This is a genomic window from Candidatus Uabimicrobium amorphum (assembly GCF_009002475.1).
Classification (GTDB): domain Bacteria; phylum Planctomycetota; class Uabimicrobiia; order Uabimicrobiales; family Uabimicrobiaceae; genus Uabimicrobium; species Uabimicrobium amorphum.
This window is the reverse complement of sequence record NZ_AP019860.1, coordinates 7,933,054-8,048,396: the sequence shown is the minus strand read 5'-3', so window position 1 is coordinate 8,048,396 and position 115,343 is coordinate 7,933,054. Positions and strand designations below refer to the sequence as shown.

Below are 115,343 nucleotides of genomic sequence, written 5' to 3'. Positions count from 1 at the left end.
TTTGGGATATTTTTGTGCGACGAGGGGACCAATGTTTTGCGAAGATTGGTACGGGGTAAAGTTGGCGATTAATTTTTTGCTATTGTAGTTGAGCATGGTAATTTCCCACAGGATGTATTTGGGAGCCGGATAGATCTCAAGGTAGTCTCTTATGAGAGCGCAAGCCAGTTCTGTTGGCATTGAATTGTAACTGAGGTTGATGACTTTTTGTTTTGTCTTCTGTGCGATTGTGGGGGAGTGAAATACCAAGCCTCGTGAATTTCCGATGAGTATATACTTACTGTGGGCGGTCTTTCCGTAAAGTCGCGAGTAGCGAAATTGACTTTTTTGTACGGTGTATTTAAGAACTTCGCCGATAATTCGATCTCCCACGAACACCACGGTGACAAATAGCAAAGTCCAAACTTTGGGATTATTAAAATTGAAAGTAAATAAACGCTGTTTCATTGAAAGTACCTAGTAAAGCGATCGTCCATAAAATAGTTGCAAAAATAAATATACGTAGTCGTGGATGGTGAAGTATTACGTTGGTGAAATTCCATTTACAGTGCGCGATTTCGCATGTAAGTAACAATAAGATAACAAATATACTCTTCACCAGCGGAAATTTATTTTTAAGATTGTGTAATGACCAGTCACCTGTAAAGATGAGATGAAAAATTTCTAGGGCCTTGGTGAAAGATTCACTGCGGAAAAAAATCCAGGCGGCACATGTGAGAATGTATGTCGTTGTCATTGCTAGGGCTATTTGAACAATGTGCGGTAAATAGCGATTCACTCTCTGATACAAGGGAGATGCCATACGTTGCAAAATTAAGTATAACCCGTGTAGGAAACCCCAAAATACAAATTTCCAATTCGCTCCATGCCACAAACCACCTAAAAGCATCGTAATGAGTAAATTTTTATACGTGTTTATGCGGCCATTGCGATTTCCTCCAAGAGGGATATATACATAGTCTCGTAACCAACTCGATAACGAAATGTGCCAGCGTGTCCAGAACTCACTAAAATTTCGCGAAAAGTACGGCATGCGAAAGTTTACGGGAAACTCAAATCCCAACATCCTTGCAAAGCCGATGGCGATGTCCGAATATCCCGAAAAATCGCAATAAATTTGAAAAGAGTATAAAACAACACCCAATGTTATGTTCAGGGCATTGAAGTTGTTAGGAGCCGTAAATACTTGGTCGATGACAATGACCAACGAATCGGCGACAACGATTTTTTTGAAATAGCCAACGAGAACTTGCGCAAAACCCAGTGTGAACTGGTTCCAATTGAACTTTTGATCTTGATGGAACTGTGGTAAAAGTTGTCGCGCTCTGACAATAGGTCCTGCGACGAGTTGTGGAAAAAAAGCGATATAAGAGGCAAACATAATCGCGTTTTTTTCGGGGAGAATTTTGTTGCGATAAACGTCAATGGTATAGCTCATGGATTGAAATGTATAGAATGATATTCCCACAGGTAGGATAATATCTAGAGTTTGCAAGTGGGTGTTTTCGCCAAATACATGTATTAATATAAGTGAAAATGAGTCGATAAAGAAATTGCAATACTTAAAGAAACCGAGCACTGCTAGGTTGGTACATACACTTACGACGAGTAACAGACGTCTTTTCCGCACAGTAGATTCGCGATGCAAATATTGGGCAATAAAAAAATCGACGGCGGTGGAAAAAGCGATTAGAATAAGAAAACGATAATCCCACCAGCCGTAGAAAACATAGCTGCAAAGTAAAATCCACAACAAGCGATATTGTCCACGAAGATAAAAGTAAATAGTGGTAAAAATAAACGCAAAAAAGAGAAAGGCGATGCTATTAAAAAGCATTGTATTTTCTCTCTACGGTGCTAGACGCTTTGTTGTCCATGAATTCTCTTCTTTGTAAAAGCAGATGCGGTCGTGAAGACGGTTGGTTCTTCCCTGCCAAAATTCGATTAATGACGGCACTATGCGATAACCACCCCAAAATTCCGGGCATGGTACGCTTTGTGTGTATTTTTCTGCTATGCTTTGAGAATTTTCGTCTAACAACTCACGATTAGCAATAACAGTACTTTGCGGAGAGGCCCAAGCGGAAATTTGGCTTCCGCGTGGACGACTGTTGAAATACGCGACAGTTTCTTCGCGCGAAATTTTTGCGACTTGTCCTTCTATACGCACTTGTCTATTGAGTTTTCCCCACCAAAAAACCGCGGAGCAGTGTCCATTTTCTTCCATTTCTTTGGCTTTACGGCTGCCATAGTTGCTAAAAAAAGTAAAGCCGCGTTCATCGTATTTTTTGAGTAATACGATTCGGACCGCCGGAACCATACTTTTTCCTACAGTAGCCAAAGCCATGGCGTTGGCTTCGGGAATTTCGGCGTCAATCGCTTCTTGTATCCACTTCGCAAATTGCTCAAATGGATTGTCACTTAGATTTGTAGCACAAATTCCTTCATTGCCATATTCTTTGCGAATGTTATTTAAGTTTTCCATGTTTTTCCTCTATGATAATTTTCTGCTGGTAATCTATATTTAACTGTGTATTTTGTGGATTGTTGTGCATGATGTATTTCGCGAGTTCTGCAACAACTAATTTCTCGATAGCCCGCTGCAATGGTCTTGCGCCATAAAGTTCATCAAAACCTTTGTCTAAGAGTAAATCGATGACGGTGTTCGTGAACGACAAATGTAAATTGTTATTTTTCACACCGTCGCGCATTGATATTTCACTTAATTCTTTGTGAATGATTTTTTTTATATTATCTTTGTCGAGAGGATTAAAAACAACAACCATGTCTAGACGGTTAAAAAACTCAGGACGAAAAAATTTGCGAATGCTCGATTCATATTCGCGGCTTTCTTGAGGATTAAAACCCATTGTTGTGGAAGATTTTGCTCCCAGGTTCGAGGTCATGATGATAATTGCGTTGCGAAAATCACTCACACGACCAAAGTTGTCCACGAGAATACCCTCGTCTAGGACCGTGAGTAGCGTATCAAAAATAGCAGGATGTGCTTTTTCAATTTCATCAAATAGCACTACGCTAAACGGTCGTTCGCGTATTTCCCTGGTGAGTTTTCCGATCTCGTTCCCCTCACCAATAAGACGAGATATTTGCGCAGGGTGTTGAAATTCGCTCATGTCTAAGCGAATGAGTGGATGTTTTTTTTGTCCATGACCAAAAAAATATTCCGCAAGTGCGCGCACACTTGCCGTTTTACCTACTCCTGTAGGTCCGGCGAACATCATTGTGGCAATAGGTTTTTGCGGGTCATTGAGGCCGGATTTAAAAACCTTTATTACTGTACATATCTTGTCGACCGCTTGTTGTTGTCCAATAATACGCGAGGAAAAAAAATCGCGTAGTTGCTCTCTATCAAGAGGTAAGTGATCATCGAGAAATAGCCGCGGCATACCTGTTTTCTCGATGAAGGTTTCGATAATATCGTTTTCATACACGTTATTTTTTCCACGCAAAAAGATATTATTGAAGCACTCACTAAGAAATGTAGCTATTTTGCCCGGAAAGCTTTCGTACTTTACAAAGCGTTTCAACAAACGATACGTAATTTCTAAGGCGCGTTGTTCTACATCCACATTCAGTTTATCAAGCGCATGGTTTTGAAAATTGTGTAAGATTTTGAAAATCTTGTTACGTGGCATTTCTTCAATGCGCACAATTTGAAAGTACTGGATAAATTCGGGTAGTAAAGTATAACAACGATCCAGCTCATGTGGTGTTAACTCTGCGACAATTTGTATACGTCCATCGCGTAGATAAGACGATATATAAGCGGCAATAGAATCTTCTGCTCCTTGACCGCCTACCGTAAACATTTCCATGAAATTGATGAGCCATAATATACCGCGAATGCGTTGCAAATCATCAAGCATATCTTCGCAAATGTCTTCCCATTCACCAAGAAACTTCGCTCCTGAGGTAATGCGATTTGGTGAAGTACGCCAAAAATATGTACGGCGTTTTTCATAAGGATTGTTTTCGCGTTGTATTTGAAAAACTTTGCGAATCACTTCTTGTAAAATGACACTTTTACCAACACCACGGTCTCCTACGAGTAGGATATTCGCTTGCTCTTTGACGATTTTTTCCACAATGAGTTGTACCGTATCCGTTTGCTCCCAAGCGGCTTCTGGGAATATACGCATATTTCGCTGCGCATTTTTAGAACGTGGAAAGCGTTCGGCGATACGCGAAAGTACGGGAGCTTCTTTTTCCGGAGAAAAATGTACGACAAAGTTTTTTTCTTTACTGCGTACGGTGAAGTCTTGTAGCCATGGTTTACTAGGCATAATATAGCGATGCAGTTGTTCCGGTGTTAGGCGTTGAAAAATGTTCTTGGAAAAATGCTCAACGAGACTATTGACTTGGTCTAAATTGTAAAAGAAAAAGCTTTCATTCAAAAAAGGCATAAAACATTCGTAAAACCCTTGGTTATTTTTACCGTAAACCGCAGCAATGGAAATCTTCATGGTGGACGTGGTGGGGTACATTCCGTCTTTTTCTTTATAGCCTGGACGAACCTCTACATGTAGGATTTTTAATTTGGCATCATGAATACGCGGTTCCGCATCAAAGGGATTTTTTTCCAAGTCTCGTGCGAGTTGTGAACTAAGCATTGTGGTTATTTTTTTGGCACTCTTACTCACCACTTCATACTGTGTACCCAGTAAATGCCCACAGACGAGTCCCTGATCAAGTTTCCAACACAATGCGTAGTATTTAAATATCTCCATCGCCACTTCCAAATTTATTTGCAAAAAATATAAGTTGCCAATCTTGTAATGACATATCTATTTTGTTGATAAGTCCTGTGCGTAAATCGGTGACTGTTCCATCGTCGGTACTTGGACAGTATATACGCAAAATTTCGTTGTTTTTGTAAGGATAATCGGCCAGCGTTTTTGTTCCCGTTTCTAATTGAAGAAGCCAATTATGATAACAGTTGTTTTGTTTTTTTATCCACGAGTCTCTTTTGTGACGTTTGGGTTTTTTCGTTAAGTGTAAACGTATGGGGATAGGTGGTTGGTGTGGAAGATAAAACATATGTATTCCCATTTCACTGCGAAAAAAGTCCCATAAACGCGGTCCTTCGCCCACAAAAATAATTTCGTTGGGTTTGTCATGCGTTAGAATTTCAACATTCATATCCAGTGATTTGATAAAATTGATATAACAATGCTGCAAATACTCAATATTTTGCAGACCACGTCCTTCGACACAAGAACTTAAATGAAAATGTACCATATCTTTGTTGCCCATTGCCGTTTCAATGCCAAAAAACTGTATGTAGGCGAATTTGAGAAAGTACTCCACAGACTTGGCTTCATTGTCGGTGACAAATTCGGGAATATTCCCATAGAGTTCATCGAGGTAACTAATCATATCGTCATGGGCAAGAATTTCATTTGGGTTGAGATATGGCTCATAACTATACCAAGATTTGCAGAAAGTTTTCTTTAGAGGAGGTGCGTTTACAGATCCTTGTAAATTCTTTACACTCTCGTAGTCGTGCATACTCCATATATCACTTTCTACGGTATTGCGAAAGTCTTGGAGTTTGTCTTTGAAAAGATAGTAAGACCAGTTGTCTTTCTCGTAATGTTCGTCGTTGTCAAAATAGTCATCCATCAACGAATCGGTTTTGCGTTTCATGTCTTGTAAAAACGGCAGTAAATCATTCTCTGTGATACGCGGCGGCAGGCATTTTTGCGAAAATGGTTTTATTTTTTCCAGTGCGACAATGTGAGGAACAAATTGATTTTTATGTAGAAAAATATCAAATATAATGGGGGTCGTTGACGCAACGCCCACGAGTTCTTCGGCGACCATAAACGTGAGGTCTTTTTCAATACTTCTTTTTAATGCGCGTGCTCCTAGGTCTGGGTCGAAACCTTTGTGTGCCACTTGTTGTAAGGCTTTTTCTGACACGTTAAAAATGACGGTGCGCCGCAAAAAACCGTCGCGTTCGAGAAGATTGTTGATTTGCAGTCGTGCTATTTTAATGAGATGCTCTAACGAGAGCTTGCGAAACGTGACGATTTCATCAATGCGATTTAAGAATTCTGGACGAAAGAAATTTTCTACCTCTTTGGTATACACATGTTGATCGCGCTGTGGATGATCGTGAAATCCCACTTGCTGTCCCACGCGTTGTGCCCCGATATTCGAGGTCATGATGATCACCGTTTTCGTGAAGTCAATGGTACGTCCAAGAGCATCGCTTAGTCGTCCCTCTCCTAAAACTTGCAATAGTAAATCGTGAATGTTGGGGTGAGCCTTTTCTATCTCGTCAAATAACAAAACGCAGAAAGGTTGGTGTAGTATTCTTGTTGTGAGAAGTCCTTGGGGGTTTTGTATGTCTCCAATTAAACGACTTACCGCTCCACCATCGACAAATTCATTCATGTCAAAGCGCACAATTTTGTCTTCGCTGGTAAATAGATATCGCGTGAGAACTTTTGCCGCTTCGGTTTTTCCTACACCTGTAGGACCAATGAATAGAAAAGTGGCAAATGGTTTTTCGGGATCACAAAGACCTGATTTTATCAAATGAATTAAGTTGGTGATGGCATCAACTGCTTGCGATTGACCAATAAGAGTTGTGGAAATTTTTTCGCGGACTTCATTTTTGTGAAAGCGTGATTTTTTATCGAAGAAATGTAAATCCATGTGGCTAATTAGGCTGAATTCACGATGCACTTGTTCGATGTCCACCACTTTGTTTTTGTACTTCACCGCAATGCGATGTAAAAATTTACTCACGCTACCCGGTAATTTTTCCAAGCGCAAGTATGTTCTCTGCAGATGGAAAATGGCGGAGAGTGCTTCGTGGGTGATTTCGACATTATGTTCTTTTTCGACCACAGCGCGTTGTTTTAATATCATTTTTGTACTATCGACAAACGCGGGCTCTTCGATGCGAATCACTTGGAATAAGTCACTGAAGCGTCTATCCCACTCTTGAACTAATTTCCACTTTTCTGGTGTGGTTTCTAGTACCACTTGCAGATCTCTTTTTTCGAGATGCGTTTTCAACACATCGCTAAGACACATATTGTTTTGTGCGCTTTTTCCGATGCGCAATAACGCAATGACGTTATCAAAGACCACCACATCGTTTTTAGGTACGTTCTTTTTCACTTTTTTGCGGCGTGTTTTTACATAGGCAAGTATTGCCTCAAAACGTTTTTGCCACATACCAACAACACTCATGCCCGCAATAATTCTCGTGGGATCTATATGCCAGACCTTAACTAATCTTGAGATGTCGTATTGATTATTTTTGTGCATGTAGCGGTGTATACTTTCGTGGATGATGGATGATTTTCCCACACCGCGTTCACCGAGAAGAACAACGGGAGTATTTTCTTTGCTGTAGATAATTTGTGAAAGGCGTGTCACATAATCGTCGCGATAAAAACAGCGCAGTAAGTCATTCGGGTATAAATTGTTCAAATCACTACCCACGCGATCAATTTCCCATGCGCCTTCAAATTCAGTGTGTCCGCCAAATAAAGCGGCAAAAAACGAATCCATTGTCGACTCAAATGGAAAGGGACCATTGCCCACGTAAATGGTCATCTTGAAAACGCTGACATTCTCTCCCTTGGTTGTCATGTAGTCTTGCGTGGGAAAATTATCTCCCATTTTTTTGCGCTTCTCGCGGAATATTTTCTGGATATGAGTTTGCATGGCGCTGGCAAGATCTACTTTTTCTTGTTCTTTTTTCGGGAGTATGAAAAAATAATTATCAAAAGCTGGCAAACATACAACGCGGTAACCCTGCATTTCAAACCACACGGCAGTAAATGATCCGGAAATATAACGCTGCCCCACATGAAATGAAAGTTTTTGGGAAACGAAGTGAAAGTCTGGTAAAAACATAAGCCACAAAAGCTCGTTCATGTTGTTGCGTCCACTCTTGAAGCCGCGAAATTTTTTGCGTATTTCTTTGTTTAGCCCGTGTATGGCTTTACTGTAACGTGGATGTTCACTAAGAGGAGCTTTTAAAAATAACGGACGAATGCAATAGTAATTTGCTTTTTGCCATACGCGTTTTGTCTGTATAAAAATAGGAAATTCAAGTGTTACAGAGCCCATTTATTGCTTTTCATTAAAAATAATACTGTCTAAACGATGTATAAAGAGCGTACGTAAAAATTTTTGTAAAGATTCGGCGGCAGTTGCTGTCGATTCAAGACTGTATATTTTATCGACAAGTGGCAAGCCATCATTGTATTTACGACGCACTTTTTGATCTTGTACAATCTGACGACGATGTACGTTGTTGGGGGTGGTAAAGTCTGCCAATTTTTTCTGGTGAACGGTTACGAGATACTTATACTCTTCTTCTTTGTCAAACCAACTATGTACACCCTCTTCTTCTTCAAATATCAAGTAGGAGCAGGGACCTAAAATCTCTAATTCCACTCCAATGGCTTTGTCCCCTTCTTTTTCCGGAACAAGAGAATACTGGAAAGGCTGTTTGAGATAAAAATTGGCCGCCTCACGGTTTATTTCTTCTTGGAGTTCTTTGATTTCTCTCGCTTTTTTTATACGCATCTTTGATGTCCACTCTTGGTTTTCCTTATACTGTTTTTCGAGTGTTTGTAGGTCGTTGTGTAGTTCTTCCACTTTTTGATAAAATTCGTGGCGTAGCCACACGCTGTGGGCCGCAAACTTGAGTTCATAGTTGTGCGCGATTTGTTCGTATATTTTTGCCAAGTGTATTAAATGCTTATCACTACCATAAATGCCAATAAGACATTTATTGTGGTCTGATTTTAACGCCGCATACATTTGCACGACAAATTGAAAAAACAAATCGCGGTACTTTTCCACTTGTGGTTGTGTTGTAATGGGTTGCGATTGCAAATATGCTTGGGAAATGTTGGTTTCGCATTCACTGATATCTTCGATGAGAGTTTTTCCATCGCGAAGAATTTGCGAAAGTTCGGTATATTCGCGCACTTGTTGTTCTTTTTTCCAGAAACGGTCTTTTTGTTTTTTCTTTCTTCGTTCGAGCAAGTCCAATTTATTTTGCAGCGTGGTAAAATAACTGCTTTCTTCGAGTTTTTGACTCTTGCGCCTTAAGTCAGTAATGACTTGTATCACATCGTCACCCTGTGAATGTTGTCCTGATTGTTGTGGAGCTTTTACTTCAATGGAAATGTTTTGCTGTTCTTGGCTTATAAGAGCATGTAATACCGCATCTTTGCTATACAGATTTAATTTTTGGCTCAAAGGAATGACGAAGTCACGACGTAATACTCTTTGTAACTGCCGTGCGCCGTACCTGGGATCATAGCCACGCTCACATAACAAGTCTTTTGCTTGTTTGTCAATGTCGAGTTGTAACTGACGATATTTTATGCCCTGACGCGCGAGTAATTTTTGCAACTCCCTATTGACAATAAGATGCATCACTTCTTTGTTTAAGGCGGAAAAAGCGACTACCTGATCAATACGATTAAACAATTCTGGGCGAAAATACTTTTGCACTTCACGAATAAAGTGTTGCTGTGCGGAATGAGAAAATGGTTCACGAAATCCTGTTGTACCTTTGCCATAGCTTTTCGCTCCAATGTTTGATGTCATGATAATAATCGTACTACAAAAATCAGCAACGCGGCCTCTGGCGTCTGTTAAACGTCCTTCCCCGAGAATTTGTAACAGTAAGTCGTAAAAGGTGTAATGTGCCTTTTCTAATTCGTCGAATAGGATAACCGAAAAAGGATTTTTGCGAACCGCCGCGGTAAGTAGACCTTCATTGGCGTTGAATTCTCCGGTTAGACGCATTACCGAATACATATCGGAAAATTCACTCATGTCAAAACGTGTAATTTTAGAACGATTGCTAAACACAAATTCAGCGAGAACCTTAGTCATCTCGGTTTTACCAACACCCGTAGGACCGATAAATAGCAGAGAGGCGATGGGCTTGTTACCACGCGTTAGCGAAGTCTTTACCATCGATAATAGATCAATTACTGTGGTGATCGCCGCAGGTTGTCCATAGATGTTTTTGCCGAAAAACTGCTGCATATCTTGGATCGGAAGCGCTTGCTGTGGATCAATCAAAAAAGCAGGCATTCCTGTTTCTTCATAAAAAGAACGCAGTATCTGCCCACGAGAAATTTGTGGTTGCTGTGCGGTGTTGTTTAGGATGACGGATTCTAAAAAACGAATCGGCTTTCCCGGAAACCCAGAATAGGGCGTGTAGCGTTTCTGTAAACGAATAATTTCCTCGATAGCATCTTCTGAAATTTCCACCTCATACATTTTGGCAATGGACAAAACTTTATCAATAATGATTTGCTTTAATTCTTGTTGTGGCAAAGAGGAGAATTCGATAATGGTAAACAACGAACTGTATCCGGGTACGAGCGTTTCAATATGGGCGAGTTCTTCCGCACTGCACTCGCCAATGATGCGAATTTCACCGCGTTGTAGGTAATCGCGTAAATATTCCCCCATGCTAATACTGTTACCTACATACTGCCCTACTTCAAATAGTTCTGCGAGGTTATTTACAAAGAGTAAGTCTTGTTGTTCGCGTAATTCACGACACACCAAATGTAGGTTTTCCTGCCAACCACTGTCTCCGGTTAATTTTTGAATCATACTGGTGGCATTGGTTTCCCAGATGGCCGTCTCAATGGAAAATTTGTGTTTTTGTCTCACCATTTCTTGCACAAGAGCTGTTTTTCCACAACCGCTTGGTCCCACGAGAAGTATACTGCGTTGGTAACGGCCTAACAATGCTTTTTTTAGCTTTTCCCATTCCGGTTTGCGTCCAAAAGAAACTTTGGTTCCGTGGAACATTTCTGTGGCAATTTTTGGCAGTATTTTCTTTTTTTTGCGCATCTGGATATTACTGAGCTCATAAAGCGTATAAAAACCGATATCCACAGGCATTTTTGAATGGGCGATATCTTTATACCACTGAGTCTCAACGATATGTCTGACGTTTTTAAAGCGTTTTTTGCGCGCAAATTCTAACTCAATGTTTTGCCGAAGGTTTTCTTGCATAGTTTCTAAAGTTTTGCCAAACGATTCGATGCCCAAAGCAGGAACAAAACTCAGAAAATTTTCTTGGAAAGTTGTGTAGTAAAAGTAGGTAAATGACAATGATAAATCGGGGTGATTTGGTTTTGCTTTTAACTCAATAGAAATGACATCTTTGTGAACTTCGTTCTTGGTTAAGTAGCGCATTAATTGTAAGTAATGCCCGTGTTCTACAAGTTCTTTTTCCGCCAGACGCGCAAACGATGCGGCTAAAGTTTGTGGTTGTTGCCCGACGCGTATTACGTCGGGAATTAGCAACATTGAAATGATCTTTTCTCTACATGGTAGATGAATTTCCAGTATATCTACAGAAAAAGTTACCAGTTCAGACATGATATTTAAACTTCATAAATATTCTGTTGACCGATGACGAGAGAAGGATCGCGGTCAAGTTTTTGTTTGTCTTGAATAAACTCTTTGCGCTGATATTTTTGGTAGGCGACGAGGCCGATCATGGCGGCGTTGTCCATGCAGAATTTTTTGTGTGGAAAAATGATGGGGATATGGAGTTTCGTCATGGCCTGGCGGAATTTATAACGCAGGCGGTTATTCGCACTAACTCCTCCTGCGATGAGCACGAGTTTGGGACGAATTTTTTTGCATGCTTTTTTTAATTTAATAAGTAGGGCATCAATCGCCGCTTCTTGAAAAGAGGCGCAAAAATCAGGTAGAAATTCCGCAAGGGGTTTTTCTTTTTTTAGGTCGCGCAATTTATAGAGACAGGCTGTTTTTAAACCAGAATAACTAAAGTCAAAACCTTTGTTTTGGCTCATCGGTCGTGGAAGTGGAATACTCGTTCCATCACCACTAGAGGCAATTTCCTCTATGATGGGGCCACCGGGATAGCCTAGCTCTAGCATGCGTGCCACTTTGTCAAATGCCTCGCCGACTGCGTCGTCCAGTGTTTGTCCAACAATCTCATATTGGCCTTTCTCTTTTATGAGAACAATTTCGGTGTGACCGCCAGAGATCGACATGGCAATCATCGGATATTTTATTTCCGGTGGTTGCGCGTAGAAATTACCTTTACTGTTTTTTAGAAGAGGCGAGAGAACATGACCCTCCATGTGGTTTACACCAATAAGCGGTTTATCGTGCTCTATGGCTAAGTTTTTTGCCGCGTCTACGCCTACTTCTAGAGAAGGCGCGAGTCCTGGACCATAAGTGACGGCGATGGCATCTAAATCATCCATATTCATTTTGGCACGCTTTAGAGCAAGTTCTATACAGGGATTTATATTTTCTTGGTGAGCTCTTTTGGCGAGGTTGGGTACCACACCTCCCCAATTTTTATGGATGTCAGTTTGTGAAGAAACGATGTTGGACTGTACCATATCGTTTTTTAAAATAGCAACAGCCGTATCGTCGCATGAGGTATCAATAGCTAAAATGGCAATATCCATAAGAGTCCTTTACTGGAAAGTACAGAGTAGCGCCTATGAAAAAGCAAGGCGCTACAGCCGTTAACTTGTCTGTAAATTGCTGCGTATTGTGGCAATTCTTTGTAGAACAGGCGGATGAGAATAGTGTAAAAATACATAGAAAGGATGCGGTGTTAAATTTGATAGATTGTCGCGTGAAAGTTTTTTGAGCGCACCGATGAGCGCATGAGGATCTTCTTCCACAGTTTCAATGGCAAAACGATCCGCGGCAAATTCATTTTTTCGTGAGAAAATTTGCATAAAAATAGATAGTATCATCTCTATTGGTTTAAATAGCATTCCGAAAAATATTAGGCCTGCGTATACAGAAGTATTTTGCATATAAAAAGCATCAAACAAACCTTGGTGATTTAAAAATACCGATAGTAGATAGAATGTGATACCTGTGTGAATAATACCGATGACTAAGCCTTGGAAAATGTGCTTGAGTTTAAAATGGCCGACTTCATGAGCCACAACAGACACTAGTTCGGCAACGCTCTGTTTTTCGACTAAGGTGTCAAAAAGTGCAATGCGTTTGTTTTTGCCCATTCCGGTAAAGAACGCGTTGGCTTTTGTGGAGCGCTTGGACCCATCGATAATGTAAAGGTCCTTTAGGGGAAAATCTACGGATTTAGCATAGTGCATAATTTTTTCGCGCAGTTCTCCTTCTTCCAGAGGAGTAAATTTGTTGAACATTGGCATAATCCATGCTGGAGCGATGTATTGGATTGTCAGCATAAAAGCAATTGTTACTCCCCAGGCGTATGCCCAAGCATAGGGACCTGCATATGTAAAAAATGCAAGTATTCCCGATATCAAAGCACCTCCCAGAATGATGCCCAAGATCATACCTTTTAACATGTCGGCGAAGAAGACTTTTAGTGTTGTTTTATTGAAACCAAACTTTTCTTCGATGACAAAAATGCGGTACAACCGAAAAGGTATGGAGAGTATTTGTCCTGCGAATAGAAGAGTCCCTATAAAAAGTAAGCCGCTGGCAATAGGACCAAATTCAAAACTGCGAATATATTGATCTAAATAATTAAATCCGCCCAGAAACCAAAAGCTTAGAAACACGGCGAGATCAAATATATCTGTAACAAATGAATAGCGTGTCAATACACGCGTATATTTTTGTGAATTTTGATAGCTTTCTTCATCGTAAACACCATGAAATTCTTCAGGGAGTTGGTCTTTTAAAGCCCTGAGATTTAATATGTCCGAAATTAAGTTTAAAACGTAACTAAAAATGACAGTTACTAAAATAATCCAAGCATAAGTATTCACATAATTTCCTTTACAATTTTTGGCGCGCTGTTTCTAAATTTTCGATAACTTTTTCTATGGATGTACGCACCATGGGTTCTTTTATCAACATTCCCGAGATGGTCGCCGATAGTAACTGATATACTTCGTTGTGCTGTTGCATTTTTTCAGGAGTTACTTTACTTACAAGAAGTGGAACTTGTTCGGCAATAATTCGTTGGGCACAAGTCATAACATCTTGATGAAAAAAAGGCGACTTTTCGTCCCAAAGAAAAAATTGGTAAAAGGTTGCTCCTAGAGAAAAGGTATCCGTTTTTAAGTCGGTATCTCCGCGTAGTTGCTCTGGGCTCATATAATCCACTGTACCAAGAACACTCCCATCCACGGTGAGTTGCGTAAAATTATCCGCTTCTAGTGGTTTTCCTATACCTAAATCTAATATTTTTGGCTGACCTGTTGTTCTGTCGATAATGATGTTTGATGGTTTAACGTCGCGGTGTACAATACCAGCGTCATTGATTGTTTTTACAGCATTGGCAAGTTGTAAGGCGATAGATATTTTTTGTTGTAAAGAAAAAATATCCTCTTCAAACCCTAAGATTTTGTCTAAAGGTTCGCCGTTGACAAACTCTAATACAAGATATAGTGATTCGTTTTCTTCAAAAAAATCAATGGCTTTTACTACATTTGGGTGCTGTAAAGAGCTCAATAAACGGTATTCGCGTTGCAAACGTTTGCGCAATTCTACTTCATACTCTTTTTCTTCTTCCGGTATACAAATTTCTTTTATCGCGACCAGTTGATCGAGAAAAAGATCAAGAGCTTTGTAGATTTTACTCATTCCCCCTTCATCAAACATATATTTTATGTCATATCGATTTTTTAACAAGCTCACTTTTTATTCCTCAAATGATATTTAATGTTTAATAAAATTAAATTTCCCATACTATACAATGTTGCGAAAAGTAATAACACAAAAAAATCTACCAGCCATCAAAAACGTCAGAATGAGGATAAAGCACTTTTCCCTTCTATTTATTTATGATAGTATTTAGACTAAATAAAATTTGATAAAAAAGTTGAAATAGTGTTTGCCAATTGCGCTTTCAGAATGGAGAGTCATTAAAATGAAGATAATATTTTGTGCAATAATTCTCATTGCATCGTTATGTGCACAGCCCATACCGTTTGATATTGAAATAGAAGAACTTACTTTTCATAGTGAAATACCTGCCTTACACTCTTTTTCACTTGCGGAACACAAAGACGAATGGCTTGTTGTCGGAGGTCTTACAGATGGTACACACGGAGATGGAGAACAAGTTTTTGCGACAGGACAGTTTCCACGACGAAATTTCAATAAGAGTTTATGGGTAATTTCTCCAAAGTCAGGGAGCGTACATTCTGTAAAAGTACCACAAAACTTAAGTGCGTCTTTGAATGTTGCCAATGCACAGCACTACCAAGTAGGTTCAAATTTGTACATTGTTGGTGGGTACGGTTTGAATGAAAAAAATAAATACGATACAATGGGAGTGATCACGTGCATCAATGTACCTCTCATCATGGAGGCGATTAAGAAAAAACAATCGATTACCAAACATATATGGCAAGTTTCCGATGAACGTTTTCGCGTTACAGGTGGTGAGTTAAAACACATAGACGGTGATTTTTTTCTGGTGGCGGGGCAAAAATTTATCGGGAAATATATGGGAAATGAAAAGCAGCAGTACACGTTTGAAATTCGCCGTTTCCAAGTGGATCACGATAGCAAACAAATCAAAAACTATCAGGCTATCGGTGATGACAGTTTGTATATTCGCGAAAGTAACCGTGTAACTACACTAGCCAATAAGAAACGTTTTCGCCATGATTTAAGCCGTATTGTACGACCAGAGATTTCCAAAACGGTGGAACTGCATAAGCGCTTGTTTGATAAAGAAAGAGCTGGTGGTGGCAATGACAAAGACAGTCATTTGCGTCGTCGCGATCTAAATGTCACCGAGGCCGTCTTCCCTGACGGAACAAGAGGTTTTACTTTATATGGTGGTGGTTTTCAATACTCTGCTATCTTACCGTCGATGCACCAAAGCCCGATTTTTTTCACACCACAAAAGAATTTTGCGAACTGCCATGCCATGATCGACATGAGTTTCGAACAAACCATGAGCTTGTATACCTGTGCACACATGATTCTCTTTGATTCACAAAAGGCAAGTTTACATACTGTAATGTTTGGTGGAATCAGTGCCCATGTGTACGATGAAAGAAACGATGAGGTCGTTCGCGATCGAATGCTACCATATGTCAACAACATTTCGGTAGAAACAATTAGCGGTAACAAATCCCCTCAAAGCTGGCAATCCAAAGAAACGATCGTAAAAAAAGACTCACGAGCACAAACATTTGGTAAAGATGGATTTTTTGGCACAAATGCGAAATTCATTTTGAACAGTATGGGAAGACAAGCTGTGTACCAAGGTTGCGATGAGGTTATGGATATACAAAAATTACAACAACTCACCGCGGATTCTATCACCGTTGGTTACATCTACGGCGGAATTCAGGCTTTGAAACAAAATTTTGGAAAAACAAAGGCATGCAATAAGATTTTCGCCGTACGTTTAAAAAAATAGGAAACCGAGTCCATAGTTCACTTGCGTTTTCACATCGCATTGTAGGGGCGGACCTAGTGTCCGCCCGTTCTCGAAAATACAGGTAGATGTTCTAAAACAAATTTTCCGCCCGTTTCAGTTCACTGGAATATTTTTGCGTAGCGATAATATATTTCCAAGGAAAGAATACTTAAGGTCGTGGCATATATTCTTCCACCAGCACCACACCTTTTCCCCACAGGTGGCCACGAACCATTTTCACATCCGCTTTGTTGTTGGCGATCGACCAATACCTTCTTTAGTCGGTCATTCCACTGGGGCCAATAATCTTTGCCCATTTGGAACATCGCCAGTGTTCCGTAGTACCAATAGTAGTAATTGACTTGGTTGTGCCCCTGTGAATTTTGTTCCCAGGTCGGCAAATTTTGCAACAACCACTGCGCACCACCTTCGAAATGTGGTTCATTGCGTTGCGATTTCATAAAAACGCGAGCGGTCATCGCTACTGCGGTCATCGCTTCGCTTTTGGCAAATATATCGGTGACGTAAGACACCGCTAGTTGTTCACCATCAATGATGTATTGCTTGTTGTTGTGTGTGTCGTTTAGTACCCAACTAGTATTTTGACTTTTTGCAACACTAGAACCCAACGCCGACGCAATACCTGTAAAATGTTTCTGTTGTAGAGTCGCATAGCTAGAAATTGTGTGTCCGTTGCGGCGAAAAATGTTTTGCAAATCAGAACTCACAACATTTTTTGTCAATGTTTGACGAAACTGGTTAGGTAGTTGAAACAATGGCTTGGTTGTCATGACCGAGTTCTCAAATTCAATATTTCCACTTTTTTGACGGTACCCCACGCGATATTCTGGAGAAGTGACCTGCGATAGAAAATCACGTGCGCCATCAAAAGTGCTCTCGGGAATCTCGATACCGGCTAGCCTTGCAGCTCGTAGTGCCATGATGCACCAACCCATGACCGAAGTGTCGTCATCTCCTCGACGAAAAGTATAGCGCCAGCCACCACCAGGAGTTTGCGCTTTTAGCAAAAATTGTATTGCCTTTTGTGTGGCAATTTTATAGCGCGGATTATGATTAGAAAGTGCATATGTTTCTGATAAAGCCATTGTGGCGATAGCATGATTGTACATATGCCGCGGTAGTTGACGGTCACCAATACAACCTTCGCTGTCTTGCGATTGGATGAGGTAATGGACTCCTTTTTTTACTTGTTGTTGATAATTGCCAACAGTGGATGTGTGTCCCGCGCCCAAAAAGCAGAGTAAAGCCAATGATGTCATTGCCACATCGTATTGTGCGTGACCGTCTCCGTTACAACAACCTACATAGGAAGGATCGGAATTGCATTTACTACGATAGCCGTCGGTGTCCCAACTACCATTCGTACTTTGATGGCGCTTTAGCCATTTTAAACCAGCTTCAACGGCATTTTCTGTCGCGGAGTCTCCTCCCCCTTGCTGCACTAAGTCGTTTTTTCCACCAAAACGAGTGCCAAATGTTCCTCCTGCTGCTTGACCCGTGCCTACAAAACTATCGTTAGGTACTTTGTGAAATGGATTATGTGTTGCCGCTTGTTGTCCTTTGGCCATATGAAAATCTTCGGCATCTTGTGTTTGTTGATTGTCGGCAATTTGCGCTTCTCTGACACTATGTTCTTTCTCAATATTTTCGTACACTCTCGAATATTTTGGTTTTGTCAAAAACGGCTTTTTGGGTTCGGGTTTTGTTTGTTTGTATTTTTCGAGTTGTATTTCTACCGTGTACTCAAATTCAGGTTGGGGAGGTGCTTGATGATAGACAATTAATGTTGCGATGACCGCAACAATCACATGAAAAACTATCGAAATCATCCACCATGGTGCCTTGGTGATTTTCTCTTCGAAAAATTCACCCAAACTTTGTTGTTCATTGTTATTGTCGTGTTGTCCGTGGGTATGCATAGGGGGTCTCCTTTTGTGCTTTGCCAAAGTTTCTTGCCGTATTACGGCGATTGTTGTGGAAACTTAAGTCGAAAGTACCAACTTTACGTTGTAGGAATGACCGGTCGTTCGCTAGCTAAATTCAAGAACGATATTTTCAAAAAAAAGTTCGGAGATAATTCGTAAAAAATAATTTTTTTTAAGGAAGGCGATGTTTTCACGTAGATATTACCTAACATTTAGCGCTTAAAAAACTATGAACGTTTGTACACGCACAGCAAAATGACAAAGGTAATGACCACCAAAACTGCAGCGTAAAAGTTTGCCAAAGGGTAATCGAGACTTTGTACCGCGTCGTAGATGGCAATCGAGGCCACTTTTGTTTTTCCGGGGATACTTCCGCCGATCATGAGTACGACGCCAAATTCCCCCACGGTATGTGCAAAACTAAGGGCAATGGCGGAAAGAATGGAGAATTTCATGTTCGGGAGCATCACGTGGTATAATGTTTGCCATTTTGATTTTCCCAGGCAATAGGCCGTTTCAATCCAACGTTTTGGAATAGACTCGAAGCCAGACTGTAGTGGCTTTACCATGAAAGGTAGACTATATATCAGCGAAGCCAATACCAGTCCTTCGAAAGTAAATACAAAGTGCAAACCAGTGAGAGAGTACAACAGTTTACCCATAAAACTACTTTTTCCAAAGGCAAGCAATAAGTAAAAACCCAGAACGACAGGGGGAACTACAAGAGGGAGCAAGATAATGGCTTCGGCCCATAGATGTTTTTTGGGAGAGAAAGCAAGCCAATAGGCAATGGGAACAGAGAGCACGAATAAAATCACTGTGGTTACGACGGCCAATTGCAATGTGAGAATTATTGGTTGCCACTCATACATGATGATTGTTCTCTCTATTTCGGAATGTCATAGCCATCTTTTTTGATGGTATGATGAGATTTGTGAAAGAAAGATAAAAATTTTTTGCTCAGGGCATTGTTGTTGAGCACTATGTAGCATTGCGTAATTGGTGTATAACTACGAGGGGGAATTTGCCAGTATTGTCCACTTTTCTTTGCTAGAGATAGCGGCACAATAGCTATATCGGCATTTCCGGTTTGTGCGAACTGAAAGGTCTGTCCCACATTTTTGCCAAAAACGAGTTTGGAGTGAATTTTATCCCATACTTTGTAGAACATCAGCATTTCTTTACTTTTTTGTCCGTAAGGAGCGTATTGCGGGTTGGCAATGGCGATGGTTTGGATTTTTTTTGTGGTGAGTAGAGAAATTCCCTGGTGTACTTCTAGGTCCATGTTTGTCCACAAAACTAACTTACCAGTAACATAAGCTACAGGAACATTACTATTGTTGTTGATTTTTTGAGGGTAGTGGCAATCTGCGGAAAAAAAAATGTCATAGGGAGCACCCGACTCAATTTGTGCATAGAGATTTCCCGAGGCGCCCATGACGTTGTTGACCTTTACTTGGTGGTGTTGTGCAAAATCACGACTAATTTTGCGCAGCGTTGGGAAAAAATTTGCGGCGCAGGCAATGGTGATTTGGGGTGTGTTTTGTGAATTACACCCCAATATTACCATAAGTGTAACTAGCAAATAAAAAGGACGGCGGCACATTATTCTTCCTTTTCATCGAGCATGTCTTGCGCTTCTTCTTTGATGTCTTCGTCTTCCTCTGTGGCAATCATCGCTTCTAATATTTCTTTGGTGGTGCTTGAGTTGTAAATAACTTCCGAGCGTACTGACTCATCTTCGTCTTTTGCGAGGTCTTGTAGACAATCCGCCGGAGTACTACTATTTTGGGCAACTTGTAAGCGAACTTCATAATTAGGATGCTTGGATAAATCGCGGAGGATCTCTGGGTGAGCACATGTGTAACGTGCAACTTCTGAACACATTTTCTCGGCGATCGCGGTTTCATTCTTGTTATCTAAGAGGTCGCGTAGTTTGCGAAATGTATCGTAATGATGTGCCAGTCGGTAGAACAATTCTTTTTTGGTAAAGTGTGAAGGTGAGGTACACCATTCATGTAAAATAGACACCGGTACGTTGTCATTATCCGCTACGGCAAAGCGTACTTGCCACTGAGGGTCTTTCGCTAGTTCTACTAGAACCTCTGGGGAAGTGTTGCCGTTTTGGGCAACAGCTCTACGTACTTGTAACTGTTCGTCTTTTGCCAAAAGAGCCAAAATTTGCGGTGTTGTCTTTTCATGCTGTGCGACTTTACTGCGCACATACCACGAAGAATCTTTGGCCAAAGCTTGCAAAGCTTGCGAAGAAATTTTATCGCTTAACAGAGTCCTACTGCGCACCAAGTAATGTGCATCACTGTGATAGTTACCGGGGTTGAGACTTGCGTTTGCATAGCGTTTCCACATATCCTCGGTGTTAGAACTATCACAACAAGTTAACAATAGTCCTAGAAGAGTGGTAAGCACTTTATGACGCTTCATTGTTCTTCTCCTTGCCGAAAAGTCCTTGTGTGTAAAGTCGCAAACTGATGGGAAGAAAGGACACATCGCCAAACCACGCGCTGATCATTCCCACCGCCAACAAAAGACCAAATTGGGTTGTTGGTAAAAAAGATGAGAGTAAACCGATGAGTAAAAAAGCACCGAACAAGATGAATGATGTGATCCAAATAGCACTGATGTTCATCGCCAAACTGTACGACCATTTTTTCGCAAACCCTGGTTGTTGTAAACGGTAAAAAGAGTGAAACAAATGTATGGTGCTGTCTACGGCAATACCAAAAGCAATTGAGAATACCATTACCGTTCCAATGGTCGTCGGGAAATCAAAAACTTTTAGTGCACAAGCCATACACGCAATGGGAAAAAGGTTTGGAATAATGGCGAGATAAATGACATGTATATTTTTCAAAAAGAGAGTCATTAAAATGAGAGAAAACAATACCGTAAAAAACAAACTCTCGCCCATCGATTGTAGTAAGTACATTTGTATTTGTATTACCTGATCGAGCGTACCAGTAAAGATGAAATCTTTATGAAACTTTTGCTGGGCATACAGCGCATTGATTTTAGACTTCAACTGATGAAAATGCTCACTACCTATGGCATTACACAGTATCTGTATGCGATAATAATTCTCGCTAACAAAATGTGTAAAAATATGTGGGCTATTTTCCTGGAGTTGTTTTTGCATGGTCTCCAGTGTTGTGCTACTTGCAATGGTGAGATCTTCCTCTTCATACTCTGAAAAACCAATGGTGGACTTTGTGGCAAATCTGAGGTATTGATTTAAACTGATGGTATGGCGTATATGCTCTAAAGCCTTGAGCTGTTGCTCGAATAAGGCGACTTGACGGTAGAAATTTTCTTCAAGAAATTTTCCTTGCGGTTTGGGAATCAAAATTTCGATACCACTGCTCCCCGTTATATTTTTTTGAATATACGCCGAGTTTTCGCGTATCGTGTGGTGTTGAGGAAAATATTTAAGCCCGTTGGACTCGGAAGAGTTATAGACAACAGTGACTACTCCGAGTGCGATCATCGCTATGGGAACGAGCAACCACCCTCCATTTAATTTCCCTAAAATAAATATTTTATCCTGCGGCAGTCCTTTGCCGTGGATCTTTTTTTTGTAGAGATTTAAACCAAATAACAATGAAAAACCAAGATGGGTTATATAGCAAGTTGCAAAAATAATCCATACCGAAATAGATGTATATTTTCCCAAGAGATAGATTGGTTTTACATTGGACACCATCAAAGATCCAAAGCCAATAGATGTGGTTAATGCGACGAGAAAATTGGGGATAAGTTTTTCCTTAAGTCCCGATATGTAGTCCTCGAAATACGTCAAACTAAGGAGGATGTGCATGTGCATGGCCGTTGATAAGACAAAAATCAGTACCGGAATTAAATTGGTGATGAGATTTAAACTATTCCCCATTAAACCAAAAATCCCCATAGATACCACTAGTGCATTGACAATGGCAAGTAACCACGCAATCAAAACGCCTATGCTGCGAAAAACCCAAAACATCACCAAGGAGCAAAATACGATGAGAGTAGGAAAAAATTTGGTTTTGACTTCTAGGGAACTCAATCCAAGGTGGTAGCTCACCACCGGTTCACCGGCAAAGTGTATATTCGAAATTTGTGCGTAGTGGCGAATAAAAAATGGTATTTTGTGAATGATGTTGCCAATGGCGTTTTGTTGACGATCATTGTCGTGCTCAAATACGACGAGTGCGGTATAAAAATTTTGTTTAATAAATGGAAAAATAAGTTCCTCTGAACTCTTTTGCCAACCGATTTGTTCGTCGATTTGAAACTGCAAAGAAGGTGGAGTGTCGAGTAAAAAAGAGTGGTGACGGACAACTCCTGGTTCACTGACAAGTTGCTCGATGATCTCCTCGGCAACAACAATGTTTTCTCGATTGATTTCATTGAGTTCGATACAAAGAACCGTAGTTTCGTCTCGTGGAAAGTTTTGGGCAAATGTGTGATCGTTTTGTTTGGCTACGACGGAGTTTACCATGAAAGTGGCTACGGAGTTGTTTTGTTTCACCGAAATTGCGGGAGAAACAAAGCATATAATGGTAATGATTTGTAAAAGAAATACGGCCAATGCTATTTTTTTGTTCATAATTTTCTCATCGCGAAAAAAATAAGTAAAAATATCGAAAATAAACTACACCACAAAAATGTATTTTGTAACGGGTAGTTGTCTTCAACAGAGCTGGGAGTAAAAATTTCATTATAACTATTTGTCAGGGATTTACCACCTGTTTGTGTTGCTAGCGACTGCAATAATTTGTTGTTTATTTCAAGATGACGATATTCTTTGTGATAGGGCAAGGCAAAAGTAGTGGTCGCACGCGCGACAATTTTTTCCTGGTTTTTTACCAGAACCTGTACCTTTTGTGGTGTGGATTTTCCCACAATCGAAGCTTGCCATTTCACCGGAGATATCTGCAAAAATTTATGTGGAGTATCGATTTGGTAATTTTGTGGTGGTGTTACTGTCAAGAGAAGTTCGCCCTTGTTATCCTTGATTTGTTGTACTTCCAACAATGCCTGTGGTGCGTCGACATTTTTCGCCAATAAGTGGTAGACAAGTGTACTATAGAATTGCGGATATTTTTTCCAGTCTTGCCACGTTTTATATTCCCCAGTCCATTGTAAGACGCGACCTGATTTCCAGCTCCATTGCAATAAAATAGGAGCTTTACTCTCTTTGGTCATCAATTCGACCTTGCTACCCGGCCGCGGTGTATAGTCGCTATACTTATCTATCACTGGGAACTCTTTAAATTTGGCGAGCAATTGCGTTGCGGCGGTTTTGACCACTGCATAGAATTTCTTATTGCCATCGTTGGGCTTTGGTTCTGGTGTTTCCTTAAAGTCTGGTATGGAAGGGATTTTTATTTTATTTTGTTTGGGCTGTACTTCTTCTTTGGGAATGGGGCCACGAATTTTCAAAATACGATCGACATCTTTGATGACGAGCGCACGAATATTTAAATGATCTTCTGTTATATAGAACTCCCCTCCCCCTTCATGAGCGACGGCAGCAAGAAGCGGCTCATCGAGAACCTCCCCGACACCAATGGTGGAGATTGTAATGTTACTGTTGTTCATTTCATTGACCATATTGACAATGGTACCACGTGACAATACATCGCCAAAACCGTCTGTTAGAAGTATAATGTGTTTGATGTGAGCTGGTGTGCGACGTAGTTTGGCAAATGCCATACCGAGAGCAGACCGGATAATAGTTCCTCCGCCTTGGGTGGATATTTGACTAAGACGTTTTTCTGCCCACGCAAAATCGATAATGGGTCCGAGAGGAATTACCCAGTCTGGTTCGACATCAAAAGCAATGACACCAATACTATCCTTTACCCACAAGCGCGAAATTGTTTCGAGTGCCGAACGCTGTGCGAGCTGTAATTTTTCGCCTTTCATACTTTCTGAGCGGTCAATAATAAAGACAAACGCCGCTTTTCGCGCGGTAACTTTACGTGGTTTTTTGTTGTCATTTAGCGGTTTTTTCTTTTGCTGCGGTGGCTTTTGTGTTTTGGGAGGATCTTCTTTTTGTTTGGGAACATAATCGCCGGGAAGCCACCCCGCGCTGCCTTGCCCCATCCACAGAACACTCCCACCTTTTTCGAGGTAGTTTTGCAAAATACGCTTGTTCTTTTCTGCCATTTTATTGCGGTTGATGACAATTACCGCGTCGTATTGCTCGTTGGCGGCAAACGCTGTCGCGGTTTTTATATTGTAAAACTCCAAAACTTGCGAAAGATAGTTATTGTCTTGCTGACCGATGATAACGACCTTGGGTTGTTTGATTACCGTAGTCGCTGCAGAGCCATAGTTGTTTTCCGGGCGATCGTTTGCCTCAACGGTTGCTTGGAAAAAGTAGTGACCTGACTTGAGCGGACTTCCCGAAAAATTAACGACATTTTCACCTTTGTCAACGGGTAGAGTTCTCATGATGTAGGGGTCACCATTCGCTAATATCTTTAGCCGAATGTTGCCTGCAAAATTGCTACGATAGCTTAGAGTAAACTGTGGACGTTGATGTGGATAAATCTGTGCCGCTGTGGTAAGTTTATCAAAATAGAATTCTGACTGGCGTGCAGGAGGTGCTTGGAAAAAAATAGGGATTTTGCGCGTTTTATACTGCGCAATAGTCTGCGGAGATATTTGTTGTTGTGAACCATCGCTAAACACCACAACTTTACCTGGCATTTTATTTTTGGCGATAATGGCAATCGCACCTTGAAGCGCCTCTTCGAGAACAGAGTGTGCCGCAAGGGTGATTTTTTGCGGGAGTTTTTTCTGTATAGACAACTTATCGCCAAACAATAGAAAATATATTTTATTTTTTTTTGCCTTCACCCACTCCTTGTGCAGTGGTGATGCGAGAAACTCTTGCATTTCTTTTTGAGAAATACTACGCGAAGTATCGATGCAACAAACAATGGTGTGATGTTGAACTTTTTGAAACTTGACGATGGGCATCGCAATGGCCGCAACGAGAAATATCGCAGAAAACAACCACAAAAATAATCCTATTTCCCGAGACTTGGTGAAGACCTTGTATAGAAAGATAATTAGTGGTGGAAGCAATAAAATAAAAAGAGTGGGCTGCAAAAATTCCATGGTAAAATCTCTAAAATTATTATGAGGAGTTTGACTTAAGAGAAGTCATCTAATAAAATACTCTTCAAAACTTGTATGTCGATTTACACAAGTTTTTTAGTCATTATGATATGTGAGCGTTTGCACTTGGTGTAGTTTCACAACTTTAAACTAAAACACCGCTAGAAATCAAGGCTTTTATGAAAAACATCTTCTTTGTATTCGTTCTTCTGACTTTTGTTTATGGACAACAGCAGTCTATCGCCCAGGATTTGCAAAAAAAGTCAAAGCAGACAAAAAAAACCGATCGCTTGGTCGAGCTTCTAGGAGAACGCGCTAGCATAAATCCTGAAAAATTACCGTTGAATATGGATTTTGGGGCTGTGGAAATGCAAGAGTATCGAGGTAAAAATGTATGGATACTCACGGAAGGGGTACACCTATGGCAAAAGGAAAAACCGCAACAACCACAGCAAAAAATACAACAGAAACAAAAGCCTGAAAAAGATAAAACTGTACTAGAGCTATACAGTGAGACAGCCGTCATTTGGTTTCCAGGAAAAATAACACCTGTTGGCGGAGATGATAAAAAAGTGCAAGTGAAAAATGCATTGATTTATGCCGAAGGTAACGTACATTTTTTCTGGGGAAATAAAACTTTGCGCTCGGAAGCAATGTTTTTCGATACCAGCAAGCAAACCGGTGTGCTTACAAAAAGTGTTGTGCGTGGTACACGCGAAAATACACCTCTATTTCTACGCGCTTCCAAACTACGCATTCACTCCAAAAATCATATTGAAGCTGATGAAGCCGATGTCTCCACGTGTCAATTCGGGGAACCACATTATCATTTTTCGGTAAACCACCTTGAGATGTACAAAGATAAGAACAACAACGATTCCTATGTCGTTTCGGAGCACAACACGCTATACGCGCAAAACACGCCGATATTTTACATTCCGCATATTGCCGGACGTTCTCTCGAAGACTTTCCACTACGCAATGTAAACGTGGGAAGTGCCTCGCGTTTTGGTACTCACGTTCTCACCCTGTGGGGCGGAGAATTGTATAACAATAAACAAGGTGTTATACAACAGATGAATTGGGACTTAAACCTTGATGTTTACCAAGAACGTGGATTTGGCGTGGGACCCGGATTCACCTACGAGGGAGACGCGTATCTCGGATTCTTCAAAGCCTACTTTGTTCACGACCAACCCCTTGAGCAACTAGGTACGACACTTGATGGTGATCCCTTAGACGAAGAAGAGGCCACATTTGAATTTTTGCATCGCTTTTATTGGCAGCACCGGCATAATTTACCCAACGATTGGTATCTCGACATAGAACTCTCGCGTATTTCTGACGAAGAATTGCTCTTTGATTTCTTTGAGGTAGAAGCCCGCGAAGAAAAAGAGCAAGAGACCTACGCGCACCTAAAAAAAGTGTGGAAAAATCAAGGTGTGACATTTTTAGCTAGTGCTAACCTAAACGACTTTCAAAACCAAATCGTATTCTTGCCACGCGGAACATATCGTTTAATTAAGCAACCGCTATTTCTAGATAAATGGGGCGGGGCAATGTACTACAGCACCGATGTCGAACTAGCCAATGTCCGTCGTGAAGACGATGAAGAAAATCGTTCGGAATTCGATGGAGAACGCATCGTGCGCTTCGACTGGCTACACACAATAAACTACAAAATATCCGTAGGCGGAATTCAATTCGTGCCCTTTATCGAAGGACGCAGTACCTATTTTGAAAAAAGTATCGATAACTTTAATGAAACACGTGGTGTATTCTCCACTGGACTAGAAACGTCAACCAACTTCTATCGATTATTCTATGTAAGTAATAGCCTGTTAGACATAAACCAGCTATTGCATGTATTCACCCCACAAGTCCGCTACGAGTTTTTGCGTACCTCGATAGACTCCGACGAACTGATTCCGTTTAACGCCGTAGAAGAAGTGGATGACTTACAACAAGTGACCCTACGCCTCATAAATCGCTTTCGCACGGTACGCGACGGCCTAAGTGATGACTTTTTTCTCTTAGAACTAGAACTTTCTTACCTACCAGAAGAAAATGGTGGTTTTCGCGATCAATTGTCCAACTTGGAAATCGACATTGTATGGAATATACGTCGCGATCTACGCCTAATCGGAAACGCCGAATACAATTTCCAGGAAGACGGTTTAGATCTTCTATCTTCCACACTCATTTCGCAACCATTAGATAACCTATTTTTAAGTCTAGACTGTCGCTACCAACGCGACCAAAATTTCATCGCCACCTACCGAATACGCAATGACTTCAATGAAAAATGGGGATTCGAATTTTCACAACAACTCGAACCCGGCGGTGATGCATTTCTACGCGAAAGTAATTTTACCATACGCCGTATATTTCACCGTTTTGCCTTCGATGTCTCCATTGAATTTGACAACGTAGACAACGAAGCGGGTGTCAGTTTCTCTATTCTACCCATGGATTTTGGAAGTGGTGGTGGGCAATTTGTACGCAACAGACGCGACTTTACCAACATATATCGCTAACAATCTTCTTCCTCTACACTTACATACGCGTATTCACGCCATCCACAACTACCGTGAAAGCACCTATGTAAAACGCGAAGATGAACTAAGCGCCACGATCGTAGGCTCCAAGTACCGCAAATATGCGAGTATCATACCCTTTGTACAAAAAAACTACGACGAGGTAGTGGTGATCGGTGGTGAAAACTCCAACAATGTCGTAGGCATCCTACAATTACTCAACGAAAACAATATCACCGCCACACCATTTTTGCTAAAACAAAACAATCCACAACCGCGCGGAAATGCCCTATGGTTACGCTTACTATGTGATGAGAAAAACATACAATGGATTGAACGCCACGACTGGCCACAAGTCGAAAAAATGGCCGCGGCATACTCTAAGAAAAACGAACGCACTTTAGTACTACCCGAAGGTGGCAACCACTACAGCGCATTATGGGGAGCCATGACTCTGGCATTTGACATAGTGCAAAACGAAAAAGACCATGAGCTATACTTTCGCGATATTTTCATCGATAGCGGTACCGGCATGACTTCTATCGCCATGATTTTAGGCTTTGCCGCACAAGGACACAACGAACGCAAGTTTCACATAACCATGATCGCTGGCAATAGGCAGGAATATCTAAATTTACTACAAAAACACACAGAGCACATCAAAGATAAACTTTCATGTACTATTGACGAAAACAGTATCATATTTCACGACCCACCCACCGCAAAATCCTTTGGGGCCGTAAATGCAACTGTGCTAAGCGAAGTAAAAACCATCGCACGCATAACAGGCTTATTAGTAGATCCTGTATACTCTGCTAAGCACTTTCTAACCGCAAAAGGCGTTTCCACCGCACAGTCCCCCGCACTACTTATATTCAACGGCTCAGGTTTTGGCTTGGCAGGCTTCCAACAACGACTATGCAATTACCTATGAATTTCCAAAAAAATTTATTTTGATGAAAGTTTTCCATAAAGGAATGCGATCTTCATTACAGAAAGCAAAAAATGGGGATGTAGCTCAGCCGGGAGAGCGCCTGTTTTGCATGCAGGAGGCCGCAGGTTCGACCCCTGTCATCTCCATAACCAAAGAAGGTGTAGCTCAGTCGGGGAGAGCGCTTGCCTTACACGCAAGAGGTCATAGGTTCAAACCCTATCACCTTCATTTATGTCCAGTAGCTCAGCGGTAGAGCGTTTGGCTGTTAACCAAGTGGTCGTAGGTTCAAATCCTACCTGGACAGTTATTTCATTACAACTTCAAGTGTTCAAATGCTGTTCGAGTCTTTTAACTTTTTTCTCTAAAGTTGCTACTCGTTTTTCTATGTTTATTTTTTGATTATAAGGTGTTACTGACTCTGCAACTTTAAACTCTTCTTTTTTGACATACCCAGGAAACAAGTCCTCTACAATATCTAAATAAAGCGCTATTTTAATAATATCTCCACCAGAAGGTGTTTTTACATTTCTCGTCCACTAAGCTTCTTCTACATTCTCTACAAAAGCACGCGGTTTTACCAATTCCAAATTTCCCCAAACGTTCCACAACCCGTTTTGGCCGCGGTAATCGGGCAAATCAGAATTGACACTCATTCTAGCTCCTATGGTAATGATTAGCGCATCGCTAAAATTTTACTAACTCGTATTGTTTCTACACTTTGTAAAATGCTATAATTGCATACTACAGCTACAATCACGACAATTTTAATTGACGACACTTTCTGATGCGAAATGAATTGGTCCACGAGAAAAATGTAGTATCGTAGATTTGAGATATTTATAAAACTATGATGGTTGGTTATCTTTCAAATGTAGAAACAATGGTGAAATAATGTATCAAAATACAAAATTTGACATGCAATTGGGGCACAAGGCAGTAGCTCTTAGGATGATCTCTACACAACAGTTGAGCCAAGCATTGCAATTACAAAAAACTATGTGCAAAACACATACGCAAATTTCTCTGGCACAGTGCATGATTCAAAGTGGAATGATGAATATGGCACAGATACGAGAAGTATGCCATTCTCTAGTGGACAGGTGGGGACAACGCTATCGGATTATGTCACAGTTAGGAGAAGGTGGGATGGGCATTGTTTACAAGGCGCAAGATATGGTCTTGAAAAGAATTGTCGCTTTAAAGGTTTTGCGCGCGAGTGATACGGAAGATGTCGCACGCTTTATTCAAGAGGTTCGCATCGTCGCTGACTTGAAGCATCCAAATATCGTTCGCTTGATTGATTTTGGTAAGCATGAAGACAAATACTTTTTTACCATGGAATACATAGAAGGAAAACCTTTAGATAAATTATCAAATTTATCAGTACGTAAAATCGTAAGTATTGTCGAAAAAGTTGCCCAAGCGATGCATTTTGTCCATCGTCAGGGAATTGTACATCGCGATTTAAAACCTGCAAATATCATGATCGAAAACTCAGAACCCAAGGTGATGGATTTTGGATTGGCAAAAACAACGCGCGATCAGAGTAAACTTTCACAAACCGGAGCGATGATAGGTACGCTGTATTACATGGCTCCGGAACAAGTGCATGGTCAATTGGATCATATTGACGCACAATCGGACACGTATGCTTTGGGAGTGATCTTGTATCAGTTATTGACAGGTCGCTTACCGTTTGCTGGCAATTCTATTTCTCAGGTTGCTGAGCAAATACTGCATCGACAGCCCATTCTTGCCCATAAAATTTCATCGCGCATTCCACAGGGGTTATCGCGTATTATTGGAAAAGCTTTAGAGAAAGACAAAAGTTTACGCTACTCTTCGGCCGCCGAGTTTGGTGATGATCTAGCGCGATTTTTACGTGGAGATCCTCTACGTTCCAAAAATATGTACTATATGCGTAGTGTTTGGATGCGCTATAAGAAAAAAATGGCTTTTTTTGTGGGAGTCATCCTTAGTATTTTTTGCTTAATTGCTGCCACTGTTGTATGGCAAAGAATCGCAGAGTCGAATAAATTTTCCCACATTAAAACGAATATTCACAATAAACTTGCGAAAGTGGTTCCTGTAAAAACCTGGCAAGAAATTGTAAATGAGCATGCTTCGTTTTTACCGCGACATATCAAAAAGAAGTTAGAAACAGATATTCTTGCCAATCTACAGTGTATTTTGGATATTGAGAAAGCGAGAACAATCCACGGCGGAATATTTGAAAACGAATATCGTGATTTGTATATCAAAATAGCCATAAAATCTATGTACATTGAAAACGACTCTTTGACAAATACGGCCATTGGAAAATTGCTTGAATTAGGATATCAACAAGATGCACAAAAACTCAAAGAACAAGTCATCAAGACAAAAAAGGATAAGCAAAAATACAACACAACTAGGTTAGAACAATACCTTCGGGAAATCAGCACAAAACAACTTACTCCAGAAATATACGATGAGTACCTAACTCAGGTGATTATGATGCCTATCGGCCATATCAAAAAGAAGCTAGTCTCCAATCTGAAGCCAAAAAATAAATCGGTAAGGATCTTTTGTATCGAAGTTTTAGGCCGTTTGGCAAGTCGTTCCGCCGAAGTAGATGGTAAAAGCATTGGTGAAATTCTCCTTACGCAATTGAAAGGTCACAGCAAGCTTTCTCCTCAAGAAATATTTCAATTAATATGGGCTCTCGGACGGCTCAAACAACCCGCTTCCCACAAGCTTGTCTATGATGCGCGGCAATCTTTTGGTACTTACTCAGGATTGTGGATTGAAACGCAAATACCTTTTAATTGGATTCCCTTCATACAAAATACCAGCAAACAAAAAACAGCGGGAGATTGGTATCGAATAGCTTTAGCGGCAGATCAACAACAAAAGTACGATAAAGCGATTGCAGCGTATTTGAAATGCTATACCTTAGACCCTAACTATGCCGATTATACGCGCAATCCGGTATTATTATCTGTCGCATTATGTTACTACTGTAAAAGAGATTACAAGACGGGAATTCAATACGCCGACCGCGTATACGAAAAGCTTGTTGCCGAAAAAAAACAGTGGGGGGAAAATGGTAATAGAAAACGAAAAAAATGGGACACCGAGTGGGTACAAGTACACTACAATCGCGGAATTATGCACGCTAAGTTGGAAAATTATGATCAAGCCATCTCCGACTATAACGAATATTTAAAGAGAAATAAGAAATGGGAAGGGGCTTATCGTTCGCGAGGTATGGCGTGGAAAGCAAAAGGGAATTTGCAAAAAGCATTACAAGATATCAACAAAGCCATCGAAGTATGTAAAGGGAGAGTTCCCAATTGCTACGACGTTCGCGCAGGTATTTACTGGGCAATGAACAAGCGCGACCTAGCTGTAAAAGATATGTCGCAAGCGATCAAATTGAATCCGCAGGCAGCACGACTTTTCGTAAGACGAGGTTTTTTTCAACAATCGCTCAATAAATTACATGCGGCACGTAGCGACTATGAAACAGCTTTACAGTTACAACCTGGATATGGATATGCAAAAGTACAACTAAATCATGTGTTACGTCTCATACAAGGAATGCAAAAAAATGAGCAAAAATAAAGTGATTGCTGGGCGCTATCAAATTATCGACACACTGGGACGTGGTGGGATGGGGGATGTTTACTTGGCACTCGATATGTTAATTCATCGCAAAGTAGCTCTCAAGACACTTCATTGTGGTAACAGCGAACGCTTTCAACTCGAAGCAACGGCAATGGCACGTATGAGTCATCCAAATATTATCCAGATTTACGATACGGGGATCGACAACCATTTACATTATCTCACAATGGAATTGATAGATGGTATGGATTTGGAAAAAGCGCTTAGTGAACAAAAACTGAATTTGCAGCGCAAAATTGAAATTCTCGTTGCCGTAGGCGATGCCATTCACTATGCTCACAGCGAGGGAATTATTCATCGTGATCTCAAACCCGGTAATATAATGTTGACAAAACAAGGTAAAGTGGTTCTTATGGATTTTGGACTGGCGCGTTTGGTGGGAGAAGATCGCAAACTTTCGCGTACGGGCAATGCCATTGGTACTCCGCATTACATGTCCCCAGAACAAGCACAAGGAAAGAAACGCTTAATTGATGAGAGAAGTGATGTGTACGCTCTGGGAGTCATTTTATTTCGTATGTTGACAGATCGTTTGCCTTTTGAAGGACAAACTCTACCCGAACTAGTGACAAAAATAGTGGATATGCCGCCACCAATACCACGTAAAATCAATCCGCAAATAGCAGATGATTTGCAGAGTATCTGCCTGAAAGCACTAGAGAAATCTAAAGAAATGCGCTATTTAAGTGCCGCAGCAATGGTGGAAGATTTGCTGCGCTATACACGAGGTGAGCCCGTAGAAGCTCCTGCGACAGGCATAAAACAAGTTATGACACGTATCGCGAAGGTACACCACAAAACAATCATTGGTTTTATTTGTACTATATTGGTTACCATTGCCATTATCACCTGGATTTCTCATCACAATTACCATGAAAAACGCCAGCAAGCAAAAAAAATTATAGAAGAAGCCAACGCCCTTGAGGTCGGTGTAGCGAATTTGGAAGAGATCCATGCTCAAAAACTAGAGCCGCAAATACTCCACGCAAGGGTAAGTCAATCTTTGGCAGCGTTTATGCGTGTACATCAATCGTTAAATCAAGCACTGACATTCTTACCTCATAATAAAAATCTAAAAGAGCGTTTATTCACTGTAGAAAAACAAATCGGTTTGTTGGCCATGACGGTAGATGATTATGTTCTCAGTGAGTTTTTTTTTCGCCGTTGTTTATCTTTTGATGAAGTACAAGGAAATAAGCTTCTTAAAAAGCTAAATGAGCGTCGCAACCATCTAAAAAACAAACATGTACAGCGCATAAATGAAATCATGAATGGACTACAAAAAGCCCCAAAAACATCCATGATGGTCAATGAATATATCGATGAAATTTTGCGTTTAAAAAGCGAACATTCTGTACCCAATCTTTTGGCATATGTCGATTCTTCTCATCCATGGCAACGTCTTATTGCTGTGAAAGCATTAGGTAAATTAGGTGATCGTTATAGTGTCTACCAGAATAAAAGTGTGGTGGAACACCTTGTTGCTTCGTTGCATAAACGACGCGGGGACAAAAGGACTCAGGAAAAACAAGAAATCATTTGGGCCTTGGGACGCTTACGTGCCATAGAGTCTTTGAAGTTAGTGAAAGACATTCGCGATGAAGAAGGAAAACAAAGCCTTCTATATAAAAAAACCCAAGTTCCTTATGAGTGGTTAAAACAAGCAGAGAATAGATAACTGTGAGAGTTGAATCATACTCGTATGAGTATTAAATTTCGCGACGCAAAATTTCTTTGAGGCAAAGTTAGACTTTGACTACTAAATGTCTAACTTTGCAAATAGAATTGCGGACATGGAGAAAAACAGCAGTGGATTATAAACATCGCTTGGTAAATCAATATACACCTTGTCATCATTTTTCGGGAATATGTATAAATCCACCATTCAAGTGATATCTAATGATGAGGTTTTTTATCTCATTCGTAGGTTCTTTAGCTTTGTATGATAACAGACGGTATCCACTCCCCAAATATCTTTTCCCTTCAATCAGAAATGTATCATCAAGTTTGATTCGCACATAATTTCCCATAGATTCAATAGTGTAGTTTATGTCGAGTCGTACTCTCTTATCTGTAACTTGGTAATCAATCCATGCAGTTTCTTTCAAGTTTTCTCTTGGTTTTTCTACATATACAGCGATAACTTTTGCATTTTTCCAGTCGAACTTTAGTTTATCCATTATCTTTCTTATTACATGAAAAGACGTTTTTAATTTTTGTTTTGCACGAAGAGATACTGCCGTTAGCATTTCTTGTATTTCTTCTTGACTTTTGCCCGCTAGTCTTTCTTTTGTTCCTGGTAAAGCGGCATATTTATCTTCATCCATTACCAACTTTTCAATCGTTTTTAAATTGCCAGTTTTCAGAGCTTTGTAGGCAATATTGGTCAGATTTTTTTCATCGTAGGTCGACAATATATCTTTTTCTTTTTCCTGACCTTGTAAAAAACAAAATAACAAAACTACTACAAAAAATATCATTTTTTTCATTTATATATCCATTTTTATAAAATAAGGTTGCGGAATGTGATTTTGGTGAAAGTCAAAATATTTTGACTCTAATTAATCTATAATCATAGATTAAGCAAAAGCTTTTCTTAACCCACAAATACTACTGCCATATTACTTGCATTCACTGTAATTTCCAAAAGTAAAAAACAATTTCTATTTTATGAATGGAAAATCTTTCATCGTATCGATTTTAAATACTCCCCTGACTAACAATATTACGGAAAGCTGTTTTGATCTTTTGTAAGTTATATAACACATGGGAAGCGATCACAATATCAAATTACATGCAAAATTTTATTTTGATGCAAGTTTTCCACAAAGGAATGCGATCTTCATTACAGAAAGTTAAAAACGGGGATGCACTCTATCGGGAGAGCGCCTGTTTTGCATGCAGGAGGCCGCAGGTTCGACCCCTGTCATCTCCATAGTTTAAAGAAGGTGTAGCTCAGCCGGGAGAGCGCTTGCCTTACACGCAAGAGGTCATAGGTTCAAGCCCTATCATCTTCATTTATTATGTCCAGTAGCTCAGTGGTAGAGCGTTTGGCTGTTAACCAAGTGGTCGTAGGTTCGAATCCTACCTGGACAGTTATTGTATTACAGATATAATTCTCAATTTTTAATTCAAATATTGTTCTAGTTTTTCAATTTTTTTCTCTAAAGTTGCTACTCGTTCTTCTATGTTTATTTTTTTATTATAGGGTGTCCTTGACTCTGCAACTTTAAACTCATCTTTTTTTACATACCCAGGAAACAAATCTTCAACAATGTCCAAATAGATCGCTATTTTGATAATATCTCTACCAGAAGGTGTTTTTACATTTCTCGTCCACTCGGAAACTAATGAAAGTGACTTTCCCATAACCTTGGCAAAAGCTTTTCTTGTTAAATTATTTTTATCTAACCCTTTTTTAATAGCTTTTCCAATATTTATTTCGATTTCTTGGTAATTTACAGCCATTTGAACCTCTTTTATATGTTTTTTATTGCAGATATCTTTGTAGATGTTAGAATAAACTATAGGTGTATATTTTCGCTTTTAGCGAAAATTAGCGAGCCGAAAGTAAAATTTTGTTTTTATTTACTTCGTATTATTTTAACAAATACTAACGATAAAAGCACAAACTGTATCTTCAAATAGACAAAGAAAATTATGTTAACTCAAGGTAATATTGCAAAAGAAAAGTTAGATAAGCTATTCCAAAGCGATGAAGGAATCAATTTAGAGTATAAGATTCAAACAGAAAAACGTCGAGATATTGCAGAGTGTCTCACGGCGATGGCTAATAGTAAAGGTGGATATATAATTTTTGGTGTGGAAGATCCTTTAGGTGGTGCGGTACCGCCTAAAATTGTAGGCATAACAAATAATAAAAAATTGATCGATCGAATCCACGGAGCTGCAAAAGATTGTACACCACCATTAAACGCTTACACTTATGTTGAGTTGGTAAAATACAAACAAAAAACTATTATCGTTGTAGAGGTCTATGACAAAATTCCAACTGTGACAAATATTGGTGGTAAGTTCCTTAAACGTCGTGGATCTCACAACATGGTTATGAGCTTCGAGGATTTTATCCAAAGAGCTGTGGCTCATGGGGCAATTGTCTTTGAAAACATGGCAGTACCTCGTGCTAAATGGGCTGACTTAGACAAGAGTAAAATAAAAAAATATCTTGAAGTGCGCAAAGAAAAATCTGAACGAAGTCTCAACATGACAATCAAAGAATTTATTGTTACTTTAAATTGCGTAATTGAAGAAGAAGGACAGCTAGTACCTAACTATGCTGGTTTATTGTTATTCGGAAGAAATCCACAAAAATATTTACCTCAAGCTGAAATGACTTGCATACGTTTTCGAGGAACGGAAGTCACTAGGGGATATATTGATCGTAAGGATGTCATTGGAACTATTCCCGACATGATTGATCAGGGAGTAGAATTTGTTTATAAAAATATGCGTACTGGTGGTTATGTTTGGGGTGTCAAAAGAACCGATTATTATGAATACCCTGTTAAAGCAATACGAGAGGCAATTGCTAACTGTTGTGCACACAGAGAGTATGCTCAAAATGGTTGTATTTGTATTTATATGTTTGATGATCGCATAGAGTTTTCATCTCCTGGCTCAATACCTTTTGGAATTAGTCTTGAGCAGATTCAAAGATTTGAACATCGAAGTCGTCCCCGAAATCCGTTAATTGCTCATATTCTTCGTGATATGGGTTATGTAGAAAGAGCAGGTACAGGATTAAAATTGATGGCAACGGAAATGGAGAAAAATAAACTTAAGAAGCCTATATTTAAAGAATTAGAAGAAGAGCTACGAACGTACTTTTACGGGCCAAGTGAAAAGTTTATGCAAGAGGTTGTAGAAAACGAGTTAGAAGAAAAAGAAAATTCTGTAGCAAACGATTCGCTTACTAACAGACAAATCAAATCCTTAGATTATATTAGAAAATATGGCCGAATTACTAATAAGGAATATCGAGAATTGTTTCAAATTTCTCAAAGTACTTCTACTCGTGAACTTAATGAATTATGCAAACAAGAAATTCTTACTAAGAAGGGTAAGGGACGGGCGACTTTTTACAAGATGTTGTAAGTTGACTATGAGCAGATTATGAGCAGATTATGAGCAGATTATGAGTAGATTATGAGCAGATTATGAGCAGATTATGAGCAGATATCTTTGAAGTAGTCTGGGAGTTCATTACTGCTATGTATCTTTCGATCATGGTGCGCTATACTACGTGCTCCTTCGTTTACTCAGGCTATAACACTTTTTGGAAAAGTACACAGTTTGTGACACGCTGGGGCCTCTAAATTTTAAACGGTTCAATTCAGTTCTAGCCTAATTTTATTTGAATTTATATTGAGTTTTGCTAAACTAAAGAAAATCACTATCCTATCTTTGCTTCTCCCTGTCTTTGTGGAAAATATAGACCTATGTACAATCCAAACATCACTCTTGAAAATCTAACGAAAAAAACTATCAAAATTCCTCCTCCTGTTAACCTGGGACATGGTCATTGGACAAGCGTGGGGTTACGAGGAATTACGGCTATGGAAAAGCTTGTTGGTTTCTATTTGGGGGCAAAGTTCCCAAAAGAAGTCACACATTACACCTTCGATTCTCCTATCGTTATTGAGGGGCATCCTGATAATAATAAAGGGCATGTCTATAAATTTGATGCGGGATCGGACAAGGCAGTTCTTGTATTTCCTCAGCGCAGTGGGGCTTATAGTGGGGCACGGGCCGTAAGTGCTTTTCTCTACAGTCAGGGGATTACCGCATATGAAGTCATTCCTCCTTTTCTGGGGCAACGAGGTGCACTAAAGAAAAAGGGGAAAAGAAAAAGTGGTATTAAAAGTGCGAAGCTGAGTTTTAAACAGGTGGAGCAAACTTATTTTCAAGCAGTGAATGAGGGGCATGGTATTGTCAATCAAATTGCTACGGAAAAACATATCGGTTGTTTTGGAGTTAGCCTTGGAGCGCAGTATGCAAGTCTTTTGCATGGGACAAGCGAGCGTACGAAAGCTGTTTGTTCCTTTTTGGGTGGTGGTGACTTAACTCTTCTCATTTTTAATTCGGAAGACAAATTACCTCTGTACTTGCGTAATTGCGCAAAGGATATGGGAATGGATGAAGACGCGGTCAGAAAATATGTGGCAGCCATAGAACCCTGTAATTATGTTGACACCAATAGAGCATCAGATGTGCTTATTTATGGAGCTGATCAAGATAAAGCCATTCCCACTTCTTCGACAAAGGCTTTAGTGGATGCTTGGGGAGAAGGTGTTAATTATCGGACTATTAGTGGAAATCATAAAAGCGTCGTTTGGCAAGCAAAAGGACTATTGCAAAATCTCGCGGCATTTTATCACCAAAAGCTTTCATGATTAGAGTAACAAAAACTTTTGGTCGCTGCGTGCACCATGGGATAAGATAGACACTTTCACCTTCAATACATTTTCAATGTATTGTCGGAAAATTTCGAAATTTTTATCCAAATCGTTCCAACCGCAAAAGTTTTTATATACGGGCTTACATTTTTTCAGCAGCAGGTTTTGCTGCTGTCTTTTAGAGACATCAAAATTGTCGACCTTTAGTTCTTTTATGAGGAATGTATTTTCTTCTAGAGAGTAGTCACAGAATTTAGCAACCACATTTTCACTGATTTCATTTCGCGCGATTTCATAAGCTATGCAAATCTTTACTTCCTGAAAACCACTTAGTCTATCTATATTGGTCAAAGCAAGTTCATCTACAGGGCATACTTTTAGTGCATAGCAAGTAGCAACCATATCAAACCATCCAATGCGCATTGCGCCTTGCCACAAGTTACATTTATTGTAAACATCTTTTATCTCTTGCGATAGTTTATCATCTTCGCTCACAAAGGGGCCGGCACCATGACGGGTCGCAAATGCTCTTAGCACACCAATGGTTTTGTGATTGTTTGACGATAAATCATTTATTAGAAATTTAGCATTTTGTGTGGTTGTTGTGGAAGGTGTCACATGAGGCCAGAATCCGTAATTTTCGTCTAGTAAAACCCCTTGTGCACCTTCATAAATTGTCAGTTTATTTTTAAGAAGATCTTTGGCACTTTTATGATCAATGAGATGAACACCGCTCTTTGTGAAGCAATGATAGGTATCTATTAATTTTTCGATGTCATAGCCAAATTTGAGATTTTCGTATTCACGCATTGTTTCATCGTTGCAGTCATTGGCGGCTAGATATTGATCGGCAATATCGACTTTCATTAGTCGTAGAAGGTTTAATTTTCGTTTTAATGAGGCAACATTCGCGAAATCTTTGACATATATCGTTGGTAGTTGTGGATTACGGCTATCTAAAATAGCTTGGCCAACTCCTAAGCCACAACTACCATGGCGTTCGTTGCCACGTACTCTTTCAAGAAAGCGATTCATATGAATGTGGTATGGGGTAATCACAACACAATTGTTGTCGATATACAGGCGTTGTAGAGCATCGTGGTAGCCTTTGTTCGTCAGAGCCTTGTACTCTTCCATAATAAAACTAGGATTGATCGCTGTGAAGTGGGATAAGTACGTTTTGACTCCTGGAACCATTGTACCGCTACCAAATTGTGAAAAACAATGCCAGTGATTGTCAGGAGTGACAACATTGTGTGCCGCTTGTGGTCCGCCATTATAGCGAACCACAAATTGCACGTTGTACTTACGAACTAAATAATCGGTGATGGTTCCCTTACCTTCATCACCAAAACCCAAACCAACAACAATGTAGTTGTTTTTATTATTCATCCATTACAATCTTTTTGAACGTCCGCGTCTTTTTTTACCAGATTTTTTTGCGGGTAGTTTTGCTTCTACTTTGACTAGGGCTTTCTTATTTTGCGCTAATTGTAGCAATGCTTCTTTTGTTTGCTCAATACGCGGTGCGGTTTGACCTCGACCCTTCATATCAACTAAAAACTCATCGAGATCATTTGTCCCACTGACAATGCTCAATGCGCCCAACATAACATCTATAATGGCGTGTGGGTCTTCTATTCGTAGGATGTTTTCTGGAGAGAGGACACTTTTCCATTGATCCATAATCACATCATCATGATAGTTATTGTACAGACTTTCGTCTTCTTCCTTTACTTCATTAACACGTGGTTTATCAGGATCAAAGTCAAATTCATATACGGTAACATCGCTGCGACCACCAACTTCGCCATTCGGAGATACGATACCATCAAAATGCATCACTTCGCCGGCCACTTCTACCTCTACACGAAATTCTGTTGGTGCTTTTTTTCCGTGGAATTGGTAGTTTTGAACAAATACTTTATATTTTCCTTTCGGGGCCTTTCCCTTCGCCCAACGAATGTTTTCTACGGGCTTTAACGATTCTCCCTGAACATTCATGTCGACATCCAGCCACCCATTACAACGTGAGTGTTTATGTCCATAGTAAATCTCTTCTCCAGAAGGTGCAATAACATGTAGATCTAAATCATTGCGGTTATTCCAAATGAGTGAAGCGCGAATATCGACATTTTTGTACTGCCCGCCAGCCGCTTCTACTCGCTGTTGAATTTCGGCATCGATATCTGCCTTGCGCTCTTGCCATGATTTCTGAGGATATATAAAAAACACATGATATTTTTTATGGAGTTCTGCAAAAATTTTTGCGGAGTCGATATCATCTTTGATATTCACTCCCAGTATTTCCTTCACTTGTTGCTTGCTGACTTTTGGGTAAAATCCTTCATCGCCAATAAAAAAGAAATAGCCTTTACGGCCTTGTTTTTGGCATTCCAAAACCGAGCGCCGCGCATAATAGTACGCTGCTAACTCGTATGATTCTTGGCCAGATCCACCGCCGCCTTCTTCCAACCAAAAATAGCTCAATACTTCATCCAGACGGTTGTCTGCTTCAAACTGTCCTACTTGTAAAGGAGCACTATCACCAGAAGAAGCGTCGCCAATGGCCGCAAAACTAATCGCTGCCCCTTCGACATATCCTTTCATTTCAATCTGACCAATAAACATCGGGAGTTTTTCATACATGATCTTGCTATCATCACCACGCGAACGAGTCACGTCTAGAGCAACAACGATTGGCGTTGTGTTCATACATTCGCGAATCTGACGATACGGATTTAACTTCACATGAACTGTGCGTCGTGCTGTGGCAGCACTGCTATCTGTAGAGTAACCAGCATAGGAAAAAACATCACGATTCGTCGAACGTGCTTCCATTGCGACATCATGACTATAGTATCCTCCGCCCATAAAAATTCTCCTACATAATAAATTCTATAAATTTGTGAGATCCAAAAACTTCCTTACGTAAACGGTCTAATTCTCCGTACATTTGCCACGCATCCTGTGCGCGTTGTAGTGGACTACTACGACAAAAAAATTTGATAAAACGCTGGATTTTATCGTCCACGGATGCGGGCATTTCTAGGGTATTGATATCACCGCCCAATAAGTATACCATGCACTTGCCAAGTGAGTACAAATCACTGGCGGGTATGGGGGGTTTTCTTTCGCTAACTTCTGGCGCACTGTAGTCTTCATTGAGGCATTTAAAGCCTTGCCCTGTTGTTGCTGGTTTATAAATAGCATAGCACCAATCAATGAGATACACATTGTGGTCGTGTGGGCGTACCATAATATGTGCTGGTTCGATATTGCCGTGAATGATTCCCTTACTATGTGCATACCCCAAAATGCTTAGAACTCGGCGAAAGATCCAAATAACATGATTTTGCGGGATTCCTTGTGGGTATTTGTCGCGGATGCTATAAAGATCATAGCCATCAATCTTACGCATCACAATGCCAACTTGCCCTTCTGTTGTTTTAAATTCATCCAAAATAACGGGTAGGTGCTTACTGTAGGTACTTGCTTCCGCGTGTAACAATTTTACAATACGAAGCTCACATTTTAGTAAATCGTTGTCTTCGGCATCTTCGGCCACTTTAATGGCAACTTGCCCGGCATCTTCGCCACCACGACAATGACCACCATAGACTGTGGCAAGATCACCTTCGGCAATGGTCTCATCAATAAAATAGGGACGCTTTGCTGTTTCTATAAAGAATGAACTGCTGTCGTCCGCTTTATCCCCATAAGTCCCATCAGAAATTTTTTGCAATGCACTATTGTATAATCGATTGAGAGCAATAAATGCTTCTTCTGCAACTTCTTTTTCTTCCGCATCCTGGTAGCGATCAGGGTGAGCAATTTTTGCCAGTTTACGATAATGTTCTTTTATCTTTTTTGTGAATGTTTCCGCATTTTTACTCTTTATTTTTATAAATAAATCTTCTGCACAAACACATTGTGCTAGTTTTTGATATAAGTCATCGAGGTCTTTATTTATCATAATTTACTGCCTGTCTTGTTTCTAAAATTGACCACTAAAAAGAAGTATACAACTTGAATTCTAAAAGTTTGGAAAAAAATTTATTTTTCACTTTGCGAAATGGATTATTTGAGATTTTCCACTGTCTTTAGTAAGGAACTCGTTTTCAGCGATTATAACATAAAATCTTTTACGATGAGATAAATGTTACTAACTTGCAATGAGAATGGTTGTTTATATATACGAATCACGAAATTTCGACGTAGCATTTGAGATAAGACTTTTTTTACAGGTTACAGGAGGGCATAGCATACCAGTAATTACGGTATGAGTTCTGGGCTTGATATTTGTGGAGCTGTTTGATATACATGAAAAGGTAAAATCTCTTTTTAAAACTCTAAAGGGAAAGATAATGATTTTAATTTATGAGAATATAGGTGTTTCAATACAGTGCATAAATGAGCTTATCCAGCAGTATAAAATAGATCTGGAAGTCGTTCAAAAAAATGACGCATATGATAAAGAAAAAGTTAAGGTTATTGTGACAGTGAATCACAAAATGGATATGGATGTATTGAGTAGTTATCCTAATCTTGAAATGATCGCCGTGTCTTTTACTGGTTATGACAGCGTTTGTGAAGGTTATTGTAAAAAAAATGGTATTGCTGTTTACAACGCCGCCGGTTATTCTACGGACTCTGTCGCAGAACTAGCGGTGTCTTTAGCTAAGGCTGTATTGCGAAAAATACCTGAGCTAAGTAACAAAATGAATGACGGAAAATGGCAGCCGGTTGTTGGTAGAGAGCTAGCAGGAAAAACAGTTGGTATTATTGGAGTAGGGGCCATTGGATTAAGAACGGCGGAGATTTTCAAAGCGTACAAATGCAATATAATTGCTTATTCCAACACTAAACCGCATGATTTTCTATCGTTGGGCAAATATGTCGCTTGGGATGAGTTGTTTTCGACTTCAGATATTGTCACGTTACACTGGCCATTAAATGATGAAACAAAAGGTAAGGTAGCAAGTAGAGAGTTTCAACTTATGAAAGAAACATCGATCATCATTAATACAGCCCGTGGACCTATCATTTGTCGAGATTCTCTAGTGGAAGCTTTAAAAACAAATATGATATATGGAGCAGGGTTAGATGTCTACTCTAGTGAACCGCCAAATGATTCCGAGTTAGAAAAATTATCAAATGCGGTTTTAACTCCTCATATCGCTTTCCGAACAGAGGAAGCTTTACAAAGAAAAGCAGACATTACCATCAAAAATATCCGTAACTATTTAACGGAGCAGAGTAATATCAATCGTGTTATTTGATGGTCATGGATTTTATAACGAATCTCTTTTAAGAGGATATAGCGATGAAACTTGATTCTCAATTCGTTCGTGCACAATTTCCTGCTTTTTCAGAACCGACTTTGGAAGGGTGGGCTTTTTTTGAAAATGCGGGTGGCTCTTATACTTGTAAACAAGTTATTGATCGTTTAACGAGCTACTACACCAAACTCAAGGTTCAGCCTTATTATCCTTATCCTACGTCTATGGAGGCAGGAAAATGGATGGACGAATCTTATGAACGCTTGGCGGCATATTTAAATGTTGACAAGGATGAAATTCATTTTGGCCCATCCACTACGCAGAACATTTATGTTTTGGCCAATGCCCTACGGCCCATGTGGAATACAGGAGATGAAATTATTGTTTCTTGCCAGGACCATGAGGCAAATGCTGGTGCATGGCGACGCCTGGAAAATCGTGGTATTGTCGTAAAGGAATGGCATGTCGATAAAGATTGTGGTCATTTGCATCTTTCACAACTAGATGAATTGATGACCGCAAAAACAAAAATGATCGCATTTCCACATTGTTCAAATGTCATTGCTCATATTAATCCGGTAAAAGAAATTGCCGATAAAGCTCATGGGGTAGGGGCAATTGCCGTCGTAGATGGCGTTTCTTATGCCCCTCATGGTTATCCGGATGTTCGTGATCTCGGTGCAGACATTTACATGTTTTCTCTTTACAAAACTTGGGGACCACATCTCGGAGTGATGACCGTAAAACGCGATTTAATGCAGAAAGTAGAAAACCAGTCTCACTTTTTTAAAAACGGTGTTAGCCGTAGTATGCTAACACCTGCAGGTCCTGACCATGCGCAAATCGCAGCTGCAAAAGGCATCGCGGAATATTTCGATACTCTTTACCACCATCATTTTGGCGATGATTCCGTAGATTTACCAACGAAAAGCAGCTTACTACACGATATGTTTCGCGCACATGAAAAATATTTACTGAAACCGTTACTTGAATTTCTAAAGTCGCGAGATGATGTTCGCATTGTGGGGCCAGACGATCCCGAGCTAAGAGTTCCGACGGTGTCCATTATTCCACTCAAGAAAAATATCGGTGATGTAGTTGCGGTTTTGACAGATCAAAAACTCATGGTCGGATACGGAAATTTTTACGCTGTTCGTCCGCTTATGGATATGGACATTTCGAGAGAATCAGGTGTATTGCGCATGTCTTTTATCCACTACACCACAATGTCTGAGATTGAACATCTCATTGCTGGTTTGAAAATCGCCTTAGATTATTGAATTGCGCACATCGTTTGTAAAAGGAGAAAGAAATGACAGAGCCTATTCAGTGCTTTACGCCAAATAGCGACCCAAATAAAGAGCAGAAGATCGCTGATGCTGCGGCGTTGATAGCGACTGCAAAACATTTAGTTTTTTTTACGGGTGCTGGAATCAGCACCGAATCTGGTATTCCTGACTTTAGAGGCCCTGAAGGAGTATGGACTTTGCGCGACCAAGGCAAAAAATCTAAACGTAAAATATCGCTAGCTACTGCGCAGCCAAATAGCGGACATTTTGCGATTCGACAGTTGCAAGAGCTTGGTTTACTAAAGCTTCTCATTACTCAGAATACCGATAATTTGCATCCGCGATCGGGTATTCATCCTGATTTATTGGTGCAGTTACATGGAAATTCGATGTTGATGAAGTGTTTGAATTGCAATACTTTTTACGATCGAAAAACAATCGGTTGGGATATGAAAAAATTTGGTAAAGGCTATCGTTCGCAAAAAATAATACCAGGACAGCCACGTTGCCCTAAATGCCTGGGACGAATTATTAGTAGCATAATAAACTTTGGTGATCCAATGCCAGAAGATGAGATGGATATCGCGATGGAGCATTCTGAAAAGGCCGATGTTTTTGTCGTTGTGGGTTCTTCACTTTGTGTTGCACCTGCGTATCATTACCCCGAGGAAGCGATTAACAAAATACCAGCAGCCAAATTGATATTAATCAACCTCGGAGAGACGCCGTTTGATGATTGCGCTACCATTCATATTAGTGCGAAATCAGGCGAAACTTTGGAAAAAATTGTCACGAAAGTAACCTCTATACTTAAAGAACGGGACCATCCGAAATAATATTTTTGGGCTCATGATAAACTTCTCATGTATCCAGTGACAATCCAAAGTCTCGGCTAAACTTTATGCAAAAGCGAAACAAATCAATCTTCAATAAAAAACTTTCGTTTGCCAATCCAACGAATCAAAAAATATAAGGTAAGGCCAAAAGGTCCATAAAGACAGGTTGCGATCAAGCAGGGAACCACAATAAGATGAGAAATATTGATTTTTTGTGCATCGCGTGTAATCCAACATCCCACAAACAAATCAAAAACCATGTAGTGAATCCAACATGCTAGAACGATGTATTGATTTTGAAAAATCAAACTAACTTCCTCTAAGGAAAAAAATCCACCTTGCGATTCACCACTATACATGAGAATGAGACTTATGTATGCGATACTGAGGAGTGTTGGTACGATGCATGCTGCTATTCCGCGTGCACTCCATTTCCAGCGAGGAGCAAAAATGAGCAGCAACCATCCACATAGTGCTACAGCATTGCACATATAAAAGAGTATTTCTTTTGTCATGGTACCTCCTTTTTTGTGACTAAAAGTGTTGGTCCGAAAAATTAAAAATTTCTATACGTTAAAGGCTATTTTTTTCGTAGTTTCTAAGAGCAATGAGTCCTTTGACGAAAGCGGACTTTAATCTTACGCCTATTTGGTGTCCCATAATCGCGTCACAAACGCGACAGTCATAGTTTCCTTTTTTACTGAAGTAGTACACCCAATACGGTAAGGTGAATTTGAATTTTTCCTGAAGTTGGTAACTCTGTGCTTTATTGCTGAAACGTGGGATATTTTGACGCAAGCTTAGCCGTGAGAACTCTTCTTTTGTCAAAGAAAGGGCCTGTTTTTCTTCTATGATAAAGGGAATTCGTTGTTCTTCAGGTTGTGCCATCGTATCATTTAAATCAAAATCAACTAGCGTGATCGTACCTGTTACTCCATCACAAATCAAAGTCGCCGCTTTGCCGCCGATCGCAAAGGAAAAATAGTAATACGGAAAGTGAATGAGTGTTAATTTTTGTGGTTGTTCACGACAAAATATACCGCGCTTTCTACGCAGTATATTTTGTGCTTTTTCACGTTCTATTTTTGGGCGTATATGACGCACTACGGTTGTTTTTTTGACATCCATAGAAAAACTCCCGAGACGATTAAAATCACAGTGCCACAAATCAAATTGGTGATGCGTCCGCTAAAGGTGGGCGTAAATGCTATCGCGACAAGAACCGCAAATCCAAAAACAGATAGAAATAAACCGATTATTTTTGGTGGATTGATGACATCATTTTCATCAGACATAAAGATTTTCCTAAAAATACCAGTACAAACCCATGGGAATAGACATGACAACAATGACCCATATGCGTAAATCACGCCATAGTTTTTGGTCGGGTGCTCCCTTGTAAACATAATCGCGTTTAAAGGACCATGCAAATACGATGATAAACAAGAAAAACAGCATGAATAGCAATTTTGCTGTCGAGAGAGAGAGGGCATGTGCCCATTGAAAATCGAGAATCGATTTAATCATGTGCCTGCTCCTTTAATGCTTGTTGTGCTTGTTCGTCTTCCATGACCATGCCATATACTAGGCCGTATAGTTCTTTATCTGGACGAGGTGCGGTAAATAACGAGGCGACAATAGTAACTACGAAACCAACGAGAAAAGACCAGAAAGACACAAACAAGAAGGGATCTGAAATAGTAAACAGTGATGCTTTATGGTAGTGCATGAGTCCGGCAGAACAAATTCCACTGACTAATCCAATAAAAGCACCCCAAGGTGCGCATCGTTTCCAAAATATCCCCAACAATAAAATAGCCAGTGTTGGTCCTTGGAAAAAGGAAAATAGTGTTTGAATGAAAGTGTACATCCCCTCGAATTGTTGAGAAAGAGTTGAGGTTCTTACGGCAAATACCAATAGTACCAAAATAAATATACGCCCTACATATAACAACTCTTTGTCGCTGGCTTGTGGTCGTATGAATTTTTCATAGATATCTTTCGTCCATAAAACAGCAACACTGTTGAGTAGAGAGTCAATGGACGACATCAATGCCGCGAGAAATGCGACAAACATTAAGCCGGCCATTCCTGGAGGTAGCAGTTTGCCGATGAGCGCGGGGATCACGGTGTCACCGTCCTCAACAGCGCCGCCTAAAAGAGCTAGGCCGATGAGTCCTGGAGTAATGACGAGTACCGGAATTAAGGCTTTGAACAATGCGCCAAACAGCATCGAGGCCTTGGCGTCCCATTCGGATTTGGCGCCAAGAGTTCTTTGGACAATGGTCTGATTACCCACAAAATAGGCAATGGACATGACAAAACCCAATCCAAAAAGAATTCCCGTCCATGGATAGGGGGTTTTGGTGTCGGCGGGTAGGAGTAAATTGAAGTGGTTGGAGTATTCTGGCCCCATGCCGTGAATGGTGTTGACTAAGCCATTCCACCCGCCCACTTCCCATAAGCCTAAAATGATAATCGCCACTGCTCCGACAAACATAATCACCAACTGTACAACGTCGGTCAAAACAACAGCGGATAAACCGCCACAATACGTATATATTCCGATAATCGTCGCGGTCATAATCACCGCCGTCCAGTAGTCCATTCCCATGAGTTGTTGTAATAACAATCCCGAGGCATAGAAAATAACACCGAGATCTAAAGCGATAAATAAAATCCAAATAACGGATTGCGTGGTGCGCACGGTGGTATTGAAGCGGCGTCCGAGATATTCTGGAATTGTGTAAATTCCCGCGCGCCAGTAATAGGGAATAAATACAAAGGCCGCGATGACCATTGCTGGAAAACTTCCCAACCAGTCGAAATTAGCCACAGCAATTCCATAACGATAGGCCTGCCCCGCTAGGCCGACCATATCCGTCGCTCCGATATCGGTAACGACGATGGACATTCCAATTGCCCAAAACGGTAACATTCTTCCCGCCAAAAAGTAATCAGAGGAAGAGCGAATGTAGCGCGATAGGTATATTCCCAAAAAGAGTATACCTATGAGATAAATTGCAACTATTACATAATCAATAGGTGCCAGAATCATATTTCTCTCCCTAATCGGCGATTAATTTGTGGTATTTTCCCAACCAGTATGGAAAAAGGAAAAAAGTAGGTTCACGTTCACGCATGCCTCTCGAACCACCTGTAAGACGATATGGATTGCCGTCCCAGCGTCGAATATACCTTTCACGGTAAGACAACGGGAGTTGTGCAAGATCATCTTGCTGCCATTTGTTCTTTGGCTGTTTCGCTATGTCGCGACGATGGCGATGATCTACACTCCAATCGATAAGGTCGATGGGGATTTCCTCAAGGGTGGTGATTCCTTCGGCAACGGCACTACTTTTTGCCGAAAATAGGTGCGTCATGAAATTCCACACAGGACAACGCTCTTTTTCGACATAGCGGAAGGTACGGTTGAGGCTCATTAGATATATACGGCGCAAATCGTTATTTTTTTCCAATTGTAGTAGCGGATAATAACTCAGATACGCCAACTGTGTGTCGTGAAACACTTGATATGGCTGAACGATTTTTTGATTGATGGTGTTCATGGCATATGCGTGACGCTCGATGAGTTTTTTGTATTCTTTTTCGTAGCGTGGATCACCTACAATGTAATGAGCCATCTTCAAAAAGGCGAGCATCTGCAACGAATTTAAACCGCGTTCCCATGACCACATTTCGCGGTGATTGATATTTTCCGGGTTCCATACACCCCATGTTGTTGGCAAACCATCGACATCAACGATGGTATAGTTGTTGTCGAGAATGTGGTCGGTGAGTTCTTTGGCGATGAGCTTGGCTTTCTCTTTGTCTTTTTCATCCGGTAAAAATTTATACGCGGTGTACAATGCAAAATAATGTCCCGAAATTTCATCGGAAGAAGTGTCTCCCTTCCACTCCCATTCTGGATTTTCCGGTTTGCGCCAGTCGCGATGTGCGACACCGTACTCTGGCTCACTTTTGTGACGTACCGCACGCGCGGGGAATCCTTTGATGCCCGTTATTTTGTAAAGAAAATGCAATGCTTCTAAAGCACTACGTGCTTCACTAAGAGCTTCTTGTGCTTGGGTTTTGGCAGACGGGTTATCTTTGAGAGTCGCATAGCGAAATGCTTGTGCAGCAATATACATGCCTGTCCATAGGCCGTCATTATCTGAAATTCCGACTTTACCACTTGTGACATTTCCGCGTACAGATAAGTTGCGGTCCATCACAAAGTTGTAGCGCTTGTGGCGTTCGATAACGCGTTGTTGGTATATATCGGACTTTTGTTGGAGGGTGATGTTCTTGCTGTAAAGGTGGGATACTCCTTCATTGTGAAGTGCATAAACATGACCATTTTCGCAAACAATATCAACGACATGATCATTTACCAGCCATCTCTTGGAAGCGAAGTAGTGCCATTTCCCGTCTCGAAAACGCACCAACCCTTTTTTCATACCAATCCACAATGTACCATCTTTGGCCAATTCCATGCAGGTAACGTCCACGATTGGTAGTTTCTCTTGTGGTGTCAGTGCGATCCAAGTATCGCGTAGATCGTAAAGGTTTAGTCCTTTTTTACTACCTATAAATAAGTTACCGCTGTTGTCGATGACGACACTTCTCACATCTTGACTCAGTAGCCCTAGAGGTCGCTCTAATAGTTCCATAAAATAATTGCGTTTACCGTGGTGTAATAGCCATACACCTAAATCAGTTGCCACTGCTCCACGGCGATTTCCCCACATGGCGATTCCACGTATATCGGCTTCTGCTTCACGAAACTTTCGCCATTTGTTGTCTTTACGCGAATACAAGGTACGATCAGAAACTACCCATAATCGGCCATGATCGTCTTCGTCTATGAATCGAACATTCTCAGGACTACCCACCTCATGACGAAGAGCGTCGTTGTCCCATACAAATAATCCTTTGCTGTCTCCAATGTATACCTTATTTTTCTTAGACACATAAAAACAAGGTGCGGATAAGCGCTGTGATAGCGCAAAAGTTTGAAAGTTTTTTCCATCATAGATCGCTATTTTATCCGCTCCAATGAGCCATAGTCCATCTTTCGCACCAATACATAGAGGTTTAAAAGCAAGGTCTTTGTTGTTCGACCATTTTTGTGAAAAGTCTTGGTAATAGTTGTGTGCAAAAATGACGCTGTGCACTACCAAGAACAATATCCATTTTCGAAACATAAAATTATCCTTCCGGCGAATTAAACCAAATACCATCTCCTGTAATTCCTACTTCTTCTTCCAAAAAACGAAATTTTGTTGTGCTTTCGATATTTTCTACTTCGTTGTTTCCTTTACACATGGCACTTACTATTTTGTTTCCTTTGATATGAACTACACCACAAGCTTTAGACCCCAACCACAGTTCTAGCTTTTTCTCATAAAACAAAACTTGGGTATGATGTACGTCTTGGCGTGAAAAGTGAAAAAACCATATGTAGTAATCTTCGTCATTTGTATAAACAAATGCACGCATATTTTCGCTAAAACTCACACAAGGTTCAACTCCCACTTGAGGTAAAAATTCTTTTTCGGCAAAAGATCCTTTTTCATAGTAGTGAATTTCGCCCAGTCCGACGCGATTTTTTCCTTCGTGGAGGTAGTTGCTGAGTAGTGAAAACTCATGCATGTCGCCATCGAGATAAGGTCGTTCTCCGCAGCATATAATTCGGCCGCCTTTTTCCACGTAATCTAGGAGTTTTTGTTGTGTCTTTTGGTCCATAAAAAAAGCGAGCTGTATCATACACAATGGTTTTGTTTGCAACTCCGCGAGTGATACCCCTTCGATATCCAACATGTCTGCGACATAGCCGTCTTCGGCCATATTCATCGTTAACTGTTCCCATGCCGAAAACGCACAACGAGGTATCTTGTCCTGTAGTTGCCACATGTCGCTATGTGGAGCAAACCAACTGGAAATCGCCGCGTAAGGAGCATATGTTAACCAGCAAAAGTCTGTTTTTAGTTCTGCTTGTAGATAGTCTTGTTCTTTTTCAAACCATGTATTGAGCATGGTCATCGTATCGTACATCGGTGTCAGTTTCCCATCACAACATATCGGAGCATCGGAGGGAAAAGTAGGGTGTTGTTGTTTGGTCACACTATCGAGTTGTGAGTCCCAGTGGTCGTGTTGTACACCACAAAAAACAATAAAGCCAGTACATCCTCCAGCAACGGACGCCAATGTTTGAAAAAAAGGTATGAGTGGATAGCGCGAAAAAGGATGGTATAACTTCGCAAATCCCCAATTCTCCTCAATATTGATGCCGCGTCGTCGTCTGGCGGTGTTGATATAACGTTGGAAAACTTCATTCACCTGACAATTGTTATCAAGCGCTGTTTCTCGCGGATTGTCAATATTATAAGCTGCAACTCCCAGCCAGCTAATCATACCGTATTCATGAACGTCGAGATCTGCTTCGATGCGGTTCATTGCCAGCCACCATTCCGCGTATAGACTTTGGAGATAATGGGCGGCGGCAGGTTCTTTACCGGGAACATTTTCCTGTATCGGAGGTGTGATTCCCGCATAGTTGGTGAGGTAAACGCTTTCTATTGCCAAGTAGCGTTTGTAACGCGCATAAACTTCGCGTCGCAACCACCATTGAAATTGTCCCCAATCGCGAAGAGGTAGGAGTTGTCGTGGATGGTTGATTTTTTGTTGCAAACTAGGTGGAGTTACTTGATCAAAAGAATCCAAATGCGTAGCGTGAAGTTGATTATATTTTGCTATGCTGTTGTAGTTTTGTGCGAGCATATCGCGAAAAAATTTCACGTCTGGCTCGTCGTAACCAAAATTCCACGGTGCCTCGTTACTGGTACAGAATATGGTTTCATCATTGAGTTGAATGCCAATGATATTTCCCTGTGGAGAGACGTGTTTCTCAATAATTTTTGCGACCTGCTGTAGCCACTCTTTGGTCATATTATCAAAAACTGCGTCATTCGGAGAAGGTAGCTGCGCGTTATCGTAGTCCCAGTGGCATGCTTCGCCATTGTGTTTGCGAACGGGAGTGATTTTATCATTGAAGGACGGAGAAGTAATGTCAGGCAAACCACCAATATTTAGCTCAGAATGTACAAAAGGTCCTGGTTTGGCAAACATGTAAAATCCGACTTCCGTACATAAATCTAAAAAATGTACGAGGTCGCGATTACTCTTTGTCTTTCCCGTAAAATCATAGTCGTTGTCGATAAAATGATGGCGCCACGGAATGTAAAAACTAACGACATTGGCGCGTGCTTGTTTCAATTGCTGTAGGCGTTCACGCCAGTTTTCTTTTCGGTCGCGATAATACTGATACTCGACACCTCTGACAAAAAATGGTTGGTCGTTTTTGTAATAGCGACCGTTTTTATAGCTAAACATAATCTAACTCCGTTGGCGGTGACAGCCATAAATCAATCGGTCTTTTAATTCCACGTGGGCGAAATGGCAAGTTGATCTTGCGTCCTACTCCGGCGGAGTAGTAACAAGCGAGGATAATTTCTAGCACTTCGAGACCATCTTGTGCTGATTCCATTGGCTGTACACCTTTTTCCATACAATCCAAAAAATGTGCGAGCTCTTGCGGGTAACCATTTTGGTAGTTCCATGAATGTTCGGGGAAAGACCATCCTTGAGGGTGCTCGTTACCACCATGGTCGCTATACATCTTCATGCCCATGCCTTGTTGCAATAAATCAGCGTAAATGACCCCACCGGTACCATGTATTTCCGTACGTGAGTCCATGCCTCCCTTTAGAGTCCACGAGCTCTCTAGTAATGCTGTGGCACCGTTTTCAAATTCGAGATGAATAATAGAGTGGTCTTCCTCTTTGGTAACATCAGGGTGCACACCTTCGCGATGCAACCACGTTTCCATATGGCTCCACACTGATGTAACACGCGGCTTTCCTAAAAACCATCTCGCAAATTCGATCGAATGGCAACCCATGTCAATCACGATTCCACCACCCGCAAGGTCTGGCTCATAGAACCAGCGACTATGTGGGCCATCGTGTTTTTCGATTTGTTTGATATGTCGTACTTCGCCAATGGCTCCCTGCTGTACTTTGTTTTTCGCCGCAACAAATTTGGGAACAAAACATAGTTCTTCGGCGTAACCAACAATGCGATTGGCTACTTGCGCTTGCTGTATGATATCTTCACACTGTTCGAGGCTCATCGCCAGTGGCTTTTCGATGATGACATGTTTGCCGTGTTGCAAGCAACTTATCGCCATCTCATGATGTAAATAATTAGGGGTACATATGATCACTACTTCGACCTCTGACGAGGCCGCTAACTCACGGTAATCACCAAAATAGTGGTCAATTTTGTGTTTGGCTGCGAACTCCTGAGCCTTCTCCATGGAGGAACCACAACAGGCCACACACTTTGCATTGGCTAGCATCGCCAGCGCCTCACAGTGCACACCAGAAATCCATCCGCAACCAATAATACCAACGCGCCATACCTTATTTGATTTTACAAATTCTATGTGCATCGAAAATCCTTTACGCCAATTCGTCTAAATTTTCACCGATCTTTGTGAATGCGGCAACAATGTCATCCATATCTTTTTCCGTTCCCAAAAATAAGTAATGCGGTAACCATATCGCTTCGCGATGAGCCGCACGTTCGGTGACTGGGCAGTCGAAACTTTCGAAACTGTAATCTTTGGCATACGGCAAAAATGCCAACGGATTACTTTTTTTATCCATCGGAAAAATTTCACAATCGTATAAGGGCACATAAAAATCGCCTTCGGCAGGAATGCCATCGGCGTTGAGTGCTTGTAAAAAACGATCGCGAGGAATATTTTTGAATTCTTTTTCGTCATATTTGACAATAAATTGATAGATGGCACGTCGATCATTACGTGAGTCTTGTTTGGTAAACGAAATACCAGGCATACCACGTAATTTCTCTTCGAAGTAACCCGCCATGCGTATACGCTGAAGCGTTTGTTGCTCCAGCTTTTTGAGCTGTGAAAGCAACATACCTGCCGACCACTCGGTGATGCGATAATTTTTTCCCAGTATCGCCCCTTCATAATCTTCATATTGCGGTTCCTTGCGCCCACAATTGGCTACGGATTGCAAGCGCATTTCATATTGTTTGTCATTAGTGAGAACAATTCCACCTTCACCCGCGGTCATCAATTTGGACGTCTGAAAGGAAAAGGAACCAAAATCACCAATTGCCCCGGCTCCTTTGCCTTTCCAGCGTGCGCCATGTGCATGAGCGCAATCTTCAATAACAACTAAATTGTGCTTAGCGGCGATTTCTATGATCGCATCCATGTCTGCCATGTTGCAGGCAAGGTGTACGGGAATAATGGCACGCGTTTTAGGGGTAATCGCCGCTTCGATTAACTGTGGATCTATGCAATAAGTGTGAGGATCAACATCGACAAAAATCGGTATGGCGTGGCAAAAAACAACCGCTGATGCCGTGGCGACAAATGTATATGCAGGGACAATAATTTCACTTCCTGGTTCAATACCTGCTGCGAGAATCGCCATTTCCAGAGTAACAGAACCGTTTGCACCACAAACACCGTACTGTGCACCTGTAAAACGCGCAAATTCTTCGGCAAATTTACCCGCAAATGTATTGGGGGCGGGATATCCTCCCCAACTTCCCTTTTCTAAAACTTCGATCAGTGCTTCTTTGTCACTATCATCCCAACATGGCCATTGCGAAAAAGGCTGTGATCTTACGGCCTGCCCACCATTGATTGCTAATTTTGCCACGACAAACATCCTCCCATTTTCAAGTTGTCTAGTGCCTACAAATTTATATTTCTTATCATAGAAGGTCGAGTTTATGATGTCAAGAATATCAACTTAGAGAGGAATATGGATTACATAACTTTTCTTGAAGATTTCAGCAATGAAGAAATGACGGAAACAAAATCTAGTTTAAGATAGAAAAAATGAGTGTTGGACAAATCTGTAAACAATATAAAATAAAGACGATTTATCTTATAGTGACAAATTTGTCATAATCGCGACTACTGCGATAGTGTGGAGTTTCAAATTCTATGACATCTAAACAATTTTTTTGTATAAAGAGACCTTCCATGTTGTGTATTTCTTGTGGTATGGTTTGTTCTTTATAACCACAAATATGTAAATATTCTAGTTTCGGTAGCTGACTTATTTCGAGGGGAATCTTCTTTAAATTGCCTGGTAGGTATAGGTGGGTGAGGTTTGTTAACTGTTCTATGCCCTTTGGCAGTTTGTGTAATTTATCATGTCCACTTATGTTGAGGCATTTGAGATTTTGAAGTTGCCATATTTCTTTTGGTAATTTTCTTAACCGCCAACCATACAAATTTAAGTACGTCAGATTTTGAAGTCGGCCTATTTCTTTTGGTAGTTTTCGTAGGTAGTTCCAACTTAAATTGAGTCGGGAAAGCTTTTGAAGTTGTCCTATTTCTTTGGGTAATTCCGTTATGTCATTCTTTTCCCAATCGATATCTGTAAGATTTGTCAATTGACATATTTCTTTGGGAAAGTATCCCATCTCATATCTTCCGAGCAAAACGGTAAAGTCTTTTAATTGTTGTATATCTTTCGGGACATGATCGTCATATCCGATATATAAAACAACTTCATTTGAAAAATTGCAGTTGGAAAATTTGAAACCTGTTCCTCTGAACTTCATATTTGATCTAAAGCTACAGTTTTCAAAACGGTTATTTTCTAATTTTGTGCATTCTTCAAGATAAAATGTGCAACCCAGATACTTAGTATTCGGTTCTATTGCTGTTAGAACTTTACTTTTGATGACTTTTTGTTCAAGAATAACTGCACTCCTAGTGTACGAAGGTTTTAGTTTTTATCATATGACTTGCACATCGACATGACAAGATGTTTTAGATGAGATCATATAATATTTTCTGATTAAAGTTCTCAAAAGGGCAAAGATTGTGCTAAAATACGCTAGATTTGTTCGCTATAAATAATCGATCGAAAAATTTTCAGGAGCATACTATGGGTAGGTTTATCGTGTTTATTATCATAGTGTTATCGTGCATCTACGCACAAGTGACGGTGAACGATGTGATGGATGTGAAAAATAAAAAACTTTCGCCAATCAAGCAGCAGATTTCACCTGCTTCGGAAATGCCAGTGTTTTTGGGATACCCCAAAAATGCCACGGGCTCTTCGGCAGAAGGTGGAGTGGTGTGCAATCTTGATGAAGATGACGATTTAGAGGTGATATACAACATCGGTGATACTGTATATGCATGGAATAAAGACGGTACCAATGTCAAAGGTTGGCCTAAGGTTTTTGACAACCCGTGGCAAATTGCCCATGCGGCACCTGCGGTTGGGGATATTGATGGCGATGGAGAGGTCGAAATTGTTGTGAGTACTATATACGGCAATTTGGGTTCACAACAAAGCAATATTTATGCCTTTGAGAAAGACGGTAGTGTGGTCAAAAACTTTCCGATAAATCACGATGGACTATCTATGCGTACCCCAGTACTGGGCGATGTGGATAATGATGGTAAGTTGGATATCATTGTCAATAAGCGCGTGAAATCAACAGGGGAAGTTTGGGTGTACAACAGTGATGGTGGCGTATGTTCCGGTTGGCCTCAGGCAATGAGTAGTGTTCCGGCCTCTAGTGCGGCATGTGGAGACATTGACGGGGATGGCCAGGTGGAAGTGATTGTGGAGTCCTATCTTAGTGTGTATGCATGGCATGGCGACGGAAAATTATTGCGCAATTTTCCTTTTCACTTGCGAGAAGGGGTAACGAATTCTTATGCCTCACCTGTTCTTGCAGACCTCGATGGCGATGGAATAAAGGAAATTATTTTTGGAACACATGAAACCATAGGCGAGTTGGCGGGTTATGTCTACGTTGTAAAAAGCGATGGACGTTTATTCCCTAACTGGCCACAAAAAACCCAAATGTGGATCTTTAGTGCTCCTGCGGTTGCCGATGTCGACGGTGATGGTACTTTGGATATTGCCGTGGGGGATTTAGTGATTAGCGGTACACCTGTAAATAAATTGTATGTGTGGGATGCTCATGGAAAGATGCTTCCTGGTTTTCCTGTTGGACCAACAAATGCCATCCATAGCCAGGTGATGATCGGTAACATCGATGACGATGAGCACATGGAACTCATTATTGATGACAATGCCGCGGGAATGTATCACGCGTACAATCATGACGGATCTACTGTCAAGGGATGGCCTATTGCCACAAATGGGCAAACGTTTTTTAATACGCCTTGTCTTGCCGATATTGACGGTAACGGAACAATGGATATCGTGGGGGCTGCAACGGATCATACGCAAAACCCTCCACAAACGGCCATTTATATTTGGGACACAAAAGTGCGTTATACCAAAGGCCGAGTGTCGATGTTCCAGTACAACACCATGCACAACGGGGTTGTGGGGGAGTAACGTTGTTGCATACGAAGTATATTCTCCGCGGAGAACATACTTCGCCTCTTACTTGTTTTCCCAGTCTTTTATGAACTTTAAAGCCCTTGGTGTCGATATTTGCTTTAAACTTTTGATTACCGCGTCGACGACTTCGTGGTGGAGATGAGGGGATTGAGGATGTATAAAATAGCCAAGGCATTCTTCCACTTTGTGTTGGGCAAACAGTGTTAGTATTTCCTTCGTCGCGCCTTCGCCTAATTTTCCGAATTGTTCTATGGCACAAATACGGAAATATTTCTTGGCATGTTCGTGCTCACGTGAGCAAATTTCGCGATTGTGATTGACCACTTTTAACAAAAATGGAATCGCTTTTGGCGGAGATAGAACAGGCAACAGACGAACAACTTCCCATTTGGCAACTTCATGCTCCAAAAGTTTTGCTACGTCATCAAATGCAGATGCACCCAGCTCCTTTAATTCTTTCACGGCTTGTTCCCTGACATTTTCATCATAGCTGGTGAGTTTTGCTGTCCATTTTTCTAACATAGTTCCTCCTGACACAATGAGATTTTTGTTACGAGTATGCCACCTACTTCACAATTTCTATATCGACCACGGTATGTGCATATTCTTTTATATTCTGCAACTCTTCGCGCAACTCTTCGATTTCAGACCACGCGACGGCGGCAACACCGCCTTCTTCTAATTTGGTTAACTTTTTACTGAACAAATGTATTGGCTTCGCGGTCGCGAGCAGCAGAACTTGGTCTTTATCTGTGGAGAAGTGTTGTGGTAGTGTCGCAAAGAGTTCAATTCCCCACTCTTCGAGATATTCGTCTACATCGGGAAAGATGTAGTCCTTACCAGGGATAAGAAGCTTGTTGCGCGTGTTGCCATTGGGAAATATTAGATACACCATTTCATTATTGGCGAAGTACATGGCGTAGAAATACCATTCCTGGGGAGCGTGTTGCGGCCAGCGAAATTCTACGGTGAAACGCTCATCGTGTTTTAATACAAATTTTTGTTGTTGTAGCTGTAGAAAGGAATCGTATTTGGGCGAACGCGGTATAATATTTTTCTCCAGCGAAGTGTCTTCTGTGTCATCGGATGCTCCATCCCAGTCACTCCCCGGTGGTTGAAAAAAAATGACCCGTGCGTTGTGGTAGTTACTTTGTATTTCTAATTTTGTACAATATTCGCGAACGGCCTCAATGATTTCTGGTAGGGAATGTTGCGTTTTTCGCCAGCGAATTTTGTGAGTGAAGTAATTTTGCCCTGCGCCTGTTCCTCCCTTTAGAATGTATAGAAATTTATCGTTTTTTAGGTTAAGTAAAGCTTGGCGAATTTTGCGGCGGTCGCTGGCTTTGGTAAAGTGTATGAACTTGAGTTCATAGACGTTTGGTGGCAAAATTGTATAGCGCAAGGCCATCTTGTCGATGATTTTTTGTACGACTGCGGCACAACATTTTTGTACGGTAAGGTCTAGATTATTGCCAACGATGCTGTGCTCAAAGTGGAATAATTGTTGCGCGGTCATGCGTTGTATTCCGCGGCTGAAGATATTTACATGATTTATTTTGTGACCTAAAGCCTCGTCGTGTTTACGTTCATAAGTAATCGCAAAATCCATTATAATGGAAATTTCGTCAAACTCACGCCATATGTTCGCGCGGTAATTGCGCACCCCACCAAGAGAAAATGCTTTGGTTTCCATACGTCGCAGTTTTTTCGCACTTTGTTGATCGAGAATATGGAAATGTTTCCCCAGTTTGTCGCGCATTTGCGAGATCATCATTTCGCTACTAGAAAAAGAACTGCTTTCACGTTCCGGGTTTATCACCACCGCTATTTTTATTCCGTGAAGTTTTTGGCGAATGCGGATTTCCGGTATGCGTTTGTAGATGTCTTTTAGCAAAAGTTTGCTGTGTACTACGGTTTGTACTTTTGTACGTCGCGCATCTAGGTATTTTTTTCGCATATCGCGTATCCAGTATTTATCCCAGTTCTGATTTATGTAGTTATCAATGGCGGATTTATGGGCGATGATTATGTCGGCAGCAATTTTTTTGCTCACCACGCGTTGTAGAGCTTTTTTATAAGCATCTACGAGTTGTCCTTTGCGTGTCGTACCTTCACCGATAACGGTAATTTTTATACCATTTTCACTGTAGGCAAAGCTGAGAAATATTGTGAAAAGAATTAGAGTGCGCATAACGAAAAGCCTTAAAATACAAAAAGTAAATGAAAACGCGATATATGTTTATTATTATATTTATATAAAAAATGTCAATAATATCTGATTTAAGTTTGTTGTAACCAAGGTCGTTTTATGAAAAAAATATTTCTGTTATTATGCTTGTTTACTTTTATATATAGCGACGGACTGACGTTTGATAAGATCAAAAAATTCAAACTCAAGTTTGGCTTTAACGATATGGAAATTTTAGCGGAAGTAAAAACTGCGGGTGGTGTGGAGAGAATCCCGGGGATTTATGGAAAACTTTTACGTTTGGGAATACGCGAAGATATTGTGGAGCAAATGCTGAGTGTACAAACGTTGAGAACACAGTTGCCACCACGCATTGCCAAACATTACAAAAAAAGAATGGTAACACCGAAGATAAGGGTATTGGCTGTGGGAATCAATACCTATTTAGATAACAAGACGTTTCCCACTTTACAGTCGGCAACATTTGATGCTGAAGACTTCATAAAAGAATTGCTAAATCTCGGTGTTCCGACAACACATGTGGAGTTGCTCACAGATCACAATGCCACACAAAAAAATATAGTGGCTGCAATAGAGCGTTTGGCGCGCTACGACGAGACGATATATGTATTTTTTTCTGGTCACGGGCTCAACATTGAGGGAGATTTTTATTTGAGTTGCCATGATACACAAAAAGATAAAATTGCCGAAACTACCTATGCGATGGCACGACTCAAACAGAAATTAAGTCTTGCCAATTGTAAACATTCAGTTGTTTTTCTCGATGCCTGTCACAGTGGGGCGAGTAAAAATGCACGTTTTAATACCAAGCCAAAGGAACGTCGAAACTCTGTGGTACAGGATATGCCCGAAGAATTAGAGAGCCAACAGGTGTCTTTGTTGTGGGATCAACGTGGACGCAACAGCGTGGGCGATTTAAAAAGAATTGAAAAGCCTATTTTTTTGATGGTGTCTTGTGGAGCAAATCAAGTTTCTTTACAAGGCCAGGGAACAAAAAACAGTGTGTTTACCCATTACTTACTGGAAGGAATGCGTGGTAAGGCCGATAAAAACAACGACAAGAATATCAACACTCTGGAGTTGAGTGGTTACGTACGCGATAAGGTATTTGAAAGTACTTTTCGCCAAAAGCCAGATTTCTCTGTCAGCAATGGTTGGGAAAAAGAACATTGTGAAAAAGCCGGAATATATATTTCTGATTTGGCGGAGGATATTCCCGAGGTAACGGTAAGTGCGGATGAACTCGCGTGGATGGAAAAGCAAGAGAAAATGCAAAAGAATTTTGAGTATATCGTGGCAAAAGTCGATCGCCGGCGCATTTCCAGCAAGTCCAAAATACGTTACTGGAATAAGTTCCTCAGCATGTACCAAAATTTTGCAAACCCGTATAGCGAAGACGATGAGGAGTTGAAGAACAAGGCACGTGAGCGCATTGCATATTGGAAGAAAAAATCCGATGTGCGGCGTATTGTGCGTTTAGAAGTTACACCACAAAACACGCGTTGTAAAGTAAGTGAGCAAGTACATTTTAGCGTTGTCGGAATTCGCGCCAATGGAGAACGCTATACACCGCAGGTATTATGGAGAGCGCAGTATGGCAAAATAAACAAAAGCGGTTGGTACACGGCACCAAATCGCAAAGGCAGTGACAAGGTGATGGCAATGTCCAAAGAAGATAGCCGTATAAAAAAAGTGGTGCGTATCGAGGTTGAGCCCAAAGTAACAGGGACGCCTGGATTCACGTTTTTGCGTGAGAAAACATATTCGTGTGGCGGACAAACGCATACCATGAAAGAGTATCGCCATACGCGCACAGGTATGGAGTTTGTGTTGATTCGCGGCGGGAGTTTTCGTATGGGGAGTAATGACGGAGATGATGACGAAAAACCAGTGCATCGCGTACGTGTAAATAGCTTTCTAATGGCCAAGTATGAAGTTACGCAGGACGTTTGGCAAAGGGTGATGGGAAACAATCCTTCTCATTTTCGAGGCAGTAAATTTACCCATGTGAGAGGTGATAAACTTCCGGTGGAGAGAGTGAGTTGGACGGAGTGTAAATCTTTTTGTGATAAGCTGGGTATGAGGCTACCCACCGAGGCAGAATGGGAGTATGCATGTCGTGCGGGAACTAGTAGTAAGTATTACTGGGGAAATACGATGGATGGTGATTATGCATGGTATCTTGGTAATTCGAGTCGTAAAACTCATGAAGTCGGACAGAAATCTCCCAATGCGTTTGGCTTGTACGATATGACGGGGAATGTCTGGGAATGGTGTGCCGATTGGTACGACAGCAATTACTACGCGAGTAGTCCAGCCAATAATCCCCAGGGAGCATCGTCAGGTTCGAATCGTTCCGAGCGTGGAAACGGCTGGTACGGTGATGCCGGAAAATGCCGCTCTGCGAATCGTATCTTTGATAAGCCCGGCTATCGCAGCTCTGTTTTGGGTTTTCGTCCTTGTGTTACTTGGGCCGTTGGTAACTAACGGCTAGTAGTTTTTTTGTAGGAAGATAAAATTTCAGGCAAGATGGGCTGCTTAACCAAAGCAGCCCTCTTCATTTTGTTGCGTAGTTATTATTTTGTTATTCCCAACTTTGACGCAATATTCGCAGGAATAGCGTCTTTGTGTAGCAAAATAGAAATCGTCTTGGAGCGCACATATGCTTCCGACATGTAGACATATCCCTTCATTTTGCATTTCTTTGTTCCCCATGAATTCTTGGTGATGTAATATCTTGTGCCGTTTTGATCTTTGGCAATTCCGGTAACATGCATTAGGTGATCATCTGTGGATGTGTAGTTATCAAAAGCTTCTTGACGAGCGGCCTGATCAATTTCTTTCTCTGCTTCGGGAGTGTTGCACAGTTGTTTCTTTTCTTTGTCACTGCGATCATTCCATTCTTTTAGGGGAAGAGTGGCAACACCTTTTTTATTGCTAAAACTTCTCTCGCTAACGTCACCGTCCCACACAAGGGAATAGCCATTTGTTAGGGCGTGGTCCATGGTGGCAATGAATTCCTCCAACGGAAGGTTGTGGGAAATATTATTTGCCCAATTGTCGGGAATTTCGATGCTAAAAGGTCGGTAGTAGGGGTGATGAGAAAACGAGGTCAGTTCAACGTAGTCATTTGCATTGATCTCCAATTCTTTGGCAAGGCTCTTTGCGGTGTATTGTTGTCCTTGGTAGTTGAAGGTTTGCGGCACTTTTCCTAGATAGACATCGAGGAGCGCCGCGATCGCTTGCGGCCAGACTTTGGAGAGTTTATCTTGCTTGATAATGGAGTCGAGGATTCCTTTGAGAATTGCGTCCATTTCTCTATGGTTGTGTTTGGATTGTCCAACAAACAAACCACTGTAGACTTCCTCTGGTACCACTCCATGGTGATGTGCTACGTATATGGCATCTTGGGCTAGACTTCCGGCTCCTAAGTTGGTTTTGCCGTGACGGCGCACGTAGTTTCTGGCTTTGCGTGGGTAGGTGTGGCGTACGACAAACATTTCTGAAAGGTCGTGTTTTCCTTTTCCGCGTCTGATGAGTTCGCTTTCCAGAAAGGAACTTGAACCAAAACTCCAGCACGTGCCTGTTCGGGATTGATTTTTGACAGGAGTGGTGGCGACTTTTTTTATGACGGTGAATTTGAATTCGGGTAATTTTTTCTCTTTTTTGCCCTTTACGTCATCAGCGTAAAGGAAAATTGTGAGTAGAGAAAGAATCAAGATTAGATTTTTCATCTTTTTTCCTTTTATATTAGGAACTCGTTATCATTTATACTTTGTGATATGTTTTTTTCTTTTTCGTATGATATATTTTAGCATATATCTCCAAAGAGAGATAGATATTCGTTTATTTGCGATGTCGTTGGATCAGTTTTAAAATAACCGAGAATGGAAGTAAATACAGAGAAGAGGATGTGATGAAACCCGATGTAAAAAAATATGAAGGATGTTTAATTGGCCAGTGCCTAGGGGATGCTTTGGGCTTTCCAGTGGAAGGTTATCCTCTGCGGTTGTGCCAACAGTATATTGATAAAGCGATTAACACACACCAGATACTGGAGTTTCAACCGGAAAATAGCCATCCGTTTGCTCAGTATACCGACGATTCGCAGTTGGCAAGAGAGCTTATCGAGAGTTATGTCGAACACCAACAGTTCCTACCGGAAGAATACGCAAAGAGAATTGCACGTATATTTGCGGAGAAGCGCATTGTAGGCCGCGGACGTGCAACGCAAATGGCCGCAGAAAAATTACAACAAGGCATTCACTGGACAGAAGCCGCCACTCCGGCACCTTCTGCTGGAAATGGTAGTGCGATGCGTAGCGCACCTGTGGCATTGTTTTTTTACGACAACATTGACCATTTGATTTTGGCGGCCAAGCAGCAAGGCTCTATCACCCACAGTGATCCACGATGTGTGGCTGGTAGTGTTATTATTGCGGGGGTTACTGCATTGGTTTTGACTTCAGACGAAATAGAACCTTCGCACATTTTGACAAAAGTTGGCGGATGGATTGCGGATATTGATTCTGCTTTTGCCGACATACTCAAAAGCTTTGGTGAGTGGATGGCACTTCCACCACAACAAGCTTGTGATCATATTGTGGGTGTGTATCTTCCCGAGGATCACCGCGAAGTGTGGGATCGGATATCACCTTATGTGGTGCCCTCTACGCTGTGGAGTTTGTACTCGTTCTTTAAGTATCCACATAGTTATATGGATACGATTAAGTGTAGTATTATGATGGGAGGCGATGTCGATACCACCGCTGCAATGGCCGGTGCAATAAGCGGAGCTTATTTGGGAGTGGATGCTATTCCGCAAAACTACGCGCAACTGTTAACAGACCAAGGCACATGGAATTACTCAGACTTAATGAATCTTGCGCAAAAATGTTATCGTGTTAAACATAGTGAGTAGGACGTTTTTTGAAGAGAATGCAAAGCTGATAAAGTAATATTGTAAAATTTTTTTGTCGAAAGACAACATATATTACCTAGGTTCATATTCTATGTAGTTTTCAATAAATGAACTACACCATGCTTGTTGTTTTTGACAGCGATATCGTATGCGGTATCACCGTTTTTATTTGTAATGCCGCGGTCTATTCCGGTAGTGATGAGTAGCGAGATAATTTTGTCCATGCAGCCACGAGTCAATACCGCTTCGTGAAGAAGCGTGTTGTGCTTTTCGTTGCGCAATGCCAGAGTTTCTGTACGGTATTTTTTCAAAAAGGTTTCGAGAATAATTTTTTCGCGGCGTTTGACCAATTGAAAAATCACTTCGGGAAATTGTTGTACGATGTGCTGTGTTAACCAGTGGTGCGCGAAAAAAGTCTTAAAATGTTTTCGACTGACTTTTCTACGGGTAAAGGCATTGACCATCTTTTGTGTCTGCTGTTGGGTGATCCCTTGTTGAATCTTGCCAACAGCTTCGCGCATACAATTCGCTGTGGGGAGCAAGATGGGAAGAAATTCCCACAGTTCCTTTTCCACCGTAAGCATAACGGTTCCTGGCAAAGAGAGATAATGATCTCCTGCAGTGATTTGCGTCATAAGCCGCATGGCTACTTTTTTATGGTTTAGTGGAACAGCCTGTTCTTTGGGACAACTTTGTACTAAAATTCTTAGCAAATACTCGGCCTCTTGTGTACATTCCAATTCTAAGTCCAGCAATAAACAAATCAATTCATAGCAACTTTCGTGAATATGCGGATATTCCCCCATGTACTCTAGTAACCAATAAATACAAGTAGCTCCTCCGTTTCCCGCATACGCTTTTTGTGTGGCTTGGTTGGCTCCGGCAATTGTGGTAAGTTGAATGATATTGAAAGCAAGGCTTTGCTGTGTTGTGTCAGAAAACTCATCAAAACTTTTGACCGCCATGGCCAAATTAAAAGGACCAAGCTCGTAATCATTTAACTTTTCTGCGCTAGCCCCCTTCAGAACCAAGTCTTGTAATGTTGCCAAGGTTTGTTGTGCTTGTTCAGCTAAGTATGGCAAAGAGCGCCGCAGAAAAAATGGCTGCAAGGACTCAAAGTTTTCGCGAAAAGAAGTATCTAAGTTGTGTTGTTCGTAAGGTTCGCGTTGTGCTCTACTCTTGTGCCATTCGCTGCGTAAAGGTAAAAACTTAGACATAATATGCGACTTTTCTGTCGCAATTTCATTCCATAACGTGTTGGGAAAAGCGAATATCTTTTGTTTATTCATTTTTATCCTTCAGTAGTTGTTTGCCGTAAACTAATTTTCACTGCATTACCTTCGTATTTGCGTACTGCGCAAAATTCTTCCATATCTAGGTATTGTATATCCAGTGCAACGTCATGTGTGAGACTTTCCCAGTAATTGTCAGGCAAAGGGTAGGTTCCCCAACTTTTTTTGTTGTGATGTTTTTCTTCATAGTTGTTCAAAATCAAAATTTGTCCGCCTCTCTTAGATACGCGGATTACTTCGTGAATGGTTTTTTCGACTTGCTCTACCGTTAAGTAATTCAAAACCCCGAAGATAATACACGCATCTATGGTATCATTTTCTAGAAAATGGAGATCATCGCAACTCGATGCATAAAAGGAGGCACTCGGTAAATTTTTTTGTGCTTGTGATATACTCAATGAATTGATGTCGACGCCATACAATTTGAAGTTTGTGTTGATTTTATTTAAGTAAACAAGCATTCCACCACTACCACAACCGAGGTCTAAAATTTTTGCATGGTCACCTAATTGCATATTCTTCACTAAGTTGTTCGCTATTTGTTTGTAATCAGAAGATGTGTAGTATAACCATTGTGAATTACCTCCGGTGATGAAATTGCGCAAGTTATATAAATTAAACACAAACCATACATGCAAAGCATTTTTAATTCTTTTGTACATTTATTTCTCTCCTGCAACTCGATCCCGAACCCACCAAAAATTGGCAAGAGGTCACCGGAAAACTTTGCATGTTTTCTGTGACCACTTTGCATAAGTAAAATAATTATACCAAGAAATACACCAACTATACATAAATAGTGTTTTTTACACTCTCCAGAATTCGCTATTGTGTTTGCTTATCTTTTTTTCGTAAAATGAAAAAGTGCATTTTCGTCAAAAAATAAGTTATTTTGTGTAGAGGATAGATATGTCAAAGCGAAAGAAAATTTTTATTGGTATTATACTTATTTTATGCATAGGTATTGTATGGGGTTACATGGAATATCGCTCCTATATGCAAGCTCCCACGGCACGGTTAGGTCTGGAAAATATCTATCCGGAGATGGAGGAAGATTCACATCACATTTACATTGTGCATCCTTTAGATCACCGTCAGCCACAACAGGGACGTTTTAAAGGCTTTTATCATCTGAGTTCCAACTTTACCAAAGGTTGTAAGGAAGTTCTTTTTCTGTTAACAGACGGTCAAATGGAGTTGGTAGACCTAGATCCTGACTTTGAATTTTTTGACGATATTGTGCAAGATATTCCCTATGTGCTCATTGGTCGACGTGGACACTCTCCGACTTTATTTCCTGAAGTTTATCGCGAAGATGGTTCTTTGGATTATGAGAAAGCGATGAACCTATACGGGTCGCATCAACATGTCGCAGATATTGAAAATGTACGTCAAGATCTATTGAAAAGAGGTTACCTATCCCCAGGACAAAAAATTATGGTATTTGGAGCTTCTGGTGCAGGAATACTAGCGCAACAGTACGTCAGTCAATATGGACAGCATGTTTCTAAACTTGCTTTGGAAGTGACAGGTGCCAATGACATCGCACAACACAACCACACAACGTATAGTCATCATCTCAATGTATTCTCCCCTGAAGCGGCAAAACTTCTAGATTTGACTCTACAAGATAGCACACTCGACGTACCATCTTTGAGTTTGGTACTGTTTCAAACGGCGAGACGCAGTGCAACGCCAAAGGCCTCGTTGTTAAAGGTCTTAAGTGAAATACAAACAAGTCAAAGTCTAAGCGACTATCGATTTCGCGTACCATACAACCTGACCCTGATGAAATTTTTGACCCAAGCTCCCGTGGCCGATTGTTCGAAAGTGCGCATGTATGAACTGCTTGGTCACGATTTACACGAGTACTATTTGCAAAAAAATAAAGCGATCAATGTTCTCTATGAATTCACCGGTTCTATTCTCGAAGACTTTATACATAACAAAGTGCCGACGAAAAAGTTTGCCATACAGCGTTCTACTTTTGACGGAGAGGTTCTTGTCATTGCCGGAACAGAGGACATTGTATTTTCACATAAAATAGCCGAAAAAATAGCGACGGCGTATCCACGAGGAAAACTCGCTCTTTTTGCCGATGGCCATAGTATGATGAAAGATCGAAAGTATTATAAAAATTTAAGATCGGCTTTTTTTAAGCATGATTTTGCACATCCGCTTTTTCGAAAGTTATACACAAATTCTCAGCAGTTATGTAAAGACTAAATATTGAAAATGGAGATTCTCATGCAAAAACTAGGTTTTTTGTTGTTATTGTTATTCCCCCTTGTATGGGCCGATGTTGCGCCGGAAAAGAAATTACCCGCTCTACATAAAGCCATTATTGCTGGTGACATGGACGCAGTGAAGGAACTAATTGCCAACGGGGCAGATGTCAATGAACTCGACAGAAAAATGGGCAATGCACCTTTGCATATCGCCGCCCAAGGAGATTATCCGCAAATTGCCAAGTTGTTGATCGAGAGCGGTGCGTTTGTCAATTTACAAACACCTAGAGCGGGTTTCAGTCCGCTGATGATCGCTGTTTGGTACTCTAAACCACAAAACATCAAAGAGTTGCTCAAAGCGTCTGACATCAATATATATCTGAAGACACCACAAGGCGTGACTGCGGAGCAATGGGTCGGTGGTTGGGATAAGGACATTGATGCCAATGAAGCCAAAATCATTGCCGAAATCAAAGGTATTTTTGCTGTGTACAAGAAAAAACAACAGCAAAATATCGCCGCGCAAAAAATCATGGTGGTCCTACTTGACAAACAACTCTCTGTTGCTGCAAAAGCGCAACAAGTAAAGCAACTCATTTCGAAAGGCTATGATGTCAATACCGTTCAACCAGTGATTGGCAACGGAAACGATACGCACACGCCGTTATTAGTTGCGGCGCGGTCAGGTTACAGTGAGATTGTGAAAATGCTTCTCGTCGCGGGGGCAGATCAAACAAAAACCGGCTACATGATGAATGCTGTCGCTTTTCACAAAGCTTGCTACATGGGGCACCCTGAAGTTTTAAAGCTACTTGTTAAAGATAAAAATGCCCATAAAGTGATTGATGACCAAGGTCCTAATAACGGCTACACTCCTTTGCATGACGCCATTTGGCATGGACATACTGCTGCGGCGAAAGTTTTGATCGAGGCAGGCGCAAGGACAGATCTCAAGACCTATGAAGGTGATACGCCTTTGGATTTAGCAAAGCGTTATAAGTACACCGAAATTGTTAAGTTACTGGAGAAGTAAAGTACTATAACCGCTATTTGACGGGGCAGATTTTTTTGTCGAGGAGATTTCATGCGTATTTCATCATATGATCCACAGAAATTGGAAGATGCGTATGGCATTTTATGTCGCGCTATTCATTCGGAGCTTGTGGATAAGTTTATGCCATTTGGCTTGGTATTCTGCAAAGTTTTACCGAGTACATCCACAACCCCTCACTGCCATCATGAAAATGAAGCCTTTTTGATTGTCGCGGGACAGGGGCAAATGAAAATAGGGGAGGAGTTGGCGAGTGTACATCGTGGTGATGTGGTTTTTATTCCTGCCGGAAGTACACATCAACTTACCAATACCGGAGAGGGCGACTTGGATTTTTATTCGATATATTGGACCATTGCCAAAAGTAATGAAAATGACGCCAGTCTTGAACTCATCATCCCTGCTCCGCCAACACCGAATGGATCTCTTCACCTAGGACATCTTTCCGGTCCGTACTTGGCTGCTGATGTTGCGCATCGTGCGTCTTTGATGTTAGGACGACAATCACTACAAGTAATGGGGACGGATGATAACCAGAGTTACGTGGGAGCGAAAGCGCGTGAAAAACGATGTCGTGAACTGGATATAATCGATGAATTTGCTCCGCAAATTTTTCAAGTGATCAAAGATTTTCGTGCAGATGTAAGTTATTTTTTACGACCTATTCACAATGAAGAGTACAAAGAGTTTATCATTCAATTTTACGCAGATTTGAAAAAAGACGGACTGATAAAACTGGCGAAGAGAAAAGCGGTACGCTGCGTTTCGAGCAACTCTATTTTATATGGTTCTGCGATAGAAGGTCGATGTCCTAATTGTGGAGAAGTTACCGGTGGAAATGGCTGCGAAAATTGCGGATATTACAACGACGCATGGGACCTCGCGGAAGCAAAATCTACTGTCGGAGAAGGTGAGGTGGATTATGTGTACGTGGAGCGTGGTTATATCGATTTGGAAGAACATCGCGATTTCTTAGAATCGTTTGTCGAAAAAGTGGCGATGCCAAAAGTTATGCGCTGCTTTTATCGCAACTACCTCAAAAATAAGCTTCCTTGTGTTTCCGTTTCAGAACCGGCAAATTGGGGAATTCCCGCTCCGCAAGAGCAAGGCAATGTCATTTATGAATGGTGTGAAATGGCGGGAGGTTACCTGTATTTATTACAAAAAATGCAAAAAGACAACGACAATCTAGATTTTTCCAATGTCAAAGTAAATTTAGCGTTTGGATTCGACAACGCTTTTTTTTATGGCTTGCTTCTTCCCGTACTATTAAAGAATACCGAAGTGGATTTGCAAGCGTTTCTCACCAATTATTTCTTGCATCTCGACGGTGAGAAGTTTTCGACGAGCCGTAATCACGCGATATGGGGAAGAGATATGTTGGACAAAATTGCTCCTGACTTGTTGCGCCTGCATTTGAGTTTGATTCGCTCGGAATTATGCTCTACAAACTATCGTATATCACATTTTCGGTGCTTTCTTGAGGATTTGTGTAAGTGGGATGAATTGCTCACCTACATCAATGAAGCAAATACCGATTTCCCTGTGGATTTAAGTGGCGACCACAAAATGACCGAAACAGAGGAACGGTTTATTTACTATTTTAATCAATCTTGCGCCGAAGTCATTTCCCATTACAACATCAAAAGTTTTCGCTTGAATAAAGCTGCGAAGCATTTAGTGGATATTGTCGAACAACTCCACGAATTCTACTACAATGGCGTTGTCGACAATGCAGATAACATGCATATTTTACTATTGGCGTTACATAGATTTTGTAAACTTTCTGCGCCGGTTATGCCCCATTACGCGACAGATGTGGCGAAGTGTTTTGAATTTGACGGTTTGTGGGATGTTGCAACACCTCTTCACTCAGGTACTCGTGGAAAACTGGTGAAGGCATTGCCCACATCTTTCGTGAAAGATACCTTACATTCTTTGGATCAAATAAAATGACGTATGATTTAATAATAGTCGGCGGTGGTATTACCGGGGTTTCTGCCCTTTACCACATGTCCCAGAAAAAGGGAATAAAGACGTTGCTACTCGAAAAAAACTCCCAGTTGGGTTTAGGGGCTTCAGGAACGTGGGGCTTTTTGACGAGAGTTTTTCACTATCGTTTAGAAGTGACAAAATTAGCGCAGCAGGCGGTTGATTTTCACTATCATTTCAAACAGCATTTTGGGGGAGACAATCATTACATCAAAACCGGATCGCTGTATTTTCTGAAAAAAAACATGCTCGATGATTACGCGCAACACTTTGATTTTTTAGAGAAAAACGACGTGGATTTTCAAATTTTAGAAGCCGTAGAAGGGAAGAAGCGCTTTCCCAATTTTTGTTGGTATGAAGACGATGTTGTCGTTTTTGAACCGCAAGGTGGACTTACAGGACTTGGGAGCAGTGCGAATTATTTGGCATCCGCAGCATGCAATAACCCGAATTGTGAAGTGCGATTGCAAACTCCTGTAGAAAAATTACTGTATAACGATGGCCAAATAGAGGGCGTACAGTTAGCCAACGGTGAAATTCTCAAGAGTAAAGTGGTGGCGCTGTGCCTAGGCCCGTGGGGATTTTCTTTTTTAGAAAGCATTGACGAACCGATGCCGTTTTTCCCCCGCATTATCCAATTGAATAAATTCCATCGCTATCGGCAAAACATCAAAGATCCCTTTTTCATCGATGGCAGCAGCAGTATATTTGGTCACTACCTGCCTTCGGGGTCTTTTATTGGCGGCTATTTGCGTAAACAGAGTTTTCGCGAAGACGTGATGCCAGGAAAAGTCAGCAGTATTGAGGCAAATGAAGCCAAGCACGAGATTGGCAAACGCATTACCTGGATAAAAAATGCCGCGTTGGAAGGGGGCATTTCGGCCATTGAAAGCTATAGCCCAAGGGGATACGGGCATGTAACTTGGTCTTCGCAGATAAAAAATTTACTATACACCGGTGGATTTTCGTGTACGGGTTACTTGTTGTTTCCTACGAATGGTCGAGAAATTGCCGATAAAGTAACGAAAGCACTCAACTAAATGATTAGGAGTATTTATGTTACCGCGTCCATTTCCCTTTGCCACTCCTCCAAATATAGAAACTAAAAGAATGATTCTCAAACCACTCACCGAGGAGGATTTGCTGGCATATCATAAAATTTGCGCCGAAAAAGAAACCATGCGTTACTATGGTTTAAAACCGCATCAAAACATCGAAGATACGCGTAAAACCTTGGAGGTTTTACATAAATGGTTTCAGGCGAATACTGCGATTCGTTGGGGGATATTTTACAAAGAATGGAACGATGAACTTGTCGGAGACATTGGCTTTTGGCAATTTGATGTATTGAGAAATCGCGCCGAAGTCGGAGCAAAAATCACGATGCGTTGTCAGGGACAAGGCCTAGGCTATGAAGCATTGGCCGCGGTGATTGATTTTGGTTTTACCACACTTGACTTAAATGGAGTTGATGGCAATATCTCCGAGAAAAATAAAGCTTCTATTGGTTTGGTCAATAAGTTGGGATTTCGCAAAATTGGCGTACGTCCGCAGTTGAGCTATTCTATTTTTGAGAAGTGTTGGCAAGATATGATTTTTTTTTCGCTAAACAAACAAGATTGGGATAAACATGAGTAAACCCGCAGTGATCGTGGTGGACGCATTTTCCTCGGGAAATCAGTTAGCTCCGATTTTAATCAAGCACAATATCGATGTGATTCACCTATTTTCCATGAAAGACGTTTCCAGTGCGTTAATGGCCACGTATTATCCCGAGCACTTTGTTCGCGAGTATACCTATGAAGGAAATATCGCAGACCTTATGGCAAAAATTCACGCCGACTATCCGCAAATAAAAGCGGTGATCGCGGGAACAGAAACCGCCATTACATTAACTGACGAACTCGCGGGTTATCTGAAACTACCAGGCAATAACCCTCACACATCGAAGTCTCGCTACAACAAATACCAGATGATCGAAAGTTTACGAGACGCAAAAGTCGAAGTGGCCGCACAAACAAAAGCGCAAGACGCCGCGGAGATTATCGAATGGAAACGACAAAACAATTGGGATAAAATCGTCCTGAAACCTTTAGAAAGTGCAGGCAGTGATTGTGTATTTGCCTGTCGTAGTGAAGACGATATTCGCGCAGCATTTGCGCAAATCATCGGCAAAAAAAATCAGATGGGCGGAGAAAACGCTCAAGTTCTAGCGCAAAGTTTCTTAGACGGTGAGGAATATTACGTAAATGCGGTGAGTTGTAACAAAGAGCATTTTATCTGTGAAGTATGGCGCTACCATAAACGACATCTAAATGGCCGCGACTTTGTTTACGACTACAATGAGTACATCATTTTAGATCAAAACCAACCACAGGTGGCGGCATTGTGCAATTATATGTACCGCGTTTTAGATGCACTTGATTTTGCCTACGGTCCATCTCACGCGGAAATTAAACTGACAAGTACAGGTCCCAAACTAGTGGAAATCGGTGCCAGACTCCAAGGTATGGCCGCTTTTGGGATCAATAGCAAAACCATGGGGTTTACCCCCGCTGAACTCAGCGTTGACAGTTACCTATTCCCACAACAATTTGCGCAGAAAACAATCAACGCAAAACCGCAACCGATTTTTGCTAGGCGTGTATTTGTCACCTCGAATGTCAACGGTAAATTAAAAGCGTACAATTACCATGGCGAAATCGAAAATCTCCCGTCGTGTATTTATTTAAGATGGGTTAAACAACCAGGAGATGTCCTCAAACCCACCATCGATTATTTTTCGATACCCGCGATTGCGGTACTTGCTCATCACGACGCCAAGCAAGTAGAAGAAGACTATCGTTTTATTCGAGAATTTGAAAAACGCGATTTATTTGTCATGGAGAACAGCGATGAGTAACGACGGATTTGGCCTACTACTGTCGGCGGCAAAACGCAACAAGGTTTGGCAGCAACTAGGCGAAAAAATAGAAGACTATCTAACAAGTGTCGATTCTCTACCCGTACCTCAAAAAACCACGACCGAGGAAGTACAACAGATCTTGTCGCAAATAGATTTTGACAGACCAATGGCCGTGGAAGAAGTCATTGACTGGACGCACACACATCTAAAGAAAACACTACTACAAATAGCCAGTCGTGATTACTACGGTGTGTTTAATCCGCAAGCAAGTAGTATGAGTCTAATCGCCGACGCGTTTTTGGCTGTCTACAATCCGCAGTTGGCCTCGACAGCAAGTGCGATGCTGTGTATTGAAATGGAAAATTATCTGATCGATTATTTTGCGAAAAAATTTGGTTTAGATACGCCAACGACCAAAGGTTGCTTTACTTCGGGAGCAACAGAAGCGAATTTTATGTCGCTGCTGTGCGCTTTGAGCCGCAAGGTAGAAAACTACCGCGACAATGGTCTACGTGGTATCGAAAAATGGCCAACAGTATACGCGTCGGTGGAATCTCACGGTTCTATCAAAAGAAGTTGCCGCATATCTGGATTGGGGACGGATAGTTTGAGAACCATTCCCGTCAAAGCGAATTTGCAGATGGACGTAGAGCTTTTAGAGCAACAAATTATTCAAGACAAACAAAACGGTTTTCAACCACTAATGGTCGTAGCGAATTTGGGTAGCACCAGCTCCGGAACCATCGATGCCATTGGCGAAATTGCCAAAGTAGCACAAAAACACAACCTATGGTTTCACATCGACGCCGCGTGGGGCGGAGCCGCGTTAATGCTAGATGATTTTGCGTACCTACGCAAAGAAATCGCCCAAGCCGACTCGCTATCGTTTGATCCACACAAATGGCTATCGGTAGCCATTGGCTGCGGTATGTTTTTTGTGAAAGAAGGAAGTGTACTACGCAAAACTTTTTCCATAGAAGCAACATACATGCCCGACGAAACCCAACAACACGAAACCGGAGAGCCATACCGCGATACTTTGCAATGGTCACGACGTTTCATGGGACTAAAGTTATTTTTGACCTTGCTGGTACACGGTGAAAAGGGCTATGGGCAAGCAATACAGCACCAAATCGAAATAGGCGCCTATCTGAAACAACAATTGCAAGCAAACTCGTGGGAAGTATTGAACCAAACGCCATGGCCTGTAGCGTGCTTTATCGATGGAAAAACAAAACATCACCCCAAAAAAATCCTAGACTTGGTAAACGCCACCGGAGAAACGTGGATTACCAATACGCAATTGATGTGGCAAAACCAACCCGTGCTACGCGTAGGCATTTCCAACTTCAGAACGCAAAGAGAAAATATAGACAAACTAATCAAAATACTAAACTCCGCACGCGACCAACTAAAAGCAAAAACCTAAATTACAATAACTTGTTCACCAAAGATCCGCGGCCCTATATGTTAACGATGGCCGAAAAATCGTAACTCTTCAGGTATTGGATTTCCTTGTGGGAAGAATTGGCTGATTTGTTTTGCCAGAAAAGGCATAAATTTGAACGCGTGTCCTGAACCGCCGCCTAGAATTAAGGTATTGCGGTCTTGTGGTGCGTAGTCTAAGATGAAATCTTCGTCTGTGGTTAGGGTGTACATGCATACGTGGAACTCTTGTGGGCTTTTTGTTAGCCACGGGAAAAATTGTCGGGCTACTTTGTCTACGTCATTTAACTCTTGTGGGGTGTAGGCGGTTCTTGGTTGATCTATATTGTGGATTTCATCGCGAGGGTGGTAGCTGGCTATTTTGATTCCTTGTTTGGCAAATGGCGGAAAACCAAATACATAGTCTTTACCTAGTGCAAAAGCGAAGCACGGCATTTGCCCACTTGGAAAATCCTGCGGTGGGTCATACCAAAATTGTACACCTCTTTTTATGGTTAACTTCATGTCGCAGATCTCGGGCATTTTCGTCAACCATGCGCCGTTTGCGACAATGATTTTTGCGCAGTGGAATTGTCCTTGTTGTGTGCTGATTACATAAGAGTTATCTTGTTGTTTCCAACCAATCACTTTGTTGTCAAAACTTGTGGTTCCGCCTTGCTTTTTGAAATGTTCTTGGCATTGTTCAAATATCGTCATGACATCCAGCATTCCCGCTTGTTTTTCCAGATAGGCGCAGTAGCCATCGGTATTTTGAAACTGTGGAAAGGTTTCCTTTAATTGTTGGCTGTCAAACTCTGTCCCGGTGATATTCCATTTTTGTGCGTTGTTGTGCATTTTTTGTGCTATGTCACTGGTGGAGTCAAATATGGTTAGGTAGCCGTTTTCATGTAGAAGTTTTTGTTGGAACTCGTGCTCCCAATGCTTCCATAGTTGATACGCCTCTTTCAAAAAGGGAATATATCTTTCGTCTTCGAAGTATGCTTGGCGAAATAGACGTGTACCACCGTGGGAACTGCCTTTGGTGTGTGGTGGTGCGAATTGGTCAAATAGTACTACTTGGTGTCCATCTTTACTTAGTTGATAGGCGCAAGCGGTGCCTAGTGCTCCGGCACCGATGATTGCTATATCAAAATTACGCATTTTTTTCCAATTCTTGTTTGTAAAGTACTATGGGCGTGCGGTCATAGTAGCCTTTGTGGGAGATGATTTTTCCGTCTTTTAGTTTCATCACATCAACGCCGCGGAATTTTTTGAATACTTTGCCTTTGAAGGGGATGTCTACTTTGTATAAAAAAATGAATCCATCTGCGGTGGGGATTAGGTCTTCGGTTTCGAATTTCCAATCGGGATATGTTTCTAGCATGAGTTCAAAAAACGGCAACAATTCACTGTGGCCTTTTAGACCTTCTATGTGGTTGGGGTCAATTAATTCGGCTTCTTCGTGGTAAAACTGGATTAACTTTGCCGCTTGTGGTTTGCCACCTTCCCAGCAAGGTAGCCACTGTTTTGTAAATTCTTGTACTTCTTCTAAAGTCATGTTCTATTCCTCACATTTTTTTAATTTATCTGCAGATAAAAACAACCAATAACTAAATAACACTATGGCAATGGCAATAAGCCCTGATGCCAGTCCCATCCACAAACCTTCCAAATTTTTTGCGTAGTGAAAACATAGGTAGTAAGCGAGAGGTAGGCCCACGGCGTAGTGACAAATAAAGGTGGTGAAAGATGATATCTGGGTGCGCGAACCACCACGTAAACAACCAGCGACAGTGCATTGTACACCGTCGAATGTCAGGGCGATGGTAATCCACCATAAAATGGGGATTCCCATTTTTATGATCTGTGGGTCGCTTGTGAAAAGGCCTAGGATAAAAGTGGCGTTTGTGTATAACGAAATGCTTATGATGGCCATGATTCCCGCGCAACTAAGAATGGCGATATAGCCGATTTTTTTGGCGTAGGATAATTCATTTTTTCCCACAAAATAACCGACGCGATACGCCGCAGCGCTGGATATTCCCATGGGAATTGTGTAAAAGATTGAAATAAGGACAATGCCAATATGGTGAACGGAGGTGGCTTGGGCGCTGATTCTCGTGGTAAATTGCGTGGCGATGGCGAAAACGCTTACTTCAAACAGTAGCATCAGTCCAATGGGGATTCCGAGAACAAACATTTGTTTTAGTATTTTTGTGTCGATACCAATCTCTAACGGTTTGTCGCGGTCAAAGTTTTTGTACGTGAGCCACATTGCAGCAGCTAGCATGAAAAAACGCGATACTGTGGTGCTGATGGCAGCACCGGTGATTCCCATTTGCGGTAAGCCAAATCTACCAAAAATGAGGATTTCATTGGCGCAAAAGTTGAGAATATTGGCGAGTACGACAATGAAGAGTATTGCCTTACTTACGCCACGTGCTTGCCAATACCTTTGTAATACAGTAAAGGCCAATAAGAAAGGCGCGCTGAGGATCACGATAAAATAGTAGGGTTTGGCGTAGTGTAGTAGCTTCGCATTGTCAATGATGATATCCAGGTAGTTGTATACGCTAAAAAAAACGACTAGTGCGGTTATGGATAAAATAATCGCCAACCATAATCCTTGGATCAGTAATTTATGGAGACTGTGTTTGTCGTCCGCACCGTACCGTTGTGCCGCTAGGGCATCGATGGCAAATATAACCCCCATAAGTGCTGTGAAAATAGGCCAAAATAACGAATTGGCACTACCCAAACCACCAATGGCGATTAAGTCAATGCGACTGACCATGTATAGGTCGATGATACTAAAACCGAGAAATCCAAATTGAGTCAAGACGATGGGAAACGCAAATTTAATGGACTCGATAAATTCTTGTTTGAGACTAGGTGACGACATAAATATTCCTATTTTAAGTACAATTTTTCCGGCAAATCAGCAAAGTTTCCCACAGGAATGTATCTTGTCAATACATGGTCTGACAAACGTCCCAAGCTACTTAGGTTGGGGAAACCCGGACCTTGGTTGATCCCTGCTAACATGGGGAAATGTAAATATGGTTTTACTTTGTCTACGGCCAAAAATTCGTTGATGTGCGCTTCGATATTTGCGGCATTTAAGACATCGGTGTCTATGGCTTTGGCTATGTGTTGTTGTGCACTTTCATTGAGTAATTTCATGAACGTTTTCCACGGGGCAAATCCCATGGCAATGACAACGGTGTCGTAAATGCGCGTTTCGCAGATATCGTTGTAAATAAGTTCTACCACTAGTTGGTCTAAGTTATCTACGGCTACCGATTGAAAAAATCCTGGGATTAATTTTATATTTTTCATCACATTGAGTTCCTCTTTGGCATTGAGGGAAAAAACTCCGCGGTCGGTGCGATTGATGAAATCTTTTTTGTCCTTGTAGGTCAATTTATGCCAGTTCATTTGAATCGGGTCTGTATAAACATGATTTTCTAAATAGCTCTCTCCGCGTGAATAACTCATGGAATTTGGAGAAATGATTTCCACAGTAGTTTCACTGCCCAACTTTCCCAACTCAATGGCAATCGTTGCGGCGTTTTCACCTGTACCAATCAATGCCACGCGTCTTTTTACTTTTCTCTTGGCTTCGATATAGTTTTGCCAGAAATTGGTGGCGGTAAAAATTCGTGGGTGCTCTGGTAAACCTTGGGGCAAACTCAAGTTACCAGGCCCGGTCGCGACGATTCCATCACAACAGTATTCTTGGGAACTGTTGTCTTTAAATTTGGCTGTTATTTTCCACTGTTCATTTTCATAGGATATTTGCGCGACTTCACCATTGACAAAATCTACACTCGTTTGCAGTTTGTCAAATACCCAATTGAGATAGGCAAACCATTCATTGTGTAAGGGCGAAGGCTGGCCGCGATCTACCCAGTCGGAATATTGATAGGTTTCTATCAAAAAGTTTTGCCAAGAATACTCTAACATGGCGGTGTTAATTTGCGGATTTTTTTCTCCCCAGTGAAAGGAATAGTAAGGGAAACCGATATCTTTTAACGGGGAAGTTCCGAGAGGCAAATCGCCGCTCGTAAGCCCCGATCGCGGTGCCCAATTGAATCCGATGTACTCTTTTTCAAACAGAATGATATTTGGTACATCAAATCCCAGTTGTCGCAAAACTTTGTTTTTTGCCGCAATGGCCAGAGATTTTGGTCCGCCACCAATTAGACCTAACGTTTTGTTTTGCATAGTATGTTCCTATACTCACTACTGAAATTTTATATTACATTCAGGTAAATAATCTTTAATCACTTTTTGTTGCTGTTCACTTATGGGGTTACCTCGTAGACGCATTTTGCGTAGCGAAATAAGATTGGCAATTTCCGCAGGTATGTTTTTGAGCTTGTTGTTGCGCAAGCGAAGTTTGGTAAGAGAAGAAAGTGTGCCAATTTCTGCGGGTAGTTGTTCTATTTTATTGTTGCTTAAATCCAATATGGAGAGACAGGTAAATTTTTCGATCGTCTGTGGTATTTCGCGGAGGTTATTTTTACTTACGTCTAAGGTGGTAAGAAATAAATCTTTACCAAGGTTCGGTAACTCGCTCAATTTATTTTTACTCAAGTTGAGAACTTTAAGAGCGGCGACATTGCCAATTTCTTCTGGTATAGAGGTTAGCTGATTGTTTGCTGCATTTAACTCACCTAGAAGTATCAACTTGCCAATTTCTTTTGGTAAGGCGCTTATTTGATTTTGACTAACGTTTAGTTCGGTTAGAGATAGTATTTCTCCTATTTCATTCGGGATACTCTCTATTTTGTTTTTGTGTAAATCTAGGTGGGTAAGAGAAATAATTTTGCCTATTTCACTTGGAATGGCCTTTAGCTCGTTGTCTTGCAATTCTAACTGGGTCAGAGCGGAAAGTTGACCTATTTCCACCGGCATCTCTGTCAATTGGTTCTCTTTTAATATTAGATGTGTTAAAAATGAAAGTTTACCTATTTCAGCGGGCACATCTTTTAGTCTGTTATTGGTTAAATCTAGATATGTTAGAGACGAAAGCTCTCCAATTTCTTTCGGCAAACTCTTTAGTTGATTGTTGGTCAAATCTAGATGCATGAGAGAGGTAAGATTACCTATTTGTGGTGGAATGTGCGTCAGTTTATTCCTACTCAAGTCTAGGTGTGTCAAATAAGAGAGAGAGAGCACATCTTCGGGGATTTCCTTTAATCTTTTTTTGGATAAATCAAGTTCGAAACTTCCCGAAAAGTTACAGTTGACAAATTGACATTGCTGTATGCTCTCAAAAACCACATCGGTTGTAAAGTGGCAGTTGTGGAAAGAGGCATTTCTTATTTTGTAGTATTTTGTTTCGTCTAGGTCAAAAGTACAATCCGTATATTCGGTGTTGGTCTTAATTTTTTGCAAAGACCGTTGATTAATTTTGCGCATTCATGCTCCGTATCTAAAATAATTAGGTTAATTGCTGGTACACCTACCTAAGAATGTACCTTTTATTATAGCACAGAGGCATACAAGATAAAGAATGATTGTACCAAAACACAAATATTGTTGATATAATTTCATGGAGTCTAGTCTTTTATTTGTTTTAAGGGGATTGTATGAAAGAGAAATCGATCGAGGAATATGTAGAGGAAAATATACAAGAAGGCGACGTGGCTTTTGTTCATGTTGATGGTGAGAATCGTTCATGTGAAGTGTTTCAGGTAACAACTGATCATTATTCGCTTTTGAGTAAAACTCATCCGCAATTGTATGGTTTTCTGGTCGCGCAAGGCCAAAAAATACAAAAAATACGCATACCGGTAAGTGTCTATTTGTTCATCACCATTTTATGTTTGGCCATCAATTTTGGGTATAGTTACTATATAGATGACACGATATTGCGCCATTTTCGTGGAGGTAGTTCTGTTTTTATATGGGGATTAAGTCTATTTGCATTGATGGCCATCGAAATGAAAATGCAAGCACGTTACATCCGTGCAATACGCCCACAGATCGAAAAAAGGATTGAAGAATGTGGTTTGACAAAAAGTATCGTTTGGGAAACGTTGTCAGAAAATAAGTGGACAACAACAATAAAAAAGGTAATCGTAGATGACTATGCAAGATAAAGAAGAGTTACAAGAGCTGTTAGCACCTGATTATGCACTGGTCAAATTTTCTCCGCAAGAGTTCGTCGTGCATCATTGCGATAAAGAGAAATGGGAAAAAAGAACCGCTCTCAATTTTTTGGCCAGCTGTCTGGGATTGGCGATCCTCATTGCCGTGGCGATGATGTATTCTTTTTCTCAAGCGAACTTTTACCAATATTTACCTAGCTTCATTGTGTTGTCGGCATGCGGAGTTATGTTACTTTTTAAACGGTTTTTTTTGATAAAAACTCTTGGTATGGTAGTATTTTCCGCAATGTTGACGTATCTATATGTGATGCCGCTGGCCGTAGATTTTCATGGTAGGAAAGAAGATTTCATCGTCTTGATTTCTGTGCTGTCGATCGGCGGTTTTGCATTGGTCATGGTTATTTTAAGTATCATGTTGATGGCGCGTCCTATCGCCATCAGGGTGTCGCAAGATCGCATACACATCACCCATCGCCGCGCACTCACAGGTATTTGTACGCAAGATTGTACTGTAGTAGAGCTTGAATGCAAGGTCATCCAAGACCATAAAAGGCCGATAAAGCAATGTTGGCTGCGTGGAAAGACTACACAAGGTAAACATGTAAAGCTTATGGTAATTCATGGCACCGATTATGATGAACTCGACAAGCGCGGTACTAAAATTCTCTATTTTATTCACAAATATATTCCGGTTACGATTTTGGGTAGCGAAGATGCACTACAAGTAATGAAAAACAAAGAGGTCACGCAAGAAAAAACCGCAGATCTCCAAAAAACAGAACTCGCTGCGGGAAGTTATTTGTGTTGGAAGCAACCAGACGCCACGCAAATATTCACTACCGCAACGCAAAAGAATATTTTTGATGATAAATCACAACTTTACGATCAATTGTGCGAATTTGATCGTAAAGTGGATACCACAGGTTCTAAGCAAGAACGTTTTTTGTCGATTTTTACATTGCTTGCGGCGATTTTGGTTGCGCTGACAGGTCTGGAATTACTTCGTATGGTTCATATTTCGTTCTCGCAGTCCTTGACAACTGTCGTGCTACTTTTCATGATCATTGCGGGAATGTATTCTGTGAAGGAATGGCAAAATCGCGTGCGGCGCAAACAGTGGAAACAAAATTATGAATCACAGGTTCTATGTTTAAATGACGATGAAATCTCGCTGTTGATTAGCGAATGTCACAACGATGCAAAGTTACACAATGTGGCTTCCTACGTGATCGACTCCTATTCAAACAAGTATCTGTCGTAATTTCGGCATTATTTTTTATCTAAAGGTCGGTTTATGGAACATCCCAAGTATAACAGTGAAAAAACAAATTCATTGGCGGAAAATAGCTCCGCTGATACCTTGAGTTCTACGACGATTTTTAACGAAGATCTCACGAAGTTTTCCCCTGTCTCTCCAGGAAAAATGTTTGGGAAATACAAAGTGGAAGAAGAAATTGGTCGTGGCGGAATGGGAATTGTTTATCGAGCGTATGATATACAAAATAAGATGCAGGTTGCTTTGAAACTGATTGTGAAGCAGAACATTAGTGAAAATGATTTTCGACGCTTCTTCCGTGAGATTTCTGCCATTGCCAAACTCAATCATCCTAATATTATACGTTTTTATGAGTCCGGTATGTTACCGATCCCCTACTTTAGTATGGAGTATGTAGAAGGGTACACGCTTGCGGAGTTGATTCGTCGACGTAATGTCCAAGCGCAGTGGTTGTTAGATGTGATGATTCAAATATGCGATGGGTTGGCTCATGCCCATAAAAATCAAATCATGCATCGCGACATAAAGCCGTCAAATATTATTATTTCGCGAAATGCTCCTCCGAAAATTATGGATTTTGGCTTGGCAAAGCTCGGCACGACAACCGGAAAAAGTTTATCGCAAAGTGGACAAATTTTGGGCACTGTATGCTATATGCCGCCAGAACAAATTAATGGTGAGGCTACCTACGAAAGTGATATCTACTCTCTGGGAGCGACGATGTACGAGGCGCTTACCTATCGCGCGGTTTTCCAGGGGGAAACACAGATGAATTTGATGTTTCAAGTGGTAAATAGTTATCCTATACCTCCGCGACAACTAAATCCGGACGTTTCTCCGTATTTTGAAGCGGTATGTTTGAAATGTCTTGCCAAAAAGAAGCATCGTCGATACAAAAGTTTTAAACAATTGGCCAAAGAACTAAGAAATCTAAAGGCGAATAAACCGCTCATTGCCAAAAAATACACATCGCTAGATGCGGTAAAAAACTTCGTCCGTAAGCATAAAGCGATTTGTGCGAGCATTGCAAGCATTGTCTTGATTTTAGTTATGGCGTTGTTGTTGACTGTTCGAGCTTTCAAGCGTGCAGAAGATAAAGAACAAAAATTAAGGCAAAGCAATCGTGAACTACAGTCCCTTAATATCGCGATTGCGCAATTTGTGAAGAATATCGAAAACAGCGATTACCGAGTCATACTTACCGAAAAAAAGATTATTAAACCTCTAGAAACTGCTTTTACGCAGTCAAGATATCTAAAGACGGCGGAAGATCACAAGTTTTTGCGCGCGGTAATTCTCGGACAAAGTAAAAAATTAGAGAATATTCGCCAAGCCGTTTACGATTACTCTCTGGAAATAAAAGAAAATCCCAAAGATGCGACGATTTATCACAATAGAGGTCGTTTATACAGTACACTAAAAAAACACCGCTTGGCCATGGAGGATTTTGGGCAAGCAATTTCCTTGCAGCCGCGAAATCCAAGGTTTTACAATAACCGTGGTAAAGAATATACAAAATTAAAAGAATTAGGTCGCGCCCTTGCTGACTACAAAAACGCTATCTTTTTTGCAGCAAAAGACACACGGTTGTTGGCGGAGATACACAACAACCGTGGAAGTGTATTTATGGAGCAAAAACAATATCAAAAAGCACTGCATGACTACAATGTTGCAGCCTCTCTTCGTCCCGGAAACCCTTTGTATGCAAAGATTTTTAAAAATCGTGGGTTTGTTTACCGAGAACTAGGAGAATATCAGAAAGCGATGGCGGATTACAACGCTGCGATTGCTCTTCCTGGAATCAGCAAAGATTTAGCGGCCGGTATATATAGTAGTCGTGGCCATTTATATCGCACGCAAAAAATATACGACAAGGCTGTCGAAGATTACAGTACCGCAATTTCTTTAAATCCCAAGGTGATCAATTTTTACAAAAGTAGAGGTAGTATATATCGTTACCAACGTTTGTATAAGTTAGCTATACAAGACTTGAAGAAAGCGGTGTTACTTGGAGACAAAGGACTACAGAGTAAAATTGAAGTACTTGAAAATAAGTTGAAAGCGCATCGTGAAAATCCTGAAAAGAAATAATATCTGGGAAAGATTACATTTAAATATGTCTGAGTATTTGAAGAAACAACTATGGAACAATTTTCTAAAACAAATTATAATTTAGCTCAAGCTCTGTTACAGCGTAACTTAGTGGAAAAGACACTACTAGAAAAAGCGCTAAGTAAGTGTAATGAACAAAAACTACATTTATCGCAATTTTTAGTGCAGCATAAAATACTTTCTGCGGCACAAATGGCAGAGATTTTCCAAAAGCAGACGACGCAATTTGGCAAATATACGGTGATTGATGAATTAGCACGCGGGGGAATGGGAGTTGTTTATCGTGCAAAGTCAACAGATTTCGATCGTATCGTTGTGCTAAAGACGCTACTCTCCCATTCCGACAACACCGCGGTTTTGCTAAAGCGATTTTTGAAAGAAGCGCAAGCTGTGGCGGCTCTTTCGCATCCAAATATCGTACAACTTTACGACTACGGCGAGCAAAATGGGATACCGTATTTCACGATGCAGTATGTACCGGGATCGAATTTTGACGATTTTATCTTTGCGAACAACGATCTAGAAGCATGTATTAAAATTTTGCTAAAAGTTTCTCATGCTCTGCATTATGCGCACGAAACAGGAATTGTTCACCGCGATATGAAGCCTGGGAATATCTTGTTGGATAAAAATAACGAGCCGTATATTGCCGATTTTGGTTTGGCAAAAATCGAAGATAAAACGTCTTCTTTAACACAAACCGGTAACGTAATCGGTACGCCTTTTTATCTATCTCCAGAACAAGCACTCGGACATAGAAAACGCATCACGAAAAGTACGGACATTTACGCGTTGGGCGTTATTTTATACCAGATCCTCACCAAACAATATCCATTCGAAGCCGATAATCTTTCTTTATTATTGCGCAAAATCGATACGGAAGTTCCCATCGCTCCACAAAAAATCAATCATCAAGTTCCGAAGCAACTTAACTACTTATGCCTAAAAGCCATCTCTAAAAGAATAGAACATCGTCATGCTACAGCCTTGGAGTTTGCAGAAGATCTACAACAGTACTTGGAAAAACCACAAAAAGTGAGCCGTCGTTTAGTCACCTTTTCTGCCAAAGTGTGGTGGAAGAATGTGCAGACAAAATTAGCGATTGCTATCTGTGTGGGAATTATTTTTATTACGGGAATAACTACTTGGCAGCAAAACACACAACTAGATATTGGCAAAGAAAAATTGCGCAGTAAAACCTATTTCGAAATCAAAAATCTTATCGAGCAAAAGAAATATGCACTTGCTCTATCTAAGATTAACTTGTTTCTACAAAAAGATACCACGCCACAAATGATCGCGTTAAAAGCAAAGGTATATTATGCTGAAAATGCGATACCTGTTGCCCGGAAACTATTTCGCGAAGCACTCTCTTATCAACAAGATGAGGAGTTATTGTTTGATGCAAGTAATTTTTACTACGCGATTGACGAGCCGAAAGTGGCTTTGCCTTTGATCACTAAGACGATAGCGATGAATGATCGTCGGGCCGCGTATTACCAACTACGTGCTAAAATTTACAATAAATTAAACGAGTCAGAGTTAAGCAAAAAAGACAATGACACCGCCAATAAAATAGAACAAGCGGACATCACGGCGTATTTGCGTAAACTTCAACGTTTGAAAAAACAGCAAGGAAAAGCAATCGCGATTACAGAGGAAATCTTACGACTATACCCTCATCGCGTAGAGGCTTATCGAGAACGCAGTAAAATTTTTCACCAGCGTGGTGATATTGTTGCTGCTATTAATGATATTGCGCAGGCCGTAGAGTTACAGCCATCTTTTGAAAATTATCGTCTTCAAGCAGAATGGTTGCAAAAAGGTGGTTATCATCAAGATGCACTACGTAGTTACTATCAGCTATTGAATTATGAAAAGAAAATTGAATTCTATCGACAAATTCTGCAACTGCATTGTGATTTAGGCGAATATGATAAAGGAATTGCCGTTTACAATAAAATGGCAAGCAAAGACAAAATTTTCCCCTCGATTACCTTTGTCATGGCCAAGATACATTTTCATTACAATAAGTTGGCTACGGCAAAAAAATTTATTGATCGATTTGTGCAAGAACCAGACAAAGAGTTTCTCTATCTGCGGGGAATGATCTATTTTGGTCTCGACTTAAAAAACGTTGCTTATGAGTCACTACAAAAATTACTTCCCTATATAGATCAATTTGCAAAAAGTGAGCAGTTTGACGTTTTGCGAGCGTTAGGGGATATTCTAATGCAAAAGGGAAATAGTTATCGAGCGCAGAAACTACTTGTAAAAGCGCTGGAGATCCATCCCTCTCACGCGGCAACAAATTTTCTTCTCGGAAAATGTTATGAGGATTTAGATAATTTGCAACAGGCATTGACTTTGTATACAAAATCTATTGACTTAGAGCCGTGGCAACAAAAGTTTTACCACCAACGTGGAAATATACACTTTAAATTACAAAAGTGGCTTTCTGCACATCACGATTTTTTGAAGTGCATGGAGTTAGGCAGTCGTTCTACGGAATTGGTATCGCAGCTTTTTAATACGACCTTTAACGAAGGATGGACCTTCGATCGCATGTTAATGATGAATATTATATTTGGTAAAATACTGTTGCTATACAACAATACAGAAATCAATTTGCTGGGAGAGCGGCAACAAAAATTAGCCAAAAATATTTTGGATACGCCTTCTGTAAAGCACTATGTTGACGATTCTGCAAAAAAGTTGAAGATTGCAAAACAGTTTTTGCAGCGTTTAGATAATGACTCTTCTGAGAATGTCAAAACGATTGCTGCTAACGGTCTGAAAGCTTTGTATTACGTTCCAGAGGTTCTCGATTTAGTTGCACAGTATGTCAAAAAAAATCCTTCTTCGCAAATTTTAAAAACTGTCTACACCAATATGCGCGAAAAACAACTCAACGAAGCCAAAGTTGTGTTAAAAAAATTACTGATCGCGTATTTTACGGCACAAGATGAAAATTCTTTGCTGCAAATTTACAACAATAAACAAAAATACACCGCCGTACTCAAAAATCTACTATATGGCAAAAAGGAAAATCCTGTGGTTCGATTCTATGCAGCGCAAGTACTATGGCTGATGAGTACGGAAAATGCATACGAAGTTCTGCAAAAAGCGGCTACTTCTGTGGATAATGAAGTGGCAATGATTGTTCATGTAGTCTTGGCTAAATATGAGAAACGTTCTCATCGGATGTGGAGTAGGAGGGAGCTTGGTGCGCTGCCTACTTTTTTGAGAATACAGTATATCGAAAATGTTGCACAGAAAAATATGGAGCTGTGGTTGCAAGACCGCGATGTATACGTCCAGTTATATGCAATAAAAAAAATATGGCTGGCAGGGAACACAGCGCCCTTGAAACGCTTGGTGAAATTTTGTAAAAACAAAAGACCTATTATTCGAGCGTTTGCCTTAGAAACGATGTGGAAGCTGGAAAATCATACGCCGTTATTTCGTGAGCAGATAACCGCAAAATATTCTCATTTACTGGTAAAAGCGATGGATGATGCAAATGCAAAAGTGAGGCAGGTGGCGATCTTAAGTGCACAAAAAATTTCGTCGCCACAATGTCGTAAAAAAATCCATGAAAAGTTACAAGATCCTGAAAAAGAGGTGCGCTCTCAAGCGATTATTGCCCTAGCTACACTAGGTGAATTTGCCGTGGTTGCCAAAATCACTCTAAATACCAAAGAAGATTTCGCCATACGCTTAATGCCATTTGCCTACTTTGAAAAGTTTACTAGCCAAAGAAAAGTCCCGGTTTTCTCTTTTGCAAGTACCTTACAACGTTTGACCATCGATCCTGATCCACGTTTGCGTAGTATCGCAATTGCATACCTAATGAAAGCCGGTGGTGGCAAAGTTGCGAAGTTTTTTATTTCGCAAATCGATTTGAAAAACAAAGCGAATCGCTTTGCTGTTATATCAGGTCTTGGGGCTAGTAATAATTCGCAAATGATACCCTATCTTTTGGATGTTGCCAAAAATGACAAAGATATCGAAATACGCAAAGTGGCTTGTTACTCGATTGTGCATATTTTACTGAATAACAACGAGGTAGAATTGGAAAAATTTCATCAGTATCTCATGCAGCAAGAGAAGGAAATTCGTGAGAGCGCCTCTATTGGATACACATATGGCATTTACGAAATATTTTACCACAGCCGCAAAAAAGCCTCTTCTATCACCGATGTTTTTGACAACAATGCATACCGACATTTTTTGTACAATATCGAAAAAAGTATTGCTGCTCTTCCTCCTACAATACACTCTATTGTAGAGTTTCGTTTGACAAAAGCACATGAACTTGGGCAAAAAGATCACCAAGCATTCAACAAGGGTGTTATTCAATACTTGTGTGGCAAAGAAGAGCAAGCTGAGCAGACTCTACGCCAATGTAATTTTGTTGACAATGGATTGTATTGTTTTTGGATGGCGCGCGTTTATTTTGCGAGACAAAAATATTCTGCAGCACGACAACTCATCGTAAAAGCCGCGCAAAGATATCCTTGGGATCAAAAGATAATTCAATTACACGCCCATATTGAAAAGAAAATGGGCAACCATTTGGCATATCAAGAACTAGTGGCACGCATGCAACTCATCGAGAAAACTGTTTCTCAGTTAGATACGGCAAGGCAAATACCAACACTTTTTGTCTATCGACGTTTGGCGCAAAAAAAAATACGTAAAGCATCGTCAGGCAAAAAATAAAACAAATATTAGGATATGGTGTTGAGAGTTTTGTAGGAACAGTTTATATCAAGTTTACACTTTCGGGATTTATTGCTGCGAGAGTACACTTATGCTTTTTACTAAAAGCATGTATGTACAAGATGTTTCGCAGAAAGTAAATCTTTGTTGCGTTGGCGATTTTCTATGTCGCGTAGCGACTTTTCTCGTGAGCTAACATTGCGTTTTTTTTGCCGCCATATTTTTCGTACTTCCTTACTTAGCCATTGTTCCCATTCCACAAAATAAACGGGATGTGCCATAACGTTCAGCTCGCGTAGTAAATCCACACGCCGCCAATAGCGAGGATTAGCAAATCGTTGTGCACAAAACAAAACATGCATGAGTCTTTGCAGTTTTTTGCGTGTCTCGTCAATTGCTTTTTCTATATCAGAGAAAGGTTGCGAAATATAGTCGCTGTGTATTTCATGTAGGATGATGCGTTCATAAGGTAGTAAGACATCAACATACGATTCTCCGCATTCCTCACTGAGTAGTTGCAAGATGTTGCAATACGATTTGACAAACTCCATGTACATTGTTTCAATATCGCGCCGTGTATACTTCATATAAAAGAGCATCAATAGACAATCTTTGCAACGATTTAGAAACTCTAGTGGATTGGGAACGTAACTTTTGATGACGTCTTTGAACTGACTTTTTGCCAATTGTATGCTCTGTTGATATGTGAGTAATGACAAATCGCGTTTCATTTGATCTAACAAATAGCGTGTTTCCACAACGATTTCCAAAGGAAAAGTGGGGGAATAGTCGTCATCAATGTGTGCACCTTTAAAACGGAAAACACGAGCGAGTTGACCGCGTACTTTTGTAAAATTTTCCATGACCATCTGACGTTGTTGGGTAACGTTTTGTGCTGACAGACGTCTTTCTACAGAGGTATACAGTTTCCAAGTATAGTACACACCACTGATATAACTAGTAACTGTCTCTACAAAGATATCTATTGCATGGGCGATGGCAATAAAGTACAAACCAAATAAATGCTGACACATTTTCAACATGTGTCGCGATTGTGCGACAATACGTTCTATTGGCCCTGGAACGCCTGCTTCATCGCTTAAGTACTTTTCAAATGTGGGGATATTTTCTAGTGGTTGTGTGGTATCTTTATCGCGAATATCGCCTTCGTGGTCTGTGGGCAATTCGCTTTTATTGTCGACTATGTATTTTTGAATATGTTTTCCATTCACAACGGCAATGATTGTGTGACCATTGACGTCAATCTCTACACTAATTTCCACCGGCTTTCTACGACAATTCGTGAGGTGGATGGTTTTAAGAACGCGATTGTTGCCAACATCGCGCTCTCCACAGGTGACGTGGATTATGATCTTATTACGCCGTGGACACACGTTATACACTTTACGTACTGGAATGGCAGTATTTCGCGGTAGAATGGTATGCAACGAGTTCCCTATTTCTACATTTAGAGATAGTGGTGTGACGTCGAGAAGTAGTACACCTTGAAGTGGTTTTTTCGGAGAAACATACATATTTTGTGTGTCAATAGTACGTGGTTGTATGCATTGTTTGTTTATATAAGGCGGAGAAAATGGTGGTGTTGGTTGGAGCATGGCTTCATGAGAAAATCCACACAATACGCCTCCTTGAATAGCACAACCCATCGCAATGACTTCATCGGGTTTTGTTGGCAATAAAACGCGTTTATGCGCAATCTCACGGATAGAATCGGTGATACAAGAAGTATACATGCCACCGCCTGCGAGAATAATTTGTGATACGCGTGGTAAAAATGGAAGAATTTTTTCCTGGATTTCGCGACAGTAACCGCGAATTAAATCGGCGAAAACTTGGCGCGAAATGACTACGTCAATGGCAATGATTTTGTCAACGCAAACGAAATGATCACATTGAATTCGCGCTTTGTTTTTGTAACTCAATGTCTTTTTTGCGGCCTCGGCCAACAATTGTAATTTGTTCATGCACTGTGGATCGTTGAGGGTAGATACATTGTGCTTTTGGTCAATTTGCTGCGCGAGCCATTGGGCAATTGCGACATCAAACTGCCTACTACCCAAAGAAAAGCGCACACTATCGCAAATCTCACAAATGCCATCCTCGATATCAATGACATTCATATCGAGATTTTTTGCGCCCAAATCGACCACTAAAACGCGACGATCTTCGATGCCGTGTGCCAGTACAATCGCGGTAGGTTCATTGATAACGCGCGCGACATTGAACTCCGAAAACATATCGCGTACCGCACGACGTTTATTGTCATTAAAATGAGCGGGCACGGCAATGACAATGCTTTTACCATTGAGTTGTTCTTTTACTTGTGTTAGCCACTTAGAATTGTGATGGATATCTGTTTTATAAGCAACTTGCGAATGTTTTTGGGCATGTACAACGACACAAGAAGAATTTCCCAAACTAACGCCACTAAATGCTGTGCGTTGTTGGGCATCACAAGAAAAATCCGGCCATTTTGGCAGACGAATAGGCCAATTATTGGCCGTACTTCTCCGTGCGGTTTGTAAAGCGTTTTGCGCAATCCAATTGCGTAACTCTACATCATTTGCGAAATTCTGTTGCGTAGCAAGTTGGGTAAGTCGCGAGACTTCTTGCCGGAGCGAAGAACGCAAGCCACCATACAGACGTCTTAAAAGACGACGTTGCAGGAGTAGTGTATTTTTTGTTGTGGGGAGGTATTGTATTTTTTGCATAAAGTTTTGTTTTGCAAAACTTATGCCGTATTTTAAAAATATGGGGAATATTATTTTGATGCAATAGATGATGACGTTTAACGCGTCATTTACGATTTAGACCTCTGTCTTGTTCCCAAATAGACTTGACGATATCTGGAACAACTTGTTTTGTGGCTCTTTGTTGTGCCCAATCAAGTATTTCTTTCGATTTGGCGGCGGTGGTACAAAGTTTCGCAGGATTAATGCGAATTCCTACTCTGCCAAGATCTAAACGATCTGCATCCCAACATGTTTGGAGGGTGACATCACCTTCGATTAAACCATTTGTATGCAGTTCACAGGCAGTGTACAGCAAATCAAATTGATGATCCGACAATTCAAAAAGTTTATTGCGCATAGCCAAAGCAAACTCTGCACCGCGTTTACCGTGCTGTGGATCTTGGTATTCACTGACTCGTTTGCTATCGTGAAACAAAGCAAACAGTGTAACGACATCCTTATCGGCATGTGTCGATTCTGCGAGACGTAAACCATTTTCCAGCACGCGCGCCCAGTGAGAAATTCCATGCGCACCACGCCAAGGTAGACTGTAACTTTGTAGAATTTCTTCAAGTAACTTTTGTATGTCTATCATTTTTTTCTCCGTTCGTTGTATTTTAGGTATCGCATACATTTAATTTGTCTGTGAATTTTTGTTGTCAAAAAACGTTCGGAATTCTCTTTTCTTAGTCATCTTACATCCTAAATAATTACTCGGGTTAAATAAACGAAAAAATCTAAAAAATCGAAAGACATTTCAAATTTTGTATGCTAAGATGAAAAAGATGTCTTATAAGGGATAAGTTTATGCGAAAAATCATTTTTACAGTAATTTTTTCTGTGATATCTAATATATCGGCCACCACTATTTTTGAAACTGCTACGATGGGACCTACTAATGCGACTATCGGCACGGGAGTAAGTGCCGATCAATTTCTAGGGGCATTCAACTGTAAAAGAAAAATCTCAAATTTAAAAAGAAAAAGTTTGCTTTTGATATACGGTTAATATACGATTAATTGATTGTAAATCAATAATAGTCATGTTGTCGGAGGAGAAAAAGACAACATGGATTTCAATTGGTGAAGTAGCCAAACTATTCGGAGTTTCAACACAAACGATCAGAAATTGGAGCGAGCAAGGTGTATTTTCCTACAAAAGGACACATGGCAATCACCGAAGATACTCAAAGCAAGAAGTTGAACGAAAGTTAGGGATAGAAAAGCAACAAGACCAAGTAACAGTTTGTTATTCTAGAGTAAGTGCTAACGACCAAAAACAAGACTTGGAAAGACAGCAACTAGAGGTAAGAAATTTTTGTGAAGAACAACAGTACTCAAATATAGTCGAAATCAAAGAAGTAGGATCAGGGCTGAATTACAAAAAACGTGGTTTTTTAAAACTACTGCGTTGGATGTTATCAGGAAATGTAAAGCGAGTTGTTGTTAGCTATCACGATAGACTAATAAAATTTGGTAGGGAAATAATAGACGAAATATGCAAGGTTAGAGGAATATCTTTTGTTGTTGTTAATGACAAAAAACAACTGTGTTTTGAAGAGCGGTTGTCACAAGACATTATTTCAATACTAACCGTTTTCTGTTCGAAAATTTACGGCCGAAGGTCACATGAACGTCGCAAGAAAAGAAAAATAGATGCAGGTAACCATTCAGACAAAACTAGATAAAAAACATGTACAGTATTTCGAAAAGTGTGCAGAGCACACAGCGAAGCGTCGTGGCGAATTGCTATGTGCTTTGTTGCGAGGTGAAAAACTGAATGAGTTAAAAAAGATATTTATATCAGAAAAAGGTATGATGGCAAGACAATTCAATTCACTACACAGCGAAGTGAAGGGAATCATCAAAGCTGCCAAAGAGTTGCAAAAAATCAACGTTGAAGATGTACAAAGAAGAAGTAAATCTCTCAAACGCGTCATAAAAAAACTATCTAAAGCGTTGGCTAAGAGTAAAAAAGATAGTTCTTCTGAAAAAAAAGACGAGAACAAAAAACTACACTTTGTATTGCACCATAAAAAGCGAAAGTTACGGAACGTAGAAAACAGAATAGCTAAACTAAAAAAACGAGGAATCTGCCTTGGAGGTCGAAAGCTGTTCAAGAAACAATTTCACCTCGAAGAAAATGGCTATGAAAACCACCAGCAATGGCTGGAAGAGTTTAGAACAAAACGAGTAAATAGGATATTTTTTATTGGTTCGAAAGATGAAAGCTTTGGTAATCAAAATTGTCAGTTGCTGGGAGACAAATTAAAGGTCAGAGTAGCTCCATCCTTGGAACGAGAATGGGGAAAATATGTCAACATACCTGTAAAGTTTAGTTATAAACAAGAAACCATCACCGCTGCGCTAAAAAACCAACAGGCAATCAACTATCGCTTTGTAAAAAAGAAAACGACTGGTATCTGTTTGTGACAACAAAGGAAAAACCAGCGCCGATAACCACGAAAAAAGAGTTTGGGACTATTGGCGTAGACTTGAACCACTCCCATGTCGCATTTGCCGAAACTAACAGACATGGTAATCTTGCAAATTATGGAAAAATCCACACTCCAATTCAAGACCGCTCTAGTGAGCAGGTCAAAGCGATGCTTGCTGAGGCATGTAAAGAAATTATCACGCTAGCAAAGAAACAACAAAAGCCGGTGGTTATTGAAAAGTTAGATTTCTCAAAAAAGAAAAAGGACTTATCAGCTCAAAAAGTACCTTACAGACGAATGATATCCTACTTTGCATACAAAAAATTTGCCTCCTTGATGAAAAGTCAGGGAGCAAGAAATGGTGTAGAAATAATAGAAGTAAACCCAGCGTACAGTAGCATCATTGGTAAATACAAATTTGCTTACTTTTTGGGAATCAGTTTACATATTGCGGCAAGCTTTGTATTAGCACGCCGTGCGTTGAATTATTCAGAACGCTTACCAGCCAGAACCGCCCGATGTCTGCCAGTGGATAGGCATTGTCACGTCTGGAAGTACTGGGCTGCGTTTACCAAAATAGCTGCCTCTAACAGGGGATCGCAAGTTGAGCTTTTCTTTTGTTCTCGGCACATTCCGTTTTGATGTGAGTGTGGCCTCTATCTTGCCTTCTGGAGTGAAATTCTCCAGCAGTAATCAGTCTCAGTACTGTTCGGAGACTGTCCTCTTCTTTTCTTTTTTTAGATTTTTGAGGTCTTCTAGGAACGGTAAGATTTTCCCTTAGTGAAACAGTTGCGGTTAACGAAATCGGTGGACACTTTTTTGGTCGCGGTACGATTTTTGGTGCCATAGTTGAACTTAGTAGCCCTTTGGATTTTCCCGATACTTTTGACATGTCTGGCTCTGATGTAATCGCATCTACTATACTAAGTACTCAACCCTCACCTAGCGAAATAACAGCACCTTTGTCCGCTCTCTTATCCCCTGGAAATTACGCCTTAGTATTCGGTTCTGGCTTTCTTGGCGCTGTGGGGGCAAGTGATGCTGCTCCTCGAAATAACACTTTGTTGGGCACACCATCGTTTTTTTTCAAAACTAACAATCTCAATGGCCCGGTATACCAAAAAATTACTCCGCGAGGATACCGTTTTTTTATCAATGGCGAGGTGGTCGCGGCTGTTCCTGAAGCAAATACTTTGGTATTTTTGGTGATGTTCGCCATGATAGTTTGTATATTTTTCAAAAAATAAGCCAGACCAAACTCTTCCCATAAGGCATATCTCATTTTCTTTGCCCATCTCACGGCGATAGTGCTCTCCTATTTTACCATTGCTGATAAGTCTAGATTTCTTTATCATAACAAACAGAATTTATATTGCGAATGTCCACAGGACTATGTTCAGTTTGTAATGGAGTATTTATGTACGACTACATTGTTGTTGGAGCGGGATCTGCTGGCTGCGTTCTTGCAAACCGACTTAGTGAAAACAAAAATAATCGAGTTTTATTACTTGAGGCCGGTGTCCGCGATAAAGATAAATCGATTCATATGCCAGCGGCTTTTGCACATCTTTTTAAAAGTGACCTTGATTGGACGTATTACACCACACCACAGGAACACGCGCATGATCGTCGTTTTTTTTGGCCACGAGGAAAAACTTTAGGGGGGTGTAGCTCGATCAATGCGATGATTTATATTCGAGGAAATCGCAGTGATTACGACGAGTGGGAACACTTGGGCAATAAAGGTTGGGGATATGAGGACGTTTTGCCTTTCTTTAAAAAGATGGGTCACCAAGAGCGCGGTGAAAACGACTATCACGGTGTGGGTGGCCCGCTCAATGTGATGGATCGCGTCTATACAAATCCCCTTGCACAAGCTTTTGTCGCAGCAGGAAAAGAGTGTGGTTTACCGTTTAACGAAGATTTTAATGGGCAAAATCAGGAAGGTGTTGGTTACTATCAAGTAACGCAGAAAAATGGACAACGCCATAGTACCGCAGCCGCTTATCTAAAACCGGTGATGAAGCGTGAAAATTTAACTGTAATTACCGAAGCGATGGCTTCGCGTTTGTTACACGAAAAAAATTGTGTAACAGGTGTGGAGTATTTGTCAAAAGGACAAAAGCATCAGGTCGAAGCGAAAAAAGAAATTTTTGTGTGTGGAGGTGCTATTAATTCACCGCAATTATTGATGTTGTCAGGTATTGGTTGTAAGGAAAAGTTGACAGAACTAGGCATACCTGTTGTGGTAGATCTTCCGGGAGTAGGGGAAAATTTACAGGACCATTTGATTGTGCCGGTAGCATATGAGAGTACGAAGCCCATTTCTCTGGATAAAGCAGAGACTTTAGGGAATTTACTTAAATATATGTTGTTCAAAAAAGGTCCTCTCACATCAAATGTGGCAGAAGCAGGTGGTTTTGTTCATGTTCAAAATACCGAAAAACCAGACCTACAGTTTCACTTTGCACCTGGTTTTTTTGTCAATCATGGTTTGACGAAGGCATCTGGGTGTGCTTTTACCATTGGACCAACGCTTGTTTGTCCGAAAAGTATAGGTTCTGTACGTTTACAAACAAACGATGCCTCAGAGTTTCCTGCGATTGATCCGCAATACTTTTGTGAACAACACGATATGGATGTTTTGATCGCCGGAGTGAAATGGGCGCGTAAGTTAGCCCAAGCAAAAGCATTTGAGGCCTTTCGTGGTAAAGAAATATATCCTGGTAGCGAGGTGCAAAGCGATGAGGAAATCGCGGAATATATTCGCTCCATAGCGCAAACTCTGTATCACCCTGTGGGAACTTGTAAAATGGGGAATGACGACCTCGCCGTTGTCGATGCCGAACTTAAGGTTCGTGGTATCAAGAATCTACGTGTTGTGGACGCCTCTATCATGCCAAAAATTGTAAACGGCAATACCAATGCTCCTGTGATTATGATTGCCGAAAAGATTGCCGCTGCGATTCAATAAAGGCAAAATTGTTACGTGCATGGAAAAGGTCTTTTGTAAACAAAAATCAAAATTTCTTTGCGCCAAGTCAAATGCATCGTTACAATGCACCAACCAAGTGAGGTATTATCCTCTATTGTTCTATATACATTAATTTAATACCAGAGTTAAGATACTTTAGAATATTTTGTGAACTCATACCAGTAGGTAGATGAATGAACTATGAACTAAAGGAAGTACTAAACCAGAATAAAAAAAATCTGGTGGAGGTCGATCTATCTGGGAAAAATTTATTTCAAGTTGACTTAATCGGAGCAAACCTTGCCGGGGCAAATTTATCGGGGGCAAACTTGTCTGGCGCATATCTTGCCTGTGCAAATCTCTGTGGAGCCAACTTGTGGGGAGCAAATCTATCTGGCGCACATCTATTTCAAGTGGATTTAACTTGGTCAGATTTAACTTGGGCAAATTTATCGGGCGCAAACCTCTCGGGCGCAAATCTTTCCGGGGCGTATTTGGGGAACGCAAACCTATCTAGAGCAGATTTGTCTAGAGCCTCATTACACGGAGCAAGTCTATTTCGCGCAGATCTATCCGAGACAGATTTAACGCAGTCTCTAATTAGTATTGGGCAATTAGCGGATTGTAATGTTAAACAATGTAAGGTCGTCGATGTAAAAAGAAAGGTAGAGTTTGTTATGATCTTTCATAAGAATTATCGCAAATTCATACCCAAATTTTTTCGACTGTATCTTTTTTGGAAATGCTTGACGAAGTTTATGGTGTTTACCAATATTAAGGTAATTTCTGAATCTTCGGAGAGTGCCAAAATTGTATTTGAAGCCGAAGGCAATGAAAATGAATTGGCGCTTCTGGCATACAGCGGTGCCATTAAAAATCTCAAGGTGATTAAGACAATCGGCGAAGGCGGATGTTTTTCACCGAGAGAAACACAGCAATTGGCAGAGGATTTATTTAACATTGGCGAACCAAATAAGATCGAATCTTACGCAACAGAAATCTCCGAGTCATGTGCTGGTGAGCTGAAAGGCTTATTAGGTTACAAAAGACTTGTCGAAGCTATGATTTCAAAAAATGAAATACTGGCTTTCCTTGCTATTTTAAAAGACAAAGGGCATGTCTTTGTCGAAGATTGGCTTATGCAAAAGAGCCTTCTTCATTAAGATCGTTTTACAAAATATGGTGTAGAAAAGCGATATGTTTTACGAAAACATAATAAAATCTGCACCGTATTGTTACATTTTTCCCTCATTTCACAAACCTTCCACGTATTCAAAACCCGTTTATCCCCAGCCTGAAAAGGATAGGGACTTTGGGGCTTTTGTTAAAAAGATAGGTACGTTATCTTTGGTATATGTACTTGTTGAGTTGATGCAGAAATATTCTATCCTTGATGCGTACCGTGGCATTGAAAGTCTCTGTCTCTTTTTCGAAGCGAAAGTTTATTTGATATTTTTGCCACTTGCGACGAATAAAACTGCGAATTTTCTTTTGATATTTCTTGAACTCTTGTGGCGAAAAGTTTTGTTTTGCGCATTCCAGCAAAGCGATCTTATACAGCGTGTCTTGCGGATTTTTCTTGTCTTTTGAACAATGGACAGTCATCATCTTTTTTCCATAGAATTTATGGAGGTCTAGCTGTCTTAATTTGTCGATAATTTTTGGTGTGATTTCCCTCGTCGATTCCAAAATCGATTTTTCTCTAGCGGTTCTGTGTGTTAAGCCTCCATAAACAGGAGTAGGGCTTTGCGAGGCATAGTTTTCATAGTGGTAGGAGGAACCGTAAACGATAAGCTCTACGGAAATGTCTGTTTTCCAAGCCTTCACTCCAAGATCGGAGTCAAATTTTCCGGTTGTTTTAAAAAGTAACTTTATGATGATACTTGCTGTTTTTTGTGTCAAAACTACTTGAAGATTCTGTTTATTGAGAGTGCGTTTTATAAAGTTGATTCCTTTATCAACGTCTTTCTCCGACTCGGAGGTTAGCGAAACGAAGAAAAGCATTTTTTGTAGCTTTCTTAAAGGGTATAGGTAATCCTCTAGGTGCTCTTTTATTGTAGAACGAAAAGTAGCGTTGATGATGATACTTCTTCTTTTGTATGGTGTGACTATTTTGGGAGAAAATGGTTTGCCTACGATATAGTCCTGCCAATGACTTTGGACAAAAGAATTCACTTCAACTTGATATTGGGTGTAGTTGGAAGCAAGCTCTTGCTTAAGATATTTTTTCATGGCAGTTTTCCACGCCTTGGCGATTGCGCCGGTCTTGGTGTTGCCTCTACCTCTACTTTCCACAGAAATGATATCTTCGTTTTGTGTAAAGACTACTGTGGAGAGAAGTAGAAATACAATGATATATCTTTTCATAAAAGTCCTTTCTAGAAAAAATTTCGTTAAACAATAGAACTTGGGTCAGGACATGTTCTTTGCGGGTCTCCACTACCAAGCGCGTCAATTTGCGCGATTTCTTCGTCACTCAATGAAAAATCAAACAATGCTAAATTTTGCTTCATTCGCTTTGGGTTTGAAGATTTGGGCAATACACAGCGTCCTGACTGGACGTGCCATCTTAGAATCACTTGCCCAACACTTACACGATGGTTTTCCGCTATTTTTACAAGGACAGGGTCCTTCAGCATGGAAAATGCGCCACTCGCAAAAGGAGCGTATGCTGCAAGAACTATGTGGTGCTCTTGGCAAAATTCTTGTAAAGAGCGGTCTTGGCAGTAAGGATGGTATTCCACTTGATTCACCATAGGTTTTATCTCGGAAACATCCTCCATGAGTGATGTAAGGTGCTCTTTGGTAAAATTCGAAACACCAATCGCGCGTGTTGCGCCTTTTTTATAAAGCTCAATAAACGTTTTCCAAATACGCGCTCGGGCTTCTCGGGCAAATGAAGCGTCTGTACCTGCAAATGTTCCTGGCCAGTGGATTAATAGTAAGTCCACATATCCGAAAGCAAGGTCGTCGAGAGTACGTGCAAAATCATCTTTGAGGCGCTCCTCTATACTATCGACTTTATCGGCATCCCAGGTTCGCAGGTGAGATAAGTTAATATGTGGAGGAGCGGCAGGGTGGGCAAGTTTTGTGGTAATAAATAACTCCTCGCGTTGAAGTGCACCACTTGCAAGTCTTTGTCCTAAGATACTTCCTACAATTCTTTCGGTACCGTATACATGAGCACCGTCTAGGGCTGTGTAACCGGCATCAAGGGCTGCATTTACCGCATACCACGCCTGTTCGGGTAAGAAACCTTGGAAATCACTTTTTCCCACCCAGTCTCCAAATGCACAGCCAAAGGCAACAGAAGGTATTTTTACTCCATTTTGTAGGTTTAAACATTGCAGTTCATCACTCATTGAAATACTCCTAGAATGAACAGTTAATATGAATTAGGTAAATATTATAACAGTATTATTTTATGATATAATAATTTACAAGATTCGCAATGACAATAACAATATGGGGCTATGATTTAAGATGAATAGCCTGTTTTAGCGATATAAATATAATTTCTGTTTTCCCCTGTAAAGTCTATATATCTCAAGAGAGAAAAAGTTGCTGAAGTTTTTTGCAATGTACTGAAAAATGCTCTATGATAACTCGGGTAAACTACTTTTGTTTACCTGAGTTACTTATTTGTCAGGAAGAATGCGCATGCAACTTTTAAACAATAGATATGCCATTGTCAAAATGGATCATCACTATGAGTTCGGTAAAATTTACTTATGTCAAGACACAAAATCGGATGAACTCGTTACTATCCAAGAGTGTATGGGTGACTACGATACAAAAATTAGTGAGCAGATAGAGTATGATTATTATCTGATTATGGGAATGGAAAGACCTATAAAACCACGAAATTTTTTTGTGGTACAAAATCGTTATTTTTTTGTTATGCAACATATAGAAAGTGAGAGGCAACGAATTGCTGCGACACAGAAAATCTATGAAATGTTGCATAAGGTCATCGATAAAGAATCTATTGCCAGGAAAAGTACTCTCCCAAAAACTCTAGCTCACACACAAACACCGCAAAAAAAATACATTCCTTCTCGCGAGCGATGGCGTGAGTTGAAGGAAAAAAGAGCAAAAAAAACGGAAAAAAATATCACCATGCGCATCATTTTAATATTTGCGGTAATTTTTGTGGGTACCCATCTTTGGAAGTATATAAAAACACAACGTGTAATAAATCACTGCAACAATGCAAAATCCTATATGCAAAAACATCAGTATGGTTTAGCACTTAAAGAATTGGCAAGTGCTATTGAGTACAATGAACGACAAGCCGCTGTGTATTACCAACGCGGTCTTGTATATCAAGCAATGCTTGGTAAAGAAAAGTTGGCTGTACAAAGCTTTTCACAGGCCATAGTACTTGACCGCAAAAATCCTCAAGCGTATTACCAAAGAGCACTGTTGTATGTATCACAAAAAAATAGCAGATTGGCCCTCCACGATTTAACGAAAACGATTCAGTTTGATCGCCAAAACTCCCAAGCATACTACCGCAGGGGTCTAGTGTATAGTCAACTTAAGGGAAAAGAGATGAATGCACTCAATGACTTCAGTAATGCGATACGGCTTGCGCCTAACAAGGCAATTTTTTATTATCAAAGAGCGATATTGTATAGCAAGATACAGGCAAAGGAAAAAAATGCATTACGCGATTTTACGACAGCCATAAAACTGGGGATCAACAACTTCTATATCTACAGCGAAAGAGCAAAGATTTACGAAAAAAAGCGACTCCATGAGGAAGCACTTAAAGACTTATCCACTGCACTACATATGGACGCGCAAGCAGATGGTTATTATCGACGAGGCAAAATATACGCGAAGCAGAAGAAATACACGGCGGCGATTGCCGATTTTAGCAATGCCGTTCATGTCGATCGTAAATTTTCGAAAGGGTATATGGAGAGAGGTGATGTATATTACCGGCAAAAAAAATACGACTTGGCGATCGAAGATTGGGTTACTGCTGTTAAAACTGAGGGGCAATATATACGTTTGTCCTCCTTGGTAAGCAATGATTTCAAAATAGAATACATCACAAAACTTCTCGAAATACAAGCGTATTCTAAAGCATATCTAGAGCGAGGGAACATATATTGTTGGCAGAGAAAATATGAGTTAGCTATCGATGATTGGATTAAAGCAGCGGAGATAGATGGAAAATACAGTTTCTACATATTTTTGGTAGGGGATGACCTCGCCATCAAATACCTGACAAAATTTATTGAGTTACAACCGCGTTCTGCACGTGCATATTTAGACAGAGCCAAGAGATACCATAAACAAAACAGAGTCCTTGCGGCGATTGAAGACTGGAGTCGTGTTTTAGAGATCGATAAATATACATGCTATATACCCGAAGTGGAAAAGTGTGATGCGGTATACTATGAAGCAATGCTTGAGTATTTAACAAAAGTACTCAAAAAACGTCCCTATATGGAAAAAGCATACAGCGCAAGAGGTTACATCTATCGCAAACAACAAAAATACGACCTCGCACTTCGTGATTTTATCAACGTGCCGATTATGCAACGTGAAAACGCCAAAAACATTAGAGAGACTCTCAAATACGTACAAAAAATGCGCCAATTTCGCGAGAATGTGTTCCATAGCATTAAAAAGAAAAAGGATCCTATGCAAAAACGTTTGAGTTTAGAGGAAGAGACTTACAACAAAGCGATGTACCTGGAAAATAACGACGATTTCAAGCTCAAGTTTCTCAGCAAATTTATAGAATTCTACCCTAAATTTGTGCAGTTGTATGTTGATCGTGGCAAAATATACAAAGGACAAAAAAAATATGCTTTGGCAATTAAAGATTGGGAAAAAGCCATTGAGTTAGGGGGAGCGGTAAGGGAATTGCGGCGATGGATTGATGGTATTACAAACAAATAGCTTGTCTAGAGATGAATATAATTAGATCGCAACGCAAATCATTTTATTTCGTAGGTTTAAATATTACATTCGGATACATAACACTTGATATTATCTAGAAATGTGCGATATTATCCTCTATAACTATTCTCGCCTGTCAACCTTAGGAGCTCAAGATGATAGAAACTGTAGAGTGTGAATACAAGTGCAACAAAGACGTCAAGTTTCAAACAACAACACCTGTCAATAATTCGATTCTAGATAAAGATTTATTACAAAAAAGACTTAAGGCCGTTTCGTTTGTCATGTTTTTTGGTGTGGCTATTTTTTACATACGTGGTCTTTATGCTCAGGACCAGCCGATGGGGCAACAGTTGGTTACTCTGTGTCTCCTGGCGGTGAGTACGGGAGTGTTGATGATACGTCCATTTTCTCTGCGCTTTTTGCGGATGATGGAGGTATTTGTGTTTGGTTCGATGGTACTATTGCTTATTGCAAAATATTTTTCGGTGATTATTGCGATGGGCAATAAAGGGGATTTTGCTGCGGTAACATTGAATCAAGTGTATTTGTGTTCGGGCTTAGTGAATATTATTGTGGTGTATGGACTATTTTTACCCAACAATTGGCGACGTACATTAGTGTTTGTCGCTGTCACGGCCAGTGGATATTTTGTTACCGCAATATGGGTAAATTTTTCGCACAATTCTCTCGATTTGGTCAACCTATGGACGGTGACCTATTTTCTCTTTGGTGCCATAATTTCCTGTTCCGGTTCTTATGTGATTTATTCGTTGCGTAAGGAAGTTTTGGACGCGAAAAATGTTGGTCGTTATAAGCTAATCGATAAACTAGCTAGTGGTGGAATGGGAGAAGTTTGGCACGCCGAACACCAAATGCTCGCGCGTCCTGCAGCGGTAAAATTAGTGCGTCCAGATGTAAATGAAACCTCAGAAGATGCCGTGGTGCGCTTTGAACGGGAGGCCGAAGCGATCGCCAAACTCGATTCGCCACATACTGTACAAATATACGACTTTGGCATAACAAATTCGGGTGACTTTTACTACGCAATGGAGCTTCTCAAGGGGCTTGATTTGGACGACTTTGTCGATAAATATGGACACTTTCCCATCGCACGTGGTGTCTATGTACTCCAACAAATTTGTAAGTCGTTAATGGAAGCGCATAACAAAGGCTTAGTACACCGTGACATAAAACCAGGAAACATATTTTTGTCACGTAGAGGTTGCGAATACGACTTTGTGAAAGTTTTGGATTTCGGTATGGTGAAGCGAGATTGGGATTCGCAAAAAATTACTCAGGAAAACGTCATTAACGGTACACCGACATTTATCGCTCCGGAGATGATCCATCGCGAGAAAGGTGACATCGACGCACGCACCGATATTTATTTACTTGGATGTGTTGCATATTGGATTTTTACCGGCCGCTTTGTCTTTTTTAAAGACAATATACTGGCAACAGTTTTGGCACATGCCTCAAGTGAACCAAAGAGAATTTGCGAATTTATAGAGGATTTTCCCGAGGAGCTAGACGATCTTGTTATGCGCTGTTTGGAGAAAGAACCCGAGAATAGACCCGCGTCGGTCAAGGATGTTTATGTTGGTTTAGAAAAATTGGGTTATGCCAGGGAGTGGAACCAAGTACTCGCAGAAGAATGGTGGCGGGCGAATATTCTGGGAGCGGAAAGTACAACGTATTGGCAGTGAAAATTGTGGGCGAGTCGTTTTCTATATGGTACTCTTAGGTATGTTTGAGAGTACCATTTTACTGCGAGCAAAGCTGTAGTTCTTCATAGATAACAAAATCTTTGTCACTAGCCAAGACTTTCACTTTCTTATCAATAGGCGCATAGCCAACTTTCTCAATCGCCATTTCGTAAACACCAGGTTTTATTAATGTCGTTTTGTCTAACATAAAACCGTCAAATTTAATCATATCAATGACCACAAATCTACCATTTTCATCTACCACATTTACTACAACATTTCTTTTTTGCGCAATCAAACGTTGATGGATCACATAAGGCGTTTCACGTGGCATAACCAATAAGTTTTTTTTCACTGTTTGGTACCCTGGCTGGGTAATGGTATACGTGTAGTTTTCTGGAGAAACTTTTTGGGTATTGTTGGTGTAGGTGGAGCATACGTCTCTTTGTAAGCGCAGTACGTATTTACTATTGCTTTCGGGAGGAACATCATAGGTAATGTTCCATACGAGTATCACATCTTTGGGATCTAACATGTATGAGATGGTATAAGGCTGTTCTGCGGGTGGAATTTCGATTATTTTGTCAACGGGAATATAACCGCGACGTTGTATTTGCAGACGGTATTTGCCCGGCTTGAAACATTGTCCTAATACAGGTTTACCATTTAGGGTTAATTTTTCAGGACGGATACGCATTTGCGGAAAAGAGGCATGGATATTGGCGATCACTTGTCTGGGAGAGGACCTCAGTTTGCGTTTATAAATAAATGGCTTATCGGAAAAGCGCACGACTATGTTTTCGCTAATACTTTTATACCCTGGTTTTTTCGCATCAATGCGGTGTTTTCCTATGCGTATTTTTTCACCGTTACGTAGCGGATATTTATTGAGAAAAACTTGGTCTACGGTGATTGGTTTTGTGGTGTCGTAGTCGCTAGTGAAACAAACCTTTATCTTGCGAAATTGTCCATCAGCATGAAGATGACAACACCATAAAAATATATAAAAATACCACTTCATTTCTGGCTCCCAGTGTAAACCTATACTTTTATTACGAAATACTATTGATACAGACAATGAAGATGGGTAATTATTCATAATAGGTGAAAAATATATTTGTGATACCTATTCTTATGTGTTTTGTTAGAATTAAATTCACAGAGTATTTTTAGTTGTCGCATTTTAAAACTATTCGCAAAATTGAAAGGAACTAAAAATGTATGTTGGAATGAACCGTTTTCAAGTTCGAGAAGAGTTTGCCGCTGATTTTGAAAAATTGTGGGGAGAAAGAGATTCTCATTTGAAGGAAACCCCGGGGTTTTTGCAATTTCATCTGTTGCGCGGTGACGTCACCGATGGAGTACGTTTGTATTCTTCGTATACCACTTGGCAATCAAAGGCAGATTTCGAAAATTGGACGAAATCCGAACAATTTGTCAAGGCGCACAAAAAAGCAAAAATGCCGCGCGAAGCTTATGTGACTCATCCGAAATTTGAAGGTTTTGAGGCACTTTTTTCTATCAATTAATTCTTAAGAAGAATCACGACCAGTGAAGTTTTTGCAAAATTGCCTTTGGTGGTTTTGCAAAAATTTCACAAGGTATAGATAAATGTATTTAAGGAATTCCGTTATGTCTTTAGAAAAAAAGCACCAAAACCTAAAATACGTTTCTACACATTCTGAATATGTCAAATGGCTTGGGGCTCCTGATCACGAACAATACCAAGAATGTTGGCGAAAATTCTATCACCGTTACCACACACCTATTATTAACTACATTTTGAAAAAAGCCGGGTGGCGCAAGGATCATATATATAAGGCGGAGGAAATAGCTTCTGTTGTTTACGAAAAAGGTTTTCGCTGGAGTTTTAAAAAACAGGACGGAGTAAGTTTTCGCGCTATCTTGAAGCGTCTAGTAAAAGATGCACTCAGTGATTACATGAAAAAGCAAAAGGATGTTCCTCTTTGTGAACATTTGAGCGAAGATCCTAAGGCATCGCAAGATTCGGATTGGGATAGTTTGTCGTTTGAAATTTTGCAAACTATTTCTCTTCGTGTTCTGGAAGGATACAAAGGAAGACAGCGCGATGTTGTGAAATGGATTTGGGAACATGGAAAATGGCCTAAGCCCGGAGAACTGGCTGCGATATTGTCGATCAACAGTGATCATGAAGAGAATAACAAAAATGCAGCAAAGCAGTGGCGTAAGCGCAATAAAAATTTATGGCAAGATTTTCAAGAGAAATTAAAGCATCAGATTTGTCAACTTGCCATGGGAGAAGATTGCCAAGAGCAAGAAATGAGCTACTTTGAAAATTTAAAAAATTTTTAGTGTACCCTTTTTCCAAAATCGCAGGGATAGGTTTGCAAAACAATAATTTTTTAGGAGAAATATTATGATGATTGAATCTATTCCTGAAACAAATCCTCTACGTGTAAATGTTCGCACCTCTAGTGAAGAACGCTCACTGAAACCTGGTGATATGTTGTCTCATTTTGAAATTATTTCCAAAATAGGCGCGGGAGGAATGGGCGTTATATATCTTGCCCGAGATATGCAAACCGATCGCAAGGTTGCCTTGAAATTGATTCTGAACGATCAACAAGCCTCCGTTAGTCAAAAACAAAGGTTTTTACAAGAAATAAAAGCCTTGGCTAGGTTACAACACCCCAACATTGTGCAGTTCATTTCTTTTGACGATACACCTGTTGAGTACTATGCAATGGAGTATATCGAAGGTGAAACAATCGACTCGCTCATAGGTAAGAACGATTGGTCGCAAATCGCAAAGATATTTGAACAAATATTTATGGCGGTTGCCGAAATTCACAAGCGTGAAATTGTCCATCGCGATTTAAAACCGAGTAATGTCATGATCGATCGCTATCACCAACCTAAAATTATGGATTTTGGTTTGGCGAAAATGACAACAAACAGTGCTTATGTAACACGCTCGGGCAATATTGTTGGTTCTCTTGCCTACATGTCTCCTGAACAAGCAGCAGGTATTGAGGTGACTGGGCGTAGCGATGTGTATTCTTTAGGTGCCACATTATATCACATTCTTACTGGTCGTCCTCCTTTTCAAGGGGAAAACATTTTTGCTCAGGTAAACAACACAGAGCCTGTGGAACCGAGAACCCTCAATTCGGAAATTCCCGTCGAACTCGAAGCAATCTGTTTAAAATGCATGGAAAAGTCTCCGCGTTATCGTTATGCAAGTGCGGAAGACGCTGCTACAGACTTGGGGAACTTTAACAAAAATCTCCCTATTAAGGCGAAACCTAGTTCTACAATGATTCGTGTGCGTAAATTTTTTATGCGCAATAAATTGGCGTGTTCTGTGGTGTCTGGTCTTGTTTTGTTTATCTTGTGTTTGATTTCGTGGCATATTTATTCTTTATACCACGAACAAGAAATCGCAATTGCCGCCAAAAACCAAGAAGAAGAGGCGAAGCAAAAAGCGCAACATCAAGCAACAGAAGCCAAACTACTCTTAGCCAAAATTTCTTTAGCCCAAGGGAAAAGGTTTGCGAAGAAAGGACTATGGAGAGATTGTGGTGCACTTTCTGCGAATAGTTTGACTTTTTTACAAGGGCTCACAGGCAAAAAAATTGAAAAGGCGCGACAAGAAGGTACGAAGTGGCTACAGCGTTCTTCGCATAACTACAGGCGTTTATGGACGGCTGGTGATATACATCGCGGTCTTAGTAAAGTGATCTATAGTCCTGATGGAAAAACTCTTTATGGTATTGACCATGATCGACACCTTGTTTCTGTATATAATTCTGAAACCGGTGAGCATATAGAAGATACTATGCCACATACTACGCATATAAACTCCATTGCTTTTAGCCGAGATGGTAAATGGTTTGTCGCGGCAGATGCTCTCGGCAATATAAGCGTACGTAATAATGAGGAGGGTAGTATAAAAAAATGGAAAGCCCACAAACAGCAAATTCACACGCTTTCATTTCACCCACAATCTAAAATACTCAGCAGTATTTCTTCCTCTGGTAATGTAAAGCTATGGAATGTAGAACAACAAAAATTGGTGAAGTCGTGGGGGGGCCACAGTGAAAAAACGTTTTGTGTTGCTTTTCACCCGCAAGGAAAGTTGTTAGCTACCGTATCAAAAACCGAGATTAAGATTTGGGATTGGCGTAATCAAAAATTGATTGTGGGTGATTCATCGCTAGAGTTTTATCGTGGGGCGTGTGTGATATTTAGCCCTGACGGAAAACTAATGGCGGCCATCGCAGATGGTTCTTTGCATGTGTGGGATATTTCGCAACAAAAATTGAATCTATGTTTCAAAGATCGCTTTAGGTATCGGCGCCACGGTAAAACTCATACGTACCAATCGCGTCGTCTTGGTTGTTTTTCCGAGGATAGCAAAATGATTATCTCGGCACACCAAATGCAACCGCATGCATTTGACGCTTACACGGGTAAAAAACTCTACACCTTCGAGGATACCTGTAAATCCATCAAATCTGTGGCTCTTGCCCCCAATGGTAAAGAAGTTGTCTTTTCTACTTATTATGTAAATAAGTGGCGTTTGAAAGAAAATGGACCAAAGACAGATATCTTACCTCATAAATCTATAATTGAGCGCTTTATTTTTTCTGCTGATGAAAAGGTATTGGCCAGTATTGGCTTTTTGGGAAGAGCCATACTTTGGGATGTAAAAACAGGAAAAAAACTAGTTTGCTTCGAGAAGTGCAATAGTGAATTTCCTGCATACTTTTTGGATAACGATACATTTGTTTTTATGCCAAAAGAAAAGAATCTTGAAAAAGAAAAATGCGTTATTCGACATTGGAGTATTTCGAAAAAAGAATTCGTCAAAGAAGAGTGGCTCGATTTCAATGGGTATTTTCCCCGAGATATAGTCGTTGACGGCAATAAAATAGCTTTTTCCTTTGTTATTTACGAGAAAAGGAATCAACGGGTAGGATTTTGTGTTTATGATCGCCATACAAAAACGTATGAAGAATATCCGGTGTTAGATCGCAGTAGTTATTTGGCCATGAAGAAAAACAGAGTTGCCGTTGGGTATTTTAGAAAAGACGATATACAAGTGTGGGACACAAAAGCCAAAAAAATTACTCATACGTTTAAACACTCGACAGGAGTGAAACATATACTTTTTGATAATAGCGCACAGCGGTTAATTTCGGCGAATGCGAATGGGGAAATAAAAGTGTGGGGTATTCCGGAAAGTAAGCTTCTTTATACCATTGATAAAAAATTCCAAGATATTCACTCATTATCTCTACTTGACGGTAATCTGGTGGTTTCCGCAGGTGAAGTTTTCGTTTGGAATCTTGTTAAAAATAGGGAGGTTTATACCATCGATCGTTACCATTACGAACGCGCTACTTTGGGAGGACGCTACCTTGCCACACAAAAGGATCGTCGCTTGATAGAGCTGTGGGATACTTCTCTTGACAAAAGAAAACATTACCAAGAGAAAGTTCACAATTTTTTTGTCATGCCCGACGATGATGCACTAGTGATTCCACCGGTAAAATATGGTACCCATCTTTATGATTTAAAAAAACAAGCGTTTGTTCGTAAAGTAACAGATCGATCCATACACTACGGAGCAATTCCTACATCGTCCAAGTTTTACATGTTTGATGGTGGAGATATTGTTTCTTATGAAATAGGTACAAGTAAAAAGACCGATATTGCCAAGCACATACGTGCAACCACTTTTAGTTTTTCTCAATATGGGAATTTTTTCGCTTATATTGGGAGCGACAGTAATCGTATTGTGGTGTGGGATCTTGAAAAACAACAATTCAAGGATATTGAATACACAGACAATTTAAAAGATGTGGTGTTAAGCGCTTCAGGTAATATGGTTGCGGCAAAAACTATGACCAATAAAATTGTTGTATGGGATATGTCAACACAAGAGAAATTATTTGTGATTCACGATCAATTTTGGAAGCACAATGGTCAAGCTAACTTTAGCAACGATGGTTCTATACTTGCGTATAAAAGTATGGACAATAAAATTCATGTTTGGAACACCATCATACAAAAACGTTTGTGTGTCATTGATCGCGATGTGTCTTATACCGTAATTCACCCCAGTAATCAATTTCTTGTTTTGCCGAACGATGGGCGAATAGAAGTTTGGAATATACAAACAGCAAAGATGGTTTATGAAATGCTGAATAGCGAAAAGCGTACCACAAGACTTACGTTTAATAAAAACGGAGATAAGTTATTTTTCACATATGAGGGAAAATTGGCGATGATGGGGTTCTCTTCTCATGTACTTGGAGAAATGGCGAATATGAGCATACGTAGAGACATCTCCGAGGAAGAGATTCAGAAATGGTTGCGTAACAATCCACAAGAACTTTCGAAAAAGCTATTCAACTACGAAGTAAGCGACACATTAGAACTTCAGACGTATACATCTAAAAAAATTTGGTAGTTCCTTAAAACTTCGTAACGTCTAGATCGACACACTTGTGAGCAAGACCTAATTGCTATACGAACAGTTAGGTCTTTGCCATATTTATCCAAAACTATGAGACTCATCGTGTGCTCCGTTTATTATGAAGCAAAAATACAATCATTACTGTTCGGAGACTATTTGGTAGTGGTGTAAGGCCCTGAACCATAGAAAAATCGGGGTTGCTAGTATGAAAGAACGCATGGCTTTGTACCACCACGGGCTTTCCGTAGATCTATTTAAGATATTGATGAAAGATCCCGAAGATACGCTGCCTTCGCTGACAAAAAGATAGAAGGCAAACATCAAAAGTGCAATACTTGCGAACATCGCCAAGTACAGTGGTATTGTCGTTGTGAGCTTTTTTGTGTAAAAGAACAGTACGACTAACGTTATTATGCTACCCAATAAACATAGTATGTCTTGCCAATGAAATCTAGGTTCCCAATCAAAAAGATTGTTATTGATGTCGATAAAAATAGCAAAAAAAGCAATAGCAGCGCATGCTGCGGGCCAAAGTAACGCATACAATGCACGTTTTAAATTTTCCATTCCAACTACTCTAAAAAATAACCGGTGTTTGTTGCGCATACACGTAAAATCTTTTCGTTTTTTAGATCATATACTACGTGATAGCTCAAGAAATCACCACGAATCATCGATTTGTATAAAATGCTTTTGCCACAGTATATCGCCATGATTTGTTGCTGATGGTCGACAAAAGAAATTTTCGGTGCGTTGTCTTTTATGTAAGGTGATGTGTTTAAATCTTTCTTTTTTAAGTGTTGCATGGCTCGTGCAAAACGCTGTGTTTTTTTGAATAGGTTTAAATCAAATGCCGCAAAATTTTTATGGAAAAAAACTTGGCTGAGTTTGCATACTTTTTTCCATTTTTCCTGGTTTAGATCCTCACATTTTTGTACTTCAATTTCCACACGCATATCTTCAATCTTTGTGTACTTTGCGGTAATTTTCACCCAAGAGGATTTTATAGCCACGTCATTGGTTACATAATACCTTTTGGTGGTGAACAGATTTTTTTTGTATGCATAAGTTGTGAAGTAGCAAAATTTACCTTGTTTTTCTATCTTGCCATGACAGGTAAACGTTTTACCTTTCGCGTCTGTTGATAGTTTATGCTCGGTGTATTGATCTATCTCCCCCACATAAAATAAATCTTGTGCGCTTACTATGCACATGCAAAATAGTGTGAAAATAAATATTTTCATGCCTCTCTCCCACTACGTGTTGTTGAAAAAATCGTTGCATATTTTGTTGTTTCTAGTTATATTATACAGTCTACAACTACAAAACTTGACAATTATTTTGTTGGTATTTTACCACAAAGTAACCACAAAATTTTGTGTTGTGGCTTTATTAAGATACACACTCTGTGTATATACCTATCAGTGAGCTCTTCGGAGTTTGTTGATATCCACATAGGGAGGTTTTATGTTGGAGGTGGCGATTTCCCTGGAGTTACTGGGAGAAATTGGCCAAGTTTTTCATGAAAAAATATTTAATTTTACTTTTAGTACCTTTCATTTCTGCTCTTTTTGCAGATGAAATATTTTTAAGTAGAACTACAGAAGAAACAAACACGAAAATTGTTAGCGAAGATATGTCTTCTGAAATAGGTTCTACAACAATTCGGTTTCACATCAAGTCTGTTTTTACCGAAGAAGTAGAAACAGCAAAGGGAAAGTTCACCCGTTTGTATGTGCCAGGTTGTTTTAACACGAATCAAGAAGGAACACCAAAGTTACCAGTTGCCAGTCGTTTGGTAGAAGTTCCTTACGGTTGTGAGGTAACAGCTAAAATTGAGTCTTCTGTTGAGCGTGAATTCGATTTGGCGGCAATCGGAATACATTCCCCCATTTCTCCTTATCAACCTTCCGTTTGTAAACAGGATGAA

General features: G+C 40.5%; 84 protein-coding genes and 6 tRNA genes (2 of these 90 only partly in view). 42 read left to right on the top strand and 48 right to left on the bottom strand.

Features of this window, described 5'->3' with window-relative positions; all coding sequences use genetic code 11:
• The 9 genes in view from UABAM_RS28240 to UABAM_RS28200 are tightly spaced (at most 60 nt apart) and all read right to left on the bottom strand, a layout consistent with a single transcriptional unit that may run on beyond the window.
• On the bottom strand, positions 1-447 hold the beginning of the coding sequence (locus tag UABAM_RS28240) for a hypothetical protein (RefSeq protein ID WP_151971339.1). Its footprint begins 453 nt before the window's first position; 447 of the gene's 900 nt are visible here — the first part of the coding sequence; it begins with the start codon at positions 445-447; its stop codon lies off the left edge, out of view.
• The gene (locus UABAM_RS28235; RefSeq protein WP_151971338.1) at positions 416-1,837 is read right to left on the bottom strand and encodes an MBOAT family O-acyltransferase; all 1,422 of its coding nucleotides are present in this window, start codon (positions 1,835-1,837) and stop codon (positions 416-418) included. The genes UABAM_RS28240 and UABAM_RS28235 overlap by 32 nt, the downstream gene beginning before the upstream one ends.
• A gap of 12 nt (positions 1,838-1,849) precedes the next feature.
• The gene (pdxH, locus tag UABAM_RS28230) at positions 1,850-2,485 is read right to left on the bottom strand and encodes a pyridoxamine 5'-phosphate oxidase (protein WP_151971337.1); all 636 of its coding nucleotides are present in this window, start codon (positions 2,483-2,485) and stop codon (positions 1,850-1,852) included.
• On the bottom strand, positions 2,469-4,748 hold the full coding sequence (locus UABAM_RS28225; protein ID WP_151971336.1) for an AAA family ATPase: 2,280 nt from the start codon (positions 4,746-4,748) through the stop codon (positions 2,469-2,471). Before UABAM_RS28225 ends, pdxH begins: the two co-directional genes overlap by 17 nt.
• Positions 4,735-8,115, bottom strand: coding sequence for an AAA family ATPase (locus tag UABAM_RS28220; protein ID WP_151971335.1), 3,381 nt, complete (start codon positions 8,113-8,115; stop codon positions 4,735-4,737). The genes UABAM_RS28225 and UABAM_RS28220 overlap by 14 nt, the downstream gene beginning before the upstream one ends.
• Positions 8,116-11,415: an AAA family ATPase gene (locus tag UABAM_RS28215; protein ID WP_151971334.1), complete on the bottom strand. Its 3,300-nt coding sequence runs from the start codon at positions 11,413-11,415 to the stop codon at positions 8,116-8,118. It abuts the gene before it with no gap.
• Between the two features lie 5 nt (positions 11,416-11,420).
• A complete protein-coding gene (tsaD, locus tag UABAM_RS28210) occupies positions 11,421-12,485 on the bottom strand; it encodes a tRNA (adenosine(37)-N6)-threonylcarbamoyltransferase complex transferase subunit TsaD (protein WP_151971333.1) in 1,065 nt (354 codons plus the stop codon).
• Between the two features lie 60 nt (positions 12,486-12,545).
• Positions 12,546-13,793, bottom strand: coding sequence for a M48 family metallopeptidase (locus UABAM_RS28205; protein ID WP_151971332.1), 1,248 nt, complete (start codon positions 13,791-13,793; stop codon positions 12,546-12,548).
• A 10-nt stretch (positions 13,794-13,803) separates the two neighbouring features.
• Entirely contained in the window at positions 13,804-14,667 is an 864-nt protein-coding gene (locus UABAM_RS28200) for a serine/threonine protein kinase (RefSeq protein ID WP_151971331.1), read from the bottom strand.
• A 232-nt stretch (positions 14,668-14,899) separates the two neighbouring features.
• On the opposite strand from UABAM_RS28200, the gene UABAM_RS28195 reads away from it, so the two are divergent.
• Positions 14,900-16,408 (top strand): hypothetical protein, encoded by a 1,509-nt coding sequence (locus UABAM_RS28195; protein WP_151971330.1) that lies wholly within the window; start codon positions 14,900-14,902, stop codon positions 16,406-16,408.
• Positions 16,409-16,527: 119 nt separating this feature from the next.
• On the opposite strand, the gene UABAM_RS28190 is transcribed toward UABAM_RS28195, so the two are convergent.
• From UABAM_RS28190 to UABAM_RS28165, 6 genes are all read right to left on the bottom strand, one after another.
• Positions 16,528-18,348 (bottom strand): prenyltransferase/squalene oxidase repeat-containing protein, encoded by a 1,821-nt coding sequence (locus UABAM_RS28190; RefSeq protein ID WP_151971329.1) that lies wholly within the window; start codon positions 18,346-18,348, stop codon positions 16,528-16,530.
• A 233-nt stretch (positions 18,349-18,581) separates the two neighbouring features.
• The gene (modB, locus tag UABAM_RS28185; RefSeq protein ID WP_151971328.1) at positions 18,582-19,226 is read right to left on the bottom strand and encodes a molybdate ABC transporter permease subunit; all 645 of its coding nucleotides are present in this window, start codon (positions 19,224-19,226) and stop codon (positions 18,582-18,584) included.
• Between the two features lie 14 nt (positions 19,227-19,240).
• Positions 19,241-19,960, bottom strand: a complete 720-nt coding sequence (modA, locus tag UABAM_RS28180) for a molybdate ABC transporter substrate-binding protein (RefSeq protein ID WP_151971327.1) — start codon at positions 19,958-19,960, stop codon at positions 19,241-19,243.
• Complete coding sequence (locus tag UABAM_RS28175) at positions 19,960-20,796, bottom strand: HEAT repeat domain-containing protein (protein ID WP_173013622.1); 837 nt, start codon at positions 20,794-20,796, stop codon at positions 19,960-19,962. The genes modA and UABAM_RS28175 overlap by 1 nt, the downstream gene beginning before the upstream one ends.
• Entirely contained in the window at positions 20,783-22,957 is a 2,175-nt protein-coding gene (locus UABAM_RS28170; RefSeq protein WP_151971325.1) for an efflux RND transporter permease subunit, read from the bottom strand. Before UABAM_RS28170 ends, UABAM_RS28175 begins: the two co-directional genes overlap by 14 nt.
• Entirely contained in the window at positions 22,954-25,482 is a 2,529-nt protein-coding gene (locus tag UABAM_RS28165) for a VWA domain-containing protein (protein WP_151971324.1), read from the bottom strand. Before UABAM_RS28165 ends, UABAM_RS28170 begins: the two co-directional genes overlap by 4 nt.
• Before the next feature lie 179 nt (positions 25,483-25,661).
• On the opposite strand from UABAM_RS28165, the gene UABAM_RS28160 reads away from it, so the two are divergent.
• The 7 genes from UABAM_RS28160 (at position 25,662) to UABAM_RS28125 (ending at position 34,300) form a co-directional block, all read left to right on the top strand.
• On the top strand, positions 25,662-28,019 hold the full coding sequence (locus UABAM_RS28160) for an LPS-assembly protein LptD (protein ID WP_151971323.1): 2,358 nt from the start codon (positions 25,662-25,664) through the stop codon (positions 28,017-28,019).
• Positions 27,970-28,953 (top strand): hypothetical protein, encoded by a 984-nt coding sequence (locus UABAM_RS28155; RefSeq protein ID WP_151971322.1) that lies wholly within the window; start codon positions 27,970-27,972, stop codon positions 28,951-28,953. The genes UABAM_RS28160 and UABAM_RS28155 overlap by 50 nt, the downstream gene beginning before the upstream one ends.
• A gap of 73 nt (positions 28,954-29,026) precedes the next feature.
• Positions 29,027-29,099: transfer RNA gene (locus tag UABAM_RS28150), tRNA-Ala, on the top strand.
• An 8-nt stretch (positions 29,100-29,107) separates the two neighbouring features.
• Positions 29,108-29,181: transfer RNA gene (locus UABAM_RS28145), tRNA-Val, on the top strand.
• 4 nt (positions 29,182-29,185) lie between these two features.
• A tRNA-Asn gene (locus tag UABAM_RS28140) sits at positions 29,186-29,257 on the top strand.
• A 587-nt stretch (positions 29,258-29,844) separates the two neighbouring features.
• Positions 29,845-32,559, top strand: a complete 2,715-nt coding sequence (locus UABAM_RS28130) for a serine/threonine-protein kinase (protein ID WP_151971320.1) — start codon at positions 29,845-29,847, stop codon at positions 32,557-32,559.
• A complete protein-coding gene (locus tag UABAM_RS28125; protein ID WP_173013621.1) occupies positions 32,546-34,300 on the top strand; it encodes a serine/threonine protein kinase in 1,755 nt (584 codons plus the stop codon). The genes UABAM_RS28130 and UABAM_RS28125 overlap by 14 nt, the downstream gene beginning before the upstream one ends.
• A 175-nt stretch (positions 34,301-34,475) precedes the next feature.
• On the opposite strand, the gene UABAM_RS28120 is transcribed toward UABAM_RS28125, so the two are convergent.
• Positions 34,476-35,111, bottom strand: a complete 636-nt coding sequence (locus tag UABAM_RS28120; protein WP_151971318.1) for a hypothetical protein — start codon at positions 35,109-35,111, stop codon at positions 34,476-34,478.
• Positions 35,112-35,485: 374 nt separating this feature from the next.
• On the opposite strand from UABAM_RS28120, the gene UABAM_RS28115 reads away from it, so the two are divergent.
• The 3 genes from UABAM_RS28115 (at position 35,486) to UABAM_RS28105 (ending at position 35,718) form a co-directional block, all read left to right on the top strand.
• Positions 35,486-35,557, top strand: a tRNA-Ala gene (locus UABAM_RS28115).
• Between the two features lie 9 nt (positions 35,558-35,566).
• A tRNA-Val gene (locus tag UABAM_RS28110) sits at positions 35,567-35,639 on the top strand.
• Between the two features lie 7 nt (positions 35,640-35,646).
• A tRNA-Asn gene (locus tag UABAM_RS28105) sits at positions 35,647-35,718 on the top strand.
• Positions 35,719-35,748: 30 nt separating this feature from the next.
• Here UABAM_RS28105 and UABAM_RS28100 read toward each other — a convergent pair.
• Positions 35,749-36,090, bottom strand: coding sequence for a helix-turn-helix domain-containing protein (locus tag UABAM_RS28100; protein WP_151971317.1), 342 nt, complete (start codon positions 36,088-36,090; stop codon positions 35,749-35,751).
• A 192-nt stretch (positions 36,091-36,282) separates the two neighbouring features.
• On the opposite strand from UABAM_RS28100, the gene UABAM_RS28095 reads away from it, so the two are divergent.
• Both UABAM_RS28095 and UABAM_RS28090 read left to right on the top strand, forming a co-directional pair.
• Complete coding sequence (locus UABAM_RS28095) at positions 36,283-37,737, top strand: ATP-binding protein (RefSeq protein WP_151971316.1); 1,455 nt, start codon at positions 36,283-36,285, stop codon at positions 37,735-37,737.
• Positions 37,738-38,081: 344 nt separating this feature from the next.
• On the top strand, positions 38,082-39,035 hold the full coding sequence (locus UABAM_RS28090) for an alpha/beta hydrolase (protein ID WP_151971315.1): 954 nt from the start codon (positions 38,082-38,084) through the stop codon (positions 39,033-39,035).
• Here UABAM_RS28090 and UABAM_RS28085 read toward each other — a convergent pair whose 3' ends face one another.
• Genes UABAM_RS28085 through UABAM_RS28075 form a run of 3 tightly spaced genes read right to left on the bottom strand, consistent with a single transcriptional unit; the run spans position 39,036 to position 43,014 of the window.
• On the bottom strand, positions 39,036-40,430 hold the full coding sequence (locus UABAM_RS28085; RefSeq protein ID WP_151971314.1) for an adenylosuccinate synthetase: 1,395 nt from the start codon (positions 40,428-40,430) through the stop codon (positions 39,036-39,038). It abuts the gene before it with no gap.
• Between the two features lie 3 nt (positions 40,431-40,433).
• Positions 40,434-41,912, bottom strand: coding sequence for a YfaP family protein (locus UABAM_RS28080; RefSeq protein ID WP_151971313.1), 1,479 nt, complete (start codon positions 41,910-41,912; stop codon positions 40,434-40,436).
• 10 nt (positions 41,913-41,922) lie between these two features.
• Positions 41,923-43,014, bottom strand: coding sequence for a protein kinase domain-containing protein (locus UABAM_RS28075; protein WP_151971312.1), 1,092 nt, complete (start codon positions 43,012-43,014; stop codon positions 41,923-41,925).
• A gap of 391 nt (positions 43,015-43,405) precedes the next feature.
• On the opposite strand from UABAM_RS28075, the gene UABAM_RS28070 reads away from it, so the two are divergent.
• Genes UABAM_RS28070 through UABAM_RS28060 form a run of 3 tightly spaced genes read left to right on the top strand, consistent with a single transcriptional unit; the run spans position 43,406 to position 46,445 of the window.
• Positions 43,406-44,320: an NAD(P)-dependent oxidoreductase gene (locus UABAM_RS28070; protein ID WP_151971311.1), complete on the top strand. Its 915-nt coding sequence runs from the start codon at positions 43,406-43,408 to the stop codon at positions 44,318-44,320.
• Positions 44,321-44,364: 44 nt separating this feature from the next.
• Positions 44,365-45,600, top strand: coding sequence for an aminotransferase class V-fold PLP-dependent enzyme (locus UABAM_RS28065; protein WP_151971310.1), 1,236 nt, complete (start codon positions 44,365-44,367; stop codon positions 45,598-45,600).
• 32 nt (positions 45,601-45,632) lie between these two features.
• A complete protein-coding gene (locus UABAM_RS28060; protein ID WP_151971309.1) occupies positions 45,633-46,445 on the top strand; it encodes an SIR2 family NAD-dependent protein deacylase in 813 nt (270 codons plus the stop codon).
• 83 nt (positions 46,446-46,528) lie between these two features.
• On the opposite strand, the gene UABAM_RS28055 is transcribed toward UABAM_RS28060, so the two are convergent.
• From UABAM_RS28055 to UABAM_RS28010, 10 genes are all read right to left on the bottom strand, one after another.
• Positions 46,529-46,960, bottom strand: coding sequence for an ABA4-like family protein (locus UABAM_RS28055; RefSeq protein ID WP_151971308.1), 432 nt, complete (start codon positions 46,958-46,960; stop codon positions 46,529-46,531).
• Positions 46,961-47,018: 58 nt separating this feature from the next.
• The gene (locus UABAM_RS28050; RefSeq protein ID WP_151971307.1) at positions 47,019-47,573 is read right to left on the bottom strand and encodes a type 2 periplasmic-binding domain-containing protein; all 555 of its coding nucleotides are present in this window, start codon (positions 47,571-47,573) and stop codon (positions 47,019-47,021) included.
• The gene (locus UABAM_RS28045; RefSeq protein ID WP_151971306.1) at positions 47,549-47,740 is read right to left on the bottom strand and encodes a hypothetical protein; all 192 of its coding nucleotides are present in this window, start codon (positions 47,738-47,740) and stop codon (positions 47,549-47,551) included. The genes UABAM_RS28050 and UABAM_RS28045 overlap by 25 nt, the downstream gene beginning before the upstream one ends.
• A 10-nt stretch (positions 47,741-47,750) precedes the next feature.
• Entirely contained in the window at positions 47,751-47,972 is a 222-nt protein-coding gene (locus tag UABAM_RS28040; protein WP_151971305.1) for a hypothetical protein, read from the bottom strand.
• A complete protein-coding gene (locus tag UABAM_RS28035) occupies positions 47,965-49,503 on the bottom strand; it encodes a sodium:solute symporter family transporter (protein WP_151971304.1) in 1,539 nt (512 codons plus the stop codon). Before UABAM_RS28035 ends, UABAM_RS28040 begins: the two co-directional genes overlap by 8 nt.
• Positions 49,504-49,513: 10 nt before the next feature.
• Positions 49,514-51,652, bottom strand: a complete 2,139-nt coding sequence (locus tag UABAM_RS28030; protein WP_151971303.1) for a ligand-binding sensor domain-containing protein — start codon at positions 51,650-51,652, stop codon at positions 49,514-49,516.
• A gap of 4 nt (positions 51,653-51,656) precedes the next feature.
• The gene (locus tag UABAM_RS28025; protein ID WP_151971302.1) at positions 51,657-53,840 is read right to left on the bottom strand and encodes a beta-galactosidase; all 2,184 of its coding nucleotides are present in this window, start codon (positions 53,838-53,840) and stop codon (positions 51,657-51,659) included.
• A complete protein-coding gene (locus UABAM_RS28020; RefSeq protein WP_151971301.1) occupies positions 53,833-54,960 on the bottom strand; it encodes a Gfo/Idh/MocA family protein in 1,128 nt (375 codons plus the stop codon). The genes UABAM_RS28025 and UABAM_RS28020 overlap by 8 nt, the downstream gene beginning before the upstream one ends.
• A gap of 10 nt (positions 54,961-54,970) precedes the next feature.
• Positions 54,971-56,212, bottom strand: a complete 1,242-nt coding sequence (locus UABAM_RS28015; protein WP_173013620.1) for a DegT/DnrJ/EryC1/StrS family aminotransferase — start codon at positions 56,210-56,212, stop codon at positions 54,971-54,973.
• 226 nt (positions 56,213-56,438) lie between these two features.
• The gene (locus UABAM_RS28010; protein WP_151971299.1) at positions 56,439-57,128 is read right to left on the bottom strand and encodes a leucine-rich repeat domain-containing protein; all 690 of its coding nucleotides are present in this window, start codon (positions 57,126-57,128) and stop codon (positions 56,439-56,441) included.
• Positions 57,129-57,457: 329 nt separating this feature from the next.
• Here UABAM_RS28010 and UABAM_RS28005 point away from each other — a divergent pair, with 329 nt between their 5' ends.
• A complete protein-coding gene (locus tag UABAM_RS28005; protein ID WP_151971298.1) occupies positions 57,458-58,894 on the top strand; it encodes an FG-GAP repeat domain-containing protein in 1,437 nt (478 codons plus the stop codon).
• A 48-nt stretch (positions 58,895-58,942) separates the two neighbouring features.
• Here the strand turns inward: UABAM_RS28005 and UABAM_RS28000 are convergent, their stop codons facing one another.
• Complete coding sequence (locus tag UABAM_RS28000) at positions 58,943-59,422, bottom strand: HEAT repeat domain-containing protein (RefSeq protein ID WP_151971297.1); 480 nt, start codon at positions 59,420-59,422, stop codon at positions 58,943-58,945.
• 43 nt (positions 59,423-59,465) lie between these two features.
• A complete protein-coding gene (locus UABAM_RS27995) occupies positions 59,466-61,091 on the bottom strand; it encodes a hypothetical protein (RefSeq protein WP_151971296.1) in 1,626 nt (541 codons plus the stop codon).
• 117 nt (positions 61,092-61,208) lie between these two features.
• Between UABAM_RS27995 and UABAM_RS33835 the strand changes: the two genes are divergently transcribed.
• The gene (locus UABAM_RS33835; protein WP_229759318.1) at positions 61,209-63,596 is read left to right on the top strand and encodes an SUMF1/EgtB/PvdO family nonheme iron enzyme; all 2,388 of its coding nucleotides are present in this window, start codon (positions 61,209-61,211) and stop codon (positions 63,594-63,596) included.
• Positions 63,597-63,685: 89 nt separating this feature from the next.
• Here the strand turns inward: UABAM_RS33835 and UABAM_RS27985 are convergent, their stop codons facing one another.
• On the bottom strand, positions 63,686-64,843 hold the full coding sequence (locus UABAM_RS27985) for a C1 family peptidase (RefSeq protein ID WP_151971295.1): 1,158 nt from the start codon (positions 64,841-64,843) through the stop codon (positions 63,686-63,688).
• A 182-nt stretch (positions 64,844-65,025) separates the two neighbouring features.
• On the opposite strand from UABAM_RS27985, the gene UABAM_RS27980 reads away from it, so the two are divergent.
• Complete coding sequence (locus UABAM_RS27980) at positions 65,026-66,030, top strand: ADP-ribosylglycohydrolase family protein (RefSeq protein WP_229759317.1); 1,005 nt, start codon at positions 65,026-65,028, stop codon at positions 66,028-66,030.
• A gap of 89 nt (positions 66,031-66,119) precedes the next feature.
• Here the strand turns inward: UABAM_RS27980 and UABAM_RS27975 are convergent, their stop codons facing one another.
• Both UABAM_RS27975 and UABAM_RS27970 read right to left on the bottom strand, forming a co-directional pair.
• Positions 66,120-67,319, bottom strand: coding sequence for an ankyrin repeat domain-containing protein (locus UABAM_RS27975; protein ID WP_151971293.1), 1,200 nt, complete (start codon positions 67,317-67,319; stop codon positions 66,120-66,122).
• A 2-nt stretch (positions 67,320-67,321) separates the two neighbouring features.
• Positions 67,322-67,984: a class I SAM-dependent methyltransferase gene (locus UABAM_RS27970; protein ID WP_151971292.1), complete on the bottom strand. Its 663-nt coding sequence runs from the start codon at positions 67,982-67,984 to the stop codon at positions 67,322-67,324.
• Positions 67,985-68,231: 247 nt separating this feature from the next.
• On the opposite strand from UABAM_RS27970, the gene UABAM_RS27965 reads away from it, so the two are divergent.
• The 7 genes from UABAM_RS27965 to UABAM_RS27935 are packed head-to-tail and all read left to right on the top strand — an operon-like array spanning position 68,232 to position 76,927.
• Complete coding sequence (locus tag UABAM_RS27965) at positions 68,232-69,548, top strand: alpha/beta fold hydrolase (RefSeq protein WP_151971291.1); 1,317 nt, start codon at positions 68,232-68,234, stop codon at positions 69,546-69,548.
• 21 nt (positions 69,549-69,569) lie between these two features.
• A complete protein-coding gene (locus tag UABAM_RS27960) occupies positions 69,570-70,583 on the top strand; it encodes an ankyrin repeat domain-containing protein (protein ID WP_173013619.1) in 1,014 nt (337 codons plus the stop codon).
• A 51-nt stretch (positions 70,584-70,634) separates the two neighbouring features.
• Entirely contained in the window at positions 70,635-72,557 is a 1,923-nt protein-coding gene (locus UABAM_RS27955; protein ID WP_151971289.1) for a class I tRNA ligase family protein, read from the top strand.
• Complete coding sequence (locus UABAM_RS27950) at positions 72,554-73,633, top strand: NAD(P)/FAD-dependent oxidoreductase (protein WP_151971288.1); 1,080 nt, start codon at positions 72,554-72,556, stop codon at positions 73,631-73,633. The genes UABAM_RS27955 and UABAM_RS27950 overlap by 4 nt, the downstream gene beginning before the upstream one ends.
• A gap of 16 nt (positions 73,634-73,649) precedes the next feature.
• Complete coding sequence (locus UABAM_RS27945; RefSeq protein ID WP_151971287.1) at positions 73,650-74,231, top strand: GNAT family N-acetyltransferase; 582 nt, start codon at positions 73,650-73,652, stop codon at positions 74,229-74,231.
• Positions 74,224-75,495, top strand: coding sequence for an ATP-grasp domain-containing protein (locus UABAM_RS27940; RefSeq protein WP_151971286.1), 1,272 nt, complete (start codon positions 74,224-74,226; stop codon positions 75,493-75,495). Before UABAM_RS27945 ends, UABAM_RS27940 begins: the two co-directional genes overlap by 8 nt.
• The gene (locus tag UABAM_RS27935; protein WP_151971285.1) at positions 75,488-76,927 is read left to right on the top strand and encodes a pyridoxal phosphate-dependent decarboxylase family protein; all 1,440 of its coding nucleotides are present in this window, start codon (positions 75,488-75,490) and stop codon (positions 76,925-76,927) included. The genes UABAM_RS27940 and UABAM_RS27935 overlap by 8 nt, the downstream gene beginning before the upstream one ends.
• A gap of 41 nt (positions 76,928-76,968) precedes the next feature.
• Here the strand turns inward: UABAM_RS27935 and solA are convergent, their stop codons facing one another.
• From solA to UABAM_RS27910, 5 genes are read right to left on the bottom strand one after another with little or no spacing between them, the layout of a single operon-like run.
• Positions 76,969-78,084, bottom strand: a complete 1,116-nt coding sequence (solA, locus tag UABAM_RS27930; protein WP_151971284.1) for an N-methyl-L-tryptophan oxidase — start codon at positions 78,082-78,084, stop codon at positions 76,969-76,971.
• Positions 78,077-78,481: a nuclear transport factor 2 family protein gene (locus UABAM_RS27925; protein WP_151971283.1), complete on the bottom strand. Its 405-nt coding sequence runs from the start codon at positions 78,479-78,481 to the stop codon at positions 78,077-78,079. Before UABAM_RS27925 ends, solA begins: the two co-directional genes overlap by 8 nt.
• A gap of 3 nt (positions 78,482-78,484) precedes the next feature.
• Positions 78,485-79,825 carry an MATE family efflux transporter gene (locus tag UABAM_RS27920; protein WP_151971282.1) on the bottom strand — a complete coding sequence of 447 codons (1,341 nt, stop codon included), beginning with the start codon at positions 79,823-79,825 and terminating at the stop codon, positions 78,485-78,487.
• An 8-nt stretch (positions 79,826-79,833) separates the two neighbouring features.
• Complete coding sequence (locus UABAM_RS27915) at positions 79,834-81,150, bottom strand: SidA/IucD/PvdA family monooxygenase (protein WP_151971281.1); 1,317 nt, start codon at positions 81,148-81,150, stop codon at positions 79,834-79,836.
• Positions 81,151-81,168: 18 nt separating this feature from the next.
• Positions 81,169-82,350: a leucine-rich repeat domain-containing protein gene (locus tag UABAM_RS27910; RefSeq protein ID WP_151971280.1), complete on the bottom strand. Its 1,182-nt coding sequence runs from the start codon at positions 82,348-82,350 to the stop codon at positions 81,169-81,171.
• Between the two features lie 170 nt (positions 82,351-82,520).
• Here UABAM_RS27910 and UABAM_RS27905 point away from each other — a divergent pair, with 170 nt between their 5' ends.
• The 4 genes from UABAM_RS27905 to UABAM_RS27890 are packed head-to-tail and all read left to right on the top strand — an operon-like array spanning position 82,521 to position 91,155.
• Complete coding sequence (locus tag UABAM_RS27905) at positions 82,521-83,033, top strand: hypothetical protein (RefSeq protein ID WP_151971279.1); 513 nt, start codon at positions 82,521-82,523, stop codon at positions 83,031-83,033.
• Entirely contained in the window at positions 83,017-84,303 is a 1,287-nt protein-coding gene (locus UABAM_RS27900; protein ID WP_151971278.1) for a hypothetical protein, read from the top strand. The genes UABAM_RS27905 and UABAM_RS27900 overlap by 17 nt, the downstream gene beginning before the upstream one ends.
• Before the next feature lie 33 nt (positions 84,304-84,336).
• Positions 84,337-86,409 (top strand): protein kinase domain-containing protein, encoded by a 2,073-nt coding sequence (locus UABAM_RS27895; protein ID WP_151971277.1) that lies wholly within the window; start codon positions 84,337-84,339, stop codon positions 86,407-86,409.
• Positions 86,410-86,460: 51 nt separating this feature from the next.
• The gene (locus UABAM_RS27890) at positions 86,461-91,155 is read left to right on the top strand and encodes a protein kinase domain-containing protein (protein ID WP_151971276.1); all 4,695 of its coding nucleotides are present in this window, start codon (positions 86,461-86,463) and stop codon (positions 91,153-91,155) included.
• A gap of 101 nt (positions 91,156-91,256) precedes the next feature.
• Here UABAM_RS27890 and UABAM_RS27885 read toward each other — a convergent pair whose 3' ends face one another.
• Positions 91,257-93,887, bottom strand: a complete 2,631-nt coding sequence (locus tag UABAM_RS27885) for an Hsp70 family protein (protein WP_151971275.1) — start codon at positions 93,885-93,887, stop codon at positions 91,257-91,259.
• Between the two features lie 85 nt (positions 93,888-93,972).
• Entirely contained in the window at positions 93,973-94,503 is a 531-nt protein-coding gene (locus tag UABAM_RS27880; RefSeq protein WP_151971274.1) for an HD domain-containing protein, read from the bottom strand.
• 212 nt (positions 94,504-94,715) lie between these two features.
• Between UABAM_RS27880 and UABAM_RS27875 the strand changes: the two genes are divergently transcribed.
• The 4 genes from UABAM_RS27875 to UABAM_RS27860 are packed head-to-tail and all read left to right on the top strand — an operon-like array spanning position 94,716 to position 96,987.
• On the top strand, positions 94,716-94,916 hold the full coding sequence (locus UABAM_RS27875) for a hypothetical protein (protein WP_151971273.1): 201 nt from the start codon (positions 94,716-94,718) through the stop codon (positions 94,914-94,916).
• Positions 94,917-94,950: 34 nt separating this feature from the next.
• Complete coding sequence (locus UABAM_RS27870) at positions 94,951-95,595, top strand: IS607 family transposase (protein WP_151971272.1); 645 nt, start codon at positions 94,951-94,953, stop codon at positions 95,593-95,595.
• Positions 95,564-96,340, top strand: a complete 777-nt coding sequence (locus UABAM_RS27865; RefSeq protein WP_151971271.1) for a hypothetical protein — start codon at positions 95,564-95,566, stop codon at positions 96,338-96,340. Before UABAM_RS27870 ends, UABAM_RS27865 begins: the two co-directional genes overlap by 32 nt.
• Positions 96,337-96,987 carry an IS200/IS605 family accessory protein TnpB-related protein gene (locus UABAM_RS27860; protein WP_151971270.1) on the top strand — a complete coding sequence of 217 codons (651 nt, stop codon included), beginning with the start codon at positions 96,337-96,339 and terminating at the stop codon, positions 96,985-96,987. The genes UABAM_RS27865 and UABAM_RS27860 overlap by 4 nt, the downstream gene beginning before the upstream one ends.
• Before the next feature lie 346 nt (positions 96,988-97,333).
• On the opposite strand, the gene UABAM_RS27855 is transcribed toward UABAM_RS27860, so the two are convergent.
• Complete coding sequence (locus UABAM_RS27855) at positions 97,334-97,627, bottom strand: hypothetical protein (protein ID WP_151971269.1); 294 nt, start codon at positions 97,625-97,627, stop codon at positions 97,334-97,336.
• A gap of 135 nt (positions 97,628-97,762) precedes the next feature.
• Between UABAM_RS27855 and UABAM_RS27850 the strand changes: the two genes are divergently transcribed.
• The gene (locus UABAM_RS27850) at positions 97,763-99,319 is read left to right on the top strand and encodes a GMC family oxidoreductase (RefSeq protein WP_151971268.1); all 1,557 of its coding nucleotides are present in this window, start codon (positions 97,763-97,765) and stop codon (positions 99,317-99,319) included.
• A 194-nt stretch (positions 99,320-99,513) separates the two neighbouring features.
• On the top strand, positions 99,514-100,482 hold the full coding sequence (locus tag UABAM_RS27845; RefSeq protein WP_151971267.1) for a pentapeptide repeat-containing protein: 969 nt from the start codon (positions 99,514-99,516) through the stop codon (positions 100,480-100,482).
• A 178-nt stretch (positions 100,483-100,660) separates the two neighbouring features.
• Here the strand turns inward: UABAM_RS27845 and UABAM_RS27840 are convergent, their stop codons facing one another.
• Both UABAM_RS27840 and UABAM_RS27835 read right to left on the bottom strand, forming a co-directional pair.
• The gene (locus UABAM_RS27840) at positions 100,661-101,686 is read right to left on the bottom strand and encodes a hypothetical protein (RefSeq protein WP_151971266.1); all 1,026 of its coding nucleotides are present in this window, start codon (positions 101,684-101,686) and stop codon (positions 100,661-100,663) included.
• Positions 101,687-101,712: 26 nt separating this feature from the next.
• A complete protein-coding gene (locus UABAM_RS27835; protein WP_151971265.1) occupies positions 101,713-102,681 on the bottom strand; it encodes an aldo/keto reductase family protein in 969 nt (322 codons plus the stop codon).
• A gap of 298 nt (positions 102,682-102,979) precedes the next feature.
• Here UABAM_RS27835 and UABAM_RS27830 point away from each other — a divergent pair, with 298 nt between their 5' ends.
• On the top strand, positions 102,980-105,238 hold the full coding sequence (locus UABAM_RS27830; RefSeq protein WP_173013618.1) for a tetratricopeptide repeat protein: 2,259 nt from the start codon (positions 102,980-102,982) through the stop codon (positions 105,236-105,238).
• Between the two features lie 155 nt (positions 105,239-105,393).
• Positions 105,394-106,947, top strand: a complete 1,554-nt coding sequence (locus UABAM_RS27825) for a serine/threonine protein kinase (RefSeq protein ID WP_151971263.1) — start codon at positions 105,394-105,396, stop codon at positions 106,945-106,947.
• Between the two features lie 58 nt (positions 106,948-107,005).
• On the opposite strand, the gene UABAM_RS27820 is transcribed toward UABAM_RS27825, so the two are convergent.
• Positions 107,006-107,968 carry a hypothetical protein gene (locus UABAM_RS27820; protein ID WP_151971262.1) on the bottom strand — a complete coding sequence of 321 codons (963 nt, stop codon included), beginning with the start codon at positions 107,966-107,968 and terminating at the stop codon, positions 107,006-107,008.
• 196 nt (positions 107,969-108,164) lie between these two features.
• On the opposite strand from UABAM_RS27820, the gene UABAM_RS27815 reads away from it, so the two are divergent.
• From UABAM_RS27815 to UABAM_RS27805, 3 genes are all read left to right on the top strand, one after another.
• Positions 108,165-108,476, top strand: coding sequence for an antibiotic biosynthesis monooxygenase family protein (locus tag UABAM_RS27815; protein ID WP_151971261.1), 312 nt, complete (start codon positions 108,165-108,167; stop codon positions 108,474-108,476).
• 103 nt (positions 108,477-108,579) lie between these two features.
• Positions 108,580-109,281: a sigma-70 RNA polymerase sigma factor region 4 domain-containing protein gene (locus UABAM_RS27810; RefSeq protein ID WP_151971260.1), complete on the top strand. Its 702-nt coding sequence runs from the start codon at positions 108,580-108,582 to the stop codon at positions 109,279-109,281.
• A gap of 64 nt (positions 109,282-109,345) precedes the next feature.
• The gene (locus UABAM_RS27805; protein WP_151971259.1) at positions 109,346-113,407 is read left to right on the top strand and encodes a protein kinase domain-containing protein; all 4,062 of its coding nucleotides are present in this window, start codon (positions 109,346-109,348) and stop codon (positions 113,405-113,407) included.
• A gap of 144 nt (positions 113,408-113,551) precedes the next feature.
• Here UABAM_RS27805 and UABAM_RS27800 read toward each other — a convergent pair whose 3' ends face one another.
• Complete coding sequence (locus UABAM_RS27800) at positions 113,552-113,980, bottom strand: hypothetical protein (protein WP_151971258.1); 429 nt, start codon at positions 113,978-113,980, stop codon at positions 113,552-113,554.
• 5 nt (positions 113,981-113,985) lie between these two features.
• Positions 113,986-114,657, bottom strand: coding sequence for a hypothetical protein (locus UABAM_RS27795; protein WP_151971257.1), 672 nt, complete (start codon positions 114,655-114,657; stop codon positions 113,986-113,988).
• Between the two features lie 278 nt (positions 114,658-114,935).
• Here UABAM_RS27795 and UABAM_RS27790 point away from each other — a divergent pair, with 278 nt between their 5' ends.
• Positions 114,936-115,343, top strand: partial view of a C25 family cysteine peptidase gene (locus UABAM_RS27790; RefSeq protein ID WP_151971256.1) — the beginning only. Its footprint extends 1,407 nt past the window's final position; 408 of the gene's 1,815 nt are visible here — the first part of the coding sequence; its start codon is at positions 114,936-114,938; its stop codon lies off the right edge, out of view.

What these genes read in the sequence shown, in the direction of transcription:
- UABAM_RS28235 (WP_151971338.1), bottom strand. Translation starts at nt 1,837, where the DNA reads ATGCTTTTTAATAGCATCGCCTTTCTCTTTTTTGCGTTTATTTTTACC.
- pdxH (WP_151971337.1), bottom strand. Translation starts at nt 2,485, where the DNA reads ATGGAAAACTTAAATAACATTCGCAAAGAATATGGCAATGAAGGAATT.
- UABAM_RS28225 (WP_151971336.1), bottom strand. Translation starts at nt 4,748, where the DNA reads ATGGAGATATTTAAATACTACGCATTGTGTTGGAAACTTGATCAGGGA.
- UABAM_RS28220 (WP_151971335.1), bottom strand. Translation starts at nt 8,115, where the DNA reads ATGGGCTCTGTAACACTTGAATTTCCTATTTTTATACAGACAAAACGC.
- UABAM_RS28215 (WP_151971334.1), bottom strand. Translation starts at nt 11,415, where the DNA reads ATGTCTGAACTGGTAACTTTTTCTGTAGATATACTGGAAATTCATCTA.
- tsaD (WP_151971333.1), bottom strand. Translation starts at nt 12,485, where the DNA reads ATGGATATTGCCATTTTAGCTATTGATACCTCATGCGACGATACGGCT.
- UABAM_RS28195 (WP_151971330.1), top strand. Translation starts at nt 14,900, where the DNA reads ATGAAGATAATATTTTGTGCAATAATTCTCATTGCATCGTTATGTGCA.
- UABAM_RS28190 (WP_151971329.1), bottom strand. Translation starts at nt 18,348, where the DNA reads ATGCATACCCACGGACAACACGACAATAACAATGAACAACAAAGTTTG.
- modB (WP_151971328.1), bottom strand. Translation starts at nt 19,226, where the DNA reads ATGTATGAGTGGCAACCAATAATTCTCACATTGCAATTGGCCGTCGTA.
- modA (WP_151971327.1), bottom strand. Translation starts at nt 19,960, where the DNA reads ATGTGCCGCCGTCCTTTTTATTTGCTAGTTACACTTATGGTAATATTG.
- UABAM_RS28175 (WP_173013622.1), bottom strand. Translation starts at nt 20,796, where the DNA reads ATGAAGCGTCATAAAGTGCTTACCACTCTTCTAGGACTATTGTTAACT.
- UABAM_RS28170 (WP_151971325.1), bottom strand. Translation starts at nt 22,957, where the DNA reads ATGAACAAAAAAATAGCATTGGCCGTATTTCTTTTACAAATCATTACC.
- UABAM_RS28165 (WP_151971324.1), bottom strand. Translation starts at nt 25,482, where the DNA reads ATGGAATTTTTGCAGCCCACTCTTTTTATTTTATTGCTTCCACCACTA.
- UABAM_RS28160 (WP_151971323.1), top strand. Translation starts at nt 25,662, where the DNA reads ATGAAAAACATCTTCTTTGTATTCGTTCTTCTGACTTTTGTTTATGGA.
- UABAM_RS28130 (WP_151971320.1), top strand. Translation starts at nt 29,845, where the DNA reads ATGTATCAAAATACAAAATTTGACATGCAATTGGGGCACAAGGCAGTA.
- UABAM_RS28125 (WP_173013621.1), top strand. Translation starts at nt 32,546, where the DNA reads ATGAGCAAAAATAAAGTGATTGCTGGGCGCTATCAAATTATCGACACA.
- UABAM_RS28120 (WP_151971318.1), bottom strand. Translation starts at nt 35,111, where the DNA reads ATGAAAAAAATGATATTTTTTGTAGTAGTTTTGTTATTTTGTTTTTTA.
- UABAM_RS28100 (WP_151971317.1), bottom strand. Translation starts at nt 36,090, where the DNA reads ATGGCTGTAAATTACCAAGAAATCGAAATAAATATTGGAAAAGCTATT.
- UABAM_RS28095 (WP_151971316.1), top strand. Translation starts at nt 36,283, where the DNA reads ATGTTAACTCAAGGTAATATTGCAAAAGAAAAGTTAGATAAGCTATTC.
- UABAM_RS28090 (WP_151971315.1), top strand. Translation starts at nt 38,082, where the DNA reads ATGTACAATCCAAACATCACTCTTGAAAATCTAACGAAAAAAACTATC.
- UABAM_RS28085 (WP_151971314.1), bottom strand. Translation starts at nt 40,430, where the DNA reads ATGAATAATAAAAACAACTACATTGTTGTTGGTTTGGGTTTTGGTGAT.
- UABAM_RS28080 (WP_151971313.1), bottom strand. Translation starts at nt 41,912, where the DNA reads ATGGGCGGAGGATACTATAGTCATGATGTCGCAATGGAAGCACGTTCG.
- UABAM_RS28075 (WP_151971312.1), bottom strand. Translation starts at nt 43,014, where the DNA reads ATGATAAATAAAGACCTCGATGACTTATATCAAAAACTAGCACAATGT.
- UABAM_RS28070 (WP_151971311.1), top strand. Translation starts at nt 43,406, where the DNA reads ATGATTTTAATTTATGAGAATATAGGTGTTTCAATACAGTGCATAAAT.
- UABAM_RS28065 (WP_151971310.1), top strand. Translation starts at nt 44,365, where the DNA reads ATGAAACTTGATTCTCAATTCGTTCGTGCACAATTTCCTGCTTTTTCA.
- UABAM_RS28060 (WP_151971309.1), top strand. Translation starts at nt 45,633, where the DNA reads ATGACAGAGCCTATTCAGTGCTTTACGCCAAATAGCGACCCAAATAAA.
- UABAM_RS28055 (WP_151971308.1), bottom strand. Translation starts at nt 46,960, where the DNA reads ATGACAAAAGAAATACTCTTTTATATGTGCAATGCTGTAGCACTATGT.
- UABAM_RS28050 (WP_151971307.1), bottom strand. Translation starts at nt 47,573, where the DNA reads ATGGATGTCAAAAAAACAACCGTAGTGCGTCATATACGCCCAAAAATA.
- UABAM_RS28045 (WP_151971306.1), bottom strand. Translation starts at nt 47,740, where the DNA reads ATGTCTGATGAAAATGATGTCATCAATCCACCAAAAATAATCGGTTTA.
- UABAM_RS28040 (WP_151971305.1), bottom strand. Translation starts at nt 47,972, where the DNA reads ATGATTAAATCGATTCTCGATTTTCAATGGGCACATGCCCTCTCTCTC.
- UABAM_RS28035 (WP_151971304.1), bottom strand. Translation starts at nt 49,503, where the DNA reads ATGATTCTGGCACCTATTGATTATGTAATAGTTGCAATTTATCTCATA.
- UABAM_RS28030 (WP_151971303.1), bottom strand. Translation starts at nt 51,652, where the DNA reads ATGTTTCGAAAATGGATATTGTTCTTGGTAGTGCACAGCGTCATTTTT.
- UABAM_RS28025 (WP_151971302.1), bottom strand. Translation starts at nt 53,840, where the DNA reads ATGTTTAGCTATAAAAACGGTCGCTATTACAAAAACGACCAACCATTT.
- UABAM_RS28020 (WP_151971301.1), bottom strand. Translation starts at nt 54,960, where the DNA reads ATGCACATAGAATTTGTAAAATCAAATAAGGTATGGCGCGTTGGTATT.
- UABAM_RS28010 (WP_151971299.1), bottom strand. Translation starts at nt 57,128, where the DNA reads ATGAAGTTCAGAGGAACAGGTTTCAAATTTTCCAACTGCAATTTTTCA.
- UABAM_RS28005 (WP_151971298.1), top strand. Translation starts at nt 57,458, where the DNA reads ATGGGTAGGTTTATCGTGTTTATTATCATAGTGTTATCGTGCATCTAC.
- UABAM_RS28000 (WP_151971297.1), bottom strand. Translation starts at nt 59,422, where the DNA reads ATGTTAGAAAAATGGACAGCAAAACTCACCAGCTATGATGAAAATGTC.
- UABAM_RS27995 (WP_151971296.1), bottom strand. Translation starts at nt 61,091, where the DNA reads ATGCGCACTCTAATTCTTTTCACAATATTTCTCAGCTTTGCCTACAGT.
- UABAM_RS33835 (WP_229759318.1), top strand. Translation starts at nt 61,209, where the DNA reads ATGAAAAAAATATTTCTGTTATTATGCTTGTTTACTTTTATATATAGC.
- UABAM_RS27985 (WP_151971295.1), bottom strand. Translation starts at nt 64,843, where the DNA reads ATGAAAAATCTAATCTTGATTCTTTCTCTACTCACAATTTTCCTTTAC.
- UABAM_RS27980 (WP_229759317.1), top strand. Translation starts at nt 65,026, where the DNA reads ATGAAACCCGATGTAAAAAAATATGAAGGATGTTTAATTGGCCAGTGC.
- UABAM_RS27975 (WP_151971293.1), bottom strand. Translation starts at nt 67,319, where the DNA reads ATGAATAAACAAAAGATATTCGCTTTTCCCAACACGTTATGGAATGAA.
- UABAM_RS27970 (WP_151971292.1), bottom strand. Translation starts at nt 67,984, where the DNA reads ATGTACAAAAGAATTAAAAATGCTTTGCATGTATGGTTTGTGTTTAAT.
- UABAM_RS27965 (WP_151971291.1), top strand. Translation starts at nt 68,232, where the DNA reads ATGTCAAAGCGAAAGAAAATTTTTATTGGTATTATACTTATTTTATGC.
- UABAM_RS27960 (WP_173013619.1), top strand. Translation starts at nt 69,570, where the DNA reads ATGCAAAAACTAGGTTTTTTGTTGTTATTGTTATTCCCCCTTGTATGG.
- UABAM_RS27955 (WP_151971289.1), top strand. Translation starts at nt 70,635, where the DNA reads ATGCGTATTTCATCATATGATCCACAGAAATTGGAAGATGCGTATGGC.
- UABAM_RS27950 (WP_151971288.1), top strand. Translation starts at nt 72,554, where the DNA reads ATGACGTATGATTTAATAATAGTCGGCGGTGGTATTACCGGGGTTTCT.
- UABAM_RS27945 (WP_151971287.1), top strand. Translation starts at nt 73,650, where the DNA reads ATGTTACCGCGTCCATTTCCCTTTGCCACTCCTCCAAATATAGAAACT.
- UABAM_RS27940 (WP_151971286.1), top strand. Translation starts at nt 74,224, where the DNA reads ATGAGTAAACCCGCAGTGATCGTGGTGGACGCATTTTCCTCGGGAAAT.
- UABAM_RS27935 (WP_151971285.1), top strand. Translation starts at nt 75,488, where the DNA reads ATGAGTAACGACGGATTTGGCCTACTACTGTCGGCGGCAAAACGCAAC.
- solA (WP_151971284.1), bottom strand. Translation starts at nt 78,084, where the DNA reads ATGCGTAATTTTGATATAGCAATCATCGGTGCCGGAGCACTAGGCACC.
- UABAM_RS27925 (WP_151971283.1), bottom strand. Translation starts at nt 78,481, where the DNA reads ATGACTTTAGAAGAAGTACAAGAATTTACAAAACAGTGGCTACCTTGC.
- UABAM_RS27920 (WP_151971282.1), bottom strand. Translation starts at nt 79,825, where the DNA reads ATGTCGTCACCTAGTCTCAAACAAGAATTTATCGAGTCCATTAAATTT.
- UABAM_RS27915 (WP_151971281.1), bottom strand. Translation starts at nt 81,150, where the DNA reads ATGCAAAACAAAACGTTAGGTCTAATTGGTGGCGGACCAAAATCTCTG.
- UABAM_RS27910 (WP_151971280.1), bottom strand. Translation starts at nt 82,350, where the DNA reads ATGCGCAAAATTAATCAACGGTCTTTGCAAAAAATTAAGACCAACACC.
- UABAM_RS27905 (WP_151971279.1), top strand. Translation starts at nt 82,521, where the DNA reads ATGAAAGAGAAATCGATCGAGGAATATGTAGAGGAAAATATACAAGAA.
- UABAM_RS27900 (WP_151971278.1), top strand. Translation starts at nt 83,017, where the DNA reads ATGACTATGCAAGATAAAGAAGAGTTACAAGAGCTGTTAGCACCTGAT.
- UABAM_RS27895 (WP_151971277.1), top strand. Translation starts at nt 84,337, where the DNA reads ATGGAACATCCCAAGTATAACAGTGAAAAAACAAATTCATTGGCGGAA.
- UABAM_RS27890 (WP_151971276.1), top strand. Translation starts at nt 86,461, where the DNA reads ATGGAACAATTTTCTAAAACAAATTATAATTTAGCTCAAGCTCTGTTA.
- UABAM_RS27885 (WP_151971275.1), bottom strand. Translation starts at nt 93,887, where the DNA reads ATGCAAAAAATACAATACCTCCCCACAACAAAAAATACACTACTCCTG.
- UABAM_RS27880 (WP_151971274.1), bottom strand. Translation starts at nt 94,503, where the DNA reads ATGATAGACATACAAAAGTTACTTGAAGAAATTCTACAAAGTTACAGT.
- UABAM_RS27875 (WP_151971273.1), top strand. Translation starts at nt 94,716, where the DNA reads ATGCGAAAAATCATTTTTACAGTAATTTTTTCTGTGATATCTAATATA.
- UABAM_RS27870 (WP_151971272.1), top strand. Translation starts at nt 94,951, where the DNA reads ATGTTGTCGGAGGAGAAAAAGACAACATGGATTTCAATTGGTGAAGTA.
- UABAM_RS27865 (WP_151971271.1), top strand. Translation starts at nt 95,564, where the DNA reads ATGCAGGTAACCATTCAGACAAAACTAGATAAAAAACATGTACAGTAT.
- UABAM_RS27855 (WP_151971269.1), bottom strand. Translation starts at nt 97,627, where the DNA reads ATGAGATATGCCTTATGGGAAGAGTTTGGTCTGGCTTATTTTTTGAAA.
- UABAM_RS27850 (WP_151971268.1), top strand. Translation starts at nt 97,763, where the DNA reads ATGTACGACTACATTGTTGTTGGAGCGGGATCTGCTGGCTGCGTTCTT.
- UABAM_RS27845 (WP_151971267.1), top strand. Translation starts at nt 99,514, where the DNA reads ATGAACTATGAACTAAAGGAAGTACTAAACCAGAATAAAAAAAATCTG.
- UABAM_RS27840 (WP_151971266.1), bottom strand. Translation starts at nt 101,686, where the DNA reads ATGAAAAGATATATCATTGTATTTCTACTTCTCTCCACAGTAGTCTTT.
- UABAM_RS27835 (WP_151971265.1), bottom strand. Translation starts at nt 102,681, where the DNA reads ATGAGTGATGAACTGCAATGTTTAAACCTACAAAATGGAGTAAAAATA.
- UABAM_RS27830 (WP_173013618.1), top strand. Translation starts at nt 102,980, where the DNA reads ATGCAACTTTTAAACAATAGATATGCCATTGTCAAAATGGATCATCAC.
- UABAM_RS27825 (WP_151971263.1), top strand. Translation starts at nt 105,394, where the DNA reads ATGATAGAAACTGTAGAGTGTGAATACAAGTGCAACAAAGACGTCAAG.
- UABAM_RS27820 (WP_151971262.1), bottom strand. Translation starts at nt 107,968, where the DNA reads ATGAAGTGGTATTTTTATATATTTTTATGGTGTTGTCATCTTCATGCT.
- UABAM_RS27815 (WP_151971261.1), top strand. Translation starts at nt 108,165, where the DNA reads ATGTATGTTGGAATGAACCGTTTTCAAGTTCGAGAAGAGTTTGCCGCT.
- UABAM_RS27810 (WP_151971260.1), top strand. Translation starts at nt 108,580, where the DNA reads ATGTCTTTAGAAAAAAAGCACCAAAACCTAAAATACGTTTCTACACAT.
- UABAM_RS27805 (WP_151971259.1), top strand. Translation starts at nt 109,346, where the DNA reads ATGATGATTGAATCTATTCCTGAAACAAATCCTCTACGTGTAAATGTT.
- UABAM_RS27800 (WP_151971258.1), bottom strand. Translation starts at nt 113,980, where the DNA reads ATGGAAAATTTAAAACGTGCATTGTATGCGTTACTTTGGCCCGCAGCA.
- UABAM_RS27795 (WP_151971257.1), bottom strand. Translation starts at nt 114,657, where the DNA reads ATGAAAATATTTATTTTCACACTATTTTGCATGTGCATAGTAAGCGCA.